This is a genomic window from Paenibacillus wenxiniae (assembly GCF_039822605.1).
Classification (GTDB): domain Bacteria; phylum Bacillota; class Bacilli; order Paenibacillales; family Paenibacillaceae; genus Saccharibacillus; species Saccharibacillus wenxiniae.
The window spans coordinates 57,672-173,014 of record NZ_JBCGUH010000003.1 but is presented as its reverse complement, the minus strand read 5'-3'; the positions used below and the strand labels follow the sequence as shown (position 1 = coordinate 173,014).

Genomic DNA, 115,343 nt, shown 5'->3' with positions numbered 1-115,343 from the left:
GGTGCATTGCCCACATACTTTCAAGCCAAAAAATACATTCGTAAATACAAACCAGACATTATCCATCTGAATAGTACCTGTCTATTTCAAGTAGCGAGAGCCGCGAAGAAAGTATCGCCGGAGACGAAGGTCGTCTGTCATGTGCGTGAACCACTGCTGAACTCATTTGCCGGGAATATTTTGAAGCGGATGAATCATAAATATGTGGACGGCTATATCTCGATTGACCAGTTTGATTCGGAGACGGTCGATAGTGATGGTCGCGAGCTGGATATCGTGTATAACTTCGTTGATTTCAAATCGTATAACCCGGATGTGAATGGTGCTCCGGTACGTCGTGAATTAGGTCTGGCGGATGACGATATCGTGTTCCTGTACATCGGTCGTGTCGTTCACGGCAATGGCGTACTGGATATGGTGAACGCATTTAACAAAATTTCTAAAGACAATCCGAAGTTCAAGTTGATCGTCGGCGGTTTTTATTTTAATAAAAACAATGCGTATGAAGATAAAGTGATGCAGGCATGCAAAGGCAATGACCAGATTTATCCGCTTGCCTTCCGTGATGATGTACCACAAATGATCGCTGCCAGCGATGTGATGATGTGCCCATTCGTGGAGCCGCATTTCTCACGCAGCATTATCGAAGCGGCTTCGATGAAAAAGCCTTCCATCGGTACGAATATCGGTGGACCGAATGAGCTGATCCTGCAAGGCAAGACCGGTTATCTGTTTGAAGCAGGTGATTATGATGCGATGGCACAGTATATGGTGCGGATCGGCAATGATCGCGCACTACATGAGAAGCTGGGACAACAGGCACTGGAATTTGCCCAGGAAAACTTTGATGCTCGCAAAAATACGAAACGCACATTTGAATTTTATAATCGATTGTTTGTTAGGGAGCCGGTATGATCACTTCTTTTATCCGCATCAAACGTAAAATTTTCAAAAAATGCGCTACCTGGGTGACGCGCCGTATGTTGCGTGAGCAGCGGATTACGGTGGGTACGAATCTGATCGCGGTCGGTGTTCCGATTGTGGATAAAGAGCCGGGCAGCAGCATCACGATCGGTCGCAACTGCATCCTGTGCTCGGATGACTACAGTAACCCGATCGGACTGAATCATCGCACGGTGGTTCGCACGCTGGCTAGCGGTGCCACGATCACGATAGGTGACGATGTAGGCATTAGTGGCGCCAGCATTTGCGCCATGTCGAGTGTAACGATTGGAAGCGAAGTAATGCTCGGCGTCAATGTACAAATTAGCGATACCGACTTCCATCCGATCAAGCCGGAAGGACGACGGTTTAACAAAAATCGTGTCGATATCGGCACAGCGCCTACCGTCATTGAAGACAATGTATGGGTTGGCGCCAACTCGGTCGTACTCAAAGGAGTAACGATTGGCAAAAATAGCATTATCGGCGCGGGCAGCATTGTGTCAGGATCGATACCGGCGAATTGTATTGCAGCCGGCGTGCCTGCCCGGGTGATCAAACATCTGGATGTGATAGAAGCATGATGACTAATCCTTATACATTGTCCGCTCAGCCGGACATCACGGTAAAAAATAAGTTTTTAACCTTTATTGCGGTAGCGCTCATTGTCGTTACCTCGGGTTCGGTGCTGTTCGGCAAGCTGCTGTATTCGGATTTCATTATGGTGCTGTTCGCGGTTGCGGTGGTGTTTTATTTTCCGAAGCGGATTGAGCCGAGACAGTTTCTAATTTTGCTGCTGGTGATGATCGTCATTCTGGGCAATATGCTGCTGTACCGTACGAATATCGGGGGCTACGCCGGACTGATTTTGAAAATTATGGCGGTATTTATGGTACTCAATCGTCTGGATTTGAGACAGGCGGCAAAGAGTTATCAATGGTTGATTTTGGCACTGGCGATTTTAGGGATGCCGTTCTATCTGCTCGGCGCGCTGGATGCTGCGCTGGTACGCGAGCTTATTCCACCGACAAGCGTCTGGGGCGGTGCTTATCGGATCACCCCATTCCATGTGTATGGATTATGGAATATGTCGCGGAATCAGGGCATTTTCTGGGAGCCGGGTGCGTATCAAGTGTTTCTGAATCTAGGCATTTTCCTAACCCTGTTTATGAACAAAAAGCTGATGAAATGGCGCTTGATCATCTTAACCGCCACACTGCTGACCACGATGTCGACATCAGGTTATATGATCTGTGCGCTGCTCTATCTCGCTTATGTGATTCGTAATGGCAAGCGCGAACAGATTTCGCGTATGCTGCTGTCGCTGTTCTTGTTCGTACCGCTAGCGGTGTTTATCGCGCAGAGCGGTGTCGTTACCGATAAGTTTCAAGATGGCAATGCGTCCTTTGATCGTCGTTCACTGGATACAAGTTCCAATCTGGAGCTGATGATTGAGAAGCCGCTACTTGGCTGGGGTTTTCAGAACAACGAGATTTTGATGGAGCGTTACAGCATTCCAGATTCGTCGAATTCGTTGCTCACATTCGGGTATCAGTTTGGATTGCCGATGTTGCTTATTTTAATGATCTATTACTACTTTCAGTTGCTCCGGCCGATCGGAGGCGTCGTGCAGGCGCTGCTCGTGTTTATCGGATTGCTGATCGTATTCTCTACTGAAAATATGCTGTTCCAGCCGCTGTTTATCGTGCTGATGTTCCTTGACACCAGCCGATTGCAAGCACAGGAACAGACAGAGCGAGGTGAAGTCCGTGCCAACGAAGTCAGTCGCATACGTAGCCCCTTACGTCAACAGCGAGTTGCAACAGAAAAGGGGCTATAGTGCCAAGCATACCGCAGGCAACAAAAAAATCGATTGTATCCTGCACGCGATGGAAGAAGGCGGTAACGATATTACGGTCATTTCACCGTTGCTGCTCAAACGCGGCACGATGAAATGGTTCAAGCGTGATACGTACCCGATCGGTAAACGCAGCAAAGTCGTTTATCCGGGCAATATCGATATGAAAGGTGTGAGTCTGCTCGTCACACTGTTCACGGTGTTCTTCCAGCTCATACGCTGGAATCGGGAGCATAAGAAGGAGCCACGTGCAGTCGTCTTTTACAACTATCGCTTGGAAACGGCGCTGCCGGCGATTCTGTTCAAAATGTTATTCCGTGTTCCGCTGCTGATTGAATATGAAGATGGCATCTACGCCGTTACCGAAACGAACCGTCATTACAAAAAAATCTCGGTCGCGGTAGAGAAATTCGCCAATCGATTGCTAGACGGCGCGGTGCTCGTCACTTCTGTTTTGAAAAAGCGAGTGAGCACCGACAACTACACTGTTGTACGTGGTGGCACCGTTCATCCAGCACGCTTGAAGCCCGTCCAGGAAGTCGATCTCGGCACCGATCGTCCGCTACGTATGGTGTACTCTGGTCGCCTTGATTACGATCGTGGAATTGAGATTTTGCTGGATGCATTGCCGCATATTCAGACTGACCGTCCGCTGGAACTTCATATTACCGGCTATGGACCGGTTGAAGACAAGCTCAAGCAATTTATTGCGGATTTCCACCATCGTCGTATTCAAATTACATTTCATGGTTTTCTGGACGACAACGAATACGGTGAGCTGATGGAAACGGCAGACCTGTTCATTAACACACAGCGGGAGAAGATTCCATTTAGCGAATGTTCCTTCCCGTCCAAAGTGGTCGAGTATATCAAATACGGTAAGCTGGTACTCACTTCCGGCGTATCCGATATCAATACGATTAATCAGCAAATGTTCGTCACGTATGACAACGATGATCCGCGCTCACTCGCAGCTGGGTTAAACGAAATACTTGCTCATCCACAGCAATATAGCCTGTATCCGGTACGTGCGATGAAATGGCTAGTGAGTGATTGTGCCCATGAAGTCGTTGCCGACAAGCTGGATCGTGTATTGAACAAAGCGATTGATCGTCAGCCCGGCAAGCCGGTGTACGCATCGGAATCGGCGCAGGCAGAGTAAAGTAAGCAAAACGTAACGATAAACGCAAGTCCATGTGTCGTCGCTTTTGATGAGTAATAGCTGTCATTCATTACGGATGATTCGCATTGAAGATGATCAAGCAAAGCCTAACGAACAAGGAGGAGAACGGAGATGACGCAAATCCGACTCGATCAGTACAGTCAGGCGGAGTATTCACGCGGCAAACCAGGCTGGTATTGCCTGATCTGGTGGTTCGTTCAGGGAACGCTGTTCCGTTTCTCGCTGCATAATATGTACGGCTGGAGACGATTCCTGCTGAATTTGTTCGGAGCGAAGCTTGCACCTGGTGTGCGGGTTCGCGCTTCAGCCAAATTTACGTATCCGTGGAAAGTCACCATCGGTGAACATTCGTGGATCGGTGATGATGTGGAATTTTACAGTCTCGATGAAATTATGATCGGTAGCCAGTGCGTTATTTCGCAAAATACGTACCTGTGCACCGGCAGCCATCAATTAAGCGACCCAACCTTCGGACTGATTACGAAACCGATCGTGATCAAAGACGGAGCATGGGTAGCCAGCGACGTATTCGTTTATCCAGGTATTACGATCCATGAACTGGGCGTTGCAGGTGCACGCAGCACCGTAGTGAAAGATATTCCACGTAACGAGGTGCATATCGGATTCCCGGCAGCCTTTTTCAAATATCGTTTTCCTGAGGAGGAACCAAAGCCTGCTGTACACATCGTAAAATAAGCTCAATTCGAAGAGGCAAAGGAGGGATACCGTTATGAAAGACAAGCCGAAAATCGTGTTCGTCATCAACTATTTTTATCCCGATTATGCTTCAACCGGACAGTTGTTGACCGAGTTATGTCTGTACTTGCAACACGATTTCGACATTACCGTCATCGCTGAATGCCCACCGGGTTATGGCGGTGCGGATGCAGGCAAAGGACGTGTGCTGCGCGATCGCTTGGAAAATATCGAGGTCGTCCGTATCCGTCTTCCTGAGGTGGATAAGCAAAACAAGCTGAGCCGGATCAAATACATTTCCACGTATTTCTGGTTTGCCACTTATCAGCTACTCAAAGAAAAGAATACCGACTTTATTTATACGATCTCAACGCCGCCGGTACTTGGTGGACTGATCGGTACGATCGGCAAGCTGCTCAAGCGTTCCAAACATATTTACAATATTCAAGATTTCAATCCAGAGCAAGCCGAAGCGGTTGGTTACACAGATCGGAAATGGATTTTTAATATCGCTCGTATGATTGATAACATTAACTGTTCGCTGTCTGATCATGTGATCACGGTCGGCAAGGATATGCAGGAAACGCTGGATCGCCGTTTTGGTGGACGCAAGCAGATTGCCAACACCGTTATTAACAACTGGACGAATGAGCAGGAGATTGTACCGCTGGCGAAGGATCATCCGCGTGTCGCTGAATTTGTACGCACACATGGTTGGGAAAATAAGTTCGTCGTCATGTACTCCGGCAATCTCGGTCTGTATTATGACCTGGAAAATCTAATTACGATTGTGCCGAAGTTAAAGGATTGCAAAGATCTCGTATTTGCTTTTATCGGTGAAGGTGCGATGAAAAGCAAAATGCAAGAATATGCTGCCAAGCATGGATTGATCGAATCCGGTCAGGTATGCTTCCTTCCGTTCCAGCCCAAAGAAGATCTGAAATATTCGCTCAATGCCGCGGATGTGCATCTGGTCGTGAACCAGAAAGGCATCAAAGGTGTATCGGTGCCAAGTAAAATCTATGGCGTCATGGCAGCCGGTAAGCCGATTATGGGCGTGTTGGAAGAAGGCAGTGAAGCTCATCGACTGATTGTGGAAAGCTATTGCGGCAACGTTGCCGAGCCACAGCAATATGACGATGTAGCGAGCCGCATTCGTGAGCTATACGAACTGGATGCAATAGAGCTACAACGCGTCGGTCAAAACGGCCGCGACTATCTGGAGAAATACTTACGCCGTGATGTATCGCTGGAGAAATACCGGCAGCTATTGCTATCGATGGTTACACCGTCTTCCTCCCCAAGCATGCTGCCTGAATCCAGGTGACAAATACGCGCAAGGAGTGGACGTCCACATACGTTCATTGCATATAAACGGAAATACCCAAACTACAGAAAACATAGGAGGGATTGGAGTGAAACTTATCCTTTTATCCGGAGGTTCAGGAAAGCGTCTGTGGCCTCTGTCCAATGATGCGAGATCCAAGCAGTTTTTGCGAGTGCTGGAAAATGAGCAGGGCGAACTAGTCTCGATGGTACAGCGGGTGTGGAACCAGCTAGATGCTAGCGGACTGAGCGAGTCGAGCTACATCGCAACAGGCAAATCTCAAGTTGAGATTATGCGCAGTCAGGTCGGTGCGGACGTACCGCTGATCGTCGAGCCGGACAGAAGGGATACGTTTCCCGCTATTGCACTGGCGGCAACTTATCTGTATTCCATCCAGGGTGTCAGTTTGGACGAAGTCGTGACGATTTTGCCAGTTGATCCTTATGTCGATAATCACTTTTTCGAGACGGTACGCAGTCTGGAAGATGCGATTGCAGAATCACAGGCGGATCTAGCGCTGATCGGTGTCGAACCGACGTACCCTTCTTCTAAATATGGCTATATTATTCCTTCCGGCGAAACGAGTGTGACCGGACTACGCCACGTCAGCCGTTTTCAAGAAAAGCCGACCGAAGCCTACGCGGAGCAGTTGATCGAAGAGAAGGCACTGTGGAACTGTGGTGTATTCGCCTTCCGTCTCGGTTACCTGATCAGCCTGCTGGAACAAAAAGGACTACCGATCCATTACGAGCAAATGCTCAAAAGCTATAATACATTACCAAAAATCAGCTTTGACTACGAGGTCGTGGAAAAAGCAGCCAATATCGTCGCTGTTCCTTACACTGGCTACTGGAAAGACCTGGGTACATGGAACACATTGACCGAAGAAATGAGCAATACGCAAATCGGACGCGGCATCATCAGTGAAGATTGCGAGAATACACATCTGGTGAACGAAACGAAAGTTCCGGTAACGGTGCTTGGGATGAAAGATGTGGTCGTCGCAGTCAGTCCAGACGGTATTCTTGTCTCCGACAAAGCAAGCAGTCCGAAGCTGAAAGAACTGGTGAATTTTGATCAAGGCCCGATGTTTGAAGAGCGTCAATGGGGCTGGGTGCATGTGCTGGATGATCAGACGTATGAGGATGGACGCTGTGTATCAACGAAGCGAATCGGTCTGAAGCATGATCATAACCTGAGCTATCGTTCGCATACTGAACGTGAAGAAGTGTGGACAATCGTCAAAGGTGAAGGTGAATTCGTGCTGAACGGTAATATGATGCAGGTGAGCGCAGGCAATGTGCTGCATATTCCGGTCAAGGCGATGCACAGTTTAAGAGCACGCAGTGAGATGGAGTTTATCGTCGTACAAACGGGAATGTTTGAACGCGAAAATAGACTGGTGGAGCTGTTCCATTCATGGGAAGATATCGCCCAGAACTGCATGAAGATCTGACGGTCATTGCGTATTACGTATCCGACTATGGATACGGCCATGCGGCTCGCAGTATAGCGGTCATTCGGCAATTGCTGGCGGACAGTCCCGTACCGCTGCATCTGGTGATCAACTGTGGCAAGGCGCTGGGCTTTCTGTACGAATCATTGCAGCCCTTTCAAGCGGAACATCAGCTGGAATTTCGAACGATATTTTCGGATACCGGTTATGTATTGCAACATGATTCGATTGCAGCTGATATTGATGGGCTAAGAGAGCAATACCGACATGATATGTCGTTGTTTGATGAAAGAGTAACACAAGAATGTGCATTTCTGCTGCAAAGACGGGTACAGCTCGTCATTAGCGATATTTCACCGATTGCGATCGTTGCGGCTGCTCATGCAGGCATCGAATCGCTGGGCATATCGAATTTCACCTGGTATACCGCGTATCGGGATATGCTGGAGCCTCAAGAGCTAAATGAACTGCGTTCATCATACGCACAAATGGATCATTTTATCGGTCTGGCAGGCTGCGCAGAACCGGCATGGGGCTGTAAAGATCGCATTCATACTGGCTTCTTCTGCCGCCAGCCGGATGTCGCTGAAGTGAAACGAATTCGGCACCAGCTGGCAGGAGATGGACGACGCATCGTATTTTTCGCGCTTGGTATGAGTATCGAGGTGGAGGAATTGCAGAAGCTGCCCATCTGGGACAGTGAAAATGTAACGTTTATCGTGTCATCCAATATAACGGTGGAGCGAGAACATATTCATCGGATTCCGCCCGATTATAGCGAATCACAAAATTATGTAGCCGCTGCCGATCTGGTCATTACGAAGCCCGGTTGGGGTACGATCGGCGAAGCGGTTGTACTGAACAAGCCATTACTGCTGCTGAACCGCAGCCGATTTTATGAAGATCGGCATACGCTGGACGCGATTCCGGGTGATCATCCGCTCAAGCTTATGTCCTGGGAGGAGATTAGCGGCCTTGATCTGAATCGGTTAGCATTCCATAGGGATACAGCAGAAACTGGGCTATTACCGCCCGGTGCCATGTCCGGCAGTCGTGTGCTGTCCGACATTACGCGCTATATCAGTAATCTGCTTCAACATGTGAGCGTCTAAAATCTTTCAGCTAGTGCTCACTGTAAAACGCATGGATGGCATGGATAACGTGTCGATTTAGCGTAGCGCAATCGCAACAGTGAAGATTGCTGCCCATAGCAGCAGAGACAGTGCAGTACCCCAGAGACAGCCTTTGGCAAATGACGGATTTCCCTGATATTTCATCATAATCAGCCTCCACATATAGATAAGGTAGGTTGCCTGACGAATCGCCGCATTTCATTATCCGGACAACAATCGCCGGAAGGAAAAGGCATCGTACAGAGTCAGGCTATACAGACTATATCGGTTGATAAGCATGAACCATGAATAGAGGTTTTCCAAGTCATTACAATAACGGCGATAACGCCCAAACTAAATCGGAAATGGGAGTGTGGATAATGAAAATTACGGTTATTGGTACAGGATATGTGGGTCTGGTGTCCGGCGTATGCTTTGCAGAGATTGGTAATACCGTTACCTGTGTAGATAAAATTCCGGCAAAAATCGAAATGCTGAATCATGGCAACGTACCGATCTATGAGCCAGGTTTACAAGAAATTATGCTACGTAACGTTGAAGCAGGTCGCCTATCGTTCACGACAGACCTGAGCAGTTCCGTACCCGAATCCGATCTGATCATCATCGCGGTAGGTACACCGCCGCTTCCATCCGGTGAAGCCGATCTGCAATACATCGAAGCGGCTGCACGCGAAATTGCCTTATCGATCGATGGTTATACCGTTGTTGCGGTGAAGAGTACCGTACCGGTAGGCACGAATGAGCGTGTGAATAGCATTATCGCTAGCCTGACCGATCAACCATTCGCTACGGCTTCGATGCCAGAGTTCCTGCGTGAAGGCTCTGCCGTGAAAGATGCGTTCAATCCAGATCGCCTTGTGATCGGTGTAGAATCTCAGCAAGCGGCAGACCTGCTGCTGGAACTGCATACACCACTGACTGAAAATCTAGTCGTGACCGACATCCGTAGTGCAGAGATGATCAAATACGCCTCCAACGCTTTTCTGGCAACGAAAATTTCATTCATTAACGAAATTGCCAACATCTGCGATAAAGTAGGCGCAGATGTAGATCAGGTTGCCCGTGGTATGGGTATGGATCGTCGTATCGGCGCATCGTTCCTAAATGCAGGTATCGGTTATGGTGGCTCTTGCTTCCCGAAAGATACCCATGCACTGATCCAGATCGCTGGTAACGTAGAATACGACTTCAAGCTGCTCAAATCGGTCGTTGAAGTGAACCAGTCTCAGCGCTGGGCCGTGATCGACAAGCTGCTCGATTCACTCGGCACACTGAAAGATAAGAAGATTGCGGTATGGGGCCTTGCGTTCAAACCGGATACCGATGATGTGCGTGAAGCACCATCTCTGGAAATCGTACCCAAACTGGTTGAGTTTGGCGCGCTACCTCAAGTATTTGATCCCGTAGCAGCAGACAACTTCCGCCGTGAATACAATCACCCGGCAATCACCTATGCCTCTGACGCGCTGGAAGCAGCACGCGACTGCGATGCGATCTGCCTGCTGACCGAGTGGGGCGAATTTGTCAATATCGATCTGGCAGAAGTGGAAGCGGTAATGCACAATCCGATCCTGATCGATGGACGTAATGTGTACAGTGCAGATCGCATTAAGGCTACACGTTTTGACTACCATTCGATGGGTCGCCCGTCATTGCTGCGGGATAATGTTATAGTAGCCAAATAACCCAAATTTGAACCATTATTTGTAAGTTTTAACTCGTCTCCATTTCACTATCAACGTGGGATGGAGACGAGGTTTTTGCAAATAATGGAAGCGTTACCAAAACATGCTGAAAAGCTACCGACGCTTGTATGTATACACGTCGGTGGCTTTTTTACGCTGTTTCAAAGTTCGTTATTGTTATATGGACAATGAACTGTCTGTACAGCGCTTGCAGCAAGCAAGTGAAACTATTTATATTGTATGCAAAAGACGGATATGCGCCATAAGTACCAGCCGCATACATCTTAACCGGGATGCGTCTCAAGACATAGGGCAGGGATCGATGAAACGCTAAAAAAGCATGACAAAACCGACTTCATCTGAGCGGTGAAGCCGGCTTCATGTCGTCGTGACTATACAGGATTCCGGATCAAGTTCTGGACAGAACTCTACAAGTTCGGATAAAAGAAAGGAATAATAAGACATTGCAACGATATTATTTCCAGAAGTGAGGGTATGAATAGGATTAATGATGTTCTTCCTCCGAGTGCGCACGATCCCGCACAACACGTTCTAATAATTGCCGGATTAACTGCAAATCTTCATCCTCAAGCGGCACGCCATCCCAGTGCAGGTGCGCATAATTCAAAAATTCCCGGGCATTGGTGTTTTGTGGGGTAGGATCATACTGCTCTGTTAAACCAAGCAAATAATCGGACGTGGTGCTAAGCTTGGTGGCAATCGCCTGAATCGTTTCGAGTGTAGGCTGACGATAGCCTGATTCGTAGCCAGCATAGGTGCTCTTGGCTACTCCGACATAATCCGCGACTTCCTTCATCGACATATTTCGTCGTTTGCGCAGTTGTTTGAGGCGTTGGGCAAACAATACAAAGACCTCCTAGTGAAGCAATAATGTATGCGACCCAGCAATGAAGAAATAGGAAAAAAGCCGCAGACAGTAAATAAAGTATAGCATGATGTGATCGCATTTCCCACTTGGCATCTGATCCGCAAAATAGATGCAACTTCCTTATATGCTATTTATGAACATATAAGTCTTATTTTTTATTTATAAACAAATATTTCAAAAAATAAAAAGTAGTTCATAAAGATTATAACGTATGTTCAGGCAAAAACGGCTTATCTATTTTATGTAAAGCCTGTTTGAAGAATCCTCACATTCTGGAAAAGCGATAAACGATCGTTGCATGCTTCTATTATATTCCGAAATCCACTACATAAATTTGAACAATCTACATATATATCGGCTATTTTAGCGTAAAAGTAAATTGAAATTGGGAAAAAACTGTAACAATTTGATGTGAAGCGTGCAAAAGGGTAACAGACAGCAAACTGTTAGCTGTTCATCTATAGCCCAAATCGAGTATAGTATACATACATTTTAACACTACAAGATCGTGCAAATTTGCACCTGCTAGTGCATGAATACCCTAAGCCAAAGGAGCTACAACAATATGGAATTGTTACGTAACAAAGTAATCTCAGAGGGCATCGTGCTTCCAGGCAATGTGCTTAAAGTAGACTCATTTCTAAATCACCAGATGGACCCGGTGCTGATGCAGGAGATTGGTCGTGAATTCCGCAGACGCTTTGCCGATGCAGGTGTAACACGCGTACTCACGATTGAATCGTCAGGCATTGCACCCGGCATTATGACTGCGCTGGAGATCGGCGTCCCGCTTATTTTCGCTCGTAAGCAGAAGTCGCTGACATTGACCGAGGATATTTTCGTAGAAACTGCTTATTCCTATACGAAGCAACAAAGCAATGATATTACCGTCTCCAAAAAGTTTATTCATCCCGGTGATCGTGTACTGGTGATCGATGATTTTCTGGCGAATGGCGAAGCTGCATTTGCGCTGGCACGGATCGTACAGCAGGCTGGTGCTGAAGTGGCAGGAATCGGGATTGTAATCGAAAAGTCATTCCAGCCCGGCGCAGCGCTGCTCACAGGCGAAGGCTATCGTCTGGAATCGCTTGTGCGTATTGCCGGATTGGCGGATGGCGAAGTGCAGTTTGCTGATGATTAAGCTGAATGTGCTAGTATGTGTCGCTGTATACAGGTGGAGTGGGAGAAGCATCAATTCGAACCCTATCCATTTGAAATATAGACAGCACAACGTTAGTTCATCACAGATCGCATAGTAGAAAATGTAACTACTGCTATAACAGTAGTTGAAGTGCAAGTTATAGTGGAGGCCAAGTTTACGACACTCCGTCTCACCAGGGTCAGATAGACCATCGTGCTGTCCTGCTTACGGCTGTTCTAGCAGGATATTACTAAACCACATCAAAAAGCTAGTCCAATCATTAAAATCATCGCACTGCTTGCCCCATCCTATTTTACAGGCGCCTGCCTCAGCCCATATTACAGGCGAAAATGGACGTATAAGAAATTTATACGAATAGTAGTAAGGTTAACGGTTATACAAAATGCGGCGTGAATGCTCGGTAGCTTAGAGCATTCACGCCGCATTTTATCATGCTTGTATATCTATTCGATTTTCATTTTACTTGCTCGCAGTTCCATTCAATCGCAATTTCGTTTAAGCCCATTTGGATACAGTCACCATTGGATTGGATCAACTGGGTTGGATCAATATTCCATTCCATTACCGTGCTTGCTTTACTTATACCCAATCATTACCATGCTCATTCTACTCTTATAATCGCCTTCGAACATCACCGATACGCATTACCTTGCAAAACCGGAATCGGCACCACTTTAGTCCCCATCGGCGCTTTTTGCATATAACGTGTCACCAGATCGCCAGCAATACGTGAAGCCGCATCTGGCATTTGCATCTGTTCCATCTGTCGCCGCATTCGATCCAAACGCTGCGGCTGATCCAGCATCTCACTTAGTGCAGCAGCGAGCAGTGCAGGCGAATGACATACTTCGGCGATCCCTTGTTGCTGTAGATAGAGCGCGTTGGCTAGTTCCTGACCTGGAACAGGGCGTAGCAGGAACACCGGCAATCCACAGCGGATACATTCGGATACGGTAATGCCCCCCGGCTTTGTCACGGCACAGTCGCTAAGCAGCATCCATTCACTCATCCGGCGTGTGAACCCGTACACATGCACATTGGACGTATCACCATAGCGCTTTTCCAGATCACGGCGCAGCGGTTCATTTTTACCGCAAATGATTACGAGCTGAGCATCGCTGCGCTGTGCGACCACTTCGCTCACATCGCGTACATTTTTGAGCACACCGTAGGCACCAGCGAGCAGTAGCACCGTCTTTTTATCTGGATCAAGACCTGCTTCCAGCCGCAATTGTTGGCGTCTGTGTGCACGCAACTCGGGATCGACAGGAATTGTCTCAAAGCTGCGATGCAGCGGAATGCCAGTCACGCTAATTCGCGCCGGAGCTACGCCCCGCTCAATCGCTTCATGACGAATTTGCTCTGATGGCACATAATAATGATCAATATGCGGATGTAGCCAGCGTCCATGCAGATCATAGTCAGTCAAAATATTAATAAGCGGCACCGTTAAGCCCCAGCGCGTCTTAAGATGTGGAAGCGCAAGCTGTGGGAAAGTATGTACGATGAGCTGCGGACGTTCCTGCTCCAGCACTTCGCGCAGGCGGCGAATACCGAATGAATGCAGCCAGTTAGACAATGGTGATTCTGCCTTCATCGCACGCGTTACATTATACACCCAGCCATACAGATGTGGGATCGTCTTGAAGCTTTGCATGTACACAAAACGAGTCAGCTCATTAATGAGCGGATGTGCCTCAGCCATCAGATCAAGCAAAATGACACGTTCGATTCCTTGTGATAACAGACTTTCTTGCAATGATCGCGCTGCCTGAAGATGGCCATCGCCATAGCTTGCATACAAGATCAGAACACAAGAGTTAGATTGCATACGGATGTCCTCTCCTGGTCAAATGATTTGGCTTCGGTGCCTTGTGCTGGGGAATGTTGCAGTGAAGCCTGCACCGCTTGATATCGCTGCACAGGTAGCCATAAGGGCATACCGTACATATTGTCGTTTTGTCGTTGTTTCCACACAGGGTTACTGCTTCGTATAGCTCTATTATAATCGCTTTCCGGTAGTTGTGACCGATTTGAGTGTAGATCGCACAGGAATGGAGCGATCAGCGATAGCTTCACGTAACAACTGTATCCCTTTGGTGAGGGAGACGTTAGCTAAGTACTTTATAGTAAAGCTCCTGCATAGGCATTGTCCAGTTTCGCAGATTCTATTCTACATGAAGGATGGAGTATTTCTGCGATAATAGCGTTGTATGACGAGTGTGGAACTATGCACATGCAGCATCCCGATCACAGCATATATTTCTGCGATAGTATCGTTGTATTACCCACTTTTCGGCGCTTGAGAACGGCGCCGGGTGTATCATTGATTTATTGAGCATTGCCAAATTGCTCGATTTGCAAACTGGGTGTGCTTTTCAAGCACAGAATGTGATATGATAGGGAAAGATGGTGCTTAGATAAGTGCTGATAACATAGCAGCATTCTTGACCGGGTCAGCACGCCAGAGAGGCGCCCTCAAGCAAGACAATTGCAGCAATATGAAGGGCAATATCGGCCTTGTGTAAGCAGATAGGAGCGACAGCCGGACTGATTCATAGGCATGAGCCACGGGTAATTTTTGGGATAAAGGCCTGTTGGCACGTGCTATAAAGATCATACTACAGACAGATAACTTCATACTATAAGACACAGCTAAGGATCTTTTCGGCGACTCACAAACAAGGCACGTTTTGGGGAGGGAATTCCATGGCAACTAAAGGTCACAATGAAGTCAAGGAAAGTCTACGGGAGATGACAAGAATCTTCCGGCCTAAGGATCCAAAAAAATTCGTAAAAGAATATGTGCGTAAGTATCACATTACAGGCGGATACGAAGAAGAACTCACGCTTCTCGTACAGGACGAAATGCACAAAATTAACTCGTCCGTTTCCTGACCGAATGAAGATCGCACATGCATCGGTTATGCTGGCTGGTGCTTACGGTAATCACGAACTATGATTTTACAATTGTATGTAACATTTTAAAATATGATAAGTATGAGAATATGTCCTTTGGCGATCTAGCCAGAGGACTTTTTTTCTGTATAACCATTATGCTGAATGATCGCTTAAGCCCTGTCCTGTCTACAACGAAGCGATACAGCGAGTCATTGAATTTCAATTTATTTCTGTACTATTCCAAAAAAGGTGTTGCCGCAGTGTGTATCGTGTGTATATACTGTGTATAACGATATATACACTATACACACATAATATAGGTGCAAAGCAATCCAACGATAAACTGGATATTCATAACAGAGAGGGTGTACGTATGCTTGATTTTAAACAAGGATGGCTGCTAACGAAGCGGGAACTACAATCAAATGGTGTTATGTTCATCTGGTCGACGGGAATGATGGTGTACATGGGTGTGATTGTCGGATTTTTATATTACACCAATCAAAACGAAATTTTAAATTATGGCTTGTTAGATGTTCTGATGCTTGTCACCTCACCGCTGCTTAGTATCGATTACTCGCGTCGTTCTTTCCGATTGATGAAGGAAGATACGTATCGGAAACAGATGATTTACTTCCGTAGCTTACCGATTCCATTTTCAGCGGTGCTGGGCAGTCGATTACAGGTTATGGGCATTATGCTTGTATACAACAGCATTTTATTTTTCGGACTCATTTATTTTGTCGGCGCGCATACGATTCCAGGTATGACTATTACCGCTTATCTAACCTATGCCATTAGCTGGATTGCGCTGGGGCTTATCCTGACTTCACTTTATGTCTATATGGAATATGCAGTCCGTCAAAAGACATATCTATTCTGGAGTATCGTTAGCACCGTGTTATTACTCGGACTTGCGATCCTCGGTATTGTAATCAACAAGCATGCTAGCAGTATGGTGATGAAGGCAGCGATCGACGATCAGCTCGCTTCGCCCATTATGTGGATCGGGCTGGCGATCGCAGCAGTAACTTTAATCTTCTCGTTTCGCGTGATTTATCGAAAAGCAAGAGTACGTGATCTGGTATGAAGTTGAAGCGAGAGAGAGGTACGGGTCAAAGACGGAGGCGAGATGTATGAGAATACCGGTACAGATTAATGAAAATAGTGCAGAGCCTCTGTACCGTCAGGTCGAAGATCAGCTACGAGCGCTCATTTTAAGCGGACAGATTGAAGAAGGGCGACTACTTCCTTCCATTCGAGAGTTCGCCGCAGAATTGAAATGCAGTGTGATCACGATCCGACGTGTGTATCAGGATCTGGAAAATGAAGGCTTCCTGCGAACCCGTCAGGGCACAGGCACGTTTGTGACCAAAGTAGAGGAAGAACGGCGCTTACGGCTTGGCGAGCAGCAAATTCGCCAGCTACTCGAAGAAGTTATTACGCGCGGCGCTAGCTTCGGCTGGACACGTCAGCAGTTAAATGAGCTGTTTGAGCAATTACTCAATGAACGGGAACAGTTGAAATAAGACGGATCGACGACAGCAATCGATGAAGTAACCTTAAGGAGATGAGTGAACATGAACGGTACATTTACAGAAGCGACGGTTTCCATGACATCACCGGAGCTTGAACCTGCCATTACGTTGGAACAAGTATGCAAAAAGCGACGTGAGCATACGGTTGGCCCGATTAACTGGAGTATACCACGCGGCTATGTTACCGCTCTTGTCGGGGAGAACGGTACAGGCAAAAGCACATTAATTCATATGCTACTGCGCACACTGTACCCGGATAGCGGACGCATCACCTGGTTAGGCGAATCATGTGAAGGAGAGCTGCCGATCCATATTCGTCAACAGATTGCCTATGTCGCAGAACTACCCATGCTGGAAGAAAACCGCTCTACAGCAAAGCAAGCAGGAGCCTTTCGTTCACAGTGGTATCCGAACTGGAATCAGGGACGGTTTGAACAATTGCTGGAACAGCTTAAGGTGCCTGATGATGTACGTCTCGCAAAGCTCTCCAAAGGACAACAGCAAAAGTTTGTCTTTGCGGCTGCACTCGCCACATCGCCCAAGCTGCTCCTGCTGGATGAACCTTCATCCGGGCTTGATCCTTTTGCCTGGAAAGATATGCTGGCTGCACTGCATGGAGAGATGGAGAACGGTGACGTGACGATTCTGATCACCACGCACCGGATGGAAGAAGTCAAACGGCTGGCGGATTATGTAGCGCTTATGTATGAGGGACAAATTTGCGGCATGAAGGAAAAGGATGAGCTGTATCAGCAGTGGAAAGAAGTGTGGCTCGGTCCGGTAGACGACCAATTCGTATTGGACGATTTGCAGGAGCTGCCAGGCATACTTGATTGGGAGCGGAAGCCGGATGGCAGTGTGCGTGTGCATACATCGCAAGCAGCCGCACTTCAGCAAATTGCAGAGGAGAACGATATTCCGGTGCAGGTTAACGGTCTGGAATGGGAAGAACTGTTGAGCTGTTGGGTGAACGATTATCGAATCCATCTTGGGGAGGCGAAAGCATGAATCCATTACAGTTAAATGGAATCGTCAAACAATATGCAGGACATACCGCGGTCGATGGATTATCACTTGAAGTGGAAGCGGGGGAGATTTACGGATTACTCGGCGCCAATGGTGCCGGCAAAACGACGACGATGCGTATGGTGCTCGGTCTCATTTATCCAGATGAAGGCAGCATTTTATATGATGGTAAGCCGTATCATAGTGGCCTACAGCCTATTATGGGCTATTTGCCCGAAGAACGTGGTCTATATCCAAAGGTGAAAATTAACGATCAACTCCTGTATCTGGCTAATCTGCGTGGGATGAAAACAGCGGATGCCAAGCAAAGCTTGCGCTACTGGCTGGAGCGCTTTGATGCATTGGAATATGAAAACAAACGAATTGAAGAGCTATCCAAAGGCAATCAGCAAAAAATGGGTTTTATCGCAGCGGTCATTCATCGTCCACAAATTCTCATACTGGACGAAGCGTTTAGCGGCTTGGACCCGGTCAATGTAGAGATGCTCAAAGAAGTAGTATTGGAGCTGAGAAGTGAAGGAACTGCGATTTTATTTTCAACGCACCGGATGGAGCATGTGGAAGAGCTATGTCGCCACTTAACGATGCTGCGCCGCTCCAAGCCTGTGCTACAGGGCGATATCCGCGAGATCAAAAAGTCGTATCCACGTGAGCATGTGTTACTTCGTACACCAGCGGCGATTCCGAATCTGGAACTGCTGGAAGGCGTACAGTCGGTCGATCAGCAGGATCATGGCAGCTACCGTATCCGTATTACCCATGAAGAGGCGGCACAACGGATTTTACAGGCGGCGATTGCGCAAGGTCCTGTCGATCGTTTTGAGATTCAAGAACCAACATTAAATGAAATCTTCATTAAGGTGGTGGGTTCCTCCCATGAATAAACTCGGAGCTGTAATCGCATTCACGTATCGCAATAAGGTGAAAACAAAGTCGTTTCGTTTGACAACCTTGCTGCTTGCTCTGCTGCTCGTCGTCGGGATGAATATCCCTTATGTTATTCAGCTTTTCTCAGGTGACGATGGAGATGGTGCATTGAAGCTAGGTATCGCAACCGGTTCCTACAATGAGTTAGCACAGCAAATTAGCGAAGTATCCATGCAGGCGCAAAAACAACAGACAGAAGCAACAGCGACTCCTTCGACGGCGACAGGCAACAACAGAGCCGCAGCACAACCTCAGATCGACTGGCAAACACAGCCTCGTAGTGAGACCGAACTGAATCGTCTTATTCAAAATAAAGAGCTAGACGGTTATCTGCTGCTCAAAGCATCAGACAAGGAACCATTTCCAACGGTTACACTGGTGAGCGATAATAACGCATCCGGCGCGCAGACGTTGCTGCAAAGTGCGGCTCAGACGGTGAAGCTGCGTAGTATCGCCGCTGGACAGCTGAGTGAGCAGCAATTGCAAGAGCTAGGCAGCCCAGTGACCATCGTGCATCAGTCGCCAGATCAGCAAGGAAGTGGCAGCACAGGTGACAGTGATCGATCGTATACACGTGAAAACTTTATTCTTGTTTATATTCTGATGATTCTGTTCTTTATCTCGCTGACGATGACCGGCAATATGGTCGCCTCGGAGATTACGTCAGAAAAAAGCTCGCGTGTGATGGAAATTTTGATCACCAGTGTCGCTCCATTGACGCAGATGTTTGGCAAAATTATCGGCATCTTCCTGGTCGGTTTAACTCAGATCGCGCTGTATGCAGCCGTCTTTAGCGCCCATTTATTTTTACCTTACTATCAAGACGTGCTCGCCCAGTTCAATTTACATCTGTCCAATCTATCGTGGCAGGTCGCTGTGTTTGGCTTTATGTACTATATTCTTGGCTACTTCCTGTATTCCACGCTATATGCCGCTGTAGGTTCGATCGTGAGCCGCACAGAGGATCTTGGTCAGGCGGTATCGCTATTAACTGTATTGACACTGGCTGCATTTTATATCGGTATTTTCAGCATTTCGAGTCCAAACTCATTGATCATTCGTATTGCATCCTATGTGCCGTTCTTCGCCCCAACGACAGCACTCGTTCGGGTCGGACTTGGGACGATAGCATGGTGGGAAATTGTCATTTCTATGATAATTCTAATCATTTCCATTCTGTTCTGCGGCTGGCTCTCGACCAAAATTTATCGCACAGGCGTACTCATGTATGGCAAGCGTCCAACATGGAAAGAGCTGCGTCGAGCGATGAAGGCATACAAGATTTGAGTTTGAACATATATAGACATGAAGAGATGAAAGTATAAAGGGATGAAAATATGCTACTGGTGCTAGCGAAGCTAGGTTTTATACGCAAATTGTTTGTGCTGGGATAGATACCATTCCGGTAAGGATAAGGCGACAGACTCCAGTTTCGTACAGGAATCTATGGAGTAGGAGTGAAATGTAGATTTCCGTGCTCGGAAGAGGTACATTTTCGCAACATAAAGCACATCAGACTTTGAATATAGTCTGGTTAAGGCACGAGCTAGCACCAGCATCATGCCATACAGGATCGTGATCACTATAGCGGTGATAGTAACTGTGATCATATTTGTAACCGTAACCGTAACCGTAACCGTAACCGTAACCGTAACCGTAACCGTAACCGTAACCGTAACCGTAACCGTAACCGTAACCGTAACCGTAACCGTAACTACTTTCACCCCTTATCTTGCTCCACAAGGAGGAATCAGGATTGAAAAAGCTACCGTATCACCGTTATGTTTATCAACCTGCTAGTCATGTCCGACCTGCTGAGCCATCTGTCACGGTCTCCCGATGTCGTGTTTTTGTCCCATTTGCTGCGTTAATTTGTGCATCGACGCTGTTTTTAAGCGGATGTGCAAGTGGAGATAGGGCAGATTCATCTACCTCGCCAGCGAACGCGGTTTCGAACGATCCACCATCGGAAGCAACTTCATCACAGGAGGAATCAACGATGCCAGCAGACAACTCGAATGTACATGCCGATCCATCCAATCCTGCATTTATACAGCCCGAAGGAATTGCAGATGCATTGCTACAGGGGAAAACGAAACAGATTTATGCGCAGCTGACTCCCGATTTTCAGCAGACGCTGACAGAGCAAATGCTAGCAGATACGGTCAAGCAGTCGTTACAGGGCATCCAATCGTTTCAACCGCTAAGCAAGCCGCATACGATCAATGGCAATTGGCATTACGACTGGATTAGCGATACAGGCAAGCTTGGTCTAATGGCGATTGTGAATAAAAAAGAGCAGATTGCCGCGATGCTGCTGCAACCGATAGAGACATTTCCGGCTACCGATAACAAGACAACAAGCACAACGTATCAACTTCCATTTCAAGGCGACTGGTTCGTGTTCTGGGGTGGGCATACCGTCCTACAAAATTATCATTATGCTGTTCCAGCACAGCGCTATGCCTATGATTTCGTCCAGCTTAAAGATGGAATGTCCTATAGCGGCGATCCAAAGCTGAACCAGAGCTATCATGCCTTCGGTCAGCCTGCACTTGCACCCGCAGACGGCACAGTCATTAATGTCGTGAATAATATTGCGGACAATGAACCGGTAGGCAAAATGAATCCGGCACAACCTAGCGGCAATATGGTAATCATTCAGCATGGTGATGAATACAGCATGCTGGCACATTTGGAAAAAGGCTCGGTTACTGTACAAAAGGGAGATAAGGTAAAGCGAGGACAAGAAATTGGCAAGATCGGTAACTCCGGTAATTCCAGTGAAGCGCATCTCCATTTTCAAGTCTCCGATCAGCCGGATTTGCTGGAAGGTCAGTCGATGGCGATTCGCTGGTCGGATGGATTGCAGCCGCTTAAAGGCGACATCGTAAGCAATAAGTAAGCAGCAGTAAGAAGCAGTAAGCAGCAGTAAGCAAATAAATAACGAGTAATGAGTCCAACGAATAACGAATAGAGTACATGTACGAGTCTAACGAATCAGCCCATCTAACAACCTCAACAACTCCGATAAGTCGGGTAAGTCCCACAAGCCCAACAAGCGTAGTAAGTCCAATAAGTCCCACAAGCCCAACAAGCGTAGTAAGTCCAATAAGTTCCATCAGCCCAACAAGCGTAGTAAGTCCAATAAGTTCCATCAGCCCAACAAGCCTAGTAAGTTCCACAAGTCCCATAAGCCCAACAAGTCATAGAAAGCATCATTCACTTTATCGAATGGAGGCAACAATATGAACGGGAACAACCAACCATACAACCAGAACACAAATGTAAAGCAGGGTCAAAGCGAACGATCTCAATCGCAGCGAAGGAAACGCATGATTCGCCAATGGACATCGGTATGGATGGCACTGTTGCTGACACTTAGTATATTCACCGCTACTGTACCTGTATCAGCAGCACCGGTATCTGGGCAGCCTACAATTCATATTGATCAGAAGCAAGTAGGCTACAGTCAGGCAGTCCCTGTTATTCAGCAACAAACGACGCTTGTACCATTACGAGCGACACTGGAAGCGATGGGCGCTAAGCTGGATAACGTATCCCGCCAATCGATCACGATCAATATCGATGGCAAAAAGATCAATATTACCGACAAGCTTACCATGATTGATGGTGTGACCTATATTCCTGTTCGTACACTTGCTGAGTTAAGCGGACATACAGTCAGCTGGAGTAGCAAGGAACAGTCTATTGTGCTTGTATCAGGCACATCAACAGCGGAACGTCCGGCAAGCAGTGGCACATCCCACCCATCTCCTGATGCAGCCAGCGAGACCCAAGCTGAAGGTGGGCGCGGATTTCTGTGGGAAGTAAAGCACGGTGACAACGTAGTTGATCTGGTCGGTTCCATGCATATTGCAGACGACAGCTTCTACCCGCTGCGTAAGGAATATGAGCAGGCATTTAAAGAAGCCGACTATCTTGGTGTGGAAGTTGATATTTCTAAGGTAGGCGAGGCACAGCAGCAGCAAAGTCTAAAGCTGGGCATGTATCAGGATGGAAGTACACTCAAAGATCATATCGCTCCGGCTACCTATGCGCGGCTGGGCAAAGTATTGGAGCAGGAAAATATGAAGCCGGATGCGCTGGACGCATTCAAACCGTGGATGGTCGAGCTAACACTGGTTAATCTGCAAGCTGCAAAGTCTGGCTATGCTGCATCATCAGGCGTCGATCTGTACTTTTTGAAGCAAGCATCTGAACGCAAACTGCCTGTGATCGAGCTGGAAACGTTCGACTCCCAGCTGAATATGCTGAACGGTTTTTCCAGCGAATTACAGGAGAACAATCTAATTGCTGCGCTCGATAGTATGGGCAAACACGATCAAGCCGTGACGCTTACCGATATGGCAAACATGTGGAAGAGCGGCAATGACGAGCAATTGCTAGAAATGACTACCAACATGGCACCTGATCCTGAATATCGTCAAGCGATGCTCACCGATCGTAATATCGGGATGGCGGATAAAATCGATCATTATTTGCAGCAAGGTAGCGGTAAACGATACTTTATCGTAGTCGGTGCCGCACATTATCTCGGTCAGGATGGAATCATTCAATTATTACAAAATAAAGGGTACACGGTCACACGTAAATAACCTGCTATATTACTAGACTGCTACGTTACGATGATGTCGTGAGAAGGAACAGCATAATGAACAATTGGACGAAGAAATTATTAAAGTGGATATTGCTTGCTATAGCTACTGTAGTGGTGCTCATCATATTGTTCGTCGCGATCGTTTACACCGTGAACGCCGTAGCCAGCAAGTCCGAGCAAAAAAACATTCAACATTACGGTCAAACGGTCATGGTCGATGGCAAGCGGATGAATGTGCTTATTCAAGGGACAGGTGAGCAGACGATTGTACTGCTGCCGGGCTTTGGAACCGCATCACCTGTATTGGACTTTAAGCCGCTAATTGATCAATTAACGCCAAACTATCGGATCGTCGTCGTCGAGCCATTTGGATACGGATGGAGCGATGTGACCGACAAGCCACGTGCGGTAGACCAGATTACGAGCGAAATTCATGATGCTCTATCCCAGCTAAACATTAACAACTATGTATTGATGGGTCATTCCATTGCGGGAATCTACGGACTGGACTATGTGAATAAGTATCCGCATGAAGTGACTGCTTTTGCCGGTATCGATACGAGCGTCCCGACCCAACCGGTGGAAGCTATGGATACGCAAACGATCAGCCTGTTGGAAAAGTCCGGGTTTTACCGTTTGCTCGTAAACATGAATCCAGCTCAGATCATGACGCCGCCGGACGTAAATGAAGAGACGAAACAACAGATTAAGATGATCACGCTCCACAATATGATGAATGCCGATATTCAGAGTGAAGCTGCGCTACTTCCTGCTAATTTCAACGCAGTGCAACGTCTGCAATTTCCGGCGAATCTGCCAGTGATCTTTTTCCTCGTGAAAAATGATCCAGAAATTCAAAATTGGATTCCATTGCATGAAGAGCAGATTAAGCATTCTACCCATGCGAAGATCGTTCCGCTGGATGGCACGCATTACCTGCACTATACACAGTCGAAGGCGATGGCGGAGGAATTGACAGATTTTTTGAGTAAAGGACATAGTGAACACAGGTGAAGAAGTTGGTTTAGACATGATGCATAGAAAGATAAAGGAGAATGGAGAGTCGAACGTCAACTAGGGATAAATGCCGTTCGGCTTTTTCATTTGCAATAATGTTGGGGGGGTATCAATCACATAGGTAGAGAAGACATGTCTATTTACAAACCACGTTGCAACCCGGACGCTAATAAAAATATGAACATACAGTAACCATCCTATTGTACTCCAAATCAGAATATGCAATATTAAAAGAGACACGTTTGGTTTGCATCATCCCTGATCATTCAAGGAATGGGACAGTTCGGATATCAAAACATTCAGAGGGAGTTCTGCAATGAAAAATTGGCATCATCCACTACTGTCCCTGGTTCTTGCAGCAGGTCTGCTTGTAACCGCTACACCGGCGCTGGCATCCGCAGCCCAGCCGCTCACGGTCAAAGTCAATGATAAGAAAGTCGAGTATAGCACTGGCGTAGCCCCTACGGTTCAGCAGCAGGCTACACTCGTACCCCTGCGCTCCACACTCAAAGCGATGGGCATCACACTGTCCAGCGTATCCGGCAACCAGATTACAGCCATCTTCAATGGTAAAAGCGTCACGGTTAAAAGCAAACTGACCAAGTTGAATGGTACGGTGTACGTACCGATTCGCACCTTTGGTGATTTGACCGGATACGCGGTAAGCTGGAATGCAAAAACGCGCACGATCCAACTGACTGCACCTGTAACGGTGCCAGCGACGACGAAGCCAGTAACGACACAACCAGTAACAACACAACCAGCAGACAGCACCACGGCACCAGCAGCAGACACTACTGTACCCGCACCATCTGCTGGCGCGACACTGCCAGCAACGTCTACCACACCAGCAACCCCACCGCCTGCTACGGCAACCCCAGCACCAGCAGCAGATACCGGGGGCAAAGGCTTTATGTGGGAAGTGCAGGCGAATGGAAATACCGTCTATCTGGTCGGCTCCATGCATATCGCGAATGACAGTTTTTACCCATTGCGCAAAGAATATGATCAAGCTTTCGCTGAAGCGGATTATCTGGGCGTTGAAGTGGATATTACGAAGACGACCGATGATCATTTTTACCGACAAATCGCACAAATGGGCACGTATCAGGATGGCAGCATACTCCCTAATCATATCGCTGCGGATACATACGCCAAACTTGGCAAATTTCTAAAAGACAATGGCAAAGAACCCGACGCTCTGAACGAATTTAAACCGTGGGTAGTCGAAATGATCGTCGACTCTATGGCCTATTCTAACTCCAAATACCAGGCGGACAATGGAATTGATCTGTATTTCCTCAAGCAAGCAGCAGCACGTAAGCTACCTGTCATTGAGCTGGAATCGGATCAGTCTCAGCTGAGTATGCTGGACAACTTCTCACCGCAATTGCAGGATCTTTTGTTGTATTCTGCACTGCGCGGTTTCGAAGACTACGCGGATGGCAAAACCGATGATTCTGTCGATAAAATGGCGGAAACGTGGAAAACGGGGAATGAGGTCGAGCTGTATAACATGACAACCAGCTCCGCAGACATCCCGGAATACCACAAAGCGATGCTGGTCGATCGCAACCTCCGCATGGTGGACAAAATCGACGGCTACCTGAGAAACGGTGGCGGTAAGCAGTACTTCATCGTTGTCGGTGCAGCTCACTATCTGAGCGATGATGGTATTGTCCATCTGCTACAGAAAAAGGGTTACACGGTAGTACGTAAATAGCAATGAGTGTATAGTATTGGCTAGTTTGTAGCATGCTAGGGTATACAAATAACGCACTGTAAAATATGATTTGCCAAAGCAAAATATGTTACTGCTTAAGTGTTAGTGATTTTCTAACACGAGGTTCAATGAAAAAGGATTTTTGCAAAGCAAAATATGTTACTGCTTAAGCGTTAGCGATTTCCTAACACGAGGTGCAATGAAAAAGGATTTTTGCAAAGCAAAATATGTTACTGCTTAAGTGTTAGCGATTTCCTAACACGAGGTGCAATGAAAAAGGATTTTTGCCAAAGCAAAATATGTTACTGCTTAAGCGTTAGTGATCTCCTAACACGAGGTGCAATGAAAAAGGATTTTTGCCAAAGCAAAATATGTTACTGCTTAAGTGTTAGCGATTTCCTAACACGAGGTGCAATGAAAAAGGATTTTTGCCAAAGCAAAATATGTTACTGCTTAAGCGTTAGCGATTTCCTAACACGGGGTCAAATGAGAAGTGATTTTTACAAAGCAAAATATGTTACTGTTCCACCCTACGAGTCCGTACCTACCAGACTTCGATACGACTGCCCGCAAGCGACAAACGTGATCACCAAAACCGCCTGTGCTCTCATCGAGTACAGGCTTTTTTTGACCTACGATCTGAGCCAGTTGTTCCGATGGTAAACATCATGGGCAATTTTGCATGTACGATGCTAATTTAGATATGGTTCAGGGTGTGTATGCAAACTCGTATACATGCCCTAAACAGCATGGAACGGAGCACGTCCCCTGTATTCTTTGCCTGAATAGTGTACGCCCTGATAAAAATAGCTTGCGCACATGCGCCAGAATGATTTTACATGGTGGTTATTCCACGGTCAGACAGATACAATAGAATGAGTAAAATGGGCTGAATACTACTGGTCTAATCATATGCTGTATAGCATAAATCAGTTATAAATCAGGCTGAGATGTATAACGATAACAGATGAGAAGGTACTTCAAAACAATATCAAAACAACACACAACAACACACAACAACATACAACAAAATGAAGCAACGGAGATACCATCGTATTTTATTATGTAATGTATAGGGAGAATGAACGTGTACCAGACTACAGCCAAAACGTTGAAGCGGCAGACGTATGAGCGGATTACTGCGCAGGATGACGTTTCCAAGCTTGAATTAATGAAAGATATTGATATTACGAGCAGCAGTTTGAATCGGGTGCTGGATGAATTGCTGCATGAAGGCTGGATTGTTGAATCCGGTTTAGGTCAATCGACTGGAGGACGAAAGCCTGTTCTATACCGAATGAATGCGCATAATCGGTATATTTTCGGATTGGATATTTCGCGGGTCTATTCGGTGCTCGGTTTGTATGATCTGCGGATGAACACATTGTATTCGCATCGTTGGTCGATGGATGAACGAATGACACCGGAGAAGCTAGTGGAAGAAGTCGGTCAGCAGATTCAACAGGTGCTCGCTGAGCGGCATATGAGTCGCCGCCGTATTCTCGGTATTGGCGTCGGTGCGGTGGGACCACTAGATCATGAGACCGGGATGATCCATCGTCCGATCTATTTTAATGCTAAAGGCTGGCAGCAGGTGCCGATCTGCCGCTTGCTCACAGAGCGTACAGAGTTGCCTGCGCTGCTGGATAACGGCACGAATACCGCTTTACTGGGCGAACACTGGGCGATGCGTGAAGACGATGCCCGTCATGTACTGTATGTGAATGCAGGAATGGGGATTCGATCAGCGTATTTATCGGATGGAAGGCTAATGCGTGGAGCGATGGATAAGGAAGGCGCGGTTGGACAAATGATCGTAGCTGCTGGAGGAGCAAGACTGCATGACCAGGGAAACTATGGTGCACTGGAAGCGTATGCGTCGATTCAAGCGCTGGAGCAGCAGGCACGGCAGCATAGCCGCATGGGTCTGGACGGGATAGCTATCCGATCGGAAAGTGAGAATCACCACGTTGGATCGATCGATATGCTCGATTGGGAACGGATTACGACTGCTTTGCAGCAGGGGGATACGACACTACAGGAGATGTTTCATCGTTCGGCAGGCTATATGGGAATTGGGCTGGCTAATTTGGTCAATACGTTGCAGCCAGAACGCGTTATTCTAGGAGGGGCGTTAATTCAAGCTGCTCCAGGCTACTACGATACAGCTGTCCATGTGGCGCAGCAGCAAATTTATGGTGAGCCTGCAACGTATCCACAATTTTCACGTGGGTATTTGCAGGAGCGTGCAGCATCGGTAGGCGCTGCGGTTATGGTGCTGGAACGGATGGACATGTGACTGCGCCTTATAATGTAAACATGTAAAGACGTAGATTAAAATGGTACAGAGCATGTAGTTAGCCTGTCATCAGATGGCGTTCTCTGTACGTGCGCGCATGGAAATACACAACGTGCATTACACTGATTGTGAGCGCAGTGCTGTGCTTCTAAGGGATCGCGTTTCGTGAATATCGTATGTTACTGTGGGGGACGATGCTGTAGTGAATGTCTGCCAATAGCCGCTACTCATGCAGTTATGATGCTGCATGAGTAGCGGCTATTGGGATTGGTGTATAGGTCAGCAAATGGATATTAGGATTCGAATTTAGCTCCATAGGCAGTAATTGCTTTTTTGTAGATGTTCAGTTCAGACATACCTGCATCGATTTTCTGATTCGCTTTATTCAGTATCGACAGTTGAAGCTTCGGACTGGACACATACTTTTTGAACAGTGTCATCCCTTCCAGATGTAAGGAGACCGCTTTGATATAATGGGTATGAATTTTGGCGAGCTGCACGCTTTCCGGCTTAATTTGTTTTAGACTGGCAAGGAATTTGGTGTAGTTCGGAATCACCGTATAGGTCAGTGCCGAATAGGCTTGTTTGCGGTTGGATGAAGTTACATAACGGAATTTGTTATACGTGTCGATCGCCTTATCTTCATATACTGCAATACGATCCAATTGATCGGCATAAGCAATCATCGCTTCAGCTTCGGCGAGTAGTGCAGGATCGATTTCTGACAGATCATCTTCGCCTGTCGTGACGTCTGGATCGGTAGCGGTCTCATCGCTCGCAGGTGGCTGAACGGTAGCGTCCGGGCTAGTCGTCGTTGTGGTTGCATCGGTCGAGGCTGCCTGTGCATAAGGGACAATCGCTGGTGTCGTCAAGCCAAGTACAACCGTTAGCGCGAGCAGGAGAGAAAGTTTCTTTTTCATGTGAATAAGCTCCTTTTATGTAAATAAAATAGTTACCTTATGTTGATCCGGATTCTGATCCAGTCATGGATCGGTGAATCCTAGCTGGGTGAATGACGGATCGGTACATCCAAGATTCGTAATTCTAAGATCCGTAATTCTAAGATCCGTAATTCGCGGATTAGCCAGTGATATAGCTGATAGGGTCTGCACAGCAGCGAATACAAATAAATTCATCTTGCCTTTACTTTATATGAATCGTTCGTATTCGCTGCTGTCCGATCACCTATCCCATCCAAGCTTTGTTGCTGTACAAGAGGCTTACACAAAATCGTCCAGTGAGGTTGTCGGAGTGATGTCTGTACTTGAAGAATCTCCTTCATAACTTTCATCATCCTCATAGCTTCCATCATCTTCATAACTCTCATCGTTCTCGTATTCATACAACGGTTCGAAGCGAACTTGATATTGATCCATATCGCTATAATATTGCTCAACGAGTGTGTTACCTGTAGTCAGCAGCGCTTGCGCTTTTTTCAGCAGTACTTTATTCATTTGAGTAGAGGATACATACTTTTTGTACAGTTTAAAAGCTTCCAGCTCCGCAGAAGCCCCTTTGACATACTGGGCATGAATTTTGGCAAGCTCGGCATTTTGCGGCTTGATCTGCTTTAATCCGGCGACAAACTTAATATAGTTTGGAATCACCGTGTAGGTCATCATTTGATATTCCTGCTTGCGATTAGCAGAGCTTACATATTCATTCGTATTATACGTTGCCCATGCTTTGTCCGAATAGTCCAATAATGAACCAAGCTCACCAAGATACGTATCGAACTGGTAGAACTCATCCAGTAATGCAGGATCGATATCATCCAGCGAACTGTCATCCCCATACGTATCGCCCTCTACATCGCCTTCCGTAGCCCCATCCTCACTCAAATCCATCGTGTACGTTCCATCCGGCGTGTTATCGCTGGAAGCTGCGAAAATCGGTGTCACAGGCATGGCGGCACTTCCGACAAATACAGCGGTCATCGTGAGCGTAAGCCATAGTTTTCTCATGATCATAACCCCTCTGCTCTGTATTGAATAGATTTTTGTTCAATTTAACATGGCATGTAAATAAAAGAAAGGATAAAAAAGTGACAAATCCTAGTTAATGGCATTTAAAACGAGCAATACAGCAAATAGGTTCAATCGTCTTATTTTCGTCTTTGATCGATTCTACCTACTCTATATATACCCAGGAAGAAAGGCCTGCTACCGCTATGAAGACCGATCATTTTACATGATGTATTCACGGATTGCGTATTCCGATTGAAGGTTAAAAGGTAATAAGCACCTAACTATCTTATATGGAACGAGGCGATACGACGTGACATCAACTTATGATCTGATCGTAATTGGAACCGGAAGTGCAGGAGCTTCTGCCGCGCAGCTTTGTCGTCAGCAAGGCTGGGAAGTCGCTATTATCGATGAACGGGAATATGGCGGAACCTGCGCCCTGCGCGGCTGCGATCCGAAAAAAGTGCTGGTTGGCGCTACCGATCTGGTTGAACGAACTGCACGTATGCGTGGCAAAGGTATACATGAAACTGCAACGATCGATTGGTCGGATCTGATGGCCTTTAAACGTACTTTTACCGAGCCAATGCCTGAAGCACATGAGCAGAAGTTACAGGAGGCAGGTATTCATACATTACATGGACAGGCCCATTTTACAGGTAAGCAGACGATTGAATTGAACGGACAGCAGCTCACCGGACGCCACATTCTGATTGCAACCGGAGCAGAGCCTACGCCGTTATCGATTCCGGGCGAGCAGTATATGACGAATAGCGATGGATTTTTAGGATTGGAGCATTTGCCAAAACAGATCGTCTTTGTCGGTGGTGGTTATATTTCGTTTGAATTTGCTCATATTGCTGCTCGTGCCGGGGCGAAGGTGCATATTTTGCATAGTAGTGATCGTCCGCTGACAGGCTTTGATCCTGAACAGGTGGAGGCACTGGTCGAATGCTCCAGAAAGGCAGGAATCGAAATTCATCTGAACGTAGAACTGGAATCGATTGAGTCCTTGCAGGCAGAAGCGGCATCAAGCGATACGGTTGTTGCCGCTTCGGACTCGACTTCAAGCGCTGAGCCGCATCAACCACGTTACCGGGTTAGCATCCGTTCTAAACAAGATCAGGACGGACAATCCAGCGCATCAGAGTCATGGCATCTCGAATGTGGACTGATCGTACACGGCGCTGGACGCAGACCGAATATTTATCACCTGGAGCTGGAACAAGGCGAAGTTCAATCCGAGAAAAAAGGTATTACCGTTAACGAGTATTTACAAAGTGTGAGCAATCCGCATGTGTATGCAGCTGGAGATTGCGCGGCATCGCCTGGACTTCCGTTAACGCCAATCGCTGGTCTGGAAGGGAAAATAGCGGCTCATAATATGCTACATGGCCATTCGCAAAAAGCCGAATATGCAGAGATTCCAAGTGTCGCTTTCACGATGCCACGCTTAGCTACCGTCGGCATATCCGAGCAGAACGCACTCAAGTTAGGCGAGCAGGTGAGCATCCAAACTTACGATATGTCCTCCTGGTATACGTACAAGCATACAGGTGAAGAAAAGGCGCTGGCTAAGATTATTTTGGACAAGCAAAAGCGCACTGTACTGGGTGCCCATCTGCTGAGCAGTGAAGCAGATGAACTGATTAATCATTTTGCGGTGGCGATTCGTCTTGGCTTGACGATTGACCAGCTCAAAAGTGTCATTTACGCGTATCCGACCGCTGCTTCTGATATTAGCTATATGCTGGATCTGGACAGCGATAAGGAATAATTGACGTACAATGGATCGGTGCAGCAGTCTGTATAGAAATCATGTTAGACCTTTATACAGAACTGAATATACAGGAACTCGTAGCTTATCTCAGATAAATTTAGGGAATACGTATTTAATAATCGCTTGCTGATGAATACTTGCAGGTAGGTTCAAACCTGATTTTTATTTAAGACATCCTACTAGTTATAAATAATAGCTATAACTAGTAGCTATACGTACTGGCTGTAAATAATAGTTACGACTACCCGCAACAAATCATAAATCCACTACGAAATACTCTACGATGCAATATTAAATAACCCAAAAGCCCACCTTGCGCTGAATCCAGCAAGATGGGCTTTTGGTACGACCTAACTTTTATTTACCGCTCGAACGTGTACGGCGGCTATTCATACGATTTAACAAAATACCAAGTGCAACGAGAGAAGCGCCTGCGATCCAGAATGGTGCATTGCTATCTTCACCTGTCTTCGGCAGCATCGGTACAGATGGATGCTTCACCGGAGTTGAAGGTTCGGACGGTACAGTCGTTCCCTGTGGGATCGGATCATCAGGGATCGGAATGTCTGGTGTCGTCTCTGGCGGTGTTGTTCCCTGTGGTACAGGATCATCCGTGATCGGAATATCTGGTTCTGGTGTCGTCGTCTCAGCTGTTGGTGGAACAGACGGCTGATCTGGAGTCACCGTACCCTGTGGTACAGGATCATCGTTGATTGGAATTGTTGTTTCTGGTGTTGTCGTTCCAGGTGTTGGATTGCTCGGATTACCTGGCGTCGTTGATGTTGATGGGCGATCCTTATCCGGCTTGGACGGCGTTGGTGTTACCGGTGTCGTCGTGCCTGGTGTAGGAGTCGGTGTTGGTGTAACTGGTGTTTTCGTATTCTTCAGTGTGATGACGAGTCCGTTTGCTGTTTGCTGATTCGTAGCATCAATCGTAATCGAATGCACGGTAGAATCGAGCACATAGCCCTGTGGAGCTGTAATTTCTTGCAGATTGTACGTGCCATATGGCAGTTGACCAAACAGCGCCTGTCCCTTTGCATCCGTTGTGACAACGATCGGTGCATTAGCGCCTGCTGCGTCCTGCAACTGGAATACGGCACCAGCCAGCACGATGGAAGCATCTGCGCTATCGACTTTGTTCACAAGCAGACTGCCTACAAGAGGTGGTGTTTTCGTATTCTTCAGTGTGATAACGAGTCCACTTGCTGTTTGCTGATTCGTAGCATCAATCGTAATCGAATGCACGGTAGAATCGAGCACATAGCCCTGTGGAGCTGTAATTTCTTGCAGATTGTACGTGCCATATGGCAGTTGACCAAACAGCGCCTGTCCCTTTGCATCCGTTGTGACAACGATCGGTGCATTAGCGCCTGCTGCATCCTGCAACTGGAATACGGCACCAGCCAGCACGATGGAAGCGTCCGCGCTATCGACTTTGTTCACAAGCAGACTGCCTACGACAGGTGGAGCTTTTGTATTGGTCAGTGTGATCGAAGCTACGTTGCCTCCTTGCTGATTCGCTGCATTGATCGTAACCGAATGTACGGTTGGATCAAGCACATAACCTGCTGGAGCCGTAACCTCCTTCAAATTATACGTGCCGTACAGCAACTGGGTGAACAGGATACGTCCCTGTGCATCGGTTTTCAGCGTAATCGGCGAACGTAAACCTAACGTATCTTGCAGCTGGAATACGGCACCAGCCAGCGAGATCGAAGCATCTGCGCTATCGACTTTGTGCAGGACCAGGTTACCGACAGCGCCGGAGCCTGTACCGCTTGCTGAAGAGCTACGTACGATAATTTCTTTGTTCGTTTGCACCGTTCCGGTCGTAATGCCATTACCGGTGAATTTCACACTATTGCTCACTTTATCGCGATCACCCGCCGTGATCAATGTAGCGTAATCGAGAATATAAGCGGATTGAATCGGTTTGTTAAACGATAGTTCGAATTTCTCCGGTGTGCCTGGAATAACAGACAACTTATAGTCTGTACCTTGAACCGCTTCTGTACCACGTTTCAATGTGCCATCTGTACCTACAGTCGCATTGTACAAATGGAACGAATCGGTCAGCAAAATCTGGTTTGGTGTCGGGGTATCAATAATTTTGGCATTTTCAACATACGATTGGCCGCGGTTAATATTGATCGTCCAATTGATGTTGTTCCCTTTTTGCTCACCTGATTTGTTAACATACTCGCCACCATTCGGAATACTCACATTGGCTGCCCACGGATAGTCGCCTTCATTTCCTTTGAGCACTGCTGCATTGTGCACGCTTTTCGGAATGACCTGTCCAGTCAATGTCGTTTTGAAAGTGATCCAGTATGCCGAGTTAATTGGCTTGGCAAAGTTGATTTGCAGTGTACCACCATTTGCTCCATTCGGTGGAGTCGTGACGGTATAATCTGCTGGATTCACCGGCGCGCTTTGCTCTACGCCATTCCACCAGCCGAGTAGTGTCATATTCGATACACTGAGTGAGCCAGGAACATAACTCTGTCCTGCTTCAATCGTATCGGTTAATACAGCATTCGTTAATTTCTTGTTGTTGTAGTTCGCTTTGATCGTCCATGTGATCTCTTTAGTGACCGCATTGTAGGTTCCGTCTTTGGAACCGTTGTTTACAGTCAGATCATCCGGCCAGAAGCGAGCTTCAGACGGGATTGTACGATAGCTACCATTTTCCTGCCAGTATAGTGCAGCGATGTTCTGGTACGATACTTCAGATTTGTTCTTTTTCCAATCCGCATCGAAAGTCGTGCGATACGTAATCGTAAGCGGCTCGCTAGGCGATTGGAGGAACGTGATGCGGAAGCCTGCACGCGCATCATTAACGGTAACGGTATACAGCGATGAAGGATAATCGCTACCGTTTGAACGAGTGATCTTCAATGTGTCTGGCAAGAACTCCAGACCACCATTTGGAAACTGATCATCGATCATTGCATTTTGCAGAGCCTGTCCCTGATTATCAAAAGCCAGCTTCCATGTCGCATCTTTGCGAATATAGTTCGCATCACTTAACGTTTTGACAAATGACAAGCCTTTCAGCGGTTGACTTGCAGACGCGCTCGTATTGCCTGCTGTCACTGTATTTTTAACGGTGTCGCTTTGAACAATTTGCCCTACTGGTGCTGTACTATACTTGATCGTATAGACCGTTTGGACATCTTTGTTAAATTGAAGATCAAAGCCAGCAGTACCGTTTTGCGCTGCTACGGTAGTCAACGTATAGTCTGTACCTTCGGTCAGCACATTTTTATTGCTGTCGTATACTTTTAAGGAACCTGCTACAAGCTGTTGCGAGCTATTGAAGCGGTCTTTCAAAATCGCCTGACTTTGCGGAATCGATTGGCTGTTCAGATTGTAACCGATCGACCAGTTAATCGTTCCTGTAGCCGAGTCATAGCTATCGACTTTTTTGCTCAAAAATTGCTGTTGCACCGTAACCTGTGCATTTGCTGTAGCGCTGCCGCTACTCGTGCTGAGACTGGCTGTGTTTTTGAATACCGTCTGTGCGTTATCGGTAATGGAAGTTACATAGATGACACGATACGCAGAACGGGTGGAGCTATCAAACGACAACTTGAACTGGCTATCGTCTGCGGTCAATGTGTAGCCTGAGCTAAGCTGCGAACCTTGACTCGTACTACCATCGACTTTCACATTCAGTGTGTACACTTGAATGCTTGATGGATCAAGCTTGAGTCCAGCCAGCATCGGATCGTTCAGTACGGCATTGTCGAGTTTCTCACCTGTCGTATTCAGATCGATCGTCCAGCGAATTTTGCCGCCGCTAATGGCAGCACCTTTTTTGCTGATCGTGTTGCCTTTAGCTGGCTTGAGATAGATAACGATCACTTCAGAGCTATCACCGAGTGGCACTGGAATCTTCACTTCGGTGCTGCCGCTTACCGTTTGCTTGCTCAGCGCAGTGCGGAATTGCATCGTACCGTGAATGTCGGAGTAGCGTTCAATCGTTGAATTGAATGTCACGGTCACATGACCGCTTTGTGTAGCATCGAAGCTACCTACGGATTGACCTCCGAAATCGAGTGATACATTGTTAATATCGTTGTAAAGCGTGAAATTGGAAGGCAGATCGAATTCGAATGTCGATCCTGCTTTGTAAGAGCCGTCTTCCGGTAAAGACCATTTGTAGTTCAGATTAATCGGTGCATCCGGGTCAATGGCAGCTCCTGAACCATCCCCTTTAATGACATTGCCATTCGCGTCCGTCAAAAAGGCATCGGTTAAAATGCTTTTCTTCGCTGCTGGCGTAGTCGATTGCGCCGCAGCCGCCGGTATAGATGGATCAGTCGTCGATGATCCGTCGGTTTTGCCTGGCGTTGGTGTGGGCCCGCCATTTCCATACGTGTCTGATTGAACAGTCGGTGTAGAAGCATCTGGTGCTGGTGAACTGGAGTCGTTCGCCGTCGTAGGTGTGGACATGTTGTTGTCGGCATACGTTAGCGTAGGTGTGATTGTACCGGTCATCAATAGAATGACAGTGATCATTAATACACTAACTTTCTTAAATAGGTGCATACAAAACCCCTTTCTTATGTAGTTAATAGATGGTGGTAGTCAGCTCGAAGTATTCTTTCCGTCTGCTAATCACTACGACTTATAGCGCTAACAGGAAATTGGAATCGATGTAGTAACTATCTATTTACTTGCAACTATGCAATGAATAAATAGTTAATTTCTGTAAGGTGACCTACTTGATTATACTCTATCGAATCGATTGATGTAATATGCTTATTAATGAATTTAGTAAATAATTTTCAGGATAGTTTGCCACCTTACTATAGTTCCAATGACCCACTAGGTTTAACAAGTCGTATGAACTATTAAAGCTATGCAGTTTATGGTGAAACATGGTAAAAAATGTACATTTATCCTTGCTAAGTTGCTTCTTCCTGTAAGTCGTAGGCTGTGATTCGAATCGGTACAGGTTTGGAAAGACCGTTGTTTGGGGTATAAGGTCATATGAGCGATGTAGCATGCTTGCGAATACGGACATTATTAGCGAGAGGAGTTTTTTCGTATGAAGAATCGATTATGGATGGGAACTGCTGCGGCAGTTTTATTGTCAGGTGTAATCGCTGGATGTGGCGACACCAATAAAGAGGCAAGTCAGAGCAGCGATCCAACCGCACCTCTACAAAGTGCAAGTGAGGCAACTCCAGAGGATACTGGACAGGCGAACACGAATGCACAAACACTGGAGGGCGATTTCCGTCAGTATTCCACTGATCCGAACAAGAGCGATTCAAGCTCGGATTATAACGTAGTTGGTAAATATGTATCTGAGAATGGGGATACGATGACCCTTGATGTGGGTGGTAATCAGCTTGTCATTCCAAAAAGCAATTCGTATGAACCAGCAGCTGGCTTGCCAACCTCGGTAGATTTGCCCGGTCAGGAAGTAAGTGTAACGCTGAATGCACAGGATAGCACAATCGCTACCGCACAACTTGCCAAAGATGCGAATGATATGGACAATTCGCAACGTGATATCGCCGGACAATTCGTATCTGAAACAGATACCGAAGTCGTCATCAAGCAAGGCACCGACGAGAAGAAGTATAAAAAAGCAGCCAACTTTGAAGGTACAGACGGCCCAGCCAATGAGCGTAAAGCTGGTACAACGGTACGTGTCGATCTGGATCAAGACGGTAATGTCGTGCGTGTACGTGGCGAGTATCAGGATGGTAGTAGCGTAGGCGATTGATTCTACGCGTCTACACGTAGCGGTTCCATAGAAGGTCATCAAAGTATCCACATGTGGATAAATGATTTCTGTGACAGCTACAGTTTTTTACAGCCACAGTATAATGTAACGACCATTGTGTCGTGATAATATACCGACAATTGTACGTGCATAACCGAATGTATGTGCATAACCGAAATGAGTGTACGAGCAATTGAAATAAGTATGCGAGCAGTCTAAAAAGCCATTCCCGATCCGATGGGCAGTATTGCCTTCGATAAAAGGAATGGCTTTTTGTATGACTAGGATACGATTCAAATCACGGTTCAGATCGCTTCCAGCAAAATCGCAGCAAATTGTTCAAGGAACTGCTGATCCTGTTCATCAAAGCGATTTTTCAGCGGGCTATCGATATCGATCACACCGATCAGCTCATCACCACGAACGAGCGGAACGACGATCTCGCTGTTCGAAGCCGCATCGCAGGCGATATGACCTGGAAATTCATGCACATCTGCAATGAGCAGGGTGCGGCGTTCCGCAGCGGCGGTTCCGCATACTCCTTTGCCAAGTGGAATACGGATGCATGCAGGCAATCCTTGAAAAGGACCGAGTACAAGCTCTTTACCATCATACAGATAGAAGCCCGTCCAGTTCGTATCTTGCAGAAACTGCTTCAGCAGCGCAGACGCATTCGACAGATTGGCAATACGATCACTTTCGTCATGAATTAGTGCTTTGAGCTGGCTCAGGGCAGTGGCATATTGCTCTTCACGGGAGCCAGTGTACGCTATATTTTCAAACATGGAGATCACCTTTTTCATATAAATTTATCGCCTGTCACAGGTTGATGCTGCAACTGGATCATGGATGGACGTGTATGTTCTAGTATACCGCTGCGCTATGATTTTGCCAATGAAGATAGGGAAAAGATCAAGGTTTAAGCTAACTATTAAAATCACTTATGATGTAAGGTAAAATTTGGAATATAGAGTGAAAATATGTTTACGTGACTGGCTAGCAGGGTAAGTACAGCATGAATCAAATCGGTTTTCGGACCTTTGTACATCTGTTCAACTCTAATATCAATGAATCGACTGGAAGGAGAGAAGGGTATATGCATGCGGAGGTACAAAATTTGTTTGTTCGGATTCATATGCTGCATCAGGCGAATCAGCACAAACTGACGATTGCCGATATGCAACCTGTGTTGGAAAATTGGGGCTATCGTGTCGGTGATCGTGAGGTCAAGCAGCAACTTGAGCATCTGACCGCCGAAAATATGCTAACCGTAAGCGGTGAAGAATATCGCATTACAGGTACTGGCATCGGTGAGCTGCGCGAGATTCGCAAACGTCTGGCTATGCTATGTAGCGAGGTAGTATCTGCGGATACCGGCAATTCTCCAGAGCGTGCTCGCTCGTCCAAGCCCCAATCTTCCGTCGTCGTTTAAGTGTCGTATGCAGATAGAAGTCTGTGATCAGACAGCGCATCTTCATTAGGCGATGCCACTGAAAACGGCTTGATGCTACATACTGTGGTAGTAACTCTGGCAAGTTGCCGGTATTCGTTCCCGATGGAGCGGATACCGGTTTTTGACGTGTATATGCTTGCCTTGTCTCCTGCCTCCTATCGTAAGGAGTCGCGATATCTTTAGTCTATAGAGTGACGATATAAATTAAATGTATAAGCTGTAAAAGCAGTAAAAGCTGTAAAAGCAGTAAAAGCTGTAAAGCAGTAAAGCTGTATAAGCGATATTAAATAACTGTGTAATAGATATGAGTAACTGTATAGGTGAGATCAATTAACTGTATAGTGGCTATCAAAATAGTAGATATCCAGTAATGATGTAATAGGAACAACTAGAAAACCTCCTATCTTCCTCTCCTCAAAATCTAATCGCGAGCGTGTAAACATTGTCCAGGCATCTATTGCGTAAATGACAGCCATGCGGTATTCTAACACCGATTGTTGAGTACAGGGAGTGAGAACGATTGGAGTTACAAAAACATAGATGGTTATACCGTATGGACCCGTTAACCAAAATCGTACTGTTGCTATGCGTCTCCGTGCTGGCTGTACATATCGGGCATGCTGTGCCACAGCTGATCCTGTTTGCCAGCGTATGGCTGGCGATATGGTGGGGATCAGGGCAGGTCATCGGTCGTCCGCTGTTCAAACTGCTGCTTGTGATCGGCATACCGTATTTTGTATTATCGTTGTTGTCGGTGCGGACAGGCACTGTACTATGGCAAGCAGGGGCGCTACACATTACATCGGATGGACTCGATTATGGCGCGGTGATGACGCTGCGAATCTTCATTCTCTGCATGACCTCTGTAGCTTTATCGCTAACAACGAGTTATCGGGAGCTGGTCAGTGCGCTTGTACAAAAGCTAAAAGTGCCCTATCGATTTGCATATGGGTTGGCGCTGGCATTAACATTTCTGCCGTTGTTGCGTGAGGAAGCAAAGCTGGCGCTGGCAGCACGGCGGCTGCGTGGCGAGCGTCGTGGACGTGGGCTGGAAGCGATTCGGCAAAATCGAGAGTATGTGGGTTCGGTATTTACCGGAGCGGTGCGCCGCATTCAGCATATTGCTGGAGCAATGGATGCGAAAGGATTTGGCGCATATCCAGACCGTACATTTTATCGTCCATTTGTGCTTCCAGCATCGGCGATTCCAACGATGCTGAGCGGTGTAATCCTGACGATCATCGCCTGCATGATGCTATGATCTATAAAAAAAGAGATTGACTTCTGTGTATTGTTAACCTAAATTATAATTCGTGGTTAACAATACAGGTGTGTTATAACGCATGCCGCAAGGAGAGAATGTATGAGTACCCCAATTCAAAACACAATGAACAAAACGTTTCAGGCATTCACAACGATGGATATCGTACTGATGGCATTACTGGCTACAGCGAACGCGGTCATGACGATGTATATGTCCGGCGTGAATCAGCTGCTCAGCAGTCTGGGCGGTCCGATTCTTACATCGACCATTACAGGCTTGTATATGGTATATGGATTGCTGGCTTATTATATTATTCGCAAGCCGGGTACGGCGGTGATCACATATGCACTTGGTGCACTGGTGCAGAGCTTTGTCGGTACGTCTTATGGAATCATTTCGGCGCTGGCAGCAGCGGTATGTTATATGGTCGTGGCAGAAATTATTTTCGCCATGTTGCGTTATCGTAACTGGTCGACAGGCGTGATGATGCTTGTGGGCGGTGCGATGGTGCCGATCTGGTTTATCGTGGCGATTCAATTGTTCGGATATAGCAAATTTGGCTTTGGTGTACTGGCGATTGCGATGGTTATTCGTATTGTGAGTGGTGTATTGCTCTGTGGATGGCTAACGATCGGACTTGCACGCGCACTGGGCAAAACTGGACTGCTGCGTCGTTTTGCAGCTTTTTCAAGTGGACGTTAATATGACGGCATCCTCTTCAACAGCAGCGATATCCGAGCCGGCGATTTTGCTCAAGGATGTGCATTATGTGCATGAAGGTAGCAGCCAGCCAGCGATTCAAGGATTATCGTTAACGGTGCTAGCCGGTGAATGGGTAGCGATTATTGGCGCGAGCGGGAGTGGCAAATCAACCGTCTGTCGTCTGATCAATGGACAGTTGCCCCGACTTGCTGGCGGACAACGAGATGGACTTGTACATGTGCATGGATTCGATCCTGCATTTGCGCCGCCAGGTGAACTAGTCGATGTGCTCGGTACGCTTGGACAGGACCCGGATGCCGAGCTGGTCGTCGGTACGGTAGAGGATGAACTGGCATTTGGGCCGGAAAATCTGCGACTGCCTGCTGCGGAGATTGGCGCGCGTATTGATCGGCTGACCGATGAACTGGAGCTAGAGCATGTGCGTTCACAGGCGGTACATTGCCTGTCAGGCGGACAACGTCAACGTACAGCACTTGGCGCGGTGCTGGCGATGGAGCCAGAATTGCTCGTACTGGATGAGCCAGCAGCGAGCCTTGATCCGTTAGGCAGACAGCGTGTTGCCAGCATGATTCAGCGCTGGCATCGTAAAGGCAGAACACTCGTTACTGCATCTGCACGCTGGGATGAGCTGGCAGATGCAGCCGATCGTATGATAATTATCGATGCTGGAAAAGTTCTATTAGACGGACAACCTGCCGCTGTCAAGCAAGAGCATCGTGCTCTGCTGGAACAGTTGTTTATTTTACCGTCAGAATCTGTTTCTTCTATAGAAGAGTCGGTAGAAGACAGGACAGAAGGATTGGCAAAAGAAATGCCAGAAGAATGGGGAACAGCAACAACGTACAGGTCGGCTCAACAGACTGTAGCAGATTGTGCGCGCGTACCGCACACAGATCATACAGAACGGACAGAAGAAAGTATATCGCCCGTGATAAAGCGCTCGGCCAGGTCTGCCGATGCCAAGCATCAATCTGCGGTAGTGGAGATCAAACAGTTGAGCTATACGTATCCGGGTACAGCGATGCCTGCATTACGGGATATTCATTTGCAGCTGTTTGCCGGTGAAATGACATTGTTATGCGGCGCTAACGGTTCGGGCAAAACGACATTAACTCGTCTGCTGTCCGGTCTATTGCAGCCGTCCGCAGGGATGATTTATCGTGGAACACATGATACGTACAAAGATAAGCTGGACAAGCGAGCACGTGATACCGCGTATTTGTTCCAGCATCCTGATCATCAGTGGATCGCAGCGACGGTATGGGAAGAATGCTGCTTCGGTCTGCGTGCAGAGTTAGGTCTACGCCGTCATGAAGCATTACCAGAAACGTATTACCCACAGGTGGAACGAATACTGAAGCGGATCGGTTTGCTGGAGCAGCGCGATGCTTCGCCATATAGCTTGAGCGGCGGACAAAAGCGTTTGCTGGCCGCGGCCGCACAGTTTCTGCTAGATCGTCCGTTGTATATTTTAGATGAGCCTGGATCGGCAGCGGACTATTTTACAATTACGTGCTTGCTGGAGTTGTGTAGGGATGCGATTCAGCGTGGCGCTTCGTTGCTAGTCGTTACCCATGAGCCGGAGTTATTCCGTCGTGATGCGTCTCGTATTTGCACATTAGAGCAGGGACAGATGAGCGTTTCTTTACTATAGAGCATGCAAGTTACTCATATCGCAGCCGAGTCGGAGCGATATAGAAGATGGTAGTAAAGCTATACAGAAGACAGATAGAAGCTGTATGGTTATTGTGTGTGAGCCGTGCAGTGTAGCTGATGGAAAAGCGCTACTCTGCGCGGACAATCGCTGATCTTGTGCCCACCAGAGTCGTTGCCGCACAGATCAGGCGCTATCGCCATCGGTGTAGAATCAATCATTACGTATAAAGTATAAGAAAAACGGATAAGAAAAACGGATGTCCCATCAAGGGGCATCCGTTTTTTGCTGGCGGTTTATTTCGGATTCGTCGTGCGTAATCTCAAGGCAAGGGACATCATATAGACTACATGCTTTGCCTATGATTATCTGCCTATTATTTACGCATCGATGGAGACAAGCGCTCGGCTTCCATGCCAAGCTTTTTCAGCAAATAGATCATCTGCTCTTTTTCCTGTACATTCAGTCCGCTCAAAGCGAAGTTCAGACGTTCCTCGTACTTCGGATAAATATCATCCATCATTGCACGTCCTTGATCAGTCAGTTCGGCATAGATCACACGGCGATCGGTTGGGCACGGATGTCGGCGTAGTAGGCCGCCATGCTCCAGCTTATCGATCACATACGTAACATTGCCACTCTGTAGCAACAACTTCGCACCGATCTGCTGGATGGGCTGTGCACCTTTAAAATATAAAACCTCCATAACAGAGAATGCGGTGGAGTTGAAGCCTTCGATCTTGCTACCTGCTATAGCGTGCTCGCTCAGGCTTTTAAAAGCTTTGGCAAAAACGCGGTACAGATGCATGGACTGCTCGGTATTATTCATGGACATATTAATCATGATACGGTCACCCTTTCTGTATGGAATCATTACGGTATCCTATCTATTGCAACAAATGTTGAAGGAGTTATGATTTCTATCTTTATCTTACCTGCAATTAAAACTAAAAAATGTGTGATTTGTCACAATGCCGTGCATTTTAAATATTAAATTTAAGGATTAAATTTCAGTTAAACGGTAAGCGAAGTGTTCTGTATTTCACAATTGACGCTTATCATATAGGCCTGGTAGCAAAATGAAAGTTCACATGTTGTGGATAAATGAATGAACATCCATTTTCGTAACGACGCATACACTGGAAAAAATCTGTGTGCAAGATGTGTATACGCTGTGGAAAAGTGGATAAATACTGTGGATAAACTTGTGAATAATTAAAATGAAGTATGGTTAAGCGCACTCATTTGCATAAAATCCACAGTTTATACACGGTGTGAGGATAAAATAGCTCCAAATCAACTTTTTATTCACATGCCTAATTGCATAATTATATCGCGCTCTGTATAGTATGGAAGTATTTTACTAATTTCTATCCTCAGGCTGTGTATAACTTGTTAATAACTTGTGCGTAAGCACTTAATATCTGGTACTAATTTGTGTATAGCTTGTTGGTAACTTATCGATGCGTTTACAAAACGTTTACGTAAAAATTGCACAAATATCCAATCCCGTTAATGTTGAAGCGTTAAAGTGGATAACAAGCATTCGAGGCTACCGGCAGCGACCGGAAATAACGAACTGGAGATAACGCCAATGAGAGATGACTTCCTAACAACCGCACATGAATCGGGTCGGACTGGTTATCGTGAAATTGTATCGAGCTTTCATCGTCCTAACGGACGTACAATGATCGCAGCCCATCGTGGCGATTGGAGACATGCACCGGAAAATTCGCTGGCAGCGATTCAATATTCGATCGTCGCACGCGCGGATCTGATTGAGATTGATGTACAACAAACACGTGATGGCGCATTTGTGTTAATGCATGATGAAACGGTAGATCGGATGACGAATGGTAGCGGCGCGGTTGCCGACATGACACTTGCTGAACTGCGTGCACTACGGCTACGTCCCTATCAGGGCGGATCGGCGAAGCTATTGACCAACTATACGATTCCAACGCTGGAAGAGGTGATGATCCTTGTACGCAATAAGGTGATGATTAATCTGGATAAATGCTGGCGCTGGCGTGATGACATTTATCCGATTCTGGAGCGAACCGGAACGGTACAGCAAACGTTATTCAAAAGCACAGCAGAACCGGAAGAAATTCACCGTTTTATTCACAGTGTGGATGAGCAGCCGCTGTACATGCACATTTTGGACAGTACAAATGAGCAGCACGCGGTGCAGATCGAGGAGATTTGTCGCTATGTCAAACCGCAGGCGGTAGAGATTTGTTTTGAACGAGCAGATAGTCCGCTTGTCGCTCCGGACGTACTGCATGCGATTCAGCAACATCATTGCCGATTATGGGTGAATACGATGTGGGATTCGTTGTGTGCGAGTCAATCGGAACTAGGCGATGCAGAAGTGAACTGGCAGGCGCATAGACAGCAGGGATTTAATATAATTCAGACGGATGAGGCGGAGAAGTTGCGTCGTTATTTGGATGAAGTGGAGCATGCGGACAGGATGGCGCAGCGTTCGGTAAAAGTGGAGTAGAGGAGTTTGACACAGTAGTAGAGGGTACTATGCGGCCTGTTGTAATCCGTATTATATATGCTCAGATAGGCTGGATAATTTAGTATTAAAGCTATAATTAAGATGAAGACTTCAAAAGTAAAGACTTCCAGGTTACCCCTATAGGGTGCTGGAGGTCTTTTTGTTATCAAGTAATCAACGAAAGGAATAGTGTACAAGGATATCCTATAGTAGTATGCATAGTTTTAGCATTATTATTAGAATTAGATGGATAGGATTGTTGCTATAACATACGCCATTAATAAGTTGGATTTAATGTGTATAAATTTTCAATAAAAAGGATTAGGAAGGAAATGAAGATTGATATGTAACTAATTCCGTAATATACTATATTTAATTTCATCTATCATCCTATTGATGAAAGGATGGTCAGCTTTCTTCATAAATTTATTTAAGCTATTCTAGGAGGAGGATTTGTGCAAAACGTCGCTAAATTTGCTCTGTCCATCGTATTATTTGCAGTTTCGATCCCTTCGTTAAGTGTAAAAGCAGAGGAGGTGCAATCTTCTCCTGATTACAGTCAGTACATCAAAGAAGCGATTGAACAGGAAATTTTACTGGACAGGGGAGCACCAGCTAGTAGTAAAGGAATATCTAAACTTAATGACTCTCAATTTAACTTAGCAGTAGACAATATTGAAGCAACTCCAAGTGTCACAACTGCTACAAAACAAAAAATAGCACAGTTAGAAAATGCAAATGTTGTTGTCATGGATATGAATGAAAATGGAGAGTTAGTAAGTGCAACCTCTTCAAAAGATGGCGATATTAAATCAAACTTTGAAGAAGTAACAACAGCAACTCAGACTACATACAATGATTATTCAAATGCTACAGTGACTAACCTAACCTATGGATTAGTTGCTACCAACAAACTTGGATTCACTACTCAAGCATTGATCAGTAACCAGGGTAACACTTCTGGTAAAGAAACTGGTGCATTCCATCGTTTGCAAACACCTGCTAGTTCCGCCAAGGCTATTTACAACGGAGTGGTTGCCGATTCTATTGTACTACCTACTTATAATATTGAAGGTGCTACAAATCTTGGTGAAACGGCCTACATGTACACAGGAGTTGATGATTTTGCTGAAGTGGGTTTCGAGTCAGTAAAGTCTCAATCAACTCCTACAGGATGGTATCCTTTTTTTCACGCTAAAGCGGATCATAGTATAGCAAGTGGAGATGATAACGGCTACAAGCCATCATCAAATGTTACTTATGTAGATCGCAGCAAGAAATTTGTTAATGGTGCTACAGTAAGTGGCTATAAAGTTTATTACTATAGTACAGATAGCACATTAACTATTCGAGAACAGATTAACTATTCAGATATTTATGTAGTACGTTTTACAGGAAAGACTAGTGTAGGCCGATCAGTTAAACGCTTAACTGCTATCGCAATGAATGGAAATCCTCCAGTTAATGCGCCATTTCACTATGGGTTTACTACACCTGTTGTTTGGAATAATATGAGATTTTTAACAAATAACAGCGCTAGTTCGGTGTATCCAAGCTCAGTGGCAAGCTTAAATAATGATGTATGGGTGCATGGAGGTAAAATTAATTACATGAATAATACTTCTTCTCATACAGAACAATACACATTTTCTGTAAATTAAAATAAAGGAGCCACTTAGTATGATTAGAAAAGTAATTGTTCCTCTTTTTTTAGTATGTTCATTACTTATTACGAGTAATCTAGTTGATGCTAGAGCTATTTTTAGTATCAGAGTGCAAGTGAATGGTTCTCCGATTAGCCTTGAGTCAGGCAGTACAGATGCGGAACCGTATATTGAACAGGAAACCAATACTGCTTATGTTCCGCTTCGCTTTATTTCTCAAAACTTGGGTGGTAAAGTGAGTTGGGATCGTTCTAAGCAGCAAGTAACGATCCTATCGGATGAAGGCACTGTTACTACATTGGTGGTAGGCAGCAAAGTTGCTTATGTTAACAACGAGAAGAAGACATTATCTGATGCTCCATTTATGTTGCATTATCCAAATAGAATTATTGTTCCGCTCCGATTTGTTTCTGAAGTTTTAGGAGCGACAGTAGATGCTACGAAATCAAGTGATGGTATGTTGCATGTAAATATTACAATGACTAAATAAGCAAATATAAACAGCCGCCTTCTTAACATTGGCGGCTGTTTATATTTTAGTGTTTTTCATCTAGCTTTAAAAAGGATTTCAGTGTTGTAATCAAAGTGATTGTATATTGTGACGCTACAATTACTTTGATACATAGATGAATATATTCATTCTCAAAAGTTTACATTATACAAACTTTACTATAATATGTGATTATTTTTATATAAATATAAGGCTGAAAGCTGCCGTTTTTCATTTAAGCATCACCTTACACTAGCGCCTGTACCGCCTCAGCAGCGCTGCGGCCTGCCGCATGACCGGTTGTAAACGCAGCGGTAATATTGTAGCCGCCTGTATACCCGTGAATATCTAACACTTCACCGCAAAAATACAGCCCTGGCATCATCTTCGATTCCATCGTCTGTGGATGAATTTCTTTCAAATTCACACCGCCACCGGTGACAAACGCTTCTTTGATCGACAGCGTGCCATGAATGGCGACCGGGAATGCCTTGATCAGGCGAGCCAGCTCCATCCATTGCTGTTTCGGAATATGATCATAGGTGATATCGCCGGAGATGCCTGATTTTTGCAATAACAGTGGAATCAGTCGTTCAGGCACATACCCTTTAATTACATTTTTAACCGCTTTGCGTGATTCCTGCTCTGCCAGCTGTAATGTTTCACGATACACATCGTCGGTACTGCGGTCAGGCAGCAGATCAATCGTGAGCTGCACAGCGGTGACCGGAAACTTTTTCAGCGCTTTGACAACGTATTGACTGCAACGTAGCGCAGCAGGGCCAGAGATACCAAAGTGGGTGAACAGCATATCTCCCTCGTGCATGATCAGCTTCTTGCCCTTCGGATTCCACACGGTCAATGCGACATCGCGCAGAGAGAGTCCCTGTAGTTCCTTGCTCTGGATAAATGCTTCCGGCGAGGTGAGCGGAACTTCGGTCGGATACAGTTCGGTAATCGTATGACCGGCTTGTTCTGCCCACGGATAACCGTCGCCTTCAGAGCCGGTTTGGGGAACCGATTTGCCGCCGACCGCGATAATGACCGCTTTGCTTCGCAGTCGCTCGCCTGAACGTAGCCGCACACCTGCTACAGCTCCATCTTCATACAACACCTCAGCGACCGGACTGTTCACTCGAATTTCCACGCCCTGTGCGCGTACTCTGCTCACCAGCGCATCAACAACCGTCTTGGCTTTGTCCGATATCGGGAACATCCGACCGTTATCTTCTTCTTTTAGAGCGATACCCATATCTTCAAAAAAGCGCATAATGTCCAGATTGCTAAAATTCGCCAGCGCACTATGCAGAAAGCGTCCGTTACCCGGAATGTATTTGATTAATTCGTCAATTTCCTTTGCATTGGTGACGTTACAGCGTCCACCACCGGAGATGCCCAGCTTACGTCCCAGTTTGTTGCCTTTGTCCACAAGCAGTACGCGTGCGCCATGCTCACTTGCCGCCACACTTGCCATCAGACCAGCGGAACCGCCGCCGATCACAATAATATCGTATTTCAAACGTAATCGTTCCTTTATATACATAATATGAAGCTATCTCTATAGTATACCATGAACGAACGAGAGTCAGTGTTCGGTTTGCTATTTTCCTGAAAAATGTTGTTCGATATTTGTAATATTGATTGAATAATTGCACACTAAATGATTTATACTAATGAGTAATACACCAATAAATAAATCATACACCAATAAAAATATGAGTTGGAAATATTGGTAGGAGCTACTATATATTGTAATGGAAAGCAGGCTATGTTTTAATCGAACTAAGACAGAGACTAGAGGAGGGGCGCACCATCATTATTGCGATCAAAGAAATTCTGCTGCAAATGCTCACTGTGGGCTCCTCTGTATTTATTTTTTCAACTGTTGTAGAACGTAGTGGTGATGATGCTCTGCAAGATAATCGTCTCAAATGGCGGGGCTATGCTCCGGTGCTCTTGATTTCGTTTGCGTGTAGTATTGTCATTGGTTGGCTGCTGACGATCTATAGCGCCGTAGATGTACAAATTTCGTTAAGCGCGGTCTCGTTTATGGTGGGCGTGCTGTATCTAGGCGCAAAGCGCGGACTTGTACTATTTATATTAAGTATAGTGATGTACTGGTTGATCAATACCGATCATTATGTAAGCGATCTATTGATTCAGACGGGTGCCTTCGTATACCCGATTGCAGGGCTATGCGCACCTCTATTTCAACGTTCTTCGTTGCGTATGAAGCGTACAATTGTGCTTGTATTAGTTGTAGTAGGTGTTGTGATCAGTCTGATGATCCTGTTGATTGAACAGCGGCTTCAGCATATGGGCGGCTCGTTATGGATACTGATCGGGTTAATTATGATTTCAGGTGTGATTGTAGGCGATTATTGTGTGCAGGCGATTGAGCGTGTGATGGAACGTAAGCAGATTAGTCAACAGATGATGGATCTGTCCAATCGCGTGATGCTGGAAGCGGAGAAGCTACGCCAGCTGATGAACGTCGCGCCGATGATGATCACATCGATTGATGCGGACGGATATATTACAGCTATTAATGATGCGGCGTTAACACAATTGCGGCGTGCGCTGCCAGATGCCAAGCGTGAACAAATCGGCGAAATATGCCTGTTTAAACTCGAAGGAGCACAGCTGACAGAAGGTCTAGCCGCTACGATGAATATGATCGAACGTTCCAGACAAAGCCATGCCAATGAAAGTGAAATTTTACGATTGGAACATGCGGTTTTATATATGAATGTAGCTCCGTTATGGTATGAGCCAGGTGAGCGTGTGACTGGATTTGTCATTGTCGGTCAGGATGTTACCGAAATGGAAAATCTGCGCAGTGAGCTAAGCCATGTGGAGCAGCTCAGTCTGGTCGGGAAAATGGCGGCTAGCATCACGCATGAGATTCGTAATCCGATGGCAGTGGTGCGCGGTTTCCTGCAATTGATGAAGGAGAAAAGCCCGTCCTCTCTCGATCATTATTATATGATCGTGATGGAGGAATTGGATCGTGCGAATAGTATCATTAACGACTTCCTGTCCCTTGCTCAGAATCGGGTCGTGGAGAAAGAGCCGGGTGATCTGAATGCGATTATCCATGAGTTGTTGCCGTTGATGTGGGCAGATGCGAATCTGCGTGGACAGTCGATTATTTTTTGCCCGCATGAACAGCTGCCGCGCATTGGTATGAATTCGCGCGAGATCAAGCAACTGATCTTGAATCTGGTGCGTAACGGGATGGAAGCGATGGGCGATAGCGGTGAAATGAAGCTCGAAACCGATCTGGTGAACGGTGAAGTGGTCATGCGCATCGGCGATACAGGACCGGGTATTCCGGCAGATAAGCTGGATAAGCTGTTCGAACCGTTTTATACGACCAAGTCCAAAGGGACAGGGCTGGGGCTATCGCTCTGTCTGAGCATTGCGGAGCGACATCATGGCCGGATTGTAGTGGATTCGGTTGCAGGGGAAGGCACGGTCTTTTCGGTTATTTTCGAACAACTGGCTACAGATGAGGAAACGGGAATGGTAGCGGAAGAAGATGAGAATTAAGGCGGTTTTTTATTGAAAATCGCTTCTCCGGCGGTGGTATTATGCCAGAACCTGTGTATAATAGAGGTAATGCTTATTAAAAGTAAGGAGTGAACTTCAATGTCAATGTCATTTGATCAATATATGCGTGATATGGTACAACCTATGCGTGACGAGCTGACCAGCATCGGTATTCAAGAACTGCGTACACCGGAAGAAGTAGAGCAAACGCTGGAAAATGCGAAAGGTACAACACTGATCGTAATCAATTCCGTATGTGGCTGTGCCGCAGGTCAATGCCGTCCAGGCGTTGCGCATGCACTGCAACGCGATGTGAAGCCAGATAACCTGTACACCGTATTTGCAGGCCAAGACAAGGAAGCAACGGCGAAGGCGCGCGAATATTTCGCACCGTTCCCACCATCTTCCCCATCGATCGCGCTGCTGAAAGACGGCGAACTCGTTCATTTTATCGAGCGTCACCAGATCGAGAACAATTCCGCAGAAGATATCTCGATCGCGCTGAATGATGCTTTCGAAAAATACTGCTTGTAAGTCTTAGCTAGATTCCAAATCCTGCAACTATCACACCATGTGATGTTGCAGGATTTGCTTGTTTATGGGTATATATAATAGAGAAACGTTCAGAACAGCAGAAGGAGTGGATAACAGTTATGAGTATGCAGCAGCAAATTATTGATGATCTGAAAGTAAAGCCAACGATTGATCCGGAAGCGGAAATTCGCAAACGGGTAGATTTTCTCAAATCATATATTGAAAAATCCGGTTCTCACGGCTTGCTGATCGCGATCAGTGGCGGCATTGATAGTGCGGTAGCGACAGGACTGTGCAAGCAGGCAACGGATGAACTGACCGAGGAAAAAGGCACCGAGTACAAAACGGTCGGTGTTTTCCAGCCGTACAGCACGCAATCCGATATCGATGATAGCTATGCAGTAGCCGAAGCGTTCAATTTGAAATATAAAGTGGAAACGAATGTGCACAAAGCAGTTGACGCGATCGAAGAAACGGTCAACAGCGTGATGCCACATCTGGAGCAAGACGCGATCAGCCCGCAGGCAAAAGGCAATATCAAAGCGAGAACACGTATGGTCGTGCAATATGCGATTGCCAACTCACTCAATCTGCTCGTTGTCGGTACAGACCACGCGTCTGAGGCGATTACAGGCTTCTTTACTAAATACGGTGACGGTGCAGTCGACATTACGCCACTGAGCACGCTGGACAAACGTCAGGTGCGCGAACTGGCTTCTCATTTGAGCGTACCACAATCCGTATTGGATAAAGCGCCATCTGCTGGCCTGTGGGAAAATCAAACGGATGAGTCGGAGCTGGGTATCACTTATGCGGACAACTGCGATTATCTGGAAGGCAAAGAGGTAGCGACTGAAGTAGCCCAGCGTCTGGAAAGTTACTACAAGCGCACCGCGCATAAACGCGATCCCATTCCAGGTATTTAATGTAAGGTGTTGCAGACTGGTGAGTGTGCAGGTGTGTATACGACTCCGGTAAGCTCTTGAATTCTTGGGGGTGAGGAAACAATTCCCATCCCCCCTCGAAGTGGCTAGAGAAAATGGATTAAGACAACCTGCTCCACTACGCAATAGATAGCACAATATAAAAAGCGGTGGCAATCGTTAGATGGATTGCGCCGCTTTTTTGTGTTTTGAAGTATCGGCTGGATTTGCAGAAATAGAAATGACGATATTCAAACGATTAACGTTCCACTGACGGAAGATTGGCGCGCAACAATTTGGTACAATAGATCATAGGCGTAAGCATAGATACACAGAAATCGGGAGGTAACATATTGATCTATGGAATAGGGCATGATGTGCTGGAAATCGAGCGTGTAGCAGCGATTTTGGCGCGTCCGCATGGGGAGCGATTTATGGCGCGTGTGCTCACCGTAGCCGAGTTAGAAGTAGCTCACGCTAGAGGATCACGCCAATCTGAATTTGTATCCGGCCGCTTTGCCGCTAAAGAAGCGATTACCAAAGCATTCGGCTGTGGAATCGGCAAAGTGATTGGATTTGAAGATATCGAAATTTTACCCGACCGTCTGGGCAAACCGGACGTCGTTTTATCTCAAGCGGCATGGCAACGCCTCGGTCTACAGGACGGCCATAGCTCCTACCGCATCTACCTTAGCATCTCGCACCAGCCGCATATGGCATCCGCCTTTGCGGTAGTTGAACGGTTGGATAAGGGGAAGCTGATGTGATATGGGATGGTCGTGCAATCTCTATCTCTACCATAAGGAAGTCTAATGATTGACCCTACGCAGCAAGCTTACGGAACAGTAGACGCACTAACTTGCTGCTCTACTCACATAATACGTATGCTGCGATTAGCACGGAACGAAGGTAAGGAAATAAGGGAGAAGGATGCCTGCTAGTGTTAGTGATTTTCTAACATGGGGTTCAATGAAAAAGTGATTTTTGCGAAGCAAAATATTTTACTGCCCCTTATTCCTTGTCGGAGGGGCGTAACTAGAACGATATTGCACAGATGGGGTGCATGAAGAAGGAGCTGTATCATGTCCAACAATACAAGCAATGAGCAAGAAGCCAAACGCTATTTCAGCCGCGAGCTGCTGGCATGGTATGACGAGCATAAGCGCGATCTACCGTGGAGACGCAGCCGCAATCCGTATCACATCTGGATCTCGGAGATTATGTTACAGCAAACGCGAGTCGATACCGTTATTCCGTACTTTTTGCGGTTTACCGAGCGCTTTCCAACCGTGGAATCGCTTGCCGAAGCGCCGGAAGAAGATGTGCTCAAGCACTGGGAAGGACTTGGCTACTACTCGCGTGCTCGCAATATTCAAGCGGCAGCAAAGCAGGTCGTAGAACGCCACGATGGAATCGTGCCGGATACGCCGGACGAAATTTCGGCGCTCAAGGGCATCGGTCCGTACACCGCTGGTGCCGTACTTAGCATTGCCTACAATGTGCCTGTTCCGGCGGTCGATGGCAATGTGATGCGTGTGCTGTCACGCTACTTTTGCCTGAGTGATGATATCGCCAAAAACTCCACGCGCGTCAAAATGGAAAAACTGGCGGGTGAACTTATTCCAACAGGGCGCGCCTCCGACTTTAACCAGGCATTAATGGAACTTGGAGCGCTTGTCTGTACGCCCAAATCGCCGCATTGCCTGACCTGTTCGGTAATGAAGCACTGCGCAGGACGGATGAACGGGATGGAAGAGCAGCTACCGATCAAAACGAAAGCGAAGCCGCCCCGTCCCGAACATCGCTTGATGGCGATCATCGAAGGTCAGGGTGAGCATGCAGGCAAAGTGCTTATTCGTCAGCGTCCGGCAACAGGTCTGCTGGCACGGATGTGGGAGCTGCCACATGTGCTGGCGTCTGATGCAAAAAAAGCGGGTGCTGGTGCGGATTTGTCTGACACGGCAGCGATGGATCGTCTGCGTCAGGTGCTAGAAAATGAAGGTGTGGACGTGCGGCCGCAGCTGGAATGGATGAGTGCCGAGCATACGTTTAGCCATATTCAGTGGTATATGCGTGTATTTCGCTGCACTGAAGCAGGGCAGGATGCGCAGGCAGCACTGGCTGGCCATGAGGCAAGCGAGCTGAATACAACAGATCAAGCATCCAATCCGCTTGTGTCGGCAACCGGAATGGCAGACGAGCGGACACGTATCCATCTACCGCAACTTAGCGCAGACGATACCGCACAAGCATCGGCGGGCAAGCAGGAGGCTGAACAGGGTACGTTTGATCTGCGTCTGAGTGGAGCGACACCTGAAGCGATGACACGCATTCGCCAGCAGCTCGCTTCCAGCGCAGTGGCGGACACATTGGAGCCGCTGGAACAGGTGGCAGAGCAGCCAGAGACGTATGCTGCTGTGCCAGGTACTTTGCTCGGCGAAGCTTTTGCGTATGACTATCGCTGGATTGGGGCAGAGGATATGGAGAAGTATGCGTTTCCGAATCTATTTTTGAAAATTTTACAGCAGTATTTTGGGGTTAAACGCTAACGGGAATTTTTTAATGTTCGTTATTTTAGGGTTAAATGCTAACGGGAACTTTTTAACGTTCGTTTTATAACGATAGCTCTTTAATTATTGCTCTTTACTTGTGGCTCTCTAATTAAGCTTCTTTAACTAAGGTTCTCTAACTAAAGTTCTCTAACTAGAGTTCTCCAACCAAAGTTCTCTAATTAAAATTCGTTAACGACTATGCTTTAGCTATACATCTCAATTCGCAAATGACCGATCACTACTAACAAATAACTACTAACACGTAACACACTGTAAACCGCAAACCGCTTCGCTCATAAGCAGCGATACCGATCGATTGAACCCCAGGAGGGAAGTAGCCATGTCCAGAACGATTGCAATGGTAAAAGGAACGATATGGGCGTCAGAATGGAAATCGTATGATGATCGGTATACCGGCATTCGTGTGCATCAATTGACCGATTACCGCGGGCATAGTCGGTTGCCTTATTTTACGGAAAACAGTCTGTATGATGGTGGGAAGCGTCTGTTGTTCATCTCTGATCGTGATAATAGTGCCAATCTGTTCTCGATTCAATTGGAGACAGGTGAGATGACCCAGCTGACAACGTATACCGGCAATGATGATCTGGATGTGGCGCTCACGCCGGATGAGCAATATGCGATCGTTTCGGATGGTAGGGTTATTCGTGCGCTGCATCTGACTCACTTTCGCGAACGGATCAAGTTTCGCTGTCCGAAAGATCATGTGTTGAGCAATGTCACCTGCACGGCGGATGGGCAACATATTATTGTGTGCGTATGTGAGGATCTGTCGGCGCGTATCGATACCGATCTGGGCAATGGCTATGTGGGACATCAGGAGTGGATGGAGGCGAAGCCGCTTAGTCGTATGATGCAAATTGAGCTGAACACAGGACAGGCGCGTGAGCTGTATCGGGAGCACAATTTTATTACGCATATAAACGCTTCGCCGCGTCTGCCGTGGCTTGCTACCTTTTGCCATGAAGGCCCGTGGCATCTGGTCGATCAGCGCATCTGGGGTATCGATCTGCGCGATGGACGCGTGTGGCCGATTCGTGAGCGGTTGACAGCAGGCGAATCGGTAGGGCATGAGTGCTTTTTACCGGATGGGGAGTATATTGGGTATCATGGATTGCGACCGGATGGACGCCATTTTTTCGGACGGATTCGTTATGATAACACGGGAATGGAAGAGCAGGAGATCCCATTTGCCACATGGCATTTGTATCAAAATGAAGGGCTTGTTGTGGCGGATGGACAGGGTGAGGTGGATGTACTAACGGTGTGGCAGCGCCAGCCGGATGATACAAACACGAATACAAACACAGATACAGATACAGATACAGATACAGATACAGATACAGATACAGATACAGATACAGATACATCCGTTCGTCCTGCACAGGGACAACAGATATATGGACGCGAATATGAAGGGCCATTTACCGTCTGCGAACTACGTTGTAGCTTTCATTCGCAAAAGCTGCATGCGCATCCGCGTCTGAGTGAGGATGGACGCCGCCTCTTTTTCAATAGTGATCGTAATGGATATGGCAATTTGTATATGGTGGAGTTGCCGGAGGATGTTACGGTGTTGCCGCGTTGGGAGGAGTGAATTTCAACATAGAACTCGTTAATAGTACACGTTCATCAGCATACGTTCATCGTTTAAACGATGGCGCTAGTTTACGAAATTAAAATCGTTGGAGGAACTGAAGATGTGCGGAATGTATTCGTTGATGTCTGATTTAGATGCAGTTACATCGGCTTTTAAACTGCATCGATTAGCGATAGATGCCTATGCTCCATGTGCAAACATTGCACCTGCACAGGACGTACCGGTCATTCGTAGCGATGAAGACGGCCAGCGTATGCTGGAGGCGTATCGCTGGGGATTGGTGCCTTCCTATTCTAACGATATCGGCATCGGATCTTATATGATAAATGCGCGTGCAGAAACACTCGATAGCAAGCCTACGTTCCAGCGTTTACTGCCTTCCAGACGCATCGGTATCGTTGCAGACGGATTTTACGAATGGAAGAAGGAAAACCAGCAGAACCAGCAGAACCAGCTGTATTGTTTTAGACTACGATCCGGTGAACCGTTTGTATTCGCAGGGCTTTATGATGAATGGGAGTCACCAGAAGATGGGCGGGTTATCCGCAGCTGCACGATCATTACGACGACATCCAATGAGCTGGTTGCACCGATCCATGATCGTATGCCGGTCATTCTGGATGAGCCACATTTGTCATCCTGGCTACAGCCGAAGCCACTTCAAATGGAGCTGAAGGAAATTCTAGTTCCGCTCGCTGCTGATAGGATGTATAGGTATCCCGTAGATGACGCGAGCGAATATGTTAGCAATAACGCCCCCATCGGGTAAATGAGATTCCGCTGTACGATGAAAGAATATGATTGAAATGCCGTATGTAGAGAGATGTCCATTTCTCCTGAATATGCAGCTGAATGGCTTATGTTGTACGTTAGAGTAAATCGGTTTTGACGTTCAGTCTTTTTATGCTATGAACATGGATGCTATGAAAAATGAATCTCCCCATGCGCATTCGTTGATCCAGAGGACTAATGTACATGTTAAAGAGGCACGCTAAACAAAAAACACCAGTCCCTATAAGGTACTGGTGTTTGTGTTTGCTATATTACCGCATACGGTAAGCAAGAAAGGGATCAGCGATCTTACTTCGCAGCAGTGTAACGAGCGTTTACAGCATCCCAGTTTACAACGTTCCAGAAAGCACCGATGTAATCAGGGCGTTTGTTTTGATATTTCAGGTAGTACGCATGCTCCCATACGTCCAGACCGAGCAGTGGAGTTTGACCTTCCATGATCGGGCTATCTTGGTTAGGTGTGCTAGTTACAGCCAGTTTGCCGTCTTTGTCCACAACGAGCCATGCCCAACCGCTACCAAAGCGTGTTGTTGCTGCTTTTGCGAAGTCTTCTTTGAATTTCTCGAAGCCGCCCAGCTCGCTGTCGATTGCAGCAGCCAGTTCGCCAGTTGGAGCGCCACCAGCGTCAGGGCCGATAACTTCCCAGAACAGGCTGTGGTTGTGATGACCGCCACCGTTGTTGCGTACAGCTGTACGGATGCTTTCAGGTACGCTGTTCAGGTCGGAAATCAGCTCTTCCAGGCTTTTGCCTTGCAGTTCAGGAGCGCTTTCCAGAGCGTTATTCAAATTGGTTACATATGTGTTATGGTGACGATCGTGGTGAATCATCATCGTTTGTTCGTCGATGTGTGGTTCCAGAGCGTTGTTAGGGTACGGTAATGCTGGTAATTCGAATGCCATCGTAAAATACCTCCTGAGATTTGGATTTGAAGCGGATACTCATGGTGTCCACTCCATATGTAGATAAACATCTTACCCTATCTATTAAACCGCATATTTTGGACTAAATCAACATTTGTGTTTAGAAAGTCCTTCCTAGCACAGTTTAGCATGAAAAAAAATTTTGGGATGAACTGAGTATTTATTCATCAATTGACCACTGTAATGTGGATCGTATGTTCGTTTTGTGAACAGGGTGTGAATGATTGCACAACAACGTTCGAACGTTGGTAGAATGGGTAAAATAAAGTCTCGATTATTGTAAAATGATGTTAAGCACAGTCTAAAAACACACCACTCATGGCATTTTATGTAAAAAGAAAACCTGAGTTCATTATGATAAAAAGTATAGTGACATGATCAGAGTAGTGATATAATCGTCTTTGTCGCCAATATTATTTCATATTAAGATAATAATTTTCAGAAGAATATTTATAATGTAAACTCCATATTTATAGGTGAAATGGCTTGTTTTACCGGGAATATGAAAGTTTGAAAAGCAGTTTAATGAAAATTGGGTGAAACATCCATTTATAAAGCGCTTTCATCAGAAAATTGATGTAATGTTCTGAAACTTATGGTTTAATTAACACTGAGATTATATTGCGCGATATTATGTTGTTCTATAGCTGTTTGATAGGGCAATGCAAGAGGGCAGTTTACACAATTGTTGATGTAGGGCTTATGGCTTGTATAGGCACATGTCCTTCTTTTTTGTGCTTGTCTCATGCGGTCTGTAGTAGGGGTATGATTGGTAGAAATAAGGTTTGATTAAGCTGATGAAAAGGGAGTTTGGCTGATGAATATTCGTTCCTTTAAGCTGAGTGATTTGCACCTTGTCCAGGAGCTGCTGAAAGTAGCTTTGTCCGAAGAGTGTTACGAGCACACGATGGGCCCTTTTGCTAGACAATTGTCCTGGGATTCCGAGTTAATTATCGTTGCGGAACAGGGAGAAGAGATTATTGGCTTGTTAATTGGTACGATTGATCGCAATTTCGGTTGTTATTACCGTATTGCTGTTCATCCGGATCTGAGAGGCCGTGGCATCGGCAAAGCATTGATCACTTCAATGGAGAAACGCTTCCAGCAACGTAATGTGAGTGGCATCATGGTCGCAGGTGATGAGCACAATGAAGCGGTTATGCCGCTCTATGCCGCACTTGGTTATGATGAAAGTAAAGTGCTTCGCACTTACGAAAAGCTGAGCATTGTTGGTAGCTAATACCGAGCAAGTGATTAACGTTTATTTATAGAGAGAAAATGCATCATTGCAGATTAGAGACCATACTTGTTTTAATCGTTTAAATATACACGCTTGCACGAGCGGCCCGCTATCCGTTATGGATAACGGTGCTGCCGGACATTGTCGCATGATCAGGCACTGGGACATTATTGCTGATCGATGCGCATGGTCTGGTAATTGCTGTGATCCAAGCGTATACGTTGTTGATGGGACACATTTTGTTTTCCGATAGTATTCGGGGAAACGGATGTGTTTTTCTATTTTAACGGTATACTATAGTAGAAACAGATAACCGATGATGAAAAGATAGCCGGTGGAGCGTATACGCAATACAGGCTTTTGATAGATCGTGTGGAGCAATATGTACGGAAGCGAAAGGTGGAAGATTCAAAAGTACGGATAATCCACAAATGCCAACCATCTACAGATAATCCAAAAGCACGAACGATCAATGAAATCAAGTAAGGGGGCCGTAAGGTGACACGGCAACAAGAGTCAGCCACTACAGCGCAGCAACAGCGCTGGGAATGGTTGAAACAGGAGATCAAACAGGCAGGACCGGCGCTCGGTATTGATGATATCGGATTTACGACAGCCGATCCTTTTTTATATTTGCGTGAAGTATTGGAAGAGAATCGGCGTAAAGGTTATGAATCGGGCTTTGAAGAACCGGATCTGGATAAACGCATCGATCCTTCGCTCACACTGGGGGGAGCGCGCTCGATCATTGCGATTGCGGTCACGTATCATTCGAAAATGGAAAATCCGCCAAAGTCCGCACCGGGTGAATATCGCGGTATTATGGCACGCTCGGCATGGGGGCTGGACTATCATACAGTACTGCGTAATCGGATGCAGCGGTTAGAGGATTTTATTCGTGAACGTGTGCCGGAAGCGCGGATCGAGAGCATGGTCGATACGGGCGCATTGTCCGACCGTGCGGTGGCGCATCGTGCGGGGATTGGCTTTTACGGGCATAATTGTGCGATCATCTCGCCCAAGCTCGGCTCATGGATATTCCTCGGCGATATGATTACCGATATTCCATTTGCACCGGATACACCTGTGACAGAGGATTGCGGTACATGTACGAAATGTATCGATGCGTGTCCAACAGGTGCGCTGGTGAATCCGGGGCAGCTGAACGCGCAAATCTGTGTATCTTTTCTGACCCAAACGAAAGGGATGCTGTCGGATGAACATATGCGCAAAATCGGCAATCGGCTATACGGCTGCGATACATGTCAGATCGTCTGTCCGAAAAATAAAGGAAAAAGCTGGAACCATCAGGAAGAGCTAAAGCCTGATCCGGAAAAGGCGAAGCCGCTACTGCTGCCGATGCTCGAACTGAGCAATAAGGAATTTAAGCAGGAGTTTGGTAGTACATCCGCTGCATGGCGCGGTAAAAATCCAATTCAACGTAATGCGATTATCGCACTTGGTAATTTTAAAGACAAAAGTTCAGTGCCTAAGCTGCGCGAGATGCTGATCAAAGATGTACGGCCGGTTATTCGCGGCACGATCGCCTGGGCGCTGAGCCGAATTGGTGGAGTAGAAGCATTGGAAGCAGTCAACGCCGGACTTGCACGGGAGCAGGAGCATGAAGTGATTGAGCGACTGCTGACCGCACAGCATGTATTGGAGGAGGAACAGCGGAGTGAGCAGGAAGCCGAAGTTCAGTGATAGTATAGCGACAAGTATGGCAAATATGGAAATAACGAATGTTGCCATGACCGATGCTGGTAGGAGCGGTGAATCGACTGTAGTGGAATGGACTAAACTTGAAGATGCAGCGATCTCAACGGATCAGCACAAGGATGAAGTCGCCGTACAGGTAGACACGAATCAAGACCAGTCGAATAGGGCTTTTGAACCGACATATCTCTACTATGATGAACTGGATACGCCACTCGGTACGTTAACACTGATACATTCCGATAGTGGATTATGCCATATTAAATTTAGAAGTTATACCGAAGCGGCAGAACGACTGACAGAATGGGCAAATCGCTGGTATGGTGCACATCTGCTGGAGCATTCGCCGGATCGGCTTGCTGATGCGACGATGCAGCTCCGGCAATATTTTGCTGGTGAACGGCAGGTGTTCGATCTGCCGCTCGATCTGCGTGGCACAGACTTTCAACTTCGTGTGTGGGAAGCGTTATGTACGATTCCGTATGGCGAAGCGGTATCGTACAAACATATTGCCGAGCAGATCGGCAGTCCGGCAGCTGTGCGCGCAGTCGGTGGAGCGAATAATCGTAATCCGGTCTCGATCATCGTGCCCTGCCATCGGGTGATTGGGATGAATGGACAACTCGTTGGGTATGGTGGCGGATTGGATCATAAGCAATATTTGCTTGGGTTGGAAGGCTGGCGTGGGATGGAAGCGGAGCCGGTGTTGTTTTAACGGGGATGGTTAGTAGGGCGATAAGGGATATTCGTGGGAATTAGTGCGAACCCCAAGCTCACATGGAATCCCTGGGAGGTTCGCGCTCCGCGCCCTGTAAGGGCTGCGGGGTTTTTTGTTGTGTTTTAGGGTGTTTTCGAGTAGGCTGAAAGTGAGGTTCGCACTTTTGGGCGTTTTTTCTGTTGTGGGATAAGGGTTGGAAGTGGGTACAGTCACTCTCCGTGCGAGAGTGTGGATTGAAATTCGTTAATTCCAGCGTCGTCTACTACTCCCCACTCGTCACTCTCCGTGCGAGAGTGTGGATTGAAATACACTTAACAAAGCGTCAATCATCGACTGGCTGGAGTCGCTCTCCGTGCGAGAGTGTGGATTGAAATATACCTGTTATCCCTCCATAGCGGGCAACTCAATGCCGTCGCTCTCCGTGCGAGAGTGTGGATTGAAATCATGTAGGAAATGACCTGCTGATACTCCGCGTCCGTAATGTCGCTCTCCGTGCGAGAGTGTGGATTGAAATCGTAAGAACGGTGTACCTGTTACACCTGAACAAGTCGCTCTCCGTGCGAGAGTGTGGATTGAAATGTCCCCATCAAGGTATAAGTAGGGGATATTCCCCTACAGTCGCTCTCCGTGCGAGAGTGTGGATTGAAATCATGTAATTATTTAAAGAACTCGTTAATTCATCGGTCGCTCTCCGTGCGAGAGTGTGGATTGAAATGCCAAATCCGGCGCGAACAGGATCGTGGTTCCAGTCGCTCTCCGTGCGAGAGTGTGGATTGAAATCAGTACCCATCGTACTGGTAAGTAGCAGCATACACGTCGCTCTCCGTGCGAGAGTGTGGATTGAAATTTTTTGGAAGACGGGATGGTTAAAGAACGCATATGTCACTCTCCGTGCGAGAGTGTGGATTGAAATATGCTCAACCATATGAGCCATATTAAGCAAGTTTGTGTCACTCTCCGTGCGAGAGTGTGGATTGAAATACCACTCTAGCCTGAATATCAATTCCTAATTCTTCGTCACTCTCCGTGCGAGAGTGTGGATTGAAATAAGCGAGAGCGAAGTTTATAGCGGAAAAAACGCAGTGTCACTCTCCGTGCGAAAGTAACCTGCAAACTCCACACCATTCTCCAAACCCAAACAAAAAAAGGCAACCTCTCAACAACAGAGGTTGCCTTTTTACTACATTCAAGTACCCATCCTTCCACTACCCACCACTCAAATCCGCATCTCATCCTTACGCCAATCCCTAATCGCCGCATGAATATCTTTCCCCGACAAACCTTCATTTGCCGCACGCTCGCACAATGCCGGAAATTCCGCATCACTCGCATTACGCAGCGCAATAATCTGCTCTTTGTTCACACGCGAATCCAGTTCTTTTCCTGTCAGCCGATAATATCGGAACTGCTCCTCGATCCGCACAATGCGATCCTGCGTTTTGGTTGCGTAAACTCGAATACGCGGAATGGCAAAACACAGACATAGTAACAGTATGAGCAACAGCCAGGCGAGCAGCGTATTTTCCCCACTGCGTAGCGCATGAATCCAGTACGTTATCGTGAGCACCAGTGTGATTAACAACAGAGGCAACGCTACAAAATGATACGGCCAGTCAAAACGGATCGATTTCTTATTCGGTGCTGCCATGATCATATATCCTTTCTTCATTCCGATTTAGGTTCATCTATTATTACACCAGCGCGCGCCAAACCTATCATTAGAATAAGGAAGGATGGTGACGCTAAAAGTAGGGTAGCGAACTGCATCCCTGTGTGTGTACCGCTAAAAGTAGCGCAGCGAACTGCATCCCCCGTGTGTGTACCGCTAAAAGTAGTGTGGCAAACTACATCCCAGCCGTAGCCATCTGTCCACTGTTGTTGCTGTTAATTTTTACTTTTTGTTGAAATTCTGTGAGAGTAACGTAATACTATGAATAAATAGCAGGCATACTGGACATATTTTGTCATCGCGTACTGAAGGGGGATGCGGATGCGATACGTAAGCATAGACAATGTGGAGACAGGACAATATTTAGGGAAAGCCATTTATTCGGGAAACGGAACGATTTTGCTGTCGGCAGGTGTGCAGCTGACGGTATTTATGATCAATACACTCAATCGAATCGGTGTCACGATGCTCTATGTGCAGGATGAGCAGTATGATGATATCGAACTGGTTGAAATTCTTAGCGAGACGACCAAGCAGCAGATTATTAGTGAAATGAGCGATACACTGGATGCGTTGCGTTCAGGAAAGGAATGGAGTCCATCACGTATTTCCAAAAGTGTCGATCAATTGTTGGAAGATGTGATCGGTTCGCGTGAGGTACAGGTGCAACTGACGGAAATCAAAACCGCGGATAATGCAGCTTATATGCATGCGATGAATGTATGCTTGCTCAGTTCGATCATCGGGATGAATATTGGACTCAATCGGGATCAGCTGTGGGAGCTAGGTGTCGGTGCACTGCTACATGATATCGGCAAGCTGGGCGGCTCGGATATGCTGGATCAGATTCCAGGCTCCAAAATGCATCACACATGGCGCGGCTTTGAATTGCTCAAATCCCGGCGCGAATTCAATCTAATGATCGCGCATATCGCGCTCCAGCATCACGAACGATTGGATGGAAGCGGACAACCGCGCGGCTTGCCTGGCGAGGAAATTCATCGGTATGCACGCATTGTAGCGATTGCCAATATGTACGATAATCTGATCACCACGAAAGAGCATGGCGGTAAAGGATTGCTGCCTCATGAAGCATGCGAGGAAATGATGGCATTGTCCGAGACGACGCTAGATCGGGAACTGCTGGTGGAGTTTAATCGGATCGTTTCGATCTATCCAAACGGGACTGGTGTTCGTCTGTCGACACGCGAGTCTGGCGTAGTTGTACGCCAGCATCGTGGTTTGCCAGGGCGTCCGGTCGTGCGAATTGTCAACGGAAGCGGTGACGCGATCGAGATTAAGGAGATTGATCTGGCCAGCGCCACGACTGTATTTATTGAAGCGGTTATGAACTGAAATTCAGGTTTGGATAAACAGGAAAATGTTTGCCTGTGCCTATATGGAAATGGTATGATAATTCCTGTTCACGCCAAAGATGACGTATAATGTGAATACGCTTTTTTCGTGAGCGAACGACAATGAATATACAGGGGTGGCTTTATGATGTGGTGGAATTGGGTCATACCGATTGTAACTCTGATCGTCGGTCTGGTCGGGGGATTCTTTATCGGTGCCTACTATTTGCGCAAACAGTTGGAGAAAATGCAAAATGATCCGCAAATGCTGCAAAAGATGGCCAAACAGATGGGATATAATCTGAACTCTAAGCAAATGCAACAGGCGCAGCAAATGATGAAAAACGGTGGCGGTAAGCCTGGACAACAGGGCGGCGCCAAGCCACAAATGCCTCCAATGGGACGCGGTGGCGGTAAACGCAGAAGATAATCACATGACAGGCGTCAGTACATGAAGGCCTTGAGTGTAGAAGGAGGTCAGCATGGCTGGCATTAAGGATTATACAAATGTGAAGGTCGGCGAACATCGCGACCAGATTGAATACCATGTCAAAGAAATCCTAAAGCTGATCGGTGAAAATACCGAGCGCGAAGGATTGCTGGAGACACCTGCACGGGTAACACGCATGTACGAGGAGATTTTCGCCGGATACAGCGTGGACCCGCGTGAGGCGCTGGGCGTAACCTTTGACGAGAATCATCAGGAGATGGTCATCGTTAAGGATATCGTTTACTACAGTCAGTGTGAGCATCATATGGCTCCATTTTTCGGTAAGGTGCATATCGGATATGTGCCGAGCGGAAAGATTGCGGGTCTGAGCAAATTTGCACGTCTGGTTGAAGCGATCACACGTCGTTTGCAGGTGCAAGAACGAATCACTACCGAGATCGCTGATATTTTGGATGAAGTGCTCAAACCAACCGGTGTGATGGTTGTTGTCGAGGGCGAGCACTTGTGTATGTGCGCTCGTGGTGTGAAAAAGCCAGGTAGCAAAACGATCACCTCCGCTGTCCGTGGCGGCTTCCGTCATGATGCTCCACTTCGTGCAGAATTTATGTCATTGATTCGGAATCATTAGTTCCAAGCACAGATACACTGAATGCCGGTGCAAACAGATATCCGTATAAGGGGACGTCAATAAGCGATACTGGAATAAGGTATCGCTTCATGATTTGGTTATAAATTCCAGAAACAGGCGATTGCCGCTATGGCAGTCGCCTGTTTTTATATCATTAGGATGAAGCTACGATAAAACGCTATTCAAATGATATCCATGTACATATACGGATGCTTTTTCGGATGAATGCATTATATTGGCAGAGCCAACATAAAATGAAGTCTCTTTTATTTAATGAAGTAATGTAAACGGTCTAAAATGGAGAAATATAACAAAATAATTCAGTAGTTAATATAAATTATGTTGTAAATATCACAGTTGAAGTAGTAATATATTCCTGTAGGGTTGTACGAAAAAGGTACTATATGTATGACGAACCAGTCCGACACTTCCATAGCTATGAACGTACACATATTTTTACCACTATCCTCTATATCTGAATGGCATCATATCTTATTAGTTTACGTATTCGAAGGCTTCTCCTATCGAATATGATCGTAGCCCTCTGCTTACGATAAAATTCCCTCCAGCGTAATACCGTTATTCTGTTAACAATTAGGATGTAAGCAAGACCAACTCCGTATAAAACAATATGTTTTTGTTTTTATAACCATTTTTTGTATTAAAATCAAATAAAATGAAATCAAAAGGGGCAATAAGATGAAAAAGTGGCTGAAAGTATTTGTGTTGCGAGCGTTATGTGTGCTGCTTGTTATGAATACTTTTCCGGTTGCCGCGCATACTTCGTATGCAGCGGCGGATATTGACGCTGTTATATTAGGCTCGCATGATTTTGATGTCGGCTATAACGATTTTCCGAATGATTATTTGTATATGGGTGGATCGTCGAGTCGAGCGAAAGTATCTCATTCCTATGCCAAATATAATATTTCCAGTGGATTTCCGGAATCTGGTAAAAAAGCAGTGCTGTCAATGAACATATTTCAGATTCAGGATCAGAATGACGGCAACCCGGCAATTGTACAAGTATGGCAATATACAGGGTCTGCACCATTTGATGTTGGTGGAGGGGACCCCACGAAAGGCTCATGGCCAGCATCTATGGCCGCCTTGCGAAGCAACGCTGACTATACCCTGCTAGATACGAAAAGTGCGGGTGAGGTTGCGACAGCCAAGTCTAGCGGCAACCCTTTATTATTCGATGTGGATGCAGCTGTAAAGTCCAAAGCAGGGTCAGCGATCCAATTTTTGATTACAGGGGCGGATACGTCTGCTGATTCAACACGTCAAAATATCGTTGTCGTGAGCACTGCTCCTGTGCTGACTCAGGTTGCTGGTGCTCCACCTGCTAGTGCGGCGCAATCGACAGTAACCGCATCGCCAACAACGGTAACGGCTGATGGCTTAGCCAGTTCTACCATTACCGTAACCGTTAAAGATGCCAGCAGCAATCTGCTTAGCGGCAAGACGGTTACGCTGTCCAAAGGATCAAGCAACTCCCTCATTTCGCCTGCTTCTCAAGCAACGAATGGGAGCGGTGTAGCTACATTTACCGTAACCAATACGAAGGCTGAACAAGCGACGTATACAGCATCGGTAGCTGCCGATAGTGTGACGATTGATCAAACAGCCAGTGTTACGTTCCAGCCAGGTTCGGTTAGTGCAGGACAATCGACAGTGACTGCCTCACCAGCTACGCTTGCAGCGAACAATACGAGCAGTGCGACGATTACAGTCACGCTGAAAGATGCCTCTGGCAATTTGCTTACCGGCCAGGATGTAACGTTGTCGCAAGCGAGCGGAAGCTCTACGATTACGCCAACGACATCGACGACTAACGCCAGTGGTGTTGCTACGTTTACGGTGAAAAGTACAAAGGCAGAAACGGTAACGTATACAGCATCTGCGAATGGTGTCTCTCTCTCGAATACGCCGACCGTTACGTTTCAGGCAGGAGCAGTGAATGCAGCGGCTTCTACTGTAACAGTATCCAAAACGAATGTGATTGCTAACAATACAGACAATGCGACCGTTACGGTTACATTAAGGGATATTAACAACAATCCCATTAACAACCAGCCTGTTACATTATCGCAAGGAAGCGGCAGTTCGTCGATTTCGCCAGCAAGTACGGCGACGACGAATGCTAGTGGAGTTGCTACATTTACGGTGAAAAGCACCAAAGCGGAAACGGTAACGTATACCGCTACCGCGAATAGCATAACGGTGACAGCGACAGCAGCGGTCACCTTCCAGCCGGGAGCAGTGACGGCTGCGCAATCGACTGTAGCGGTATCTAAAAATAGCGTTTTTGCAGATGGAAGCGACAGCAGTACCGTTACCGTAACTTTAAACGACGTGAACGGTAACGCGGTTAGCGGCAAAAGTGTTACTCTGTCGCAGGGCAGTGGAAGTTCTACCATCAATCCATCGACTGCGGTAACAACGAATGCGAGCGGACAGGCTGTGTTCATTGTAACGAGCCTGAAGGCGGAAGCGGTCACCTACACGGCAACCGATGCAACCGATAGCCTTACCGTTACGCAGACTGGAGCGGTGACCTTTACACCGGGCGCTGTGGATGCGACATTGTCGACCATGACTGCGTCCAAAGCGAATGTGATTGCGAACAATATTGATAATGCCACGATTACCGTGACGTTAAAAGATGCTAGCAGCAATGCCATTAGCAACCGTACCGTCACTTTGACACAGGGAAGCGGCAGCTCCACGATTTCTCCAACACAGACAACAACCGATTCGAACGGTATCGCTACGTTTACTGTAAAAAATACGAAGGCAGAGGGAGTCACCTATACAGCAACAGCAGGTGGAGTGACCGTCACAGCGACAGCTGCTGTTACGTACCAGCCAGGTTCGGTCAGTAAGTCGGTTTCCACTGTGACCGTCTCCAAAACGAATGTAGCGGCTAACGGTGTCGATAGCAGTACCGTAACGGTAACGCTGATGGATGCCAATAGTAATCCAATCGCTGGTAAAAGTATCACGTTAGCGCAAGGAAGCGGCAGCTCGTCGATTACACCAGCAAGTGCAGTAACGACGAATGCGAGTGGACAGGCGATCTTTACGGTAAATAGTACAAAAGCCGAAGACGTCACTTATACCGCAACCGATGCAACCGATAGCATTACGCTGGATCAGACCAGAACGGTTACATTTGATCCAGGCGCGGTTGATGCGAATCTATCTACGATTAGCGCATCTAAAGCGAATGTGATCGCGAACAATACAGATACTGCCACGATTACCGTAACGCTAAAAGATATGAATGGCAATCCAGTTAACAATAAGACCGTTACCCTGTCTCAGGGCAGCGGCAGCTCTACCATTACCGCAATTCAGGGCACGACAGATGCAAGTGGTGTAGCTACATTTGCAGTAAAAAGCACCAAAGCGGAAAGTGTAACTTATAGCGCTGTAGCAAATGGCATCACAATTACACCAACGACAGGGTTGACGTTCCAACCAGGAGCGGCAAGTGCATCGGTATCGACAGTCACAGTCTCCAAAGCGAATGTATCGGCAGATGGCGTTGACAGTAGCACCGTAATCGTAACGCTCACGGATGCATACAGCAATCCGATCGGCGGCAAAACGATCACATTATCGCAAGGAAGTGGCAGCTCGGTTATTTCCCCGTCTACGGGTATCGTAACGAATGCGAGCGGACAGGCGATATTTAGTGTCACCAACAGCAAAGCCGAGACGGTAACGTATACAGCGACCGATACGACGGATAGCATAACAATTTCACCAACGGGTGTGATCGCATTTGAACCGGGAGCGGTCAATGCAGCTCTCTCGACCGTAACGGTATCCAAAACAACGGTAACCGCTAATAATACCGACACCGCAACGATCACAGTAACGTTACGCGATAGTCAAAATAACCCGATTAACGCTAAATCAGTCACATTGTCACAGGGCAGCGGCAGCTCCACTATTACCGCAACGCAAGGAACAACAGATGCCAATGGTATAGCAACCTTTACGGTGAAAAGCACGAAAGCAGAAGGTATCACCTATACCGCTATTGCGGGTAGTGTAACCCTTAGTTTGCATCCAGTGCCTGTGACCTTCACACCAGGTGCTGCGGACGGGAACGTTTCACAAATGTCAGTATCCAAAGCAAGCGTGTCAGCGAATGGTTCTGATTTTTCAACCATTTCGGTGACAGTCAAAGATATTCATGGCAATGTAATCTCGGGTCGTGATGTACAACTACAGCAGGGAAGTGGAAGCTCACTTGTAACTCCTGCTGGAGCGACGACGAATGTAGATGGCGTAGCTAGCTTTACTGTAACTAATACGAAAACGGAAAATGTAGTGTACACTGCGAAGGTGATCAGTGAAAATATTGTGCTGAGTCAGACGGTTAACGTCAACTTCCTGTCCAGCAATGCGAATCTGACCTCTGTCCAACTGTCAGCGGGTACGTTGATTCCAATCTTCACACCGGCAGAGACCAGCTATCTGGCTTCGGTGCAGAACGATGTATATCGGATCACATTCACACCAACGGCAGCGGATAGCAATGCAACGATTCGTATTAATGGCAGTACGATACAGAGCGGTTCAGCTTCCGCTCAAATTGAATTGCAAACCGGTAACAATACCGTAGTTATTGAAGTGCTGGCTGCGGACGGTCAAACACGCAAAACGTATACGATTCAAGTGATGCGTGAACCGAGCAAAGATGCACGTCTGAAAGCATTGACTGCTTCACCTGTCGCCTTGAAGCCTGCTTTTGATCCGGCGATTACGGAGTATACGGTGAATGTAGCGAATAATGTAGATCAGTATCGTGTGCAGGCAGATGTGTACAATCCGGCCTCTACATTAACGGTAACCGGTGCGACTTATGACAGCAGTACAAGCATGTACACAACGAATCTTCAAGTGGGAACCAATACAATCAATCTAAAAGTCACTGCCCAGGATGGACAAACATCAGCGAGCTATACGGTCAAAGTTATTCGTGCTGATGCGCTGGACGAAGTGAAAAATGCACTGAACAAGCTGGCGATTGGCTACAATGGGATGGATTCATGGGAGTTTGTTACGCAGGATCTGATTCTTCCTACCATTCAGGATGGCTTACCGGTCGTCTGGAGTTCGAATCAGTCGCAAACCGTTCAAAGTAACGGCAGTGTGACCCGACCTGGCAGTGAGGAACAATCCGTTATTTTGACCGCCACCATTCAACACAATGGAGCGCAACTTAGCCGTACATTCCTCGTCATTGTGAAACCGAAAGGGTTGAGTATTGTAAGCTCGGAAGTTACACGCAATGTTCCGATTCGTGTGGGCGATAACAATACGGATGTAGAGCAGACGACGATTACTCGTAAGATGCTGTCAGATGGCAACAAGATTGATAAAGTCGTTGCTGGAGCATCCCAACTGTCCTCTGCCCTACAATCGGCAATGAATAATAATCAGAGCAAAGTACGCGTCGTCGTTACTGATGTTCCGAACGATCCGGCAAGCGAAGTCACGATTGATGTGCCTGTTACTGCATACAATGATCTTGCCAGCAAAGTCGATCTGAATCTGGATACTGATTTTGCGCAGGTTATATTGAGTAAAGGTGCATTGTCCCAGCTTCAAACGGCTGGACAAAGCCTGTTCTTCCGTTTCGTCCCGATTCGTGAAGCAGGTGAATTAGCCGAAGTGACCAATCAAGCATTGAATGATTCGATGGTGAAGCAGACGGTAGCAACTGGCACCGTAGCTCAAGTCGGTACACCGATGACAATTGAAACCAACTATAGCGCGTACAATACAACATTGCTGTTCCCGGCATCCAAGCTGAATTTGCCAGCAGGAACATCGAGCCAGCAGGCAGCTTATGCGGCTGGAATGTATGTGTACATTCAACATAGTGACGGTGAGATCGCCTTGCAGCATGGTACGGTGCAAATGGCAGCGAACGGTCAGGTTGAAGGGATCACGATCGATGTTAGTAAGTTTAGTACCTTTACTATTTTGCATGTAGAACCGAAACGCACGTCGTCTGGAGGCGGCGGAGGTGGAGGCGGAACAACACCGACACCAACGCCAACACCGACTCCAACACCGACACCGGCTCCAACACTAACGCCGACACCAACACCAACGCCAACTCAGCCAGGAGCGACAGGTGAGCATACCGCTTATATTAATGGATATCCAGATCGTACGTTCCGTCCTGCACAAACGACAACTCGCGCTGAGCTGGCTGCGATGCTGTGGCGTGTCATGCAGGCGAATGGCAGTCAAGCGATCACATCCACATCGACACGTTATAGCGATGTAACGAGCGGACACTGGGCATCCGAAGCGATTCGTCAATTGCAGGCGCAGCAAATTATGCTGGGTGTGTCGGCAGATCGTTTTGCTCCAAATCGTCCATTGACTCGTGCCGAATTTGCTACACTCGCGGTACGCTGGCAGAAGCTGACTTCGACGGGTACAACGTCCACATCATTCCGTGATGTGAACGGACACTGGGCGGCAGCGAATATCGCAATTCTAGTACAAACTGGCGTGGCGAAAGGTTACTCTGATGGTACATTCCGTCCGAACGAAGGTGTTACGCGTGCTGAGCTGGTTACGATGATGAATCGCCTGCTCAAACGAGGACCATTGACTGGCGTAACGACACCAACATGGAAAGATGTACCTGCTGGACACTGGGCATTTGGCGATGTGGAAGAAGCCTCCCTTTCTCATAGCTATCAAGTATTATCTGATGGATCAGAAAAATGGATTAATAAATAATAATTAACAGGGTAGCCTATAGGCTCCATAAGTTTGTTGAAGTAAAGGGTTAAGCGAAGGGTAGTTTTACCGATAAGTGGGATGCTGTCTGATGAATGGGACAGCATCCCACTCCGCTTAATCGAACAAACTGGACGTATATGTACCGTACATAAACTTGATCACGGGAAATGGGGGTGCCCTATGCTCGTATTCACCGAAGTTACAGAGCAGGACGACATTTTTTTGTTTGAGGTATTTGAGAGCACACGGATGGAAGAATTTATTCCGATGAACATGCCAGAAGAACAGCTTGATATGTTAATGCATATGCAGTTTCGTGCGCAGCAAATGTCATATCGGAGTCAATATCCATCTGCCAGTCACCGGATGATTCAGATTGATGACAGACCAGCGGGATATATTATTACGGATCATCAAGGGGAAGGGATTCGGCTTATCTTTATTGCCTTATTGCCACATTTCCGCAATCAAGGCTATGGCACAGCTATACTGGAGCAGCTGCAACAGAACGCGCCATTCATTACGCTACAGGTTGTAGAGCATAACCGTGCAAGACAGCTATATCGTAAACTGGGCTTTACCGAACAGGCAGAGTCGCCTCCTTATGTCACGATGCAGTGGCAACGACAGTAGATCATACGTAAGTAGAGGAGATGTCTGGAGAGGGGGAGAGGCTGGCTGAATGCGCTGCTGTGAACATCGATAAGGCACGTAGGATAGCCCAATGATCCGGTTAGACTACGTCAATCAACGACATCCATTTCAGGTTGATGAACCTGAACCGAAGGGAGTTTATACGATGAGCGATCAGTATCTTGGTGAGATTCGTATGTTTGCAGGATTAGCGGGGACGAAGGCTCCTAATGGCTGGGCATTTTGTGATGGAACGGTACTACCTATTTCCGGAAATGAAGCTTTGTTTGCTTTAATCGGTGTAGTATATGGTGGAGATGGCAGAACGAATTTTGCATTGCCGGATCTGCGAGGACGTGTACCTATTCATGCAGGCACATTAACACCTGGCGGTAACACGTACCGTTTGGGCAATTCTGGTGGTACGGAGACGGTCACGATCACAGCTAGTGGATTGCCAGCTCATACCCATTCGATCAATGTAATAAGTGGGACGGGGAAAGCGACTACACCGAGTCCTGCCAACGCCATTCCGGCTACAACAACGATGAATATGTATGCTGCGCCTACTGCGACGACAACGATAGCGCCTATGAATACGACCAGTATGTCAAGTGAAGGTGGAAATGTCGCCCATAATAATATGATGCCTTATTTGGCGCTTGGCTTCATTATTGCACTGCAAGGGATTTACCCGATGTCTTCATAATATACAGATTGGAGATGAACAGATATGGCAGAACCTTTTTTAGGTGAAATTCGAATCTTTGCTTTTGGTACTATTCCGAACGGCTGGGCACCTTGTAACGGGCAAAAGTTGTCCATCCGCAGTAATCAGGCTTTATTTTCAATCATATCTACATTATACGGTGGAGACGGTGTGAATGATTTTGCTCTTCCTAATTTGCAAGGACGTGTTCCGGTCAATCCAGGAGCAGGAGTGACACTGGCACAGTCGGCTGGTGAAGCAGCTCATGTGCTGACAACAAATGAAATACCTCTCCATAATCATACATTAAATGCTAACCAAACGACTTCCAATAGTAAAGTGGCCGCTGGTAATTTTGTTGGTGTTGCTGGAACAATCAATTCGTATGCCACTGGCGTAACCCCGAATCAGACGATGTCTCCGTCCGCTGTTAGCAAAAGTGGTGGAGATGGGGCGCACAATAATATGCAGCCCTATTTGACGTTTAACTTCTGTATTGCATTGACAGGCATTTATCCTCCGAAACCATAAGCCATTTCACATTGAGAAAGGAAGGGATTAGCTATGGATCCTTTTGTTGGCGAAATTCGATTATTTTCTGGTAACTTTGCACCGCGAGGCTGGTTGCTGTGTAATGGCCAACAGGTCAATGTTCGTGACTATCAGGTGTTGTATGCGCTGCTTGGCAACACATTTGGCGGAACCGCTATGCAAAATTTTAAAGTACCTGACTTGACGGGCAAAGCACCAATCCATCGAGGTGCAGGTCCAGGTCTGACCGCACGCAGTTTTGCAACTACAGCTGGTACGACTTCGGAAACGATAAACTATAGCCAGATGCCTGCACATGATCATACCGTGCAATCGATAAATACGGTGAATACTGCCGATCCTACTGGTGCGCTGTGGGGCAATATTCCTAAATTGGGTGCAGTATCACCTTACAATACGGCAGCAGACGCTACGATGGGACCTTTAACAGTAAATGCGACGGGAATGGGTCAACCACACAACAATATGCAGCCTTTTTTAGGAATTACGTATATTATTTGTTGGGAAGGCATTTATCCTAATTTCGATAACTAATGCTGGATAGCGAAAGCAATGATTGCCCGCTTTCGATCAGTAAAGGAAGCGTGTACCGTTATCTATCCGCGTAAGCGTGCAGGTTATAGTGTACGGTCAGCGATCGACAGGTTATACCTTGATCTATGTTCATCGAGCGAATGATAGGGTATAGCTCCCACCGATGAAATGAACAGCCTTCGCTGCGTGCAACTTATATACATAACAACATGATAAGCAGCGTGAGCATAGTTGCAAGCGAGCGTACAGAACCGGGTTGAACAGTGATTAAATCTAACGATAACGTTATATGGAAAATAGAAGGACAGCCTACTTGCTTTCACACGGGACTGAGATGCAGGTTATCAAGTAAACAGGTAGGGACGGTATCGACGCAGATACCGTCCTTTTCTATGTTGCTGGAGTGATGCAGCGGCTAGACATTTTCGTGAAATGCGATCAATATGGTTGCTTCTATAAGCTTATTTGTATTAGACTGTTCAGCAAGCAGCATTTTCCAATAGGATGAAAGAGCTGGATACATTATAGCTGATTTCGATGCCCTGTTTATACGCAGGGTAGTAGAAATGCAAGCACGGAGGGGAAGCAGATGGAATTTCGTGAATTGCTTGATCAAAGTTTGGAACGCATGACAGAGGAGCAGAAGACCGATTTTATTAGACAGATTTGCCTTATCATGCACAATCGCAACAATTCTGATCTGATCGTGCGTGCGAAGATCAAGGAGATTATTCAGCGTTTTGGTGTATATGAATAAAGGGCATGATAGACCATTCAAGTAGTCTTTCATCGGTACGGTAGCTTTCTGTATACGATCTGGCTCAGATAACAAGTGACAGCAGGCTTGTCAGCGAGTCGGGCTAGCAAGTCTGATGATACGTACATGAAGCGATTGAATGACAGCTGGACTATATAAACAGGGCATACGAGCAGTCTGGATAACGTACAGACAGCATGTATGCTCTGTTTGCTTATAGCGGAGCAGTCTAGCGATCCGAGCAAGATGCAGATAGCTCGGATATTTTATTGGCGTATAGGGGATGGCGCCTAACACTTAGGGGCAGGATGTGGTTCCTATTGTTCACTATATGGGGTACGAACCATTACGATCATGGCTATTATACATTTCTATAGTTCGTATTGATTACTGTAGCTTGTGTGCATCGCTGTGGTTCGCATTGATCACTGTAGCTCGTGTGCATCGCTGTGGTTCGCATTGATCACTGTAGCTCGTGTGCATCGCTATGGTTCGCATTGATCACTGTAGCTCGTGTGCATCGCTGTGGTTCGCATTGATCACTGTAGATCGTGTGCATCGCTATGGTTCGCATTGATCACAGTAGCCCGTGTGCATCGCTATGGTTCGTATTGATCACTGTAGCCTGTGTGCATCGCTATGGTTCGCATTGATCACTGTAGCTCGTGTGCATCGCTGTGGTTCGTATTGATCACTGTAGCCCGTGTGCATCGCTATGGTTCGCATTCATCAGTACAAACCGTATTTGCCAATGAAGTTCATGCCTACTATAATCTACCGTCTGCTACGGTGGATCACATTATAGGTTTGATCCAGCGCTAGCCGGGAACGTTCGTAATCATGGCTGGCTATGCCCAGATACAGGATGTCGATCACATTCAGCTGGGCGATTCGAGAAGAAGTAGCTCCGCTGCGCATCGTGCTCTCGATAGATGAAGTGTGGAGAGCGATATCCGCCAGTGTGCTAATCGGTGTGTTGCCATAGCGAGTAAGCGAGATCGTACAAGCTCCGGCTTCACGTGCCAGACGCATGCATTCGGCGGTAATCGGTGTCTGTCCTGAGTACGAGATACCAATAACAACATCCTGCGGAGTGAGCATGACAGAGGAGATTAGTTGCAAGTCTGCATCGGAAAAGGCGAAGCAAGGGCGGTTAATTCGCAAAAATTTATGCTGGGCATCCGCTGCGATCAATTGGGAAATGCCAATACCAAACAAAAAGATACGCTTTGCTTTGAGCAGTACGTCGATCGCCTGTTTGACTCGCTCGGGATCGAGGATTTTGATCGTGTCTCGAATCGATTGAATATTGTTGGTCGAAATATTGTCGATCAGTCGATCAATCGAATCGTTCGGCTGAATTTCCTGATAACCTGCCTGTGGCTGGCGCTCTTCCTGTAGATCTCCGGCAACTTTGAGCATAAGTTCCTGATAGCTTTTGAAGCCAGCAGATTTGCACAGTCGAATGACGGCTGCCTGACTGCCACCACTTTGCTCGGCAAGCTGTGCCACTGACATGCCCACAAGTCGTTGTGGCTGCTCCAAAATAAAGCTGGCTACTTTGCGCTCGGATGGAGTAATCGTCTCCATAATTTCCCGTAAACAAACCAATCCACCGTTCATCATTATGGCTCCTTTGTCATGAAGTACATAGTATGGATTAACTATGCGCGCTAATGATCATATGCTAATCATTATGTCTTAATCATCACGCTCTACTTGATGTGCGCTCTACGATAAGCTGCTATAGCGCTATGAAAATCACGCCGCAGCTGCTGAATCGATTGCTGTCTACCATAGTGCACTCGATTGGTCAGCAGCACGATCACCAGCTCCAGCTGCGGATCAACGTATAAACTTGTACCGGTGAAACCTGTATGCCCAAATGCAGCAGCAGACAGCAGGCCACCGGATACATCTGCTTCATCTCCATGTAACACCCAGCCCAATCCGCGGTGGGTATCGGGTAAGGCAGGCGTTTGACGCTGGATCGCAGAGCGTAGCAGCTTTATGCTGTCAGATTGCTCGGATGATCGCAGTTGCTGCGAGGCTCGATTAGCTGGAAGAGGGCCATCACCATCAGCTGAATTCGTAGTAAGCAGTGTAGAATGGGATGCCGTACAGGTTGGCTGACTGTGCAGATGTTCCATTGTAGGCTGAATAGCCGCGTGATCAGCAGCACGCTGTTCAGCAGTGCCGGCTGTCTTAGCTGGAGCGAGCCATTTACAGTGACCGCCATTTACTCCCGCCCGCCAGCTTTGACCATATTGCAGCAGATCGCTTGCTGTAGCGAATAGTCCGGCGTGTCCAACGATACCGCCTAATTGCCGTGCATTTTCATCATGTACAATACCACGCAGCCAGTCGGCACGAACTGTATCGTATTCGGTTGCGGCAATATGTGCTATTCGTGACGCGGGTGGGCAGAATATGCTGTTCTGCATGTGTAGCGGTTCCCAGAGTAGCTGCTGTGCACCTGCGGCAAGGCTCATTCCGCTCACCGTCTCAAATAGCCAGCCTAGTAATATAAAGCCTGGATCGCTATAAGCACGTTGGGAGCCTGGACTGGATTGCAGCTCAAGCTGGCACATATGGCGTATCGCTTCCTTCATCGTCCAGCTGCGGCTATAACAATCGACGATAGAAGGCAAACCTGATGTATGGGCAAGTAGCTGTCGAATGGTAATGGTGGCATGTGCTCCATGCTGAAGCTCGGGTACATAACGGGATGCCGGATCATCGAGATTAACGATACCCCGTTGAACAAGGATGAATATTAGGGGTAAGGTGACCGTGATCTTAGTGAGCGAGGCACAGTCATAAATTGTGTCGATCGTAGCGGGAATACGAAGTGTAGGTGTATCGGCCGCCCAGCCACCAGCATAGTAATATGACTGGTCACCGCAGCTAACCGCGGCGACTGCACCGGGAATGATACCTTCATGAATCGCCTGACGAAGCGGATGCCATATTGGATCCCGCTCCAGATTAGCGATCGCTGATTCGGTGGATATAGGATAATTGATCTGCACATTTGCAACAGGGGAATGCTTCATACTGTAACTACTCCTTTGATGAGTCATCACGATACATAGGCATAGGTTAAACGGCAATGATGGTATGGATGCTTTGCGTTCTAACATCACATCGATTCGCTATTATAGCCCTTATAGACAGCGCAGCAGGTTATGATCATTTTCAAGCAAAAGTAATCCATATATAAATCGGTCTGATCTATTACATGCACAGATGATGTAATGGAAAGTATAGTTTACATGAAAATAATAATAAAATAAAATCACATGTCGAGTCTGTTTATTGACTTTTATGTTAGATAAAAGAACATCATTATTCCAATACAGTTAGATGAGAGTCGAAAATACTATTTTCATGATATAAAATGTACCAGATCATTACATAAAAGTATATGCAAAAATGTATACGCTAATCGCTCAATCGCGCCTGACTGGTTGGAAGGATAAGGGGTTCATCGCCAATCTGTTGGAATCCACTGTTACTGTAAAAAACATGTACAAAAACTGTTATAATAAACAGACTGAAGCGGTAGTATTACACAATAGAGCAATCCCTTCTTTATATGTACAATAAAATGGCCATACCGTAATAAAATAAATCTCAGTCCTATAATGAGCTAAGGTGCAACATAGGTTGAAGCAAACATAACATCAAACACAACGCCTAAAACAAAGGCTAACGCTAAAATACAAGCAACAAGCAGGGGGCGATCACATGACGATGGAGCAAGCAGATCAGGAGCAGCAAGGAAAAGGCATGTCATTTATTCCGGAAGGATTGGATGAAGCGGTATGGTATGTTACGCCATTGCTCGGTCGTGATGTGTCGATTTTGGAGCCGATGGCATGGGAAGAGTTGATGTGTCGACGTGTCGGGCAGGGACATCCGCCTGTCATTCATATGTGGACACATGAAGATGCGATGACGATTGGCTTGCGCGATCGCCGTTTGAGTGGTGCGGTGGAAGCGATGGAGCAGTTTCGTCAGGAGGGGACATCGGTTGCTGTGCGTGCTTCTGGTGGCGCTGCTGTACCGCTGACACCGGGCATTCTCAATCTGTCGATCATGCTACCGAATCCAAAGCAGCGCATTAACATTCACGATGACTTTCGTTTTATGGCGGAATGGATCAGCCGTGCGGTGCATCCGTGGAGTGTGCATGTGCACACCGGTGAGGTGGATGGAGCTTTTTGTCCGGGGGATTACGACATTAGTATCGATGGGCGTAAGTTTTGCGGCATTGCCCAGCGACGGCAGGCGAAGGCGTATATGATCACTGCATTTGTAATTGTTGAAGGTCATGGGGATCAGCTAGCTGCACAGATCAAACGATTTTATGATCTGGCCACTGGACCGGATGATGCGGAGAAAAATTATCCCATCGTTCGTCCGGGCACGATGGGCGGTCTGAATGAACTTGCTGGTGTGCCAACGGTAGCGGATTATATGCTGGAGCTACAAAAGCTGCTCAATGGCGGCAAGCCTGCGCTGCTGCATCATACAGATGGTGTGCTGGAGCAGCAGGAAATAAAGCAGACGATGCAGGAATTGCGTAGTCGTTATGATGATTGATCGATATTGCGAAATAGATGTACGTCGGATGGAATAGAAGCAGGGGTGTAAATATGCAGCAGGAATGTGCTGGAACACTGGCTGTACTGGCAATTTCAGTACGTTCTTGCACGCCAGTACATTACAGATTAGAGGGATGATGATGCAATATCGTAAAGTGAAAATTTTAGGAACCGGTAAATATATGCCCAAAATGGCTATGACAGATGAGGAAGTGGATCGTCGTCTTGGCGTAAAACCGGGCTGGGCAGCTAAAGCAGGTGGAGTCGGTACGCGTTATTATGTGAGCGAAGGTGAAACGGCTTCGTCAATGGGCGCGGCAGCGGCACGTATGGCATTGGAGGCGGCAGGTCTGGATTTTAACGATATCGACTGTCTCGTATGTACAAGCGGTACGAAAGAACAGCCATTGCCAAGCACAGCTTCGTTTATTCAGCAGGCGCTTGGTGCGCAGGATTCGGGCGTTCCGGTATTTGATATGGATGCGACATGTTTAAGCTTTCTGGTGGGGCTGGATACGATGTCGTATATGATCGCTGCTGGACGTTATCGTTACATTTTGCTCGTAGCCAGTGAGGTTGCTTCCGCTGGACTTGATTGGACGCATAAAGAGAGTGCCTTATTGTTTGGAGATGGAGCAGCGGCTGTTGTGATCGGGCCTGCTGAGCCGGATGAAGCTTCAGCGATTATACATACTTCACTCCACACATACAGTCGTGGAGCCAGATATTCCGAAATTCCAGGCGGTGGGACACGTTTTCCACCCCAACGACCACAACCATCGGAGCGTTCGTTTACATTTCAGATGGATGGGACGGCGATTTACAAAATGGCATCGCGTTTGTTACCCGATTTTATGGATGAGTTATTGACCGGAGCGAATACGTCGATGAAAGATTTCCAGCTTGTCATTCCGCATCAGGGCAGTGCGATGGCAATGCGTTTGTTACGCAGGAAGCTGGGCATTGCAGAGCAGCAATTTATGAATATTACACCCCATCATGGCAATACGATTGCAGCCTCGATCCCAATGGGTTTACATGAAGCGATTGTACAACAACGCATACAGCGCGGCGATCGACTGTTGTTAATGGGGACGGCAGCAGGACTCACACTGGGAGGCATGGTGCTTGATTACTAAGCAGCAAGCAAAGCGAATTTTAGTTACAGGCGGACGCGCGCCTGTGGCGCTGGAGTGGTGTCGACTGCTGCATGCGGCTGGCCATGAGGTGTATGTAGCAGAAAGCTTTCCGCAGCCGCTATGTCGGTATTCCAATACAGTGCGGCGCTGTTACGTTGTACCTGCACCGCGCCAGCAGCCAGGTGCCTTTTTACAGGAGCTACAGCGGATCGTTGAGAAGGAACGGATCGATGTATTGCTGCCGACCTGTGAGGAGATTTTTCATATTGCAGCAGGGCAGGAACATTTATCGGCTGAGGTGCAGGTGATCTCGCCGACCATTGCCCAGTTGCATCGGCTGCATCATAAAGGGGATTTTATCAAGCTTGTTCGTGCAGCCGGACTTGCCGTTCCAGAAACGGTGCTGCTGGAGGATGCGCAGCAATGGGAGCAAACGCAGCGATGCGCGTGGGAAAAAGGCACGGCGATTGTGCTAAAGCCAGCGTATTCTCGTTTTGCTTCGCAGGTATGGTTGCCGCCGCAATTAGCACGACAAGTAGGACTGGGGTCAAAAAGAGAGACTGCATCGCAACTCGATCTGGAGACGAAACTAGAATCGGCATCGGAATCAAAACAGAAACGAGAACTAAAATCCGAACCAGAACTCGAACCAGAATCCGAATCGCAATTCGAACCCATATCCCAATTACATCCTAACTTAGACACCCCATCCCAATTCCAGTTTGAACAGGCACTAGATGTTAAACTAAAAGTAGAGTCTGAGCTAGAACGAGTCACAGAAACAGAACGTGAACAACAATCGTTCTATGCGGTGAGTAGTGCCAAACGATCTGCTGCTATACACAGTGAAATTCGCTCAAATGGTGCTAAACGGAACTCGTTTAACGCGCCCGCACCGGATACGCTCTCGCAGCAGCAACCGTGGATTGCCCAGCAATTTATTCCAGGTGAGCAGCTATGCACGTACAGCATCGTACATGAAGGTATCGTAGTGGCTCATGCGACGTATCGATGTCGATATCGAAATAGTCGGGCTGGTGCAAGTGTGCATTTTGAAGCATTGGATCGTCCGGATACGCTGACATGGGTACAGACGCTCGTTAACCGCTGGAGTAATTTGGAGGATAGCAAGTTACAGCAAGATGTATGGCGAAAGGTACAGTATAGTACAGAGCAAAATACATGGCGAGCTGAAGCGTGTGGTGCAGAGCAAAATACACGACGAGCTGAAGAGTGTGGTGCAGAGCAAAATACATGGCGAGCTGAAGCGTGTGGTACAGAGCAAAATACACGACGAGCTGAAGAGTGTGGTGCAGAGCAAAATACATGGCGAGCTGAAGCGTGTGGTACAGAGCAAAATACACGACGAGCTGAAGAGTGTGGTGCAGAGCAAAATACATGGCGAGCTGAAGCGTGTGGTACAGAGCAAAATACACGACGAGCTGAAGAGTATGGTGTAGAGCAAGATACCCGGCGAGCTGAAGCGTGTGGTACAGAGCAAGATACATGGCGAGCTAAAGAGTGTGGTGTAGAGCAAGATACCCGGCGAGCTGAGCAGCCAAATCTACAGCATGATACACGTGTAAATGAGGATAAGTGCTTATTCCATCGTTTTAGCGGTCAGCTCAGCTTTGACTTGATGGAGCAGCAGCATACAGGCATGCTTTACCCACTAGAATGTAATCCACGAGCGACAAGTGGAGTGCATTTATTTCAGCCAGAGGACGGTCTGGAGCAGGCGTTATTGCATCCGGCCCAGCTTGTGGCAACCGCCACAGTTATACAGCCACAACCGGGTAGACGGGTGATGTTAACACTGCCGATGCTTGTCAGTGGGTTTGGCAGACGCTGGAGCAGACAGCAATGGAGAGGATGGCGACAGGCATTGCGCGGCGCGGAAGATGCGGTCTATCGTCGGCATGACCGCTTGCCTGCTTATGGCCAGTTACGTTTATTATGGTGTGCATGGCGAATGAGCCGCAGAGAACGGATATCGATCGTTGAGGCGCTCACGTATGATATCGAGTGGAACGGAATCGATGCGGGGGCAGAAGGGGGGCAACTATGAAAAAGGCACTTGTGACTGGAGCGACCGGATTTCTCGGCGGACATCTGGCTCGGCATCTTCATCGACTGGGCTGGGATGTGACGGCAACCGGACGGAATGAGGCGTCAGGGCGACGGCTAATGGATGATGGTATACGATTCGTCGCCGCCGATCTGCGCGACCGGGATGTGATACTTGGTGCTTGTTGCGGTCAGGACATTGTATTTCATTGTGGCGCATTGTCGTCGCCGTGGGGGCGATATAACGACTTTTACAGCAGTAATGTCGAAGGTACGCAGTATGTAGCTGAAGGATGCAAACGCGAAGAAGTACAGCGACTGGTCCATGTCTCGACACCAAGTGTATATTTCGATTACATGCCACGGTATCGGATCAAGGAATCCGATCCATTGCCTGCACGTGCTTGCAATCATTATGCCGCGACGAAGCGGATTGCTGAGCAGTGGCTGGAGCAGCGCTGGCAGCAACAACAACTTCCTGTCATTATGCTGCGTCCGCGTGCGATCTTTGGGCCGGAAGAGCAGGCGCTTTTGCCTAGACTGTTACGTGCGAGCGAGCAATCCGGCGTACCGTTACTTAATGGTGGTGAAGCGGAAATTGATCTGACCTGTGTAGATAATCTGCTACAGGCGATGCTGTTATGCTGTGATTCACCAGCTTCTACGCTGGGGCAAACATATAATATTTCCAACGGTGAAGCACTGCCGTTTCGTGAGCTGGTTAGTCAGCTTTTCCAGCTGTTAGAGCTACCGCTACGTACTAAATCGATTCCGTATCGTGCCGCTTATGGCGTTGCCGCGATGCTGGAAGCGACGTATCGATTGCTGCCACTACGAGGCGAGCCTTCGCTAACACGTTATACGGTTAGCTCGATCGCTGTGCCCCATACGCTTGATATTAGCAAAGCACAGCGTGAGCTGGGCTATACACCGACGGTTACGGTGGAGCAGGGCTTGCGTCAATTTGCAGACTGGTGGAAAGCGGAGCAGCATATGGATGGGCGAAGATTGAGAGGATAAATGGCATGTTGATATGAAGGCAGTAGAGGATGCAGATCAAGTTAAAGAAGGATAGACATAAAATGAATAAATAGTGGACATAACGTCAGACTATGATGGTCATAGCATAGAGTTAGTGAAGAATAGATAGTAAGTGAAGGATACACATCAAGCTAGCGCACAAGCAATATGGAATTACTGAAGGATAGAAGTGTTTGAAGGGTAGCCGTGTTTTATTTTCCATAAATAATAAAGCGAACGATAAACAGGAGGGGATATGGATGCAAAGTCGGGTACCGGTATCACTGTGGATCGGAGCGGCAGGCTATTGCACACATCCTGAATTTTTGACGATTCAGGGTGGAAGCTTGCGACCGGTGGCATTTCCGGCAGGCTTTGCCTGTATTCGTCATCCGCAGCATGGAGCTATTTTATTGGATACCGGTTATAGTGAGCGCTTTTTTACAGAAACGAGTTCGTTGCCGGAATCGCTGTATCGGTATACGACACCTGTGGTGTATCACGAGCAGGATCATGCTTTGCAGCAGTTACAACAAGCTGGCGTGAGCGCAGACGAGATTCGGTTTGTGATTTTGTCTCATTTTCATGGCGATCATATTGCGGCTGTACGTGATTTTCCACAGGCGCAATTTATTTATTTGCAGGAGGCATATGATGCGGTACGTGAGTTGCGGTCGATTCGTGCGGTGAAGGCGGGCTTTTTGCGAGGATTGTTGCCGGATGATTTTGAAGCGAGATCATTACCTTTTACGAGACAGGATATGAATGTACGGTATGAGCCTGGGAGCTGGAATGAAACGATTACGCGGCAGCAGGTGTATCGTACAGGTGATGGTAGAGATGATCGTCAGCAGCGAGATGATGTGGATGAATCTAAAAGTGCTCCAGAACTTCAAGAGCACCAGAAGTACCAAGAGCACCAAGAGCACCAAGAGCACCAAGAGCACCAAGCTACTTGTCACGATCTGTTTGGTGATGGAAGTATACTGGCGGTGGAGTTATCCGGACATGCTGAAGGGATGATCGGTCTGCTCGTGCTGGCAGGAGAGCAGGAGTATTTGCTATGTGCTGATGCGGTCTGGTCAAGTCGAGCGTTTCTGGAAGATCGGAAGCCTCATCCTGCCGTAAGTATGATCATGTCGAATCGTCAGCAGTATATGACCAACATGCAGCGGCTACGCACCTGGCATTTGCGCCATCCGCAGCTTCGAATTGTACCAAGCCATTGTCGTGAGGCACTTGGCGCATGGGGAGGGGAATGGCACAGATGACCAATACATTGCGTATCTTGTATCACTACTGGCGTTCGCGGCGTTTGACCAGGCGCTGGACGAATCGAGCGGAATTGGAACGCTGGCAGGAGCGAAAGATCCGCCGTCATTTAAAATGGGTGCGTCGTCGCTCCACTTTTTATCGTCAATGGTGGGATGGGAGGCATGACGCGGATTGGCGCCATTTTCCGATGATTGATAAAGGGATCATGATGGAGCAATTTGACGAACTGAATACGGTAGGGCTATCACGCGCACAGGCGCAGGATATTGCGCTGGAAGCAGAGCGGACGAGGGACTTTGAGCCGCAGCTGAATGGGGTGACGATTGGGCTATCCTCCGGCACATCGGGTAATCGAGGGCTATTTCTAGTCAGTCCACAGGAGCAGGATGCATGGACAGGGACGGTACTGGCGAAGTTATTGCCAGGCGGTCTGCGTGAGCCACATCGGATTGCTTTTTTCCTGCGTGCGAACAGTAATTTGTACGAATCGGTAAGTAAGGGCAAATTGAAGTTTCGCTATTTTGACCTGACGGTGCCGATGGAGCAGCATCTTGCTGTGCTGGAGCAGGAGCGTCCAGATATCTGGGTGGCGCCTGCATCGCTGTTACGTCTGCTTGCCGATGCAGCTCATGGGGGACGATTGACGGTCAAGCCGTGGCGTATGATCTCCGTAGCAGAGGTGCTTGATCCACTGGATCGACAACGGATCGAGCACGCTTTTCAGCAACAGGTGCATCAGGTGTATCAATGTACGGAAGGATTTCTTGGCGCGACCTGTGAGCATGGCACGCTGCATTTGAATGAAGACCTTGTGCATATTGATCGGGAATATATCGATGAGCAGAAGCGGCGATTTGTGCCGATCATTACGGATTTTTCGCGCCGTGCTCAGCCGATTGTACGCTATCGACTGAATGATATTTTGACACTGGCAGAGCGTCCATGTGCATGTGGTTCGCCATTTACGGCGGTTGAGCGGATTGAAGGACGCTGTGACGATATTTTGTATATTCGGCAGTTGGATGAAGAGGAGCAGGATTGGCAGGAATATGAACAGCAGGAACAAGAAAGCCTGCTGGTGCCGCTTTTCCCTGATCTGGTTACGCGTGCCGTCATATCGGCTTCACCGGAGATTGAGCATTATCAGGTGATACAGTATGACAGTGATCGGCTGGAGATTCTGTATCGTCTGAGTGGAGAAGAGTCCCGTGCAGCGGTGGAAGCGCAAATTCGTGAACGACTGAAACAGCTATGTACTGGGCTGGATGGTGTGATGCCGGCGATTCGATTTGGCGAGTATACATTTGAGCCGGGACCGGTGAAGCTCAGACGGGTCGAGAGGAGATGGAAACCTGATGGTGACCGTGGCCTGGTATAGCGCTGCCAATATACACCAGCTCATATGGCCGAATGATGCGTACAGCAGCTATGCGAAGCGGTATTTGCTGCCGATGCTGTTAGAAGGTGTACAGCCTTATGTGGCCAATGTACAGACTGAGCTGATGATCGTAACCGTAGACGGCATCCCGCTACCGCTTACGATCAATGAAGCGGAGTATACGAATTCCTATGTGTGCTCGCCGTATACGCATTATGTATCGTATGCAGAGGAAGAGTTGATAATGCTCCAGCGTCCACGTTTGGAAAAAGTATTAGCGTTGCTGTTACGCGGCATTGGCTGGTGCTTGCGCCGGATTCATTTTAACCGGGTCGTGCAAATAAACAACTGGCTCGTTTCCACGAATCTGTATCCACAATTGACGGCTGCACAGGTAGAAGCTGTTCACAGAGCAGTACAAGCTCGTTATCCAAAGCATGTGCTGATCTGGCGCTCACTAAACGAAGTGACGACTCCGATCGTACAAACGACATTGCAGCGGCTGGGCTGTCGGCTGATTCCAAGTCGGCAAGTTTATCTGTTTGATCATCAGACTGGCGTAACCTCGCGTACACGCTGGGTGATCAAGCGCGATCGTCGTTTAATTGACTCGGGTGTATACGAAGTGGTCGAGCCAGAGCAGATACAAGAGTCAGATATTCCACGTATTGCCGAGCTATACCGGATGCTATATATCGATAAATATTCTGCGCACAATCCACAGTTTACGGAAGGATTTTTCCGTTTGGCGTTACGTGAGCGGCTGCTCCATATGTACGGATTACGTAGAGAGGGCAGATTGGATGCGGTGCTGGGCTTTTTTGGACGGGATGCGGTCATGACTACGCCGCTATTCGGCTATGATACGTCACTGCCAGCAGAGACAGGTTTATACCGGATGCTATCGGTACTGCTTATCGAACTGTCTGAAAAGCGTGGACAGCTATTGCATGAAAGCTCCGGTGTTGGGCAATTCAAACGCAATCGCGGTGCCTATGGTGCGCTGGAAGTATCGGCTGTGTACGATCGCGGCGGATCGCGTGCCATTCGAGCGGGTTGGGGATTGCTGGAGCAGCTATTATACCGAATCGGTGTACCGCTAATTCGCAAGCTGAAGCTGTAGTATAGAGCGTTTTGCCTGTTGCCGTGGCAAGGCATTAAGGATTATGCGAGTGGGTATCAGCCTCAGCCAAGTTGCTCTGAGAAAAGTAACGGTATAGCTGAGAAAGAAGCAAGATAGTATAAGTGGAATGTATTGGCTCAAATACTGGGGATGGATAGGGCATAAACGATGGCAAACCACTACTGTAAACAAAATAGTGTCAATGGAAAATAAGCGAAACATCGCAAGCCGTGCCAACACCGCAAGCACCACAAACATTGCAAGCCGTGCTAACACCGCAAATACCACAAACATTGCAAGCAGCGCAAGCACTGCTTTACGATACAAAGCTCGGCATATCCTACGAAAGCTACAGAGCACTACATACGCAATATGCAAACCATTAGTTGAACAACCAGAGGGGAGGAAGACACCAGCATGGCAAAAAGGAATACAATGCCGCATTCACCTGCATCACAGCAAACCCCTACTAATCATGAACGTTCCAGCAGGCGTGTAGCCCTCATTACAGGTAGCTCCAGCGGCTTCGGGTTACTGATTGCGCTCGTGCTTGCCAGACAGGGCTGGCAGGTCATTGCGACGATGCGCGATCTGTCGCGCCGTCAGGAACTGGAGCAACGGGCGATACAGGAGGGACTGCAAGCGCAGATCGATTATGTGCGTCTGGATGTGAACGAAGAGACTTCAATCACACACGCCATGACTGGTATTATGCAGCAATATGGACGGCTGGATGTATTGATCAACAACGCCGGTTATGCCGCTGGTGGTTTTATTGAGCATGTGCCGATGGAAGCATGGCGTTCTCAGCTGGAAACAAATGTGTTTGGATTGATCGCAGTCACGCGTGCTGTATTGCCGATCATGCGCAAACAGCGTAGCGGCAAAATCATCAATATGAGCAGTATTAGTGGCATTGCCGCTTTTCCCGGCTACGCGCCCTATGCGACGTCTAAGTTCGCTGTTGAAGGTTTTAGCGAAAGCTTACGGCAGGAAATGTCGCGTTTTGGTGTGGATGTTGTGCTGGTAGAGCCAGGTGCATATCGGACGGCAATTTGGAATAAAGGATTGTCAGCCATTCATACGACCGAGGACTCGCCGTATACCGATCATCTGGAAGCGGTGCTCGCTTACTCACGTCATAGCTCGCTGCATGCACCCGATCCGCAGCAGGTAGCAAAGCTCATCGGACGGCTGGTGAATAAGCGTCGTCCACGTCTGCGGTATGCAGTAGGACGCGGTACAGGTATTCTGGTGCTGGCAAGACGGCTGCTTCCGTGGAGCTGGCTGGAACGAATCATTGACCGTGTATTACGTTAACTTTCGCGATATGGATCGTCTAGCAAGCAACACGATCATCTGCCATGCTACCGTTTTCAAAATAGTTTAGAAACTTATGTGTTGATATGATTAACTTCCCGTTCGCACGGTTAATACTAGAAGGGACAGGCTGGTAGCGTGGGCTACCCCACCCGTTTCATTAATCCAGAACAACTTCTGTAAACAAAGGTGAGGACAACATGAACAACACATATAAAAGTAAAAATATCGTCGCATGCAGCAAGTGTGGACACGAGATTGAGAATGTATTGGAACATGTGAAATATGTATTGCACGGTCACTGTCAGCATTGTGCTGAAGCAACAGAGCAGATGAACCCTGTACAGATGGAATTGAAACGGACTTCCTGAAAGGGTTATCATTCAAATCGCGATGGGATGACGAAGGTCTTTGATCCGGCGGATGAATGAGCAACAGTCAGCGAACAGACACACGTACAACCACTCCAATCTTTATCACATAATGAATATGAAGCACTTGTACATCGTACAAACCTATAGATCGTATCGTGTAGGTGAGCCTGTTTGATCGCACGGTATCCTGTTACAATGACGAGTTATGTCTAATATATTGAAGTCTAATTTATCGAAGTAAACATAAGGCGTCTCTTTCCATCGCGGAAGGAGGCGCCTTATATGTGTAGAGAAAGACAAATACCCAAATACGCACATACGCACATATACAAATACACAAATACACAAATACGCACATATACAAAGAAACAATATGGATAGACGAAAATGCTCCTTTCCGCAGGCGCCTGGCGCTGATGCAGAAGGGAGCATTTTCATCATAAAAGTGAGCTATGCAAGTACGTTGTCCCAATGAATGATTACCGATAGTAGTTACAACGAGTCGTTAAAATTCAAAGGTATTCGTTCGATAACCAACTGTATCCCTGTCAACTCATTCATTTCTGTCCGGTACTCGTTGTGTTTGACTCTGTACCGTTCGTAGAAGTGCTTTTATCACTAGTGCCATTGGTATCGGTATGATTGTCTTTACCTTTATTCATATGGCCATGCGTGCCGTTGCTATCACTATTATTCGTATCCAGATCAGGATCAGGATTTTGACTATTGTTTTTGCCCATGCTGGCGCCGTTGTCCTGATTTCCAGCTTCTGACGCAGGAATTGGACTGGAGTTCGTTGTCGAGCCGGCATCGGTATCGCCGTTCGTATCGCCAAGCATCGGTTCATTTTTCACATCATCCGCAGCAGCCAGATTAATATTGCTGAGGAAGTTGGAGACGTTACGCAAGTATTCACGTGGATGTTCACGGAATTCCAGCTCATGATGCGCGCCGGGAATGACCCACAGCTCCGAATTCGGATTCGTCTGGTTGGCAGCGAGTAGCTCGGCGATCTGGTAAGGTGCCTTGCTGTCCTGCGTACCGTGAATAAAGAAAATGGGGAACGGATAATCCTTTTTCTTCACCTGTGGATAAGGAATCTGGTTCAAGCTCGTTCCATTTACGATCGGGAGCAGCATTTCCATAATATCAATGGTCGGGTGCTGCGGCAGATCCAACTGCTGCCGGATGTTGTAGTAGAGCGTATCCGGCTCCAGCAGGAAAGTGCTGTCCAAAATCATCGCATTCACCTGGTCGGTCAGCAGTCCTGCTTGCAGGGCTGTACCTGCACCCATCGAGAAGCCCCAGACGACCAGCTCTTTGGCACCACGCTGTTTGGCGAGATCAATCGCACCGAGTAATTGCTGCGCTTCCTTTTTACCACCGGTGGCGACTTCTTTGTTCGTTTTGGAGGCAAAGCCATAATCGAACATAATCACGTTAAAATTAAGTCTATGGGCAAAATGGGCCAGATCGTACATCGGAATCCACGTTTCCTCGCGATTGGCACCATAGCCGTGACTAAAAATAATCGTTTTATTCGACTTCGTTTCGGCAGGGATATACCAGCCCTGCATCATCCGACTGCCATCTCGAGCGGGAAAGGAAATGTCTTCGTAGGGCATGTTTTTCGCCTGCATTGGATTGGAGTATACATTGGCGACCGTCGGATAAGATAGCACCCATGCAATATACGCATGCAAAGCGACAAAACAAAATAGAAAGAAAAATACGATAGACAGTAGAAAAGCCACGATAATATGCTTCAAGCGAAGTTGCCGCGTCAGCATTACGGGTGTTTCTTCCGGCTGAGATGACGGGGTCCTGTTGTTGCGTTCAGCAGTTGTTGACATAGGAATAAGGCCCCTCCTGAAAAAAATTGGTAAACATACGGCATAGATGACCGTATTCAGTAAAAGAACAAGCCGTTTTCATAATAATTCATTGTATCATCGACATGTGTCGGTATCCACCTTCGAACGTAAACTTTACCTATGTTATCGGTCTATTTTGCTTTACGTTTACACATAGCTTCGATATAATTTATGTAACCATGTTTCACCCCGTGAAACTGGAGTCATAGGCAATCGCAGCATAGAACGGCTGCGGATGTGAACGCAGCCACTGGAGGCGAATACGAATGGAAGATCGCAAGCTAACGGTGCGCGCAGTTGAGCGTGCGCTTGATATACTACTTTGTTTTACCCGGTCTGGCGATCTGGGACTCACCGAGATTGCATCCGAGATTGGCCTGCACAAAAGCACGGTGCATCGCCTGCTCGCCACACTGGAGGAAAAAGGCTTTGTCGTGCGTAACAGTGCGACCGATAAATACCGCCTCGGTATCAAAATATGGGAACTGTCGACCCACCTGTCTCAGAATGATGATCCAGCGACGATGCTGTTACCTGATATGGAGCAATTACGCGATCGGCTGGGGGAGACGATCAGTCTATACATCCGCGATGGTGCCGAGCGTCTGCGTATTCAAGCCGTGCAGAGCAATCAGGCGATTCGCCGCGTGGCACCGGTCGGCGCACGTCTGCCATTGACAGTCGGTGCATCGAGCAAGGTGCTGGTGGCATTTTCCAACGAGCAGGAGCAAGAGCAGATTCTGAGCATGTCCGAATGGCCGCCAAATGTCGACCCGGACATGTACCGTCAGCAACTGGACGAGGTGCATCAGAGCGGGTACTCGACGAGCTATGAGGAGCGCGAACCAGGCGCTGCTGCCGTCGCCGTGCCGATCTTTGATAGTGCAGGGCAGTTACGTGCATCATTGTCGTTGTCGGGACCAGTGAGTCGTTTGTCGATGGATAAGCTGCATGAGTATGCGCCGATTTTAGTTGAAGTGGCGCATGATATGGGGATTAAGCTGCGGTAGACATGGCATAGGAAGATCAGCATAAATTATGAAGTTGAACGCTCCATGGTTTATTGGAATTAATGTAGATTAAGCGAACCTATAGGGGTGCGCTTGAAAGATTGGTTTTTATAAATTCAACCTGCTGAAAAGTTACACTTGCTGAAGCACATCGTAAAAGCAGCTTATGTATACTCAATAGGTACATCATGCGCTTGATCAATAAATAAACAAAACAAAAAACAAAAATAGCCTGCTGGCTCCAACAGGAGCAGCAGGCTATTTGCTTTTGTATCCTACGTATTCATCTATTCTGTCCATTCATCAGCAACAATGCATAGAATGAACAGGTATAGCGATACGTTCAGCGGTCAAAACGAATTAAACCGTTTCACCTTTATTCGTATTCTGAATCATCTGACGCAGAACGGTTTGCAGGATACCACCGTTATGGTAGTAATCCACGTCTACCGCGCTGTCCAGACGAACGGTTGTAGGGAATTCGAATGTTGTACCATCTTCGCGTTTTGCAGTAACGTTCAGGGTTTGACCTGGTGTTACATCGTTGCTCAGACCGGTAATATCGAATACTTCTGTACCGTTCAGACCGAGCTGTTTCCAGCTGTAGCCTTCTTGGAATTGCAGTGGCAGTACGCCCATACCTACCAGGTTACTACGGTGGATACGCTCAAAGCTTTCTGCAATAACGGCTTTGACGCCGAGCAGGAACGTACCTTTTGCTGCCCAGTCACGAGAGCTGCCTGTACCGTACTCTTTACCAGCGATAACGACCAGATTCTGGTCTTCTGCCTGGTAACGCATGGATGCATCGTAGATGGACATCACTTCGTCAGTTGGCAAATATTTCGTTACGCCGCCCTCAGTGCCCGGAGCCACCTGGTTACGAATACGGATGTTGGCAAATGTACCGCGCATCATTACTTCATGGTTACCACGACGGGAACCGTAGGAGTTAAAGTCTTTGCGCTCTACATTGTGCTCTTTCAGGTATTGACCCGCTGGTGAAGATGGGGAAATGTTACCTGCTGGAGAAATATGGTCAGTCGTTACGGAATCGCCCATCAGTGCCAGTACGCGTGCTTGACGGATATCTGCGATATCGTTCAAGTTATCGCCCAGGTTCTGGAAGAACGGTGGGTTCTGGATGTACGTGGATTTCTCATCCCACTCGTACAGTTCACCTTGTGGTACAGGGATGTCGTTCCAACGTTTGTTCGCTGTAAATACATTTTCATAACGGCTGCGGAACATTTCCGGATTGATCGACAATGCGATCGCATCGCGGATTTCTTGCGCGCTTGGCCAGATATCTTTCAGGTATACCGGTTCGCCCTGTTGGTCATGACCGATTGGGTCGTTCGTCAGGTCGATGTCTACTGTTCCTGCCAGTGCGTAAGCAACGACAAGTGGCGGAGAAGCAAGATAGTTCATTTTCACCTGAGCGTGTACACGACCTTCAAAGTTACGGTTACCGGACAGTACGGAAGCAACCGTCATATCGTTGTCTGCAATCGCCTGGCTCACTTCGTCTGGCAATGGACCGGAGTTACCGATACATGTGGCACAGCCGTAGCCTGCGAGGTAGAAGCCGAGTTGCTCCAGGTAAGTATCCACGCCCGCTTTTTGCAAATACTCGGTAACGACGAGGGAACCTGGTGTCAGACTTGTTTTCACATAGCCTGGAACGGACAGTCCGCGTTCTACCGCTTTTTTCGCAAGCAGACCGGCACCCAGCATAACGCTAGGGTTGGATGTGTTCGTGCAGCTTGTGATTGCAGCGATCACGACAGCGCCTGCGCTCATTTCGCTTTTCTTACCGTTTGGATGCTGAACCGGAATCTTCTCAGCGATCTTCGCATCAGACAGGCCATAACCGCCCGTTTCAACCGGTGTACGGATCGCGGAGTTGTAGCTTGTTTTCATGTTCGTCAGTTCGATGCGATCCTGTGGACGCTTCGGACCTGCAAGACTCGGTACAACAGAAGCCAGATCCAGCTCGATCACATCGGAGAATGTTGGATCAGGTGTCTCGGATGTACGGAACATGTTTTGTGCTTTGTAGTACGCTTCAACGAGTTCAACTTGCTCGTCAGAACGACCCGTATTGCGCATGTAGAACAGCGTTTCTTCGTCAACTGGGAAGAAACCAATCGTTGCGCCGTACTCAGGAGCCATGTTCGCTACAGTTGCACGGTCAGCCAGACTGATGTTCGCTAGACCTGGACCATAGAACTCAACTAATTTACCAACAACGCCTTTTTTACGCAGCATTTCGGTAACGGTCAGCGCAAGGTCAGTCGCTGTTGCGCCTTCGCTCAGGCTGCCTGTCAGCTTGAAGCCGATAACTTCAGGCATAACGAAGTACAGTGGTTGGCCAAGCATCCCTGCTTCTGCTTCGATACCGCCAACACCCCAACCAACAACGCCAAGACCATTGATCATCGTCGTGTGAGAGTCCGTACCTACGAGGGAATCAGGGAATACTTGTGTTTCGCCATCGACGGTTTTGGTAGCCGCTACGGAAGCGAGGTACTCCAGGTTAACCTGGTGCACGATACCTGTCGAAGGCGGTACAGCGCGGAAGTTATCGAATGCCGTTTGCGCCCAGCGCAGGAAACGGTAACGCTCTTCATTACGCTCAAATTCAACGTTTACATTATATTCAAGTGCATCCGGAGTACCAAATGCATCTACCATAACAGAGTGGTCGATAACGAGGTCCACCGGTACGAGCGGATTGATCTGTTTTGGATCGCCGCCCTGGCGTTTCACGTAATCGCGCATAGCAGCGAGGTCAACAACGACCGGTACGCCGGTAAAATCCTGCAATACGATACGTGCAGGGATAAATGGAATTTCTTTCTCTTCGCGGCCTTCAGCCCATCCCGCGAGTTGTTTGACATGTTCCTCGGTAATCGCACGACCGTCGAATTGACGAACGGCTGCTTCAAGCAGCACGCGAATCGAGAATGGCAGCTTGTCAATGCTGGTAAAGCCTTGTTCTTTCAGCGCTTCAAGGCTGAAATAGCGGTAACTCTTGTCTTTCACTTTCAGTTCACGGCCAACGGAAAATGAATCTTTAACGGACATAGATGAACCTCCTTGAATGAAATACGGCTTAAAAATTACAGCAAAAAATGGAAGTGGTGAAAAAGATTCAATCTGACAGAAACAATCGTGTATATACAGAATGAGTGTTTCACAGAATGAAACTTGATTTCAAAAATAGTCACTATGTTTAGTATACCGTTTACATCGGGGCGCGTAAAGCTCTTTTTACAGATTATGTCGTATCAAAAAACGAGCAAAAATACACAAAACGAATGCCTCGGTTCGTGTTTGTGAGCACGTGGCATTCGTTTAGCAATGAGGGCAGATGAAGTGTTCGCTATTGTGATGTAGTGCATGTATAGCGAACGGTTTATGTAGAGATCATGTTAACAGGGCATCATCGTTTCTTCGTATATAACGAGCAAGCAGACGGCACAGGATGTCGGATTTCGTATTCTTATAAGTGTGCATCGTATGAATGAATGCCTGTTATGATTATATTCTAAGATCACTAGTATGTTGTTTGCAGATGTTTATCGTTTAATACATTCAGCGAAAAATAATTGTGAATAACAGATAATTTGCTTAAATGGATCGGTAATGTGAAGGTGAAAATGGCATTATACAGTTCAGGAGTAAGCCTAATGGCTTGAACGTCCGAATCGTATCGCTATGTTTAATTGGCATAATCGACAGGGCTAAATTTGTAGCCTATCCCGCGCACATTCACAATATATTTCGGATGATGAATATCGGATTCGATTTTTTTGCGCAAATTACTTAAATGCACCATCACGGTACGTGTATCGCCCAGACTTTCCATTCCCCAGACGTGATCGAACAACTGCTGCACTGAATAAATGCGATTGGGATGTTGAATCAGACAGGAGAGCAACTTGAATTCTTTGATCGAGAGCGTGATCACACGGTTATTGAGCTTGACGACATGACTGGTCAGATTGACTTCCAATTCGCCATAGTGAATGACATTCAGAGGAGTGGATGTGCCTAAATGGGAGAGTAGGAAGTAACGTCGTAAATGTGCTTTAACACGAGCAATCAATTCACGAGGACTGAATGGTTTGACAATATAATCATCGGCACCAATTCCCAGCCCCAACACTTTATCGGTTTCTTCATCACGTGCGCTAACAAAAATGATCGGAATATGGAGCGTTTTGCGCAACTCTCGACATACATCGTACCCATCCAGTTTGGGCAGCGTAATATCGAGTAAAATAAGATGCGGCTGAAACATCGAAGTAAGCTGTAACGCTTCTTGTCCATCCTGAGCAGTTTGCACTTCGTATTGCTCGCGCTCCAAATAAAACGATAAAAGATTACGGATGCTTTCTTCATCTTCTACGATCAAAATACGCTCGCATGCCATACGTATACCTCTTTCATTATGGAATTCAATTAAGCAACTTAGTTGCCAATAAAATTATCATAATTCATTTTTTTATGAAATAAAAGGGATTATTTGGGATTTTTTTGTAAGATAGACAGAAAGTTAAGGATCATGCGGATACTCAATTTTAGTAAAGATAAATTTAACAAACCTTGATTATTACTTGATAGTTATATTGAGAAGGGTCTCGGTAATCACCATACTGTTGCAATGGATAGGTTTCGTACGATTGGGCTACAATCAGTCAATGAAATGAGTATGCTTATGAGCGCAAACAAATCGTAAAATCTTTCGGGTCATAACAGATGGGAGCGATATGGAAAAGAGCATTTTGTTATATCGCATCGTTCGTTTTTAGCTCAAACGATGAATGAAGACAAGTTGATATAGATGCTGAAGCTAGTCAAAATTGCATAAAGTTTTTATAAAAACCCTTGATCAATTATTTAGCAACACTTGGCTATGCTGGCTAGGTTGATGGTGATTATGATAGGCGTGTAGTCCAAATCCAAAAGGAGGAATAAAACAATGGCAAACATTAACTGGAACAACGGGCAATTGATTACTTTAGGAGTTGGTGATACCGCTACAAGCAATGGCAGTCTGAATTGGGGGCAATTGTATGCACTGATTTTTTACAATAGTGCAAGTGCAAATACGTCGACAAACGTTACAGTTGTCGCAGGATCGCTGCCACCAAAGATTGTTACCGTTCCGGGTACAACAGCTCAACAAGGTTTGGCATCGGTAGTGTTTTTTAACGGATCGGACAGCAATACGATTTCCGCCTCCATTTTGCAGGGTGAAACGGGCAGTCAAATTCAAGCGTTTATTGCCAGTGTGAAAATGCCGCTCGATACGACTGGTATTAACAATGTATCGTTGCAAGCAGACGGTCAATACCATGCGTTTAATAAATTTACCCGCTATTACACCGTACCTGCGAGTCATTGGTATCAAGGCACACTCAAAAGTAATATTAATCAATTTATCTCGATTCAATTTAAAGAGAGCTCTGCGATTGTGAATGTATTAAACGCTCCAGACGGTACGACTGTACATGTGGACGGCTTGGGTATTGCAGCTACGCAAAACCAATTTAAAATTTACACCACACCAGCCTCTACATACTCTTGGTCTGTTCGAGGCGATGGTACGCAATATGTTTGGGTCAATGCAGATAGCGCTCAAGATTCACAAGATGCTGCCATCTCGCTGCAATCGCTTAGCGCTTTATACTGATAACAATTCATTAATAAACTTATATTGTAAAGGGGATTGGGAACACAATCGAGTTAGCTGTGGAGGAAGTATCCATATGAGTATTTGTATGCACACATTGAGTATGGTATGGGAAATTGCCGTCTGTCTGGTAAGTGTGGGCTTTTGCGGTATGGGTGTGTTGTACTATTGCGTGCGGAATAATAAATGATTTGAATTCATCAACTATTAGGAGGTCATGAACAATGACAGTTGTACACGTATCGCCACCGTGGTATACCGTTTGGAATCAGATTCATAGCACGATCGGACAAGACGCCTCCGTAACGGTTGAGCCGCTCGACACTTCGCACAATCCGTATGTGGTGGAGATCGTAGTGAAAGATGCCGACAAAGGTGCGGCGCTGGCGGCGATTCTCGTGCCAAGCTATCCGTTTGGCGGTGTGAGCGTCGAAGTTCAGGTTGTTGATGTGAGCGGTAAACCATATCAGCCGGCGGTAGCGAAAGATATTCAAGGTGTGGCAAATCTGTTTCAGACGGCACTAAAGGAAAATCCGCTATTCACAAGCATTGAGGTACGTCCGTATTTGCCGATTCAATCGTCCCAGGTGGTATTCCCGATTTTCGCAGCTACGGTCATCCAGTTCTACAATGATAACATGGTCGATTTTTACGGCAATTACAATAACACCGCTGCCGCTGTATTTCATCATATTTTGTTGCAAGCGGTAAATGGTATTACGGTGCTGGCAAGCACCAAGTTGAATCAATAAGCGCAGCGGTTTGCCGTTGCCGGATTCGGTATAGATAATATCATCCAACAGGTTGCATACAAGTGAAAAAGCAGCAAACAGGTGATACGCGCGTTCGTATCGCCTGTTTGCTATGATTATGCTCATATGGATGCACGTTATAGAGTTATTGCTGCGGCACGGAAGTTGGCGCAGCGTGCTGATGATAGCTGGCGCGTAAACAGCAGGCTACGCAGCGTATCCTATCTGTTCCAAGTTACGGTTTAAAGCCAATATGCTCGCGGTGGTCAAAATCGGCATCCATACAAACTTTTTTTGCAGCCGTCCCTGTGAACATTTATACTGATTAAAGGCGGTATCACAGCCTGTCTGTCCGACGGTCGCGCATCGTAACAGCATGCGACTTGAAACGCGGACAGCAACAACGACTGTACCTTTTGACCTTACTTTCAGATCATAATTCCAAATATGAACAACAATTAACGGGGGTTCCGACATGACAGCAGCAAAATTAACCGTAGGACTGATCTACGGTGGTAAATCCGGTGAACACGAAGTATCCTTACAGACGGCATTTTCCGTCATGAATGCACTCGATTATGACAAATATAATGCAGTGCCCATATATATCGATAAGCAAGGGCGCTGGAACATGGGGCAAACGCATGAAGCCGCACCAGCCAGCCTGGAATCACTGCAACTGAACAGTGGCGAATCTGCTACAGCCGAAGCGATGAGTGTACTGTGGCGCAAATTGAGCGGTCAGGAGAGTCTGATCGACGTATTGTTCCCATTGTTGCACGGTACATATGGAGAAGACGGTACGATTCAAGGGTTATTTGAAATGATGGATATGCCTTATGTGGGTGCAGGTGTACTCGCCTCTTCCGCAGGTATGGACAAAGCGATTATGAAAAGTCTGTTCGCTCAGGCAGGATTGCCACAATGTAAATACGAAACATTTATCGCAGCGGAATATGAAGCCAATGCCCACGATATTCTCGGCAATATCGAGCATAATCTAGGCTTCCCATGCTTTGTAAAACCAGCCAATCTCGGCTCCAGTGTAGGCATCAGCAAAGCGAAAGATCGCGCTGAACTGGAACGCGCCATCCAATACGCGCTGCGCTTTGATCTGAAAGTTGTCGTCGAGGAAGCAGTAGATGCACACGAAGTGGAAGTCGGCGTGCTCGGTAACGAGCTACCGCTCGCCTCTGTACCAGGCGAGATCGTATCTTCCAGCGATTACTACGATTACGATGCCAAATATCTCGATGGCAATTCGCGTATGATCATTCCAGCCGAGATCGACAGCGAGCTGGCAGAAAACCTGCGCGAACTTGCTCTGCGTGCCTTTAAAGCGATCGACGGCAACGGCCTGTGCCGCGCGGACTTCTTCGTCCGCCGCAGCGACCGCGCGATTATGATCAACGAAGTTAACACGATGCCAGGCTTCACTGCCTACAGCATGTATCCGCTACTATGGCGTGAAACCGGCAAATCCTATCCAGAACTACTTGACCAGCTCATCCAGCTCGGTCTGGACCGTTATAACAAGCGTCACACCCTGCAATTCAAGCGCGACTAAGCCTTGTCTGACAGACGGCGCTCCCAGTATAGCCCCGTCATCCTAACGTGACGGGGCTATACTGGTTTGTATTTGTATTTGTATTTTGTATTGCTAGCATCAGTTCCAATACTAGTGCCAGTGCCTAGTACTGATGTAGTTATAAATGCTTAATTGAATGTATTGTGCTTGTATGCTCAAACAACACACTCTCATCAAACCCAGCACATCAGTTTTCAACTTAAACCTACAACCTCTTCAACTGTTATACCCACCCCTCAAACGGTTTATGGTTTAATAAGACAAATCACGTACATTAACTAACTACACCACCACTTGATCAAGGAGGCGAACAATATGGGCTTTCAAACTGAATTTAATTCCGTTTGCAAATTCAAAAGCGAGCAAGAGCTGTTAGATATGCTCGAATACGGCAAAGGGAAAATGGTCAAACAAGGTTTTCGCGTATTCCCTACTGGACAGAAGGTCATTGCCTATACCCCGGAAAACACTGCGATTGCCATCGTGAAAATTACCGGCTGTATCGCAGAAATTAATTTTCAAGGTCATGAAGTGACCGAAGTGGAGATGGAGCTGGTGCGTAAGCTGACACCAGAAGAATCACGCGTGCAAACCGAGCTGGCACACGAAATGTTTTTCGGTGAACAGGAACAGCTGGACATATGATCGTCCGCTTTGGTTACGTCGCCATCTCATTACAGCTCAAAGATGCTTCTCCCTCTAAGACGATGACGATGACCAATTTTCGCAAGCTGCCTGATCGGGATGCTGCCCTGCACAGACTGGAAGCGATCGGGCGCGCTAATTTGCAAACGACGCTACGTGTGCTCAAGCATAATGTGGCAGAGGATATTCAGATGTACCGCATGAGTTCGAAGCTGATTCCACTTGCTACCCATGCGGAGCTACAGGATTGGGACCCGATCACCGTGCTGCAACCGGAATTTGCTGAAATTGGCGAGTATGTGCGTCAGCATCATTTGCGCGTGTCCTTTCACCCGGATCACTTTACCGTTGTGAATACGCCCAAGCCGGAAGTGTTGGAAGCAGCGATTCGTGATCTACGCCATCATGTGCGTATGCTGGATGCGATGGGTTTGGATGCACGTTCGAAAAACAATATCCATGTCGGTGGTGCCTACGGTGACAAGCCTACATCAGGTGATCGATTTGTTGAGCAGTTCGCCACCCTGGATGACGATATCCGCTGCCGGATCACACTTGAAAATGATGATAAAACATTTACCACACCGGAGACGTTACACATTGCCCAGCGTGCCGGACTGCCGATGGTGCTCGATATTCATCATCATATGGTGAACAGCGAAGGCGAGCCTGCATCGCTATACTGGCCGGATATCGCGCGTACATGGGAATCGCCGCTGGCGCGTACCGATGTGCCGGATGGCAGTCATTTGCCGCCGAAAATTCATGCATCCAGTCCACGCAGTGCGACCGATCGTCGCAGTCATGCAGATGGGGTAGAGGCAGGGCCATTACTCGACTTTTTGCGTCAGGCAGCACGCACGTCCAGTCATCTGGATGTGATGCTGGAAGCAAAGCACAAAGACCTGGCTTTGCTGCAACTAATGAACGATTTGCGCGCCTTTGAAGGGGACGGGGTACGTATCATCGACAAAGCGAGTATCGAAGTGTTACCTTAAAGATAGACGATATGTCTAAACTGATGCAGACCCGCTGGAGCTGTCCAAAAGGATAGACGCGGTCGTCTGTATCCATACTTAATTGATGTGGATATGCAAGTTTCCATACCGGACTGCGGCTTCGGCTGGCAGTCTAATATACCCAGGGGGATTGAACATGGAAGATAACCAAAAGCAGCCCTATGTTGTCAGCAGTAAAAGTCGTGTCGCTGTAGCGATCAATGCAGCATCCAAAACAGGCGAATGGATTAAAAGTAAGCTCGGCAGCTACCGTCAATTGGATACGAAAACCTCTTCCCAGGATCTCGTAACCGAAGTGGACAAAGGCGCAGAGCAGATGATTCGTAAGCTGGTGCAGACGTATTGCCCTGGCGATGCTTTTCTCGGTGAGGAAAGTGCTGGTGTTGGTGCAGAAGCATCGATTCGTGCGGTGGAAGCAGTGAAAGATGAGGAATATGTATGGATTGTAGACCCGATTGATGGTACGACCAACTTTGTGCATGGCTTTCCATTTTACTGTGTTTCGATTGCGGTTGCGCACAAAGGTGAGGTTATCGTTGGTGTCGTTTACGATCCAACCCATGATGAATTATTTGTAGCGGAAAAGGGTAAAGGCGCCTATGTACACGGCAATCTGATGAAGGTTGCGGATCATATGAAACTGTCTGAATCGCTTGTAGCAACAGGCTTCCCTGCAAATACAAGCGTAGAACGCAATACGAAGTCTCTTATCGATCTGTTGCCGAAAGTACGCAGCATTCGTAATGGTGGATCAGCAGCACTTCATCTCGCTTATGTAGCAGCTGGACGACTGGATGCATATTGGGAAGTCGGCTTGAACGCTTGGGATCTGGCAGCAGGTGCGCTGCTCGTAACTGAATCAGGCGGACGAATCGGTGATATCTCCGGTACAGATTATGAGCTGACTGTGCGTAATATTGCGGCAACGAATGGGCATATCCATGAAGAGTTGCTCCAAGAACTGCACGCATCTGGATTGAAGTGACTGTAGCAATGGGCTATAACTACTGCGCGCAGCAAGCAGTTGATTTTACCGATGAAAAAACGGGTAAATGAGTAGTAGTCAGCTAGTCATCGATTTATCGCTGTTCTGTAATACGCTGTATAGTAATGTTATTATGCTGTATGGTCATCATGCCGTATGATGCACTGCGGGAACGGCCATAGCGTTTATTCAGACTAACGCTAACAATTACCAAACTTAACGATGCAGGGGAGTGAGCGTATATGTCATCATCCGACGAACTGGAACGTGAACTGAGTGAGCGTCTAACCGACGGGGAGATGGTGGAGGAAGAACGTGATCGTCGCGAACGTCGACTGATTCCACCAAAATATGAAGTGCGCATCCAGATGGAGCATGACCCGATCGTCGAAGAGACGCTACAATACCGCAAAATGGCTCGTGAGCTGGATGATCGGTATGATGATTATTTGAAGCGAGCGAACCACTCGGAGCAGGCGAACGAGGATAAGGAATCGGGAGCTAGTGAAGGATGATCGTCGCGGAATTGGATCTGTTTTAGTGGAATTTGATCTATTTTAATGAGTGTATCGCGACTTTAAGGGATACATTTCAACGATATCAAGGCCATACGGCTGCCGTAGTCCGCAATCTGGCTACCGCAGCCGTTTTTTGTATAGTGGATGGTGTTTCGTTTAATTCAGGTGAGTAAGACAGAAAATGAGTAGATAAACTGAATACACAACATAAACAGACTAGGGTGTGTACGCAAACTTTTTGCAGTGGAATCAACTACTGCGGTAAGAAATAAGGGGACGGACTCCGATCTCGCACAGGAATCTACGAAATAGTAATACATGATAGGTGCTCACACGTATACGAGTTTGCGTATACGCCTTAGTCCATTGACCGCTTTAAACTCAACGCCTGATGGCGTTTATCTTGTGAACATCGCCTCTGTATTACAACATAAACTTATCTCTGCTGCGATACATCATATTTTACAGATAGCGTAGTCAAAGTACGACATGAATGCACAACATAATTAATGGATAAAAAGGGAAAAAGGAGCGACTTATGAACAATATAAAGCCTGAGTACAACCATCACAATCGCAATGAACGATCCTTGCAACCAATGGCAACAGAGCGTGTTCCACTGTTCACCGCCAAGAACTCGATAAACGGTAAAAAGAAAATCTGGTACCAGCTATTGCTTTCTGGTGTAATGACCGTACTTCTAGTAGGAAGCAGTGCCATTCCAGTCTCTACGGCATATGGTGCTGGTGCTACGGCAAATATGAATGGAGCGAAGACAGGAACGGTAGCAAGCACATCATCTACGCCAAGCTCCACAATAGCTAATGGAGGCAATCAAGCGTATGAGCATATCGTCTTTCTCGGGGATTCGCTGACCGTTGGGTATGAGCCGGATCGTAAATCGTCCAATTACGACGGTTTTACGGTGCGTTTGAAAGAGCAGGAATTGTTTCGCGGGCGAGCGATGGTAGATAATGAAGGCATTCTCGGCTTAACGAGTAGTGGGCTGCACCAGTATATGAATGCAATCACCGCCGGGAAAAAGGTCAGTACCAGCGATATTCAGAGCAATTTGCCAGGCGCAGCACGCACGCTGGATGGTGCCAGTGTCGCCAAACAAATTCGTAGCGCCAATCTGATCACGATTACAATTGGCGGAAATGATTTCCTGAATGCACTCGGTTCACTGACCGCATTGCCACAGGATCTATCCGGTCTGAAGCTGGAGCCTGTTATTAGTAGCTATGAAAATAATCTCAAAGCGATTGTCGATCAACTGATTGCGCTCAATCCATCCGCAACGATTGTAATCGCTGACCAGTATCAGCCCGTGCCTGCCGTATCCGGTGCCGAGTTGTATCGTAATCTGAACAGTCTGGCAGCGCAATTTAGCAATATTGTGGATCGTACCGCATCTAGCTACAAGGCACAGGGCAAAGATGTACGTGTAGCGCATATTGCCGAAGCGTTTAAGGACAATGAACTGAGCATGACGCATATTGCTGAGGGCGATATTCATCCAAATCCTAGCGGTTATCAGTCCATCGCGGTTGCTTTTAGCCGTGCGATCTGGGGTGAAAATGGGTATCGTACTCCGCCAACTTCGGTGAATTCGACGGATCTTACGATCGTTTATACGAATGGACGTTTGCTGAATAGTTCGGTACCACCGATCGTCCGTAATGGTCGGACGTATGTTGCTCTGCGCGATGTGACGGCTGCATTCGGCGCCCGTGTAGCCTGGTCGGATCAAACGAAGCAGGCAACCGTAACGGGTGGCAGCAGCAACGTAGTCATTCCGCTTGGTGGTCATGCGATCAAAGTAAACGGTCAAAATGTACCGACCGATGCGCCTGCGTTTGTGCAAAGGGGGAAAACGTATGTGCCGCTCGCCGTACTGGCAGATGGTTTAGGTTATGATGTGCAATATGTGAAGCGCTGGAAAGCGGTGTTTGTACGTCAGTAAGGGCATGAATACTAGCTTCAAATACAATTCAACTACAAAGTAAATGGTTTCAGCGCTGCATAGTATAGATGTGTCTCATATCCGTCCGATCTCTGTCCTATCTTGGGTGCATGCCGTTCTTTGGCGTATGCTGTATATGTATAAACACAAATATCTTCCATCTCTACGCGTATAAGTTGAATCCTATCTCTTTAATTGCCGCTCGTTCATTATATTTTAATAGCAATGAATATCAAACAATAGTAATGAATATCAAACTTGAAATAGATAAATATAGGTGTGATAAACAAAGCCGAAGTATAGAAGGTCATCCGTTATACTTCGGCTATTTAGCTATGTAATGCTACATATATGGCGGAGCGGCACAATAGGCTTTCACGTAAAATGGCTTTATTTTTCACTAATCCTCGTTATAATATACAGTAAATTCCGATCCCAACGTTCCTCTGCTCATTCTCCGCAAGATCGCAACATTTGATTCCAGCAGCTCCGTCAAAGTAAGCAAAGTGATTAAGCTTATCCATATTGAAAAATAATAAAAAAGATGCGTATTCCTAGTCTATCTGCGTATGCTCGGTAGTTTTGGAATATAGTATCGATCAAGACTAACAGGGCTATTAAAAAAACCAAAGACGTCCTATACAATGCAACAAGACTACCAATCCCAATCCGGTTATGGGGGGAGATCATATGCTGGCTCGTTTTAAAAGCGCTTACATTAATCTGGGTATCCATCGTCAAATGTTACTGCTGATCTCGGCACTGATGCTGGGCAGCTTTGCATCCTATGGACTTGTACTGAATATGGTGTACAACACGTATGACAATCAGATGTATGAGAAGACGTCTGAGCTACTGAACATGTCTTCATTTGAGATCGAAAATCAGCTCAAAGATATGGACAATCTATCATTTCGCGTCGTGACCGATGAGCAGCTTCAACGGTATTTGTTCCAGCTTCAGCAGCAAACGTCCATTTATGAAAAGAATGTGATTCGCAAAAAGATTACCAATCGGCTCGTCGCTTTTGCTGGCTCGGAGAAGTTTGTGTACTCCATGCTGGCGATCGATCGCGAGGGCGAGCTGATGTTTGCCGGTAACAGGGAAGGGATACCTGCGCCCATGCGACCGGAGCTTATCCGCCTGGCGCAGCAGCATGGCGGTTCCAATGCCTGGTATGCCGGGGATCAAGGCGAATTGATTGCCGTCCGTCAGTTTAAGCAATTCAGCGGCTCGACCTTCACACTGAATGATCTGGGCACGATTATGATTCGGGTACGGATCGATCGGATCGTGCAGGAGCATGTGGAGAGCAGTTCAGGCAGTCAGTTGATCATTTCAGATGGGAACAAAATTCTGTACCCGGAGCAATTGCCGCTTAGCCGTACTACGATCGATGAAGGACTCGGGGGCAACAAGCCATATGGTGTCATTGCTGGAAACGGAGAAAGCTTTTTCTCGGCACGCATTCAGTCGCCGTATACAGGCTGGACGTACCTGCATATGACACCATTTGATTCGATGTTTCAGCGGTTGATCTGGATCAAGCAATTGGTGACCGTAGTGTTTATCGGCATTTTCCTGCTGGCACTACTGCTTGGCACCAAGTTATCACGCAGCATTACCCACCCGATGGAACGACTGCTGCAAAAGATGCGTACCGTGGAAACCGGCAATTTGGATCAACTGGGCGAATTACCTGCTGATCCGTCCACGACGAGAGCACAAAATGAAGTTGGACTGCTCCATCGTACATTTAACCGGATGCTACGGCGTATTCGAGAGCTAATCGATGAAAATTATGCCAAGCAGCTCGTCATTCGCGAAACCGAGCTAAAAGCACTCCAGGCGCAGATCGATCCCCATTTTCTGTATAACACGCTGGAGTCGATCAACTGGATGGCAAAGATGAACAAACAACCGGAAATATCACGTATGGTGGAGGCGCTTGGTTTTCTGCTGCGCAGCTCAGTCAATATGACCGACAAGGTAATTCGACTGGAGGATGAGCTGGACATCGTGCGTAGCTATGTGACGATTCAGCGGATGCGGTTTGAGGAACGGCTGAATTTTGCAATTGAGGTGCCGCCGGAGCTGGCTGATATGCTCATTCCGAAGCTGACGCTACAACCGCTCGTCGAAAATGCGATCCATTATGCGCTGGAACCGAAAATTGAAGCATGTCATATTCGCATCAAGGCATGGGCAGAACAAGATGCTGTGCATATCGTTGTGGAGGATGATGGGCCTGGTATGACGGAACAATTTCTGAAACGATTGCATCAGGGGCAGGTGCAGACACGCGGTAAAGGCATCGGGCTAAACAATATTATCGAACGCATTCGGCTTACATTTGGCCCGGAATATGGGCTACAGATCGAGAGTGAGCCGGATGTGTGCACAGCGTTCCATATTCGTATTCCATATAACAAAGGGGAGCTATACGATGTACAAAGTGCTGTTGGTAGATGATGAGCGGATGATTCTGGAAGGGATCTCCAGTGTGGTCGATTGGCAGGCGAGCGGAACCGAACTGGTCGGAACAGCACGTAACGGGCTGGAAGCGTATGAACGGATTGTCGAGACGCAACCTGATATTGTCATTAGCGATATCTCGATGCCCGGCTTGGATGGGATCGGACTGGTCGCGAAGACGTGCGAGCAATTTCCGAATATACGCTTTATTATGCTATCTGGATACAAGGACTTCGATTATGCGAGGCGAGCGATGCAATACGGCGTAAAGCATTACCTGGTCAAACCATGCAATGAGCAGCAGATTGAAGCGGCGATTGCAGAGCTGTTAGCGGAGCGTGCGGCTGAGCAGGAGCGTGAGCTATTCGTCAGTCGGATGCGTGAGCAATTCAGCCGTATGTTACCGCAGGTGAAGGAACAATTTCTGAAGGAATTTATCTCCAACAAAATGTACGGCAGCCGCGATCTTGCCTATTATGAGCGCTTGTTCCATATGCAGCTCAGCGATCGTACCGTCAGACTGGTGCTATTGCGCGCTGAAAACTCTAACGAATATGAGCATTTATTTGCTCTGAAAAATATCGCTGAGGAGGTGCTGGAAGGAGTGTTGATGGGCACGACGATTCAGTTGCACGATGAGCTATTGCTGTTACTGGATGATTCGGGCGATATAAAAGGCTTGATGGAAGGGCTGAATGAAGTCAAAGAAGTGTTCGCTAGCTTTTACAAGCTGGAACTAACCGCTGCCGTTAGTGAGGCAGGGCGGATGGAGGAACTGCGGCAATTGTATCGCAATGCGCGTCAGTATATGACACAGCGCTTCTATGTAGGTGGCGGTAGCTTGATTACCCGTCAGGATGTGGCACTCAGTGATGGACGCGAGCACAACGGATTCGAGCTGGATGAGGAGCAATTCACGATGATGATCAAGTCCGGACAGGTGCAGGAGGTGGAAACGGAAATTGCCGGACTGTTCACCACACTCGGTGAACAGCGGCACGATATTGCGGTGACGCGCTCGTATGTGCTACAGCTGTATGCGGTTATGCTGCGCTTGTATCCAGAGGACGAACGCAGTGCCCCAACTGCACGACTGGCCGAACTATCCCGGCTGGACACATTGACTGGATTGCATGATTTTATCCGGCAGGCTGCTGTGGAATTAACGGGCGGATACTATCGCAGCAATATGAATCGGCAGTCGTCTGTGGTGAATAAAATGCTGCGCATTATCGAGGACAATTATATTAATGCGGAGTTGTCTTTGAATGGGGTAGCGAATCAGATGCTGTATATGAACCCGGACTATCTCGGTAAAATTTTCAAAAAGGTGACGGGGGATAATTTCTCGCATTATGTGAATCGCTATCGGATTGAGCGGGCGATGGAGCATATCCGCCGTAGTGGAGATGTGAAGGTGTTTGAATTGGCGGAGTTGTTCGGGTTTGGAGGGAATTCGCAGTATTTTAGTCAGGTGTTTAAAAAGGTGACGGGGATGACGCCGACGGAATACCGTAGGTGCGGGGAGTAATGTGCTTGAAGCTTTGAAGTCTTGAAGTTCTGAAATGCTGAAGTTCTTAAATTATTAAGTTCTTAAGTTCTTAAGTTCTTAAGTTCTTAAGTTCTTAAGTGCTTCAAGTGCCTAAAGTGCTTGAAGTGCTTGAAGTGCTTGAAGTGCTTGAAGTAATTAGAGCGCTTGGGTGAATGTTTGGTATGGGGGCATCAAGCACTCCGGCAAGGAATAAGGGAACGGACTCGGGTGGAGCCGCGGGAATCTACCGGATTAGGATTGAATGTAGATTCCCGCCCCTCCAAAGCTGTAAGATATTTTGCTTCGCAAAAATCACTTTTTTATTGCACCCCGTGTTAGGAGATCGCTAACACTGTAAGCTGTAAGATATTTTGCTTCGCAAAAATCACTTTTTATTGAACCCCGTGTTAGGAAATCGCTAACACTGTAAATCGTCCTTTTCCCTTATTTCCTTGCCTCCGTTCTGTGCTGCTCGCATCATTTTCAAGAGCATCAAGAGCATCAAGAGCATCAAGAGCATTAAGAGCACCAAGAGCACCAAGAGCATTAAGAGCATTAAGAGCACCAAGAGCATCAAGAATGCTAAGGACATGAACAGCTTTACAGGATCTAAAAGCACTAAAAGCACTAAGATCCTCAAAAGCATCAAGAACTTTAAGAGCACTGCAAACACGATCTTCCCATGTGGAAGAGCAGCAGTAAAAAGCAGGGGAAACAGTAAAAATCCTCTCCAGATTAGTTCACTGGAGAGGAGCGGGGACGTTATAAGCTTGCTAGTTATGGAGTTCATTTTGGATCAGGGTCTATTCCGGAATTTTGATGTAAATGCGGGCGTTATTGTCTTTGGTGATCCATGTGACCTGGGCGCCGGAAGCTTCGGCTACGAAGCGGAGGTTGACGTAGAATAGTTGGTCATTCTGGTCATAGACGGGGGGTTCGATCAGGTCGAATGCTTGTCCGTTGACATAGGCTTTATCCGAATTGGCGGTTAGCATAATGGTCGTATGGTCATTGCTGGCGGTTACGGATTTTTTGGTGTTATCCCAATCGACGTTCATATGTAGTTTTTCAAATACGGGACGAAAGGGAACGTAGGTGATGCCTGCTGTCGAGACGACGGCGTATAGATCTACGTTTTCGTTATTTACATACACTTCCGGCTGTTCCAGCGAGGCATACGCTTGATGAACGTTCACGAGCATGCACACCACCAGGAGCGCCAGTATATATATGGATTTGCTGATTTTCATCGATTTAGCCTCCATCATTCAATCTCATCATCATACGCTTATAGTATACACGTTGACTCGGAAATGAACAGGTGGATGATGAATGAAAGGGTGGCAGATCAATGGCTAGTCGTCTCGGATGGGACAAATTGGAATCGATAATGTTTATGCTGGCGGTGTCTGCATATGTGCTTGTAAACGATCAGACATATATTTAAATTTAATACTATTATAAAATTTCTAATAAAAAAGCGTCTCATTTCAATTCAATTAATAAAATACTGAAAGGAGACGCTCTTATTTAAGTGATGTTACGAATTATTTCAAATTAGGATTTGTGATATAAATGTTAGCGTCTGTATCGGTTTTAGACCAGTTCACAACTGCGCCTGTGGATTCAGCAACAAAACGCAAATTCACATAAAATAGTTTATCATCTGGATTGTAGACTGGAGGATTGATTAATTGCACGGCTTTGCCATTGACGTATGCTGTGTAGGAATTATTAGTCAATACAATCGTTGTCGTTCCATCAGTGGCAGTTACTGATTTTTTAGCATTGTCCCAGTTAACTGTCATATTTAATTTGCTGAAAATTGGTCTAAAAGGAACATAAGTAACACCTACTACTGAAACATGTGCGTAAATATCCATTTTTTGATTGTTTACATAAACATTAGGCTGTAGTAAAGAAGCATGTGCTAAATTAGAAACTGTAAAAATAAGCATCATTGTAAGTAGAAAGGTAGATGATAACTTTTTGAGATTCATTTGTTGACCTCCATAGTTTTATTAGTCTAGCTGCATTTATAAAGCAATTAAATTTGTTATTGAACGTTGATTGTAACACTATTGCCAGTACGTGTTACAGTAGCATGGTCTTCGCTAGGAGTTATAAATTCTCCATTAGCAACGTCAGTACCATCTACTTTAATATTAGAATAAAATGCATAGTTTCTGCCTGTATCATCTTTTGATACAACTGTCGATAGTAATTTCCAAGCAGAAATTTTTTGGATATTCCAACTGGCGTTAGAATCAATAATAGTAATATTGTGTGTATCAGCCAGTATTTTACCCAGTCGATTAGGGCTTACAGTTGTGCCGTCTACTTTAAGCCTTACTTTTCCGTTGTTATTGTACCACATGTATAAAATAGCATCTGTCCCTGGTTTATAGCCATTGTTAAATTGGCCTTCTAAGTTATTAGGATCAGGAAACAAGTTACTAGCATATTGAGTCCAACCCTCCTTATCAGGACTAGTTTTTTGTTTTAGTATAATGATAGGCTTCCATCCCCATGTTGATCCAGTAGGTCCTAAGTTCTTGTAATAAGATAACCCCATATCAGCCGCCCATGATCCTACACCACCTGTGGCACTTGAATTATATTCGAATCCGCCATAATTGTAAGGGCCATATCTAGTTAAATCAGAACTAACTTGAGACTGTGTTGGTATTCTTAATTTTGCGCTTAAATAACTGCCGGGTGCTCCAACTCTGGAAATCCCGATTTTCCCACCAACGCCATCGCTGATGAAACCCGATTGAGCTTGAAGTGTAGTTATGGAGCTTTGCAAAGCTTGCGTATTGCTTTGTGTATTATTTGTAATAACTAATTGAGGGGTAGTGTGAGCAGCCTCTTCATACAAATAAACATGTTGATCATCATAAGTAATGTAATCGTATGTAGTATTGTCATATGTTGTCGTTGTTGCTGTTAGACTTAGTTTGGAGCTTTTTTCCTGCCGGAGAGCAGCGGTAGCATTTTGTACTATCCATGCTAAAGCATCGTCTGAAACGTTCTGATCTTCGAAGTGAAATACATTTAATGTTGTGCTAGATGTGCTTTCTATTTCTACACTGGGACTTGCTACAGATGAAACTGGAAATGCTGCTAAACTACATAGCAAAACTGGTAATACTACTTTTTTTAGGTTTTTCAAGTAATAATCCTCCTTTTATTGTAACTACGTAAATTAAATTACATTCTTGTTATGAAAAATTCAACATACTACCACACTTATAAATGTGCTTTTTTTTGAACAGTTGATTATTTGTACACTATATAATTCGAAAGTTTTTACTTGCTTTCTCTACATATCACAATACCGTGCGACTCTGTTTTTTACACCAAAACCTCGGATTTGTGTATTCATTTGCTTCTGCACATCTGCGAAAATAAAAACAAGATTATAATGTAAGCGTTAACAAAAACACATACCAACTGCTCCTGTATTCCATTTATCGCTAGATCAGACCGTTCATAACGAGAGGGGATAACAAGCATGAAGACGAAAAAGACAGCAGCGATCGCCGTACTGGTAGCCATTTTGCTCATGATTACAGCGTGTGGCAATTCCGGCAGCAGTACAGGCGCCAGTGGTGGGGATCAGGGAAGCAAGACGATTCGTATCGCCTGGTGGGGTTCGGATACGCGTCATAGCTATACGCAGCAGGTCATCGATCTGTACAAAAAGCAAAACCCTGGCGTTAACATCGATGTCGAGTACGCTTCCTTTGATGATTACTGGAAAAAGCTTGCTCCGCAAGCGGCTGCCAATCAACTGCCTGACATTATCCAGATGGACATTTCTTATATTAGCCAGTATGCGAAAAATGGTCAGTTGGAAGACTTAAAGCCATACATCGGGAACGGCATTAAGCTGGACGATGTGAGCGAGAGCGTGATTAGTACGGGCTTGATTGGCGGCACACAGTACGGCATTCCAGCAGGTGTGAACGTGCTGGGCTACCAGTACAATCCAGAGCTGTTGAAAAAGGCGGGTATTAACGAACTGCCAGCCAACTGGACATGGGACGATTACGAAAAGCTTGCTCTACAAGCGAAAGATAAAGGCATTTACTTTGACGAGTCGATGACCGCAGATGTGTTTTTTAACTACTATTTGAGAACGAAAGGGGCATCGCTCTACAATGCCCAGGGTACAGGACTTGGTTATGAAGACGATGCGCTATTCGCCGACTTCTTCGGTCGTCTAGCGAAGCTGATGAAAGAAGGCGCGACACCATCTCAAGAAACATTGAGCCAGAACAAAGGCATTTTGGAAGAATCTGCTGTTGTCAAAGGTACAGCGATCGGTACATGGCAGTGGTCGAACCAGTTTGTCGCACTGCAAAAAGTGTCTGACCGTCCGATGGCGCTAGCACCGATGCTCGGACCCGATATGGAAAAAGGCATCTACATGCAGCCAAGTATGTACTGGGCCATTTCGAAAAATTCACAATCCAAAGACGAAGCGGCTAAATTTATCGATTTCTGGATTAACAACGAAGAAGCAAACAAGCTGATTAAAGGCGAGCGCGGCGTACCGATCAGCTCTGCGGTCAAAGAAGCGATCACCCCAGAATTGACGGATGCCGAGAAGCAGGTATTTGATTTTGTTAGCAAAATGGAGCCAATCGCTTCTCCAATGAGTCCACCGCCACCGGTCGGTTCTGCTGAAG

The 115,343-nt window shown here is 46.9% G+C and carries 86 protein-coding genes, 2 pseudogenes and 1 CRISPR repeat array (2 of these 89 cut by a window edge); of the genes and pseudogenes, 70 read left to right on the top strand and 18 right to left on the bottom strand.

The window, feature by feature from the left end; all coding sequences use genetic code 11:
* The 9 genes from AAHF22_RS06845 to AAHF22_RS06805 all read left to right on the top strand — a co-directional run.
* Positions 1 to 915 carry the 3' portion of a glycosyltransferase family 4 protein gene (locus AAHF22_RS06845; RefSeq protein WP_347324246.1) on the top strand. The gene continues 246 nt to the left of window position 1, outside the view, so only the last 915 of its 1,161 coding nucleotides appear in the window; its start codon lies beyond the left edge, outside the window; its stop codon occupies positions 913 to 915.
* On the top strand, positions 912 to 1,526 hold the full coding sequence (locus AAHF22_RS06840; protein ID WP_347324245.1) for an acyltransferase: 615 nt from the start codon (positions 912 to 914) through the stop codon (positions 1,524 to 1,526). Before AAHF22_RS06845 ends, AAHF22_RS06840 begins: the two co-directional genes overlap by 4 nt.
* Positions 1,523 to 2,782 (top strand): O-antigen ligase family protein, encoded by a 1,260-nt coding sequence (locus AAHF22_RS06835; RefSeq protein ID WP_347324244.1) that lies wholly within the window; start codon positions 1,523 to 1,525, stop codon positions 2,780 to 2,782. The genes AAHF22_RS06840 and AAHF22_RS06835 overlap by 4 nt, the downstream gene beginning before the upstream one ends.
* Positions 2,712 to 3,962 carry a glycosyltransferase gene (locus AAHF22_RS06830; protein WP_347324243.1) on the top strand — a complete coding sequence of 417 codons (1,251 nt, stop codon included), beginning with the start codon at positions 2,712 to 2,714 and terminating at the stop codon, positions 3,960 to 3,962. The genes AAHF22_RS06835 and AAHF22_RS06830 overlap by 71 nt, the downstream gene beginning before the upstream one ends.
* A 132-nt stretch (positions 3,963 to 4,094) precedes the next feature.
* Positions 4,095 to 4,679, top strand: a complete 585-nt coding sequence (locus tag AAHF22_RS06825) for a WcaF family extracellular polysaccharide biosynthesis acetyltransferase (protein WP_347324242.1) — start codon at positions 4,095 to 4,097, stop codon at positions 4,677 to 4,679.
* 34 nt (positions 4,680 to 4,713) lie between these two features.
* Positions 4,714 to 6,006, top strand: a complete 1,293-nt coding sequence (locus AAHF22_RS06820; RefSeq protein WP_347324241.1) for a glycosyltransferase family 4 protein — start codon at positions 4,714 to 4,716, stop codon at positions 6,004 to 6,006.
* Between the two features lie 88 nt (positions 6,007 to 6,094).
* Positions 6,095 to 7,462: a sugar phosphate nucleotidyltransferase gene (locus AAHF22_RS06815; protein WP_347324240.1), complete on the top strand. Its 1,368-nt coding sequence runs from the start codon at positions 6,095 to 6,097 to the stop codon at positions 7,460 to 7,462.
* Entirely contained in the window at positions 7,426 to 8,574 is a 1,149-nt protein-coding gene (locus AAHF22_RS06810) for a glycosyltransferase family protein (protein WP_347324239.1), read from the top strand. Before AAHF22_RS06815 ends, AAHF22_RS06810 begins: the two co-directional genes overlap by 37 nt.
* Positions 8,575 to 8,954: 380 nt before the next feature.
* Positions 8,955 to 10,280: a UDP-glucose dehydrogenase family protein gene (locus tag AAHF22_RS06805; RefSeq protein WP_347324238.1), complete on the top strand. Its 1,326-nt coding sequence runs from the start codon at positions 8,955 to 8,957 to the stop codon at positions 10,278 to 10,280.
* Between the two features lie 505 nt (positions 10,281 to 10,785).
* On the opposite strand, the gene AAHF22_RS06800 is transcribed toward AAHF22_RS06805, so the two are convergent.
* A complete protein-coding gene (locus AAHF22_RS06800; protein ID WP_188775748.1) occupies positions 10,786 to 11,145 on the bottom strand; it encodes a helix-turn-helix domain-containing protein in 360 nt (119 codons plus the stop codon).
* Between the two features lie 589 nt (positions 11,146 to 11,734).
* Here AAHF22_RS06800 and AAHF22_RS06795 point away from each other — a divergent pair.
* Complete coding sequence (locus AAHF22_RS06795; protein WP_347324237.1) at positions 11,735 to 12,310, top strand: xanthine phosphoribosyltransferase; 576 nt, start codon at positions 11,735 to 11,737, stop codon at positions 12,308 to 12,310.
* A gap of 652 nt (positions 12,311 to 12,962) precedes the next feature.
* Here the strand turns inward: AAHF22_RS06795 and AAHF22_RS06790 are convergent.
* Positions 12,963 to 14,162 carry an MGDG synthase family glycosyltransferase gene (locus AAHF22_RS06790; RefSeq protein WP_347324236.1) on the bottom strand — a complete coding sequence of 400 codons (1,200 nt, stop codon included), beginning with the start codon at positions 14,160 to 14,162 and terminating at the stop codon, positions 12,963 to 12,965.
* Between the two features lie 878 nt (positions 14,163 to 15,040).
* Here AAHF22_RS06790 and AAHF22_RS06785 point away from each other — a divergent pair.
* From AAHF22_RS06785 to AAHF22_RS06730, 12 genes are all read left to right on the top strand, one after another.
* Positions 15,041 to 15,229: a hypothetical protein gene (locus AAHF22_RS06785; RefSeq protein WP_347324235.1), complete on the top strand. Its 189-nt coding sequence runs from the start codon at positions 15,041 to 15,043 to the stop codon at positions 15,227 to 15,229.
* Between the two features lie 376 nt (positions 15,230 to 15,605).
* The gene (locus AAHF22_RS06780; protein ID WP_347324234.1) at positions 15,606 to 16,322 is read left to right on the top strand and encodes a hypothetical protein; all 717 of its coding nucleotides are present in this window, start codon (positions 15,606 to 15,608) and stop codon (positions 16,320 to 16,322) included.
* Between the two features lie 46 nt (positions 16,323 to 16,368).
* Complete coding sequence (locus AAHF22_RS06775) at positions 16,369 to 16,761, top strand: GntR family transcriptional regulator (protein WP_347324233.1); 393 nt, start codon at positions 16,369 to 16,371, stop codon at positions 16,759 to 16,761.
* Positions 16,762 to 16,812: 51 nt separating this feature from the next.
* Positions 16,813 to 17,778 (top strand): ABC transporter ATP-binding protein, encoded by a 966-nt coding sequence (locus AAHF22_RS06770; RefSeq protein ID WP_347324232.1) that lies wholly within the window; start codon positions 16,813 to 16,815, stop codon positions 17,776 to 17,778.
* A complete protein-coding gene (locus AAHF22_RS06765) occupies positions 17,775 to 18,680 on the top strand; it encodes an ABC transporter ATP-binding protein (protein ID WP_347324231.1) in 906 nt (301 codons plus the stop codon). The genes AAHF22_RS06770 and AAHF22_RS06765 overlap by 4 nt, the downstream gene beginning before the upstream one ends.
* Positions 18,673 to 20,010 (top strand): ABC transporter permease, encoded by a 1,338-nt coding sequence (locus tag AAHF22_RS06760; RefSeq protein ID WP_347324230.1) that lies wholly within the window; start codon positions 18,673 to 18,675, stop codon positions 20,008 to 20,010. The genes AAHF22_RS06765 and AAHF22_RS06760 overlap by 8 nt, the downstream gene beginning before the upstream one ends.
* Before the next feature lie 315 nt (positions 20,011 to 20,325).
* A complete protein-coding gene (locus tag AAHF22_RS06755) occupies positions 20,326 to 20,523 on the top strand; it encodes a hypothetical protein (protein ID WP_347324229.1) in 198 nt (65 codons plus the stop codon).
* 199 nt (positions 20,524 to 20,722) lie between these two features.
* A complete protein-coding gene (locus tag AAHF22_RS06750; protein WP_347324228.1) occupies positions 20,723 to 21,628 on the top strand; it encodes a M23 family metallopeptidase in 906 nt (301 codons plus the stop codon).
* A 343-nt stretch (positions 21,629 to 21,971) separates the two neighbouring features.
* The gene (locus tag AAHF22_RS06745; RefSeq protein WP_347324227.1) at positions 21,972 to 23,342 is read left to right on the top strand and encodes a TraB/GumN family protein; all 1,371 of its coding nucleotides are present in this window, start codon (positions 21,972 to 21,974) and stop codon (positions 23,340 to 23,342) included.
* A gap of 56 nt (positions 23,343 to 23,398) precedes the next feature.
* Positions 23,399 to 24,358, top strand: coding sequence for an alpha/beta fold hydrolase (locus AAHF22_RS06740; protein ID WP_347324226.1), 960 nt, complete (start codon positions 23,399 to 23,401; stop codon positions 24,356 to 24,358).
* A gap of 319 nt (positions 24,359 to 24,677) precedes the next feature.
* Complete coding sequence (locus AAHF22_RS06735) at positions 24,678 to 26,084, top strand: TraB/GumN family protein (RefSeq protein ID WP_347324225.1); 1,407 nt, start codon at positions 24,678 to 24,680, stop codon at positions 26,082 to 26,084.
* Positions 26,085 to 27,165: 1,081 nt separating this feature from the next.
* Entirely contained in the window at positions 27,166 to 28,383 is a 1,218-nt protein-coding gene (locus AAHF22_RS06730; protein ID WP_347324224.1) for an ROK family protein, read from the top strand.
* A 293-nt stretch (positions 28,384 to 28,676) separates the two neighbouring features.
* Here AAHF22_RS06730 and AAHF22_RS06725 read toward each other — a convergent pair whose 3' ends face one another.
* Both AAHF22_RS06725 and AAHF22_RS06720 read right to left on the bottom strand, forming a co-directional pair.
* The gene (locus AAHF22_RS06725; RefSeq protein ID WP_347324223.1) at positions 28,677 to 29,303 is read right to left on the bottom strand and encodes a hypothetical protein; all 627 of its coding nucleotides are present in this window, start codon (positions 29,301 to 29,303) and stop codon (positions 28,677 to 28,679) included.
* 300 nt (positions 29,304 to 29,603) lie between these two features.
* Entirely contained in the window at positions 29,604 to 30,347 is a 744-nt protein-coding gene (locus tag AAHF22_RS06720; protein WP_347324222.1) for a hypothetical protein, read from the bottom strand.
* A gap of 313 nt (positions 30,348 to 30,660) precedes the next feature.
* On the opposite strand from AAHF22_RS06720, the gene AAHF22_RS06715 reads away from it, so the two are divergent.
* Positions 30,661 to 32,127, top strand: a complete 1,467-nt coding sequence (locus tag AAHF22_RS06715) for a dihydrolipoyl dehydrogenase family protein (protein ID WP_347324221.1) — start codon at positions 30,661 to 30,663, stop codon at positions 32,125 to 32,127.
* A 360-nt stretch (positions 32,128 to 32,487) separates the two neighbouring features.
* On the opposite strand, the gene AAHF22_RS06710 is transcribed toward AAHF22_RS06715, so the two are convergent.
* On the bottom strand, positions 32,488 to 36,687 hold the full coding sequence (locus AAHF22_RS06710) for a collagen binding domain-containing protein (protein WP_347324220.1): 4,200 nt from the start codon (positions 36,685 to 36,687) through the stop codon (positions 32,488 to 32,490).
* Positions 36,688 to 37,189: 502 nt separating this feature from the next.
* Between AAHF22_RS06710 and AAHF22_RS06705 the strand changes: the two genes are divergently transcribed.
* Complete coding sequence (locus AAHF22_RS06705) at positions 37,190 to 37,876, top strand: hypothetical protein (RefSeq protein ID WP_347324219.1); 687 nt, start codon at positions 37,190 to 37,192, stop codon at positions 37,874 to 37,876.
* Between the two features lie 305 nt (positions 37,877 to 38,181).
* On the opposite strand, the gene msrC is transcribed toward AAHF22_RS06705, so the two are convergent.
* A complete protein-coding gene (gene msrC, locus AAHF22_RS06700; RefSeq protein ID WP_347324642.1) occupies positions 38,182 to 38,661 on the bottom strand; it encodes a free L-methionine (R)-S-oxide reductase MsrC in 480 nt (159 codons plus the stop codon).
* A 311-nt stretch (positions 38,662 to 38,972) separates the two neighbouring features.
* On the opposite strand from msrC, the gene AAHF22_RS06695 reads away from it, so the two are divergent.
* From AAHF22_RS06695 to AAHF22_RS06680, 4 genes are all read left to right on the top strand, one after another.
* Entirely contained in the window at positions 38,973 to 39,308 is a 336-nt protein-coding gene (locus AAHF22_RS06695) for a hypothetical protein (protein ID WP_371834035.1), read from the top strand.
* A 541-nt stretch (positions 39,309 to 39,849) separates the two neighbouring features.
* Positions 39,850 to 40,590, top strand: a complete 741-nt coding sequence (locus AAHF22_RS06690; RefSeq protein WP_347324217.1) for an energy-coupling factor transporter transmembrane component T family protein — start codon at positions 39,850 to 39,852, stop codon at positions 40,588 to 40,590.
* 102 nt (positions 40,591 to 40,692) lie between these two features.
* On the top strand, positions 40,693 to 41,295 hold the full coding sequence (locus tag AAHF22_RS06685; protein ID WP_347324216.1) for an ECF transporter S component: 603 nt from the start codon (positions 40,693 to 40,695) through the stop codon (positions 41,293 to 41,295).
* A gap of 1 nt (position 41,296) precedes the next feature.
* Entirely contained in the window at positions 41,297 to 42,970 is a 1,674-nt protein-coding gene (locus AAHF22_RS06680; protein WP_347324215.1) for an ABC transporter ATP-binding protein, read from the top strand.
* A 376-nt stretch (positions 42,971 to 43,346) separates the two neighbouring features.
* Here the strand turns inward: AAHF22_RS06680 and AAHF22_RS06675 are convergent, their stop codons facing one another.
* Positions 43,347 to 43,814, bottom strand: coding sequence for a MarR family winged helix-turn-helix transcriptional regulator (locus AAHF22_RS06675; protein ID WP_347324214.1), 468 nt, complete (start codon positions 43,812 to 43,814; stop codon positions 43,347 to 43,349).
* A gap of 750 nt (positions 43,815 to 44,564) precedes the next feature.
* Here AAHF22_RS06675 and AAHF22_RS06670 point away from each other — a divergent pair.
* From AAHF22_RS06670 to AAHF22_RS06660, 3 genes are all read left to right on the top strand, one after another.
* On the top strand, positions 44,565 to 45,476 hold the full coding sequence (locus tag AAHF22_RS06670; RefSeq protein WP_347324213.1) for a glycerophosphodiester phosphodiesterase family protein: 912 nt from the start codon (positions 44,565 to 44,567) through the stop codon (positions 45,474 to 45,476).
* 455 nt (positions 45,477 to 45,931) lie between these two features.
* Positions 45,932 to 47,137 carry a hypothetical protein gene (locus tag AAHF22_RS06665; RefSeq protein ID WP_347324212.1) on the top strand — a complete coding sequence of 402 codons (1,206 nt, stop codon included), beginning with the start codon at positions 45,932 to 45,934 and terminating at the stop codon, positions 47,135 to 47,137.
* Positions 47,138 to 47,156: 19 nt separating this feature from the next.
* Positions 47,157 to 47,630, top strand: a complete 474-nt coding sequence (locus AAHF22_RS06660) for a copper amine oxidase N-terminal domain-containing protein (RefSeq protein ID WP_347324211.1) — start codon at positions 47,157 to 47,159, stop codon at positions 47,628 to 47,630.
* Between the two features lie 247 nt (positions 47,631 to 47,877).
* Here AAHF22_RS06660 and AAHF22_RS06655 read toward each other — a convergent pair whose 3' ends face one another.
* Positions 47,878 to 49,149 (bottom strand): BaiN/RdsA family NAD(P)/FAD-dependent oxidoreductase, encoded by a 1,272-nt coding sequence (locus AAHF22_RS06655; RefSeq protein WP_347324210.1) that lies wholly within the window; start codon positions 49,147 to 49,149, stop codon positions 47,878 to 47,880.
* 431 nt (positions 49,150 to 49,580) lie between these two features.
* Here AAHF22_RS06655 and AAHF22_RS06650 point away from each other — a divergent pair, with 431 nt between their 5' ends.
* The 7 genes from AAHF22_RS06650 (at position 49,581) to AAHF22_RS06620 (ending at position 57,581) form a co-directional block, all read left to right on the top strand.
* Positions 49,581 to 51,182, top strand: coding sequence for an ATP-binding protein (locus AAHF22_RS06650; RefSeq protein ID WP_347324209.1), 1,602 nt, complete (start codon positions 49,581 to 49,583; stop codon positions 51,180 to 51,182).
* Positions 51,183 to 51,281: 99 nt separating this feature from the next.
* Complete coding sequence (locus AAHF22_RS06645) at positions 51,282 to 51,716, top strand: BrxA/BrxB family bacilliredoxin (RefSeq protein ID WP_347324208.1); 435 nt, start codon at positions 51,282 to 51,284, stop codon at positions 51,714 to 51,716.
* A 119-nt stretch (positions 51,717 to 51,835) separates the two neighbouring features.
* Positions 51,836 to 52,642 (top strand): NAD(+) synthase, encoded by an 807-nt coding sequence (gene nadE / locus AAHF22_RS06640; protein ID WP_347324207.1) that lies wholly within the window; start codon positions 51,836 to 51,838, stop codon positions 52,640 to 52,642.
* Between the two features lie 350 nt (positions 52,643 to 52,992).
* The gene (gene acpS / locus AAHF22_RS06635; RefSeq protein WP_347324206.1) at positions 52,993 to 53,406 is read left to right on the top strand and encodes a holo-ACP synthase; all 414 of its coding nucleotides are present in this window, start codon (positions 52,993 to 52,995) and stop codon (positions 53,404 to 53,406) included.
* Between the two features lie 315 nt (positions 53,407 to 53,721).
* Positions 53,722 to 55,188: an A/G-specific adenine glycosylase gene (mutY, locus tag AAHF22_RS06630; RefSeq protein WP_347324205.1), complete on the top strand. Its 1,467-nt coding sequence runs from the start codon at positions 53,722 to 53,724 to the stop codon at positions 55,186 to 55,188.
* Positions 55,189 to 55,531: 343 nt separating this feature from the next.
* Positions 55,532 to 56,809, top strand: coding sequence for an oligogalacturonate lyase family protein (locus tag AAHF22_RS06625; RefSeq protein WP_347324204.1), 1,278 nt, complete (start codon positions 55,532 to 55,534; stop codon positions 56,807 to 56,809).
* 103 nt (positions 56,810 to 56,912) lie between these two features.
* On the top strand, positions 56,913 to 57,581 hold the full coding sequence (locus AAHF22_RS06620) for an SOS response-associated peptidase (protein WP_347324203.1): 669 nt from the start codon (positions 56,913 to 56,915) through the stop codon (positions 57,579 to 57,581).
* A 311-nt stretch (positions 57,582 to 57,892) separates the two neighbouring features.
* On the opposite strand, the gene AAHF22_RS06615 is transcribed toward AAHF22_RS06620, so the two are convergent.
* A complete protein-coding gene (locus AAHF22_RS06615) occupies positions 57,893 to 58,504 on the bottom strand; it encodes a superoxide dismutase (protein ID WP_347324202.1) in 612 nt (203 codons plus the stop codon).
* A gap of 838 nt (positions 58,505 to 59,342) precedes the next feature.
* Here AAHF22_RS06615 and AAHF22_RS06610 point away from each other — a divergent pair.
* Together AAHF22_RS06610 and queG are read left to right on the top strand one after the other, a co-directional pair.
* A complete protein-coding gene (locus AAHF22_RS06610; RefSeq protein WP_347324201.1) occupies positions 59,343 to 59,765 on the top strand; it encodes a GNAT family N-acetyltransferase in 423 nt (140 codons plus the stop codon).
* A 498-nt stretch (positions 59,766 to 60,263) separates the two neighbouring features.
* A pseudogene (gene queG / locus AAHF22_RS23865) lies at positions 60,264 to 62,196 on the top strand (tRNA epoxyqueuosine(34) reductase QueG).
* A gap of 211 nt (positions 62,197 to 62,407) precedes the next feature.
* Positions 62,408 to 63,247: direct repeats of the CRISPR family, unit length 32 nt; unit sequence GTCGCTCTCCGTGCGAGAGTGTGGATTGAAAT.
* Between the two features lie 168 nt (positions 63,248 to 63,415).
* Here queG and AAHF22_RS06595 read toward each other — a convergent pair.
* Complete coding sequence (locus tag AAHF22_RS06595; RefSeq protein WP_347324199.1) at positions 63,416 to 63,847, bottom strand: DUF6526 family protein; 432 nt, start codon at positions 63,845 to 63,847, stop codon at positions 63,416 to 63,418.
* Between the two features lie 342 nt (positions 63,848 to 64,189).
* On the opposite strand from AAHF22_RS06595, the gene AAHF22_RS06590 reads away from it, so the two are divergent.
* The 9 genes from AAHF22_RS06590 to AAHF22_RS06550 all read left to right on the top strand — a co-directional run bounded on the left by AAHF22_RS06590 (position 64,190) and on the right by AAHF22_RS06550 (position 76,273).
* Positions 64,190 to 65,224, top strand: coding sequence for an HD-GYP domain-containing protein (locus AAHF22_RS06590; RefSeq protein ID WP_347324198.1), 1,035 nt, complete (start codon positions 64,190 to 64,192; stop codon positions 65,222 to 65,224).
* 147 nt (positions 65,225 to 65,371) lie between these two features.
* Positions 65,372 to 65,653 carry a YneF family protein gene (locus AAHF22_RS06585; RefSeq protein ID WP_322907689.1) on the top strand — a complete coding sequence of 94 codons (282 nt, stop codon included), beginning with the start codon at positions 65,372 to 65,374 and terminating at the stop codon, positions 65,651 to 65,653.
* 52 nt (positions 65,654 to 65,705) lie between these two features.
* Positions 65,706 to 66,302, top strand: coding sequence for a GTP cyclohydrolase I FolE (gene folE, locus AAHF22_RS06580; protein WP_347324197.1), 597 nt, complete (start codon positions 65,706 to 65,708; stop codon positions 66,300 to 66,302).
* Between the two features lie 699 nt (positions 66,303 to 67,001).
* On the top strand, positions 67,002 to 73,085 hold the full coding sequence (locus AAHF22_RS06575) for an Ig-like domain-containing protein (protein WP_347324196.1): 6,084 nt from the start codon (positions 67,002 to 67,004) through the stop codon (positions 73,083 to 73,085).
* A 183-nt stretch (positions 73,086 to 73,268) separates the two neighbouring features.
* The gene (locus AAHF22_RS06570) at positions 73,269 to 73,721 is read left to right on the top strand and encodes a GNAT family N-acetyltransferase (protein WP_347324195.1); all 453 of its coding nucleotides are present in this window, start codon (positions 73,269 to 73,271) and stop codon (positions 73,719 to 73,721) included.
* A 166-nt stretch (positions 73,722 to 73,887) separates the two neighbouring features.
* Positions 73,888 to 74,430 carry a phage tail protein gene (locus AAHF22_RS06565; RefSeq protein ID WP_347324194.1) on the top strand — a complete coding sequence of 181 codons (543 nt, stop codon included), beginning with the start codon at positions 73,888 to 73,890 and terminating at the stop codon, positions 74,428 to 74,430.
* Positions 74,431 to 74,454: 24 nt separating this feature from the next.
* Positions 74,455 to 74,961 (top strand): phage tail protein, encoded by a 507-nt coding sequence (locus AAHF22_RS06560; RefSeq protein WP_347324193.1) that lies wholly within the window; start codon positions 74,455 to 74,457, stop codon positions 74,959 to 74,961.
* A gap of 33 nt (positions 74,962 to 74,994) precedes the next feature.
* The gene (locus tag AAHF22_RS06555; RefSeq protein ID WP_347324192.1) at positions 74,995 to 75,516 is read left to right on the top strand and encodes a phage tail protein; all 522 of its coding nucleotides are present in this window, start codon (positions 74,995 to 74,997) and stop codon (positions 75,514 to 75,516) included.
* A gap of 589 nt (positions 75,517 to 76,105) precedes the next feature.
* A complete protein-coding gene (locus AAHF22_RS06550) occupies positions 76,106 to 76,273 on the top strand; it encodes a hypothetical protein (protein ID WP_347324191.1) in 168 nt (55 codons plus the stop codon).
* A gap of 774 nt (positions 76,274 to 77,047) precedes the next feature.
* Here the strand turns inward: AAHF22_RS06550 and AAHF22_RS06545 are convergent.
* Positions 77,048 to 77,896, bottom strand: coding sequence for a MurR/RpiR family transcriptional regulator (locus tag AAHF22_RS06545; RefSeq protein WP_347324190.1), 849 nt, complete (start codon positions 77,894 to 77,896; stop codon positions 77,048 to 77,050).
* A gap of 92 nt (positions 77,897 to 77,988) precedes the next feature.
* Positions 77,989 to 79,329, bottom strand: coding sequence for a serine hydrolase domain-containing protein (locus AAHF22_RS06540; protein ID WP_347324189.1), 1,341 nt, complete (start codon positions 79,327 to 79,329; stop codon positions 77,989 to 77,991).
* Positions 79,330 to 80,023: 694 nt separating this feature from the next.
* Between AAHF22_RS06540 and AAHF22_RS06535 the strand changes: the two genes are divergently transcribed.
* The 9 genes from AAHF22_RS06535 to AAHF22_RS06495 all read left to right on the top strand — a co-directional run bounded on the left by AAHF22_RS06535 (position 80,024) and on the right by AAHF22_RS06495 (position 90,576).
* Positions 80,024 to 80,881 carry a lipoate--protein ligase family protein gene (locus AAHF22_RS06535; protein ID WP_347324188.1) on the top strand — a complete coding sequence of 286 codons (858 nt, stop codon included), beginning with the start codon at positions 80,024 to 80,026 and terminating at the stop codon, positions 80,879 to 80,881.
* Between the two features lie 142 nt (positions 80,882 to 81,023).
* Positions 81,024 to 82,022: a beta-ketoacyl-ACP synthase III gene (locus AAHF22_RS06530; RefSeq protein ID WP_347324187.1), complete on the top strand. Its 999-nt coding sequence runs from the start codon at positions 81,024 to 81,026 to the stop codon at positions 82,020 to 82,022.
* Positions 82,012 to 84,090 carry an ATP-grasp domain-containing protein gene (locus AAHF22_RS06525; protein WP_347324186.1) on the top strand — a complete coding sequence of 693 codons (2,079 nt, stop codon included), beginning with the start codon at positions 82,012 to 82,014 and terminating at the stop codon, positions 84,088 to 84,090. The genes AAHF22_RS06530 and AAHF22_RS06525 overlap by 11 nt, the downstream gene beginning before the upstream one ends.
* The gene (locus tag AAHF22_RS06520; protein WP_347324185.1) at positions 84,087 to 85,109 is read left to right on the top strand and encodes an NAD-dependent epimerase/dehydratase family protein; all 1,023 of its coding nucleotides are present in this window, start codon (positions 84,087 to 84,089) and stop codon (positions 85,107 to 85,109) included. The genes AAHF22_RS06525 and AAHF22_RS06520 overlap by 4 nt, the downstream gene beginning before the upstream one ends.
* 260 nt (positions 85,110 to 85,369) lie before the next feature.
* A complete protein-coding gene (locus AAHF22_RS06515) occupies positions 85,370 to 86,380 on the top strand; it encodes an MBL fold metallo-hydrolase (protein WP_347324184.1) in 1,011 nt (336 codons plus the stop codon).
* A complete protein-coding gene (locus AAHF22_RS06510; protein WP_347324183.1) occupies positions 86,377 to 87,762 on the top strand; it encodes a F390 synthetase-related protein in 1,386 nt (461 codons plus the stop codon). The genes AAHF22_RS06515 and AAHF22_RS06510 overlap by 4 nt, the downstream gene beginning before the upstream one ends.
* Positions 87,740 to 88,885, top strand: coding sequence for a GNAT family N-acetyltransferase (locus tag AAHF22_RS06505; protein ID WP_347324182.1), 1,146 nt, complete (start codon positions 87,740 to 87,742; stop codon positions 88,883 to 88,885). The genes AAHF22_RS06510 and AAHF22_RS06505 overlap by 23 nt, the downstream gene beginning before the upstream one ends.
* Positions 88,886 to 89,320: 435 nt before the next feature.
* On the top strand, positions 89,321 to 90,205 hold the full coding sequence (locus AAHF22_RS06500; RefSeq protein ID WP_371834034.1) for an SDR family oxidoreductase: 885 nt from the start codon (positions 89,321 to 89,323) through the stop codon (positions 90,203 to 90,205).
* Between the two features lie 200 nt (positions 90,206 to 90,405).
* The gene (locus AAHF22_RS06495) at positions 90,406 to 90,576 is read left to right on the top strand and encodes a hypothetical protein (RefSeq protein ID WP_347324180.1); all 171 of its coding nucleotides are present in this window, start codon (positions 90,406 to 90,408) and stop codon (positions 90,574 to 90,576) included.
* An 878-nt stretch (positions 90,577 to 91,454) separates the two neighbouring features.
* Here AAHF22_RS06495 and AAHF22_RS06490 read toward each other — a convergent pair.
* Positions 91,455 to 92,432: pseudogene (locus AAHF22_RS06490) on the bottom strand (alpha/beta hydrolase); the annotation flags it as partial.
* 287 nt (positions 92,433 to 92,719) lie between these two features.
* Between AAHF22_RS06490 and AAHF22_RS06485 the strand changes: the two are divergent.
* A complete protein-coding gene (locus AAHF22_RS06485) occupies positions 92,720 to 93,463 on the top strand; it encodes an IclR family transcriptional regulator (protein WP_347324179.1) in 744 nt (247 codons plus the stop codon).
* Between the two features lie 360 nt (positions 93,464 to 93,823).
* Here the strand turns inward: AAHF22_RS06485 and acnA are convergent, their stop codons facing one another.
* Positions 93,824 to 96,553 carry an aconitate hydratase AcnA gene (gene acnA / locus AAHF22_RS06480; protein ID WP_347324178.1) on the bottom strand — a complete coding sequence of 910 codons (2,730 nt, stop codon included), beginning with the start codon at positions 96,551 to 96,553 and terminating at the stop codon, positions 93,824 to 93,826.
* A 637-nt stretch (positions 96,554 to 97,190) separates the two neighbouring features.
* The gene (locus tag AAHF22_RS06475; RefSeq protein ID WP_347324177.1) at positions 97,191 to 97,904 is read right to left on the bottom strand and encodes a response regulator transcription factor; all 714 of its coding nucleotides are present in this window, start codon (positions 97,902 to 97,904) and stop codon (positions 97,191 to 97,193) included.
* 549 nt (positions 97,905 to 98,453) lie between these two features.
* Between AAHF22_RS06475 and AAHF22_RS06470 the strand changes: the two genes are divergently transcribed.
* From AAHF22_RS06470 to AAHF22_RS06425, 10 genes are all read left to right on the top strand, one after another.
* A complete protein-coding gene (locus AAHF22_RS06470) occupies positions 98,454 to 99,167 on the top strand; it encodes a hypothetical protein (protein WP_347324176.1) in 714 nt (237 codons plus the stop codon).
* A gap of 224 nt (positions 99,168 to 99,391) precedes the next feature.
* The gene (locus AAHF22_RS06465) at positions 99,392 to 99,919 is read left to right on the top strand and encodes a hypothetical protein (RefSeq protein WP_347324175.1); all 528 of its coding nucleotides are present in this window, start codon (positions 99,392 to 99,394) and stop codon (positions 99,917 to 99,919) included.
* Between the two features lie 475 nt (positions 99,920 to 100,394).
* Positions 100,395 to 101,486, top strand: a complete 1,092-nt coding sequence (locus AAHF22_RS06460) for a D-alanine--D-alanine ligase (RefSeq protein WP_347324174.1) — start codon at positions 100,395 to 100,397, stop codon at positions 101,484 to 101,486.
* Between the two features lie 336 nt (positions 101,487 to 101,822).
* Positions 101,823 to 102,152 (top strand): hypothetical protein, encoded by a 330-nt coding sequence (locus tag AAHF22_RS06455; RefSeq protein ID WP_347324173.1) that lies wholly within the window; start codon positions 101,823 to 101,825, stop codon positions 102,150 to 102,152.
* Positions 102,149 to 103,150, top strand: coding sequence for a UV DNA damage repair endonuclease UvsE (gene uvsE, locus AAHF22_RS06450; RefSeq protein ID WP_347324172.1), 1,002 nt, complete (start codon positions 102,149 to 102,151; stop codon positions 103,148 to 103,150). The genes AAHF22_RS06455 and uvsE overlap by 4 nt, the downstream gene beginning before the upstream one ends.
* Before the next feature lie 157 nt (positions 103,151 to 103,307).
* Positions 103,308 to 104,156: an inositol monophosphatase family protein gene (locus tag AAHF22_RS06445; RefSeq protein WP_347324171.1), complete on the top strand. Its 849-nt coding sequence runs from the start codon at positions 103,308 to 103,310 to the stop codon at positions 104,154 to 104,156.
* Positions 104,157 to 104,398: 242 nt separating this feature from the next.
* On the top strand, positions 104,399 to 104,671 hold the full coding sequence (locus tag AAHF22_RS06440) for a hypothetical protein (protein WP_347324170.1): 273 nt from the start codon (positions 104,399 to 104,401) through the stop codon (positions 104,669 to 104,671).
* A gap of 541 nt (positions 104,672 to 105,212) precedes the next feature.
* Positions 105,213 to 106,640 (top strand): SGNH/GDSL hydrolase family protein, encoded by a 1,428-nt coding sequence (locus AAHF22_RS06435; RefSeq protein ID WP_347324169.1) that lies wholly within the window; start codon positions 105,213 to 105,215, stop codon positions 106,638 to 106,640.
* A 690-nt stretch (positions 106,641 to 107,330) separates the two neighbouring features.
* A complete protein-coding gene (locus AAHF22_RS06430; RefSeq protein WP_347324168.1) occupies positions 107,331 to 109,112 on the top strand; it encodes a cache domain-containing sensor histidine kinase in 1,782 nt (593 codons plus the stop codon).
* Positions 109,087 to 110,646, top strand: coding sequence for a response regulator transcription factor (locus tag AAHF22_RS06425; protein WP_347324167.1), 1,560 nt, complete (start codon positions 109,087 to 109,089; stop codon positions 110,644 to 110,646). The genes AAHF22_RS06430 and AAHF22_RS06425 overlap by 26 nt, the downstream gene beginning before the upstream one ends.
* Before the next feature lie 803 nt (positions 110,647 to 111,449).
* On the opposite strand, the gene AAHF22_RS06420 is transcribed toward AAHF22_RS06425, so the two are convergent.
* From AAHF22_RS06420 to AAHF22_RS06410, 3 genes are all read right to left on the bottom strand, one after another.
* The gene (locus tag AAHF22_RS06420; protein ID WP_347324166.1) at positions 111,450 to 111,896 is read right to left on the bottom strand and encodes a copper amine oxidase N-terminal domain-containing protein; all 447 of its coding nucleotides are present in this window, start codon (positions 111,894 to 111,896) and stop codon (positions 111,450 to 111,452) included.
* Between the two features lie 297 nt (positions 111,897 to 112,193).
* Positions 112,194 to 112,646, bottom strand: a complete 453-nt coding sequence (locus tag AAHF22_RS06415; RefSeq protein WP_347324165.1) for a copper amine oxidase N-terminal domain-containing protein — start codon at positions 112,644 to 112,646, stop codon at positions 112,194 to 112,196.
* A gap of 56 nt (positions 112,647 to 112,702) precedes the next feature.
* Entirely contained in the window at positions 112,703 to 113,821 is a 1,119-nt protein-coding gene (locus AAHF22_RS06410; RefSeq protein WP_347324164.1) for a YrpD family protein, read from the bottom strand.
* A gap of 342 nt (positions 113,822 to 114,163) precedes the next feature.
* Here AAHF22_RS06410 and AAHF22_RS06405 point away from each other — a divergent pair, with 342 nt between their 5' ends.
* Positions 114,164 to 115,343 carry the 5' portion of an ABC transporter substrate-binding protein gene (locus tag AAHF22_RS06405; protein ID WP_347324163.1) on the top strand. The gene runs 119 nt beyond the window's last position, so the window shows 1,180 of its 1,299 coding nt (coding positions 1-1,180); its start codon is at positions 114,164 to 114,166; its stop codon lies beyond the right edge, outside the window.

Coding starts and splice junctions, on each gene's coding strand:
- AAHF22_RS06840 (WP_347324245.1), top strand. CDS start 912: ATGATCACTTCTTTTATCCGCATCAAACGTAAAATTTTCAAAAAATGC.
- AAHF22_RS06835 (WP_347324244.1), top strand. CDS start 1,523: ATGATGACTAATCCTTATACATTGTCCGCTCAGCCGGACATCACGGTA.
- AAHF22_RS06825 (WP_347324242.1), top strand. CDS start 4,095: ATGACGCAAATCCGACTCGATCAGTACAGTCAGGCGGAGTATTCACGC.
- AAHF22_RS06820 (WP_347324241.1), top strand. CDS start 4,714: ATGAAAGACAAGCCGAAAATCGTGTTCGTCATCAACTATTTTTATCCC.
- AAHF22_RS06810 (WP_347324239.1), top strand. CDS start 7,426: ATGGGAAGATATCGCCCAGAACTGCATGAAGATCTGACGGTCATTGCG.
- AAHF22_RS06805 (WP_347324238.1), top strand. CDS start 8,955: ATGAAAATTACGGTTATTGGTACAGGATATGTGGGTCTGGTGTCCGGC.
- AAHF22_RS06795 (WP_347324237.1), top strand. CDS start 11,735: ATGGAATTGTTACGTAACAAAGTAATCTCAGAGGGCATCGTGCTTCCA.
- AAHF22_RS06790 (WP_347324236.1), bottom strand. CDS start 14,162: ATGCAATCTAACTCTTGTGTTCTGATCTTGTATGCAAGCTATGGCGAT.
- AAHF22_RS06785 (WP_347324235.1), top strand. CDS start 15,041: ATGGCAACTAAAGGTCACAATGAAGTCAAGGAAAGTCTACGGGAGATG.
- AAHF22_RS06780 (WP_347324234.1), top strand. CDS start 15,606: ATGCTTGATTTTAAACAAGGATGGCTGCTAACGAAGCGGGAACTACAA.
- AAHF22_RS06775 (WP_347324233.1), top strand. CDS start 16,369: ATGAGAATACCGGTACAGATTAATGAAAATAGTGCAGAGCCTCTGTAC.
- AAHF22_RS06770 (WP_347324232.1), top strand. CDS start 16,813: ATGAACGGTACATTTACAGAAGCGACGGTTTCCATGACATCACCGGAG.
- AAHF22_RS06765 (WP_347324231.1), top strand. CDS start 17,775: ATGAATCCATTACAGTTAAATGGAATCGTCAAACAATATGCAGGACAT.
- AAHF22_RS06760 (WP_347324230.1), top strand. CDS start 18,673: ATGAATAAACTCGGAGCTGTAATCGCATTCACGTATCGCAATAAGGTG.
- AAHF22_RS06750 (WP_347324228.1), top strand. CDS start 20,723: ATGCCAGCAGACAACTCGAATGTACATGCCGATCCATCCAATCCTGCA.
- AAHF22_RS06745 (WP_347324227.1), top strand. CDS start 21,972: ATGAACGGGAACAACCAACCATACAACCAGAACACAAATGTAAAGCAG.
- AAHF22_RS06740 (WP_347324226.1), top strand. CDS start 23,399: ATGAACAATTGGACGAAGAAATTATTAAAGTGGATATTGCTTGCTATA.
- AAHF22_RS06735 (WP_347324225.1), top strand. CDS start 24,678: ATGAAAAATTGGCATCATCCACTACTGTCCCTGGTTCTTGCAGCAGGT.
- AAHF22_RS06730 (WP_347324224.1), top strand. CDS start 27,166: ATGAACGTGTACCAGACTACAGCCAAAACGTTGAAGCGGCAGACGTAT.
- AAHF22_RS06725 (WP_347324223.1), bottom strand. CDS start 29,303: ATGAAAAAGAAACTTTCTCTCCTGCTCGCGCTAACGGTTGTACTTGGC.
- AAHF22_RS06720 (WP_347324222.1), bottom strand. CDS start 30,347: ATGAGAAAACTATGGCTTACGCTCACGATGACCGCTGTATTTGTCGGA.
- AAHF22_RS06710 (WP_347324220.1), bottom strand. CDS start 36,687: ATGCACCTATTTAAGAAAGTTAGTGTATTAATGATCACTGTCATTCTA.
- AAHF22_RS06705 (WP_347324219.1), top strand. CDS start 37,190: ATGAAGAATCGATTATGGATGGGAACTGCTGCGGCAGTTTTATTGTCA.
- msrC (WP_347324642.1), bottom strand. CDS start 38,661: ATGTTTGAAAATATAGCGTACACTGGCTCCCGTGAAGAGCAATATGCC.
- AAHF22_RS06695 (WP_371834035.1), top strand. CDS start 38,973: ATGCATGCGGAGGTACAAAATTTGTTTGTTCGGATTCATATGCTGCAT.
- AAHF22_RS06685 (WP_347324216.1), top strand. CDS start 40,693: ATGAGTACCCCAATTCAAAACACAATGAACAAAACGTTTCAGGCATTC.
- AAHF22_RS06680 (WP_347324215.1), top strand. CDS start 41,297: ATGACGGCATCCTCTTCAACAGCAGCGATATCCGAGCCGGCGATTTTG.
- AAHF22_RS06675 (WP_347324214.1), bottom strand. CDS start 43,814: ATGATTAATATGTCCATGAATAATACCGAGCAGTCCATGCATCTGTAC.
- AAHF22_RS06670 (WP_347324213.1), top strand. CDS start 44,565: ATGAGAGATGACTTCCTAACAACCGCACATGAATCGGGTCGGACTGGT.
- AAHF22_RS06660 (WP_347324211.1), top strand. CDS start 47,157: ATGATTAGAAAAGTAATTGTTCCTCTTTTTTTAGTATGTTCATTACTT.
- AAHF22_RS06645 (WP_347324208.1), top strand. CDS start 51,282: ATGTCAATGTCATTTGATCAATATATGCGTGATATGGTACAACCTATG.
- nadE (WP_347324207.1), top strand. CDS start 51,836: ATGAGTATGCAGCAGCAAATTATTGATGATCTGAAAGTAAAGCCAACG.
- mutY (WP_347324205.1), top strand. CDS start 53,722: ATGTCCAACAATACAAGCAATGAGCAAGAAGCCAAACGCTATTTCAGC.
- AAHF22_RS06625 (WP_347324204.1), top strand. CDS start 55,532: ATGTCCAGAACGATTGCAATGGTAAAAGGAACGATATGGGCGTCAGAA.
- AAHF22_RS06620 (WP_347324203.1), top strand. CDS start 56,913: ATGTGCGGAATGTATTCGTTGATGTCTGATTTAGATGCAGTTACATCG.
- AAHF22_RS06615 (WP_347324202.1), bottom strand. CDS start 58,504: ATGGCATTCGAATTACCAGCATTACCGTACCCTAACAACGCTCTGGAA.
- AAHF22_RS06610 (WP_347324201.1), top strand. CDS start 59,343: ATGAATATTCGTTCCTTTAAGCTGAGTGATTTGCACCTTGTCCAGGAG.
- AAHF22_RS06595 (WP_347324199.1), bottom strand. CDS start 63,847: ATGGCAGCACCGAATAAGAAATCGATCCGTTTTGACTGGCCGTATCAT.
- AAHF22_RS06590 (WP_347324198.1), top strand. CDS start 64,190: ATGCGATACGTAAGCATAGACAATGTGGAGACAGGACAATATTTAGGG.
- AAHF22_RS06585 (WP_322907689.1), top strand. CDS start 65,372: ATGTGGTGGAATTGGGTCATACCGATTGTAACTCTGATCGTCGGTCTG.
- folE (WP_347324197.1), top strand. CDS start 65,706: ATGGCTGGCATTAAGGATTATACAAATGTGAAGGTCGGCGAACATCGC.
- AAHF22_RS06575 (WP_347324196.1), top strand. CDS start 67,002: ATGAAAAAGTGGCTGAAAGTATTTGTGTTGCGAGCGTTATGTGTGCTG.
- AAHF22_RS06570 (WP_347324195.1), top strand. CDS start 73,269: ATGCTCGTATTCACCGAAGTTACAGAGCAGGACGACATTTTTTTGTTT.
- AAHF22_RS06565 (WP_347324194.1), top strand. CDS start 73,888: ATGAGCGATCAGTATCTTGGTGAGATTCGTATGTTTGCAGGATTAGCG.
- AAHF22_RS06560 (WP_347324193.1), top strand. CDS start 74,455: ATGGCAGAACCTTTTTTAGGTGAAATTCGAATCTTTGCTTTTGGTACT.
- AAHF22_RS06555 (WP_347324192.1), top strand. CDS start 74,995: ATGGATCCTTTTGTTGGCGAAATTCGATTATTTTCTGGTAACTTTGCA.
- AAHF22_RS06550 (WP_347324191.1), top strand. CDS start 76,106: ATGGAATTTCGTGAATTGCTTGATCAAAGTTTGGAACGCATGACAGAG.
- AAHF22_RS06545 (WP_347324190.1), bottom strand. CDS start 77,896: ATGAACGGTGGATTGGTTTGTTTACGGGAAATTATGGAGACGATTACT.
- AAHF22_RS06540 (WP_347324189.1), bottom strand. CDS start 79,329: ATGAAGCATTCCCCTGTTGCAAATGTGCAGATCAATTATCCTATATCC.
- AAHF22_RS06535 (WP_347324188.1), top strand. CDS start 80,024: ATGACGATGGAGCAAGCAGATCAGGAGCAGCAAGGAAAAGGCATGTCA.
- AAHF22_RS06530 (WP_347324187.1), top strand. CDS start 81,024: ATGCAATATCGTAAAGTGAAAATTTTAGGAACCGGTAAATATATGCCC.
- AAHF22_RS06520 (WP_347324185.1), top strand. CDS start 84,087: ATGAAAAAGGCACTTGTGACTGGAGCGACCGGATTTCTCGGCGGACAT.
- AAHF22_RS06515 (WP_347324184.1), top strand. CDS start 85,370: ATGCAAAGTCGGGTACCGGTATCACTGTGGATCGGAGCGGCAGGCTAT.
- AAHF22_RS06510 (WP_347324183.1), top strand. CDS start 86,377: ATGACCAATACATTGCGTATCTTGTATCACTACTGGCGTTCGCGGCGT.
- AAHF22_RS06505 (WP_347324182.1), top strand. CDS start 87,740: ATGGTGACCGTGGCCTGGTATAGCGCTGCCAATATACACCAGCTCATA.
- AAHF22_RS06500 (WP_371834034.1), top strand. CDS start 89,321: ATGCCGCATTCACCTGCATCACAGCAAACCCCTACTAATCATGAACGT.
- AAHF22_RS06495 (WP_347324180.1), top strand. CDS start 90,406: ATGAACAACACATATAAAAGTAAAAATATCGTCGCATGCAGCAAGTGT.
- AAHF22_RS06485 (WP_347324179.1), top strand. CDS start 92,720: ATGGAAGATCGCAAGCTAACGGTGCGCGCAGTTGAGCGTGCGCTTGAT.
- acnA (WP_347324178.1), bottom strand. CDS start 96,553: ATGTCCGTTAAAGATTCATTTTCCGTTGGCCGTGAACTGAAAGTGAAA.
- AAHF22_RS06475 (WP_347324177.1), bottom strand. CDS start 97,904: ATGGCATGCGAGCGTATTTTGATCGTAGAAGATGAAGAAAGCATCCGT.
- AAHF22_RS06470 (WP_347324176.1), top strand. CDS start 98,454: ATGGCAAACATTAACTGGAACAACGGGCAATTGATTACTTTAGGAGTT.
- AAHF22_RS06465 (WP_347324175.1), top strand. CDS start 99,392: ATGACAGTTGTACACGTATCGCCACCGTGGTATACCGTTTGGAATCAG.
- AAHF22_RS06460 (WP_347324174.1), top strand. CDS start 100,395: ATGACAGCAGCAAAATTAACCGTAGGACTGATCTACGGTGGTAAATCC.
- AAHF22_RS06455 (WP_347324173.1), top strand. CDS start 101,823: ATGGGCTTTCAAACTGAATTTAATTCCGTTTGCAAATTCAAAAGCGAG.
- uvsE (WP_347324172.1), top strand. CDS start 102,149: ATGATCGTCCGCTTTGGTTACGTCGCCATCTCATTACAGCTCAAAGAT.
- AAHF22_RS06445 (WP_347324171.1), top strand. CDS start 103,308: ATGGAAGATAACCAAAAGCAGCCCTATGTTGTCAGCAGTAAAAGTCGT.
- AAHF22_RS06440 (WP_347324170.1), top strand. CDS start 104,399: ATGTCATCATCCGACGAACTGGAACGTGAACTGAGTGAGCGTCTAACC.
- AAHF22_RS06435 (WP_347324169.1), top strand. CDS start 105,213: ATGAACAATATAAAGCCTGAGTACAACCATCACAATCGCAATGAACGA.
- AAHF22_RS06430 (WP_347324168.1), top strand. CDS start 107,331: ATGCTGGCTCGTTTTAAAAGCGCTTACATTAATCTGGGTATCCATCGT.
- AAHF22_RS06425 (WP_347324167.1), top strand. CDS start 109,087: ATGTACAAAGTGCTGTTGGTAGATGATGAGCGGATGATTCTGGAAGGG.
- AAHF22_RS06420 (WP_347324166.1), bottom strand. CDS start 111,896: ATGAAAATCAGCAAATCCATATATATACTGGCGCTCCTGGTGGTGTGC.
- AAHF22_RS06415 (WP_347324165.1), bottom strand. CDS start 112,646: ATGAATCTCAAAAAGTTATCATCTACCTTTCTACTTACAATGATGCTT.